The sequence below is a fragment of the Serinibacter arcticus genome (assembly GCF_004786095.1).
Taxonomy (GTDB): Bacteria; Actinomycetota; Actinomycetes; order Actinomycetales; family Beutenbergiaceae; genus Litorihabitans; species Litorihabitans arcticus.
In genome coordinates this window covers 1-114,399 of the sequence record NZ_RHPJ01000005.1, presented here as the reverse complement: position 1 = coordinate 114,399, position 114,399 = coordinate 1, and the positions used below count along the sequence as shown (strand labels likewise).

Sequence of the window (114,399 nt, the reverse complement as noted above, 5' to 3'; positions counted from 1 at the left end):
CGGTTCGGACCCGTCACGCCCGACGACCTGCAGTGGTGGACCGGGTGGACCAGGACGCACACGAGGGCGACCCTCGCCGCTCTCGCCGCCGCGGGCGAGACCGCGGCGGTGCGCGTGACGGTGGGTGGGGTGGAGGTCGAGGCGGTCGTGATGGCCGACGACGTCGCCCCCGTCGACCCGCCGTCGCCCTGGGTGGCACTCCTGCCCGCCCTGGACCCGACGTCGATGGGTTGGAAGCACCGCGACTTCTACCTGGGTGAGCACCGCGCCCACGTCTTCGACCGCAACGGCAACGCCGGTCCGACCGTGTGGGTGGACGGCCGCGTGGTCGGCGGCTGGGCGATCCGCGACGACGGCACGGTCGGGCTCGACCTCGTCGAGGAGGTCGACGGCGCGGCGTCGGTCGGGATCGAGGCGCAGGTGCGCGAGGTCGAGGCGTTCCTCGACGGCGCCGTCGTCAAGGCACGGGCCCGCGGGTGGACGACCGCGGAGACGCGGATCAGGAACCCGGCGTAGACCCGGGGCACCCCGACCCCAGGACACACCGACCCAGGGTCCCGCGCCTCAGACGACGAGCCGCACCCAGCGCTCGCGGCCGTCGCCGCCCGGCTCCGGCGCGAACCCGACCTTGCCCAGGTAGTCGCGGGCACCGGCGGCGGGGTCGTCCCAGACCACGCGTGTGAAGCCCTTGGCCTCGAAGATCCCGCTGGACCTGTGGACGAACCGACCCGGGTTGAAGTCGCGGAACCGCGGGCTGACCCAGTCCAGCTCGACCGAGGCGGTGCCGCCGCCGAGATCACGCAGGATGACCGTGCCGACCGTCTCGTCGCGCCGGAGCACGAGGAACGCCGAGCGGGGGTCGGAGTCGGGACCCTGCGCCCGCGATGAGAACGCACCGAGGTCGAAGGCGGGGTGGAACGTCGCCATGTCCTTCGTGTGCAGGCCGAGCACGTGGTGCAGATAGGCGTCGTCGGGTGCCACCTCGACGACCTGGTAGGTCTCCGCGTCGTCGGCCTCGCGGTAGAGGCGCAGCAGCCAGTAGACGTCGATCACCGCGATGACACCGTTCATGACGGCGAACGGCCAGATGCCGACCCACGCGTTGTACCCGGCGGCGACGGCGGAGCCCGCGAGGTTCATCCAGCGGAACCGGAGCACGCGCGCCTGCATCAGGGACCAGACGACCAGCCCGGATCCCACCCAACCGATGACCTCGAGCCAGACGTTCATCCTGGAACTGTAGGCGGCGATCTCCCACGCCCCGCACGCCCCGCGCGCCCGTCAGCCCCTCACGCGCACCGGCACGTCAGAGCGCGTGCATGCCCGCCCAGTAGGTCGCCACGGCGGGACGTATCGCCACCGAGCTCCCGCCGGCCAGCCGGGCGAGCATCAGGCCGTCGACGAGCGCGAGCAGGCTCGCGGCGTGCTGCTCGGCGTCGGGGATGCCGCGCTGGGCGATGAGCGCAGCGGCCATGCCCTGCACCACCCGCTGCCCGGGGGAGGAGGTGTTGATGAGCGGGTGGAGCTCGGGGTCGCCGCGCAGGTCGATGAGGAGCACGAAGCGGGCGATCTGATCCGTCTCCTGGCCCTCGAGCAGCATCGCGACCGTGGTGACGAGGTCGATCGCCTGCTCGTCGGACTCGACCGTCTCGAGCGGGAAGGCCCCCATCGCCTCGTCGAACCTGGCGATGAGGAGATCGAGTGCGCGCGAGATCAGCTCCGCCCGCGTGCGGGCGTAGTACGACGTCGTCCCGGCCGGGAACCCCAACCCGGCGTCGATCGTGCGGTGGGTCACGGCGTGCAGGCCCGAGTGGGCGATGAGCTCGAGCGCGGCGTCGGCGATGCGGACCGGACGGTCGCTGGGAGGACGAGGCACGGGGACGAGGGTAGCCCCGGGTGCCGGCGGCCGTCCCGCCGCGTGCCTGGCCTGCCGGTGGTGCGCGCCACCGACGTCCGGTGCCACGATGGACGTGGCAGGGACGCGGCGACACGCGCCAGAACAGGACGAGGGAGATCGCATGCAGCTGGGAATGATCGGACTCGGGCGGATGGGCGCCAACCTCGTGCGCCGGCTCATGCGCGGCGGGCACGAGTGCGTGGTCTACGACGTCGACCGCGCCGCCATCGACACGCTGGCGGCCGAGGGCGCCGTGCCCGCGCACAGCCTGCAGGAGCTCACCGAGAAGCTGACAGGGCCGCGCAACGTCTGGGTCATGGTGCCCGCGGGCTACGTCGGCGCGACCGTCGACAGCCTGGCCGACCTGCTCGCCGCGGACGACACGATCATCGACGGCGGCAACTCCTACTACCGCGACGACATCACGCGCGCCGCGCAGCTGAAGGAGCGCGGGATCCACTACGTCGACTGCGGCACGTCGGGTGGTGTCTGGGGTCTGGACCGCGGCTACTGCCTCATGATCGGGGGCGAGGAGGTCGCCGTCGAGCGGCTCGACCCGATCTGGCGGACGATCGCGCCCGGGGCGGGCGACGCCGAGAAGACCCCCGGCCGCCCGGAGGGCGGCACCGCGCAGGAGGGCTACCTGCACTGCGGCCCCAACGGTGCCGGCCACTTCGTCAAGATGGTCCACAACGGCATCGAGTACGGCATGATGGCCGCCGTCGCGGAGGGCCTCTCGATCATCAAGAACGCCGACGTCGGCCTGCGCACCCACACGGTCGACGCCGAGACGACGCCGCTGCGCAACCCGGAGTTCTACCAGTACTCGATCGACGTCGCCGAGGTCGCCGAGGTCTGGCGCCGCGGCAGCGTCGTCGGCTCCTGGCTGGTCGACCTCACCGCCGCCGCGCTCGCCGCCGACCCCGACCTCAGCACGTTCGGCGGCCGCGTCTCCGACTCGGGCGAGGGCCGCTGGACCGTGCTGGCCGCCGTCGAGGAGGGCGTCCCGGCGAACGTCATCCAGGCCTCGCTCAACGCCAGGTTCTCCTCGCGCGACCTCAACGACTACCAGGACAAGGTCCAGTCGGCGATGCGCAGCCAGTTCGGCGGGCACCACGAGCAGCCCGCCCAGCACGCACCCGAGCCGGGCACGACGCCGGTCACCGAGGGTGGCGCGCACGACAACGACCGCGGCGCCGAGTAGGGCGCCAGGCGCGGACGACGCCGGAGGCCGTCACCGCGGTGCGGTGACGGCCTCCGCCGCTCCTGCCGCGGTCAGCGCCCGACGGCGATCTCCGCCACGCGCGCCGCGCCACGCAGCTGCAGCCGCAGATCCACCTCGCCGAGACCCGGCAGCCCGACGTCGGCCAGCACCTCGAGCGACACCTCGCGCCAGTCGTAGCGTCCGCCCTCGGGGACCTCGACGGCGTGGGTCAGCGCCACCCACCTGCCTTCCCGGCCGTCCCCGCCGTCCCCGCCCCCGGTCGCGCGCACCTGCAGCGCCACGGTCGAGGGGCCCCACGACGGCAATGCCCGTCGCGTCGTGGTCAGCACCACCGAGCGCGCACCGCTCAGGTCCAGACGGCGGTACTCGGTCCACGCCCGCTCGGCCCCGGCGTGCACCTCCACGCTCGAGCCGAGCTCGCGCGTCCGGTCGGACGTGACGGCGTCGTGATGGGCGTGGAACGCGTGGGCGGGAAGCGCCGCCACCCGCCGCACCCCCGCCGTCGACCCGGTCACCTCGAGGTCCGCCACGACGGCGGCGTCCGCCACCGAGCGTCCGGCCGCGAGCCGGTAGGTCCCCGGCTGCACGCGGTACGCGCCCGGCGTCGTGACGGCCGCGGGCGTGACCGCGGCAGCCACGTCCCAGACGGCCAGCACCCCGAGCGGCACACGGAGCGCGACCTCGCGGGTCTCGCCGGGCTCGAGCGTGACGCGGCGCCACGCCGCGAGCCGGCGGAGGGGCGCCGGCACCGGCAGGACCGGAGCGTGCACCCAGAGCGCGACGAGCTCGTCGACCTCGCGGTCGCCGTCGTTGCGCACCGTGACGACAGCGGCGACGGCGTCGCCCGTGTCCACCGGGGAGCCGTGCGCGGAGCCGTCGGTCGCGGCCACGTGCACCGTCGTCGGCACCGGCGCGGCCACCACGCCGGGGTCCTCGCCCGCCAGCGTCAGGTCGAGGTAGCTCACGCGCGAGTACGTCAGCCCGTGCCCGAGCGCCCACAGCGGCTCGGCGCCGGCGTAGCGGTAGGTCTGAGCCGAACCGACGACGTCGTAGTCCAGCAGGTCACCCGCGTCGGCCTCGCGGCGCCACCACGTCTGCGCGAGGCGCCCCGACGGCGAGCGGTCGCCCGACAGCACGTCCACCAGACCGTGCCCGAGCTCCTGCCCGGCGTGGCTCGTCCACACGACGGCGGCCGCGGCGTCGGCCTCCTCGCCCACCGCGTACGGGTAGCTCGAGACGATCGTCAGCACGGCGGGCGTCCCGGTCGCCACGGCGGCCTGCCAGACCTCGCGCGACGCGGGCGGGAGCAGCAGGTCGGGCCGGTCCTGCGTCTCGCGGCCCGCGACGTGCGGGTCGTTGCCGACCGCGACGAGGACGACGTCGGCGCCCGCGGCCGCGGCCGTGACCTCGGCGACGCCCGAGGTGACGACGTGGCGCGCGAAGCGCTCCGCCGTCGTCTCCGTGCCGTCCGCGACGAGCAGGTGCGTGCCGTGCTGCGCGCGCAACCAGGCGCCCGACCCGGCGTGCTGGAGCGACACAGAACCGTCGGCGTTGCCGCGGATCCGGTAGGTCTCCTGCGCCACCCAGCCGCCGATGCGCGTGGAGGTCGCGGCCTGGATCCAGGACTGCCCTGACAGCAGCAGGCCGGTGGCGGCGGAGCGGAGGCTGACGACGCCGTCGCCCCACTCCGCGACGTCGAGGTGCGTCGCGACGTGGGCCGGGTCGACCCCGGTGGCCGTGACTGCGCCGTCGGGCAGGACCTCCAGGTAGCGGTCGTGCGTGAGCGAGCGGAGCGCGACGCGGTCGGCGCCCGACGCGACCCGCACGTCGGCGTCCGGGTAGCGCTCGCGCACCGCCGCGGCGATCGTGGAGACGTACGGCGGCGTGCCGGAGTACCAGTCGTGCACCACGTGATCGGCGAACGGGCCCACGACCGCGACGGTGCGCGGTTCGCGCAGCGGCAGCACACCGGCGTCGTCGGCCAGCAGCACGACGCCGCGGGAGGCCGCCTCGCGCGCCAGCTCGCGGTGCCACGGCAGGTCGATGCCCTCGGGGCCGACGGCGCGCGGATCGTCGGCCGCCGGGCTGTCCGCCGCGCCCCCCGTCGGCTCACCCGCCAGCTCACCCGTGCGCTCGCGCAGCTCGAGCACACGCAGCACGGCGCGGTCGACGTCGGCCTCCGTCACGAGACCGGCCTCAAGCGCCGCGGTGATGCGCTCGATCGTCGGCGCGGTCTCGGCGGAGTTGTCCGTGAAGGAGTCGATCCCGGCGCGCAGCGCGGCGGCGTGGGAGGCGACGTGGTCGGGGAGGTAGCGCTCGCCGTCGACCAGGTTCGAGGGCGCCTGCGCGTCGGAGACGACGGCGATCGGGTGCGGCGCGAAGCCGCGCAGCTCGTCGAGCAGCTCGCGCGCGACGTGGTTCGGCCGCCCGTTGACCAGGTTGTACGAGGGCATCACGGCGCCGACGACGCCGGCGGCGAGCGGGCCGACGAACGCCGGCAGCTCCCACTCGCGCAGCGCCTGCGGGGGCAGGTGCGAGCTGGTGGCGGCACGGTCGGTCTCGTTGCCGTAGGCCAGGTAGTGCTTGAGCGTGGGTACGGTCGTCCACACCGTCGGGTGCTCGCCGCGCAGCCCGCGGCAGTACCCGGTCGCCAGCGAGGCGGTCAGGTCGGGGTCCTCGGAGTAGCCCTCCTCGGTGCGCCCCCAGAGCGGGTGGCGCAGCGTGTTCACGACGGGCGCCCACACGTTCAGGCTGACGCTCGGGTCCTGCGCGTGCTTGGCCCGCACCTCGTGCGCGACGGCGGTGCCCACCTCGCGCAGGAACGCCGGGTCCCACGTCGCCGCGAGCCCGACGGGCTGCGGGAAGACCGTGGCGGTTCCGAGCCACGAGAGCCCGTGCAGCGCCTCGGTGCCGGTGTGGAACGGTGCCAGCCCGAGGCGTTCGACGGCGGGGGAGTGCTGGTGCAGCATCGCCACCTTCTCCGCGAGGGTGAGCTGCGCGAGCACGTCGCGGGCCCTGAGCGACCCACGGCTGCCGGTGGTCGCGGACGCACCCGGTGCGGGCTCGATGACGGGCGGTGGGGAGTGGACGACGTCGGCCACGGGACTCCTCGGATTCGGTGGATGCGGTTCAGGCCAGGACAACTGTGATCGAACTGTGACTCGAATCGGTTCGATGGCCGAGAACTGGCTGATCGGACATCGAGGGAAGATCGGCCGGACGCCGCGAGGCGCGGAGATCCGGCGCAAAGTCCCCCACGGAACGAGCGTTCTCCCCCGAGGGGGTTGCGTGACTTAGTTCACTCACCATACTCTGAAGCGAAGCGCTTCGACGATCGATGCTGATCCGGCGCTCACCCGTGGCGGGCGCCGAGGCCCACCCGATCAGACAGGAGTGACGCCGTGAAGACGATCGATCCCACGAACCGAGCCGCAGCCCGCGCCCGACGTCGAGCACGACCGGTGGTCACGGCGGTCGCGGCGCTCAGCAGCGTCGCGGTGCTCGCCGCCTGCGGCGGCGGCGGTGGCACCGGGAACGCCGGCGGCGACGGCGAGGCCGTCTATGCGTTGTCGGCCGAGGACACGCCCAACTACGTGCCGCTCGACCTGGTCGAGGCGGACTTCCCCGGCGTCGACGGCTCTGCCCCCGGCTTCACCTCGATCCCCGACCCCCTGGTCGCCGCCGTCGACTCCCCGCCCGGCAGCGGCGGCTCCTACACTGCGATGACGCCGCTGTGGGGCACGATCCCGCCGACCGACGGCAACGCCTACTTCGACGCCGTCAACGAGGCCATCGGCACCACGATCAACTTCCAGATCTCCGACGGCAACACCTACGGCGACAAGATGGCGGCCGTCCTGGCGTCGCCGCGCGACGTCGCCGACTGGACCACGATCCCGAGCTGGAACGTGCCGCCCCGGTTCAACGACGCCGTCGAGTCGATCTTCGCCGACCTCACCCCCCTCCTCGCGGGCGATGCGATCGAGGCGTACCCGAACCTCGCCAACATCCCCACCGAGGCGTGGCAGGCGTGCTCCTGGAACGGGAAGATCTACGGACTCCCGATGCCGGTCGAGGTCGGCCTGACCGACTACGCGCTCTACCGCGCCGACCTGGTGGCGGACCAGGCGCTGCCCACGACCCCCGAGGAGCTGATCGAGTTTGCCGAGGCGAACACCGGTGACGGCGCCTGGGGAGCGAACGACCTGTGGGCCGTGGCCACGGCCATGTTCGGCGTGCTGCCGTCCCAGCCGGGCTGGGAGGTCGGCGACGACGGCGCGCTCGTGCACCGGGTCGAGACCCCCGAGTACCGGGCCGCCCTGGAGTGGATGACCGAGCTGTACTCCTCCGGCGCCGTCCACCCCGACGCCGTCGCGGACAACCAGGGCGACGCCGGAACGCGCTTCGAGGGCGGCCAGGTCGTGATGACCTCGACCGGGCTCGGGTACTGGCACGAGGCGCTCACGCGCAACCGCCCGGCCAACCCCGACTTCGACATCGACGTGCTGCCGCTGTTCGGTGCCGACGGTGCCGACCCCGTGATCTACAAGCCCAAGGGTGCGGCGATGTGCTCGTTCCTCAAGCAGACGGAGGACGAGGCGCAGCTCACCGAGCTCCTCGAGGTCGCCAACTTCCTCGCCGCGCCCTTCGGCACCGAGGAGTTCCAGCTCATCAACTACGGCGTCGAGGGCGTCCACTACGACCTGGGCGCCGACGGGCTCCCGGTCGCCACCACGCAGGCGCAGCAGGAGGTCCAGCCCAGCTACATCTTCCTCACGGGCCCGCCGGCCGTGAACGCCAAGCCGGACCTGCCCGACTACGTCGAGAAGCGCAGCACCTGGGCCGCCGCGAACGCCGAGTTCGTCACCGAGCCGCTGTTCTACGGCATGAACATCGCCGAGCCGAACCAGTACGCCTCGATCGGCCAGCCGTTCGCCGACCTGGAGAAGGACATCGTGCGCGGTCGCGCGTCGATGGCCGACCTCGACGCCGCGATCGAGACCTGGCGCAGCGCCGGCGGCGAGGAGCTGCGCACGTTCTACACCGAGATCTACGAGGGCTTGGAGTCCGAGGGCGGGTCGGCCTCCTCATGAGCCACCCGAGCACGCCTCCCGCCGGCCCGACGGCGACGCCGTCGGGCCGGCGGGAGGGGCGCGCCGACGGCGTGCTCGAGATCGAGCTCGCGGCCCACGCCCCGCAGGGACGCGACGGCGAGGCTCCCTCGGGCCGCCGCCGGGGGTGGCGGCCCGGCCGGGTGAGGGAGGTCGCGACGCACAACGGCGTCGTGATGAACACGATCACCTGGCGCGACCGGCTCCGCCGGGACAAGACCCTGCTGGTGATGACGCTGCCGGCGGTCGGACTGCTGGTGCTGTTCGCCTACGTCCCGATGCTCGGCAACGTCATCGCGTGGCAGGACTACTCCCCCTACGTGGGGATCGCCGACAGCCCGTTCATCGGCTGGGACAACTTCGTCCGGGTCTTCAGCAACCCGCAGTTCCTGCACGCGGTCGGCAACACGCTCCTGATCACGGGCTTCCAGCTCGTGTTCTTCTTCCCGATCCCGATCATGCTGGCGCTGCTGCTCAACAGCGTGGTCACCCCGGCTCTGCGGACGTCGATCCAGTCGATCATCTACCTGCCCCACTTCTTCTCGTGGGTGCTGGTCGTGACGATCTTCCAGCAGATCTTCGGCGGTGCCGGACTGGTCAACCGCCTGCTCGCGCAGGCGGGCTACACCGGCTTCGACCTCATGACCAACCCGGACACGTTCCTGGTGCTGGTCACGTCCCAGGCGGTCTGGAAGGACGCGGGCTGGGGCATCATCATCTTCCTCGCGGCCCTGGCGACGGTCGACCCGGCCCACTACGAGGCCTCCGCGATGGACGGTGCCGGTCGCTGGCGTCGGATGTGGCACATCACGCTGCCGGCCATCCGCCCCACGATCATCCTGCTGCTGATCCTGCGCCTGGGCGACGCGCTCACGGTCGGGTTCGAGCAGCTGATCCTGCAGCGCGGGGCCGTCGGCCCCGGCGTCGCGGAGGTCATCGACACGTACGTCTACTACCAGGGTGTCGTCAACGGCGACTGGGCCTTCGCGGCCGCGGCCGGACTGGTCAAGGGCGTCGTGTCACTTCTCCTCGTGCTCGGGGCCAACAAGCTCGCGCACGTCTTCGGCGAGGACGGGGTCTACCGCAAATCATGAGCATCTCCACAGACGCGGGCCAGGGCCCGCTCGGACGGCTCGACGCCGTCCCCGTCCCGGAACCGCTGCGCGACGCCGGTCCCGCTCGCGGGCCTCGTCGCCCGCGCCGGTCCAAGCACCGCAACGCCTGGGAGGGTCGCCCGACCCCGATCGGCCAGGGCGCCAAGATCGTGATCCTCTCGATCGTCGTGCTGGTCGTCCTGTTCCCGCTCTACACGGTGATCCTGACGTCGTTCTCCACGACGGCGGACGTCAACCGCTCCGGCGGCATGGTGATCATCCCGGGCGACCTGACGATCGCCGCCTACCGCCAGATCCTGTCCGGCGGCATCGTCACGCGGGCGGCCGGGGTGAGCGTGTTCGTCACGACCGTCGGCACGATCCTCTCGACCATCGTCTCGGTGATGGCCGCGTACGGGCTCTCGCGCCCCAGCTCGCTGGGTCACCGCCCGATCCTGTTCGTGTTCCTCGTGACGATGTTCTTCGGCGCCGGCATGATCCCGACCTACCTGCTGGTCAGCAACCTGGGCCTCATCGACAGCCTGTGGGCGCTGATCCTGCCCGGGGCGGTGTCGGCCTTCAACGTGCTGATCCTGCGGTCCTTCTTCATGGGCATCGATCCCGCGATCACCGAGGCCGCCCGGATCGACGGCGCGGGCGACTTCCGCATCCTCGGCCGGATCGTGCTGCCGATGTCGACGGCGGTGGTGGCCGTGGTCGCGCTGTTCTACGGCGTGGGCTACTTCAACGCCTTCTTCAACGCGATGCTCTACATCAACGACAACACGCTGTGGCCGCTCCAGCTCGTGCTGCGCTCCTACGTGCTCCAGGGCGTCACGCTCCCGGGCTCGGGTGCGGGCCAGGTCGACGTCGCCACGGGCGCCGTCACGGGGCTCCCGGTCAAGATGGCGATCATGGTGCTCGCCGTGATCCCGATCCTGGCCGTCTACCCGTTCGTCCAGCGGCACTTCACCAAGGGCGTCATCTTCGGTGCGGTCAAGGGCTGACGCGCGAGCGGGCTCAGCCCAGGTCGCGCACGCTGCCCCGCTCGGTGAGCCGGGGGCTGACCAGCCGCACCTCGGCCATCGAGGGGTCGCGCATCAGGGCGGTGAGCATGTCGACGGCGATCTGGCCGATGCCCTCGGCCGGGATGTCGATGCTCGTCACGGGCACCGGCAGCGACGTCGCCACGTTCTCCGGGCACACCGCCACCACCGACACCTCACCAGGCACGTCACGTCCACGCTCACGGAACCGGGAGATCACATGCGGCAGCGCCACCTCGTTGTGCACCACCACGCCGGTGACGTCGGGCAGCTGGGCGAGCAGGGTGTCGACCGAGGCGACGGCACCCGCGGCGGACGCCGGCGTCGGCAGCACCAGGTGCGTCGCCCCGCCCGCCTCGCACGCGCCGACGAAGCCGCGCGTCATGCGCTCGGCGTAGGACGTGTGCCGGTCGACCACCTCGCGCGGGCTGCCGATCAGGGCGACCGTGCGGTGGCCGGCGGCCAGCAGGCGGCGCACGGCGCTCGCCCCCGCCTGCGTGAAGTCCAGGTCGACGCACGACAGGCCGTGGGGATCGGCGGGCAGGCCGATGAGCACCGACGGCTGGCGCAGCGCCTGCAGCGCGGGCAGGCGCGCGTCGTCGTCCTCGACGTCCATGACCACGAGGGCGTCGACCATCGAGGAGCTCGTGACGCGCGCGAGCGAACCCTCGTCCTGCGTCAGCATCAGCACGTCGTAGCCGGCGCGGCCCGCCCCGGTGACCACGCCGGCGACGAACTGCATAATCACGTTGACGTCGACGCCCGTGCGCAGCGGCGCCATCAGACCGATCACGTCGGTGCGGGCCGAGGCGAGGGCGCGGGCGCCGGCGTGCGCCCGGTAGCCGAGCTCGGCGATGGCCTTCTCGATGCGCGTGCGGGTGGCCGCGGAGATGGGGCGCTTGCCCGACAGCGCGTAGCTGACGGTGGACTGGGACACCCCGGCGCGCCTCGCCACGTCCTCGATCGTCGCCACGGGTGCTCCCCTCGTCGGTCGCGACCGGAGGTCGCCGTCTGCTGCGTCACGGTAGTCGATGTCGTTCGACGGCGCAGGGGTGCCCACGAGGCGCACCAGCGTGCGCATTCCTCGACACCCGTGGTGGCTGCGCTTCCATCGTTGGATCGAACCGCTTCGACCATCCCGGCCATCCCGACCAGTCCGGCCGGTCCGGTCGCTCCCGACACCGAGGTGCTCCCGTGACCGCCCGTTGGCCGCTCCCGACGATCGCGTTCGGCGGCGACTACAACCCCGAGCAGTGGGACCGCAGCGTGTGGCGCGAGGACGTCGCGCTCATGCAGCGCGCCGGCGTGACCCTCGTGACCGTCGGGGTATTCGCGTGGTCGCGCATCGAGCCGGAGCCCGACCGGTTCGAGCTCGACTGGCTGCGCGAGGTGCTGGACCTGCTGCACGACGGCGGCATCGCCGTCGACCTCGCGACGCCGACGGCGTCCCCGCCGCCGTGGCTCGGCGCGATGCACCCCGAGACGCTGCCCGTCACGGCCGACGGCGTGCGCCTGACGTGGGGTTCGCGCAACCAGTTCAGCCCGTCCTCGCCGATCTACCGCGCCCGCGCGCTCGCCGTCACGCGCGCCGTGGCGCAGGCGTTCGCCGACCACCCCGCCGTCGTGATGTGGCACGTCGGCAACGAGCTGGGCCAGGTCGACCACTCCGACGTCGCGGCACACGCGTTCCGCGACTGGCTCACGCAGCGGTACGGCGGCGTCGAGGCGCTGAACCGGTCCTGGGCCACGGACGTCTGGTCGCAGGGCTACCGCTCGCTCGCGGAGGTCCAGCCGCCCCGCGCCGCGCCCTACCACCGCAACCCCGCGCAGGCGCTGGACTTCCGGCGCTTCACCTCCGACGAGCTGCGCTCGCTCTACCGCGAGCAGCGGGCCGTCATCCGCGAGCACGACGCCCGCCGGCCGGTCACGACCAACCTCATGGGCTTCTTCGCGCTCGCGGACTACGCCACGTGGGCCGACGACCTCGACGTCGTCGCCGACGACGCCTACCCCGATCCCGCCGATCCGCGCGCCCTCACCGACGCCGCGCTGACGCAGGACCTGATGCGCTCGCTGCGCGGCGGCCAGCCGTGGCTGCTGATGGAGTCGGCCACGAGCGGGGTCGGCTGGCGCGCCCACGACCTCACCAAGTCGCCCGCGCGCTCGCGCCTGGAGTCGCTGCAGGCCGTCGCGCACGGCGCCGACGCCGTCTGCTTCTTCCAGTGGCGCCAGGCCCGCTCGGGTCCCGAGCGGTTCCACTCCGCGATGCTGCCGACCGCGGGTCCGGACACCGCCGTGCACGCCGGCGTGCGCCGTCTCGGTGCCGATCTCGCGCGGCTCGCCCCCGTCGTCGGCACACGGTCGAGCGCGCAGGTCGCGCTGCTGTGGGACTGGCCCTCGTGGTGGGCCGCGCGCGGCGAGGCGATGCCGACCGACCGCCTCGACCCGCTCGAGACGCTGCGGGCGTGGCACCGGCCGCTGTGGGACGCGCGCGTCGCCGTCGACGTCGTCGGCCCGCCCGCCGACCTCGGCGGCTACCGCGCCGTGCTCGCGCCTGCGCTGCACCTGATCGACGACATCGTCGCCGCGCACCTGCGCGCCTACGTCGCGGCGGGCGGGACCCTCGTGCTGGGACCGTTCACCGGCGTCGTGGACCCCTCGACCCACCTGCACCGGGGGCGGACGCCGGCCCTGCTCGGCGACGTGCTCGGCGCGGGGGTGCAGGAGCACGTGCCGCTGCCCGACGGCGGGGTCACGGCCCGCTGGCGCGATTCCGCCCTCGGGACGGAGGAGGTGCGCGTGCACGACTTCACCGGGCACGCCGACGCGCTGGATCCCCTGACCGAGGTGCTGCTGGCGCTCGGCCCGGCCGACGACCTGCCGGGGCTCGAGCACCTGGCGGGCTCGGCCGTCGTCACGCGGCGCCGGCAGGAGACCGGCGGGACGACCGGGGCGGGTACCGCCTGGCTCGTCACCGGCGTCCTGCCCGACGTCGACCTCGCCGCGGTCCTGCACCGCGCGCTGGCCGACGCGGGCGTCGAACCCTTCCTGCCCGGCGCGCCGGCGGGCGTCGAGGTGACGAGGCGCGGCGACGCGCTGTTCGTCCTCAACCACACGGCAGCCGAGGTCCACCTCGAGATCGCGCAGCTCGCCCTCGCGCTCGACCTGGATCCCGCAACCGCCACCCTCACCGACCTGCTGACCGCACGACGGTTCACCACCACGGACACCCCGGTCGCGCTCGCGCCCCAGGGTGTCCTCGTCCCGATGGAGACACGATGAAGTTCACCGACGGCTACTGGCAGCTGCGCCCCGGCGTCGAGGTGCTGCGCCCCCGCGACGTCGAGGACGTCGTCGTCGAGGGCGACGACCTGCTGGTCTACGCCCCGACCGTGCCGATCGGGTCGCGCGGGGACACCCTCAACCGCCCCCTGGTGACGGTGCGGCTGACCTCGCCGATGCCCGACGTCGTCGGTGTCCGCATCTCCCACCACCTCGGCGGCGTGGACCGCGGACCGCACTTCGCGATCGGCCGGGAGGCGCACGACGTCGCGATCACGCTGCCCGAGGCGCCGGGCAAGGCGCCCGCCACCTTCACGGCGGGCCGCCTGACGGCGCGCGTGGCGACCGAGGGTCCGTGGGGCCTCGAGTTCGTCTCGCCGCAGGGCCGCGTGCTGACGTCCTCCACGGCGCAGAGCGTCGGCGTCATCGGCACGCCGGACGGACCGTTCGTGCGCGAGCAGCTGACCATGGGCGTCGCCGAGACGATCTACGGCCTGGGGGAGCGGTTCGGCGCGTTCGCCAAGAACGGCCAGAGCGTCGACATCTGGAACGAGGACGGCGGCACCGCCTCGGAACAGGCGTACAAGAACGTGCCGTTCTACCTCTCGGACGCGGGCTACGGCCTGTTCGTCGCGCACCCCGAGCGGGTCTCGTTCGAGATCGGCACCGAGGTCGTCTCGCGCGCGCAGTTCTCCGTCGCGGGCGCCGAGCTGCAGTACTACGTCGTCTACGGCGCGACGCCCAAGGAGATCCTCGAGCGCTACACGGCGCTGACCGGGCGACCCGCGCGCGTGCCCGCGTGGAGCTACGGGCTGTGGCTGTCGACGTCGTTCACCACGAGCTACAGCGAGGAGACCGTGACGTCCTTCGTGGACGGCATGGCGGAGCGCGAGCTGCCGCTGTCGGTCTTCCACTTCGACTGCTTCTGGATGCGGCAGTTCCACTGGAGCGACTTCCTGTGGGACCCGGCGATGTTTCCCGACCCCGCCGGGATGCTCGCGCGCCTCAAGGCCAAGGGCCTGCGGATCTGCGTCTGGATCAATCCGTACATCGCGCAGCGCAGCTACCTGTTCGAGGAGGGCCGCGCGCTCGGCTTCCTCGTGACGCGCGCCGACGGCAGCGTGTGGCAGTGGGACAAGTGGCAGGCCGGGATGGCTCTGGTCGACTTCACCAACCCCGAGGCGGTGGCCTGGTACCAGGGCAAGCTCAAGGTCCTGCTGGACGACGGCGTCGACTGCTTCAAGACCGACTTCGGCGAGCGCATCCCCACCGACGTCGCGTGGCACGACGGCAGCGACCCGCAGCGGATGCACAACTACTACACGCAGCTCTACAACCAGGTCGTCTTCGACCTGCTGGTCCAGGAGCGGGGCGAGGGCGAGGCGGTCCTGTTCGCGCGTTCGGCCACGGCCGGTGGCCAGCAGTACCCGGTGCACTGGGGCGGCGACTGCGAGTCGACGTTCGTGGCGATGGCCGAGTCGCTGCGCGGCGGGCTCTCGCTCGGCATGAGCGGCTTCGGCTTCTGGAGCCACGACATCGGCGGGTTCGAGGGCACGCCCGACCCCGCCGTGTTCAAGCGCTGGGTCGCGTTCGGTCTGCTGTCCTCGCACTCGCGCCTGCACGGCTCCAACTCCTACCGGGTGCCGTGGGCGTTCGACGACGAGGCGGTCGACGTCACGCGCGCCTTCACGCGCCTGAAGCTGAGCCTCATGCCCTACCTCGGGGCCGCGGGCGCCGAGGCGAGCGCGACCGGTGTGCCGGTGATGCGCGCGATGGCGCTGGAGTTCCCGGGTGACCGCGGCGTGGCCGGTCTCGGCACGCAGTACCTCCTCGGCGACTCGCTGCTCGTGGCGCCGGTGTTCTCGGCCGAGCGGGACACGGACGTGTACCTGCCCGAGGGCACCTGGACGCACCTGCTGACCGGCGAGCGCGTGGCCGGTCACGGCTGGCGGCGCGAGTCGCACGGCTTCGACTCCCTGCCGCTGTACGTGCGGCCGGGCACGGTGCTGCCGGTCGGCGCGGTGGTCGACGAGCCGGAGTACGCGTGGGCCGACGGCGTCACGCTGCGCCTGTTCGAGCTGCCGGACGGCCACGACGCCGTCACGACCGTGCCCGGCGGGACGGGCGCACCGGCGTCGTTCCGCGTGGTGCGCGACGGCGACACCGTGCGCGTGAGCAGCGACGACGCGAGCGGTGCCTGGTCCGTCGCGATCGGGGCGACGGCGGCTCCGGCAGCGTCCGCGACCGGAGCCGGCGAGGTCGTGATCGGCCTGTGACGGTCGCTCTCCCGCACGCCGACGGCCACCGCTCGGTCGTCACCCGCCCCGAGGCCTGGGTCGGCGCGACCAACCCGGTGCTGCCCGGCTTCCACCCCGATCCGTCGGTGTGCCGGGTGGACGGGTCGCAGGGCTGCTGGTTCTACCTCGTCACCTCCACGTTCGAGTACCTGCCCGGACTGCCCGTGCACCGCTCGCGCGACCTCGTGACGTGGCAGCTCGTGGGCCACGTGATCACCGACCAGCTGGACTACGCCGGGCTCGGTGACTCCGGCGGCCTGTACGCCCCGACCATCCGGCACGACGGCGAGCGGTTCCTCGTGGTCTGCGAGCTCGTCGGCGGACCAGAGGGTGCGACCGGCACCTTCGTCACGACCGCCACCGACGCCGCCGGGCCCTGGTCGGAGCCCATCTGGTGGCCCGACGCGACCGGTGGCGACGCGTCGCTCCTCCTGGACGGCGGCAGGATCTGGGCGCACGCGGCCCGGCAGACGCAGCGGCAGGACTGGGTCGGTCAGGGCGAGGTCTGGGTGCGCGAGGTCGATCCGGCGACGCTGCGCCTGACCGGTCCGGAGACGGTCGTGTTCACGAGCGCCGTCGTCGGCGGGATCTGGACCGAGGGACCCCACCTGTACCGGCGCGGCGAGCACGTGCACCTCGTGGCGGCCGAGGGCGGGACGGGGCGGCACCACGCGGTCGTCGTGGGGCGCGCCGCGTCCCCGACCGACGTGTTCGAGGTCGGGGCGAGCAACCCGGTGCTGACGCACCGGAACCTCGGGCCGGACGCCGCCGTCGTCAACGTCGGTCACGCCGATCTGGTCGAGGCGGCCGACGGGTCGTGGTGGACGCTGGTGCTCGCGTCGCGGCTGGTCGACGGCGTCGACCTCCTCGGGCGCGAGACGTTCCTGGCGCCCGTGACCTGGGTCGACGACGCCCCCGTGCTCGCGCCCGGCGTCGGCACGCTCGTGCCCGAACCCGGTGGGCCGGACGGGGTGGCGCGCACGGCCTCGTCGTCCGTCCCTGACGAGTCGTGGGTCGCGGTGCGACGGCTGCCGGCGGAGGTGCTGGTCACCGGCGGTTCGGGCCGTGACGAGCGCCTCGTCCTGCGCGCGGGCGATCCGCTCGACGCGCACCTGCCCGCGTTCGTCGGGCAGCGCCTGGGCGCGCCGTCGTCGGCCGTGACCCTCGAGCTCCCGACGGCGCCCGGGGGCGGCGTGGTCGAGGTCGGCCTCGCGCTGCGGCAGTCCGGTCGGCAGTGGCTGACCGTCGGCCTCGTCACCGGGCCGGACGGGTCGGAGCTCGTGGTGACGCGGTGCGTCGCCGGGGTGCGGGACGAGGCGGCGCGCGTGCCGGTCGCGGGTGCGGGCGCGGTGCGACTCACCGTGCGTGGCCGCGACGCCGAGGTGGCGTGGCTGGCAGCCGGCGAGGGCGCCGAGGCGCCGGGGACCGCGGTGGTGAGCCTCGACGTCGCGCACCTCTCGACCACGCACGCGGACGGTTTCGTCGGGGTCGTCGTGGGTGCGTACGCCGTGGGGTCGGGCGAGACGACGGTCGGACAGCTGCACCAGCGGGCGACGGCGTGACCGCCCTGCTCCTGGTCGCCGACGCGCCCGCCGAGATCTGGACCGACGCCTACCCGGTCGGCAACGGCCGCCTCGGGGCGATGTGCTTCGGCGGTGTGCGCGGCGACCGCTGGCAGGTCAACGACGCGACCTGCTGGTCCGGGGCGCCCGGGCCGCCGTCGCGTCCGGCGGGGCTGGGTGACGGCGACGGCGCGCGCCTCCTGGCGCGGGCGCGCTCGGCGCTCGCGGCGGGTGACGTCGCGGCGGCGGAGCGCGCGGTCGCGCGGCTCCAGACGGGGTTCTCGCAGGCCTACCAGCCGCTGGTCGACGTGCTGCTCGAGGTCGGTGGTGACGACGCCGACGCCGCTGACGCCGCTGACGCCGCGGGCCTGCTCACGCGCAGGCTCGACCTGCGCCGCGCCGTCGCCAGGCAGACGTGGGCCGGGCCCGACGGCGGCGCCGGTGGCGAGCAGCGCACGTTCGCGAGCGCACCCGCCGGGGTGCTCGTGGCGGAGCGGACGTGGGCGGAGCCGAGCGACGCCGTCGTCCGCCTCACCTCACCGCACCCCGGGCTGACGCCGATGGTCGACGACGGCCGGGTGAGCGCCGTCGTGCGCCTGCCGAGCGCCGTGGTGCCGGGGCGCGAGGACGATCCGGGCGGGGTGGAGTACGGCGGGCCGTCGATCAGCGCCGCGATCGTGCTCGCCGTCGAGACGGACGGGGAGCTGCTCGCACGGGCGGACGGCGTGGCGGTGCGCGGGGCGCGCACGCTGCGCCTCGTGCTGGCGACGGCGACCGACGCCGATCCCGATTCCGACGCCGACGCCGCCGCCGGTGGCCGACCCGTCCTGCACGGCGATGCCGACCACCTGATCGCGCGGGCCGCCGAGACGGTGAGCGCCGCCGTCGGACGAACGACCGAGGATCTGCAGGCCGAGCACGAGGACGACCACCGCGCGCTGTTCGACCGGGTGGAGCTCGAGCTGGGCGGCGCGACCGCGACCGCGACCGCGGCCGAGCGCCCCACGATCGAGCGCTCCACGATCGACCGCCTGGTCGCATCGGCCGACGGCGCCCCCGATCCCGACCTCGCCGTGCTCGCCTTCCAGTACGGCCGCTACCTGACGATCGCGGGGTCGCGGCCGGGGTCGCCGCCGCTGAACCTGCAGGGGATCTGGAACGCCGAGACCGATCCGCCGTGGTCGTCGAGCTACACGGTCAACATCAACACCCAGATGAGCTACTGGCCGGCGCTGACCACCAACCTGGCCGAGTGCCACGCGCCGTTGACGACCTGGCTCGCGCTGGTCGCGGAGACGGGGACGGCGGTGGCGCGCGACCTGTACGGCGCTCCTGGCTGGGTGCTGCACCACAACGGTGACCGCTGGGGATTCGCCGCCCCGGTGGGGCGCGGCACGGACAGCGCGTCGTGGTCGTTCTGGCCGCTCGGCGGGGTGTGGCTCGCGCGGCAGGCGCTCGCGGAGGCCGAGGTGCTGGGGGATCGAGCGGCGGCGGGGCGCGTGTGGCCCGTGGTCGCAGGGGCCGTCGAGCTCGCGCTCTGGTGGCTGGTCGAGGATGCGGACGGGACGCTCGCGACGTCGCCGTCGACGAGCCCCGAGAACACGTGGCACGACGACGACGACGACGAGCGTTCGTGGTCGCTCACCACGACCTCGACCGCCGACGTCGAGCTGCTGCGCGACCTGTTCGACGGTGTGCTCACCCACGCGCCCGACGACGCCGACCCGGTGCTGCTCGGGCGGGTCGCCGCTGCGCTGCGCCGGCTCCCGGCGACCCGCGTGCTGGCGGACGGTCGGATCGCGGAGTGGTCGGGCGCGGAGGTCGACGTCGAGGAGCACCACCGCCACCAGAGCCACCTGATCGGCGTGTTCCCCGGCCGGAGCATCACGCGGTCGACGCCGGAGCTCGCCGAGGCCGCCCGCGCGTCCCTGCGGGGGCGGGGGGAGGAGAGCACGGGTTGGTCGCTCGCGTGGCGGCTGGCGCTGTGGGCGAGGCTCGGCGACGCCCATCGCGTGGCTGCCACGGTCGCGCGGTTCCTCCGCCCGGTCGACCCGCCGGGTCCCGACGGGTCGCGGCGATCCGCGGCCCACGCGCACGAGGGCGGGGTCTACCGCAGCCTGCTGTGCGCGCACCCGCCGTTCCAGATCGACGGGAACCTCGGCTTCACGGCCGGGGTGACCGAGGCGCTGCTGCAGTCGCACGAGCGGGTGCCTCTCGACGGGGTCGAGGTGCCGCTGGTGCACCTGCTCCCGGCGTGCCCGTGGCCGGACGGCCGGGTGCGGGGGCTGCGGGCGCGGGGCGGCGTCGTCGTCGACCTCGTCTGGTCCGGCGGGCGCGTCACGACGGCGACCCTCCGGTCCGACCGCGACGTCGCCGTCGTGGTGGAGCGCGGGGGCGAGCGCGTGCCCGTCCACCTGAGCGCCGGCGAGGCGGCCACCCTTCCGTAGCGCGCTCGTGGGGAAGGTCCGCGTGCCCCGCGCACGCCGAACCTCCCCACGAGGACCTGCGTCGGCGGCGGCGGCCGGGGCGCGGCCGGCGCTGCCGGGGAGCCGGCGCCCTATCGCTGGGGAGGGTGCGGTGCCACACTGACGGAACGAGGCCGTGACGGCCGAGATCGGAGCACCGCGGGCCGCGAGCGGCGGCACGACGGCGTCCGCGAGCCCGGATCGCCACGCCACAGGTCCGACGGAGGCGCGGTCATGACGGCACAGGAGCACCACCACCTGATGATCGACCTCAGCGGCGAGGAGGCGGCCGTCCTGCGGTCCGCGCTCCGCGAGCACACCCTGCGCCTCCACGGCGACGTCGCCCAGCTGCGCGCCGCCGAACCCCGGCCGTCGCCGCGCATCACGTCGCTGATCGAGGCGCACGCGCGGGCCGCGGACGTCGTCGACGAGCTCCTCGAGCGCATCCCCCGGGACCTGCGCGGGCCGTGAGCGACGTCAGCCTCGGCGGTGCGCCAGCCTCGTGCCGAGGAGCAGCCCGACGACCAGGACGCCGGCGTAGGAGACGCCCTGCACCACGCTCGGCAGCGTGGACGGGTCGGAGTAGTGCGACGCGATGTTCCACCGGATGCCCAGCAGCAGCGACGCCAGAGCGAGGAGCAGGAGGACGACGACGCCGAGCGCGCACCACACTCGGACGCGACGGGTGGCCGTCCCGATCGATTCCGTGACGGCCCGGGGGAGCAGGACGGTCGACAGGAACACCAGGAGCATCGAGCCGATCAGATCCAGGAACGCCGGGGCGGTCGCGACGGTCCGGACGGCGAGCATCGAACGTCCTTCCGAACCGTGGGGGTGACGAGGACGCGGCGAGGGCGACCGGCGACCGTCCCCAACCTCGCACGGTCGCCCGGGATCACCTAGGACGGGTGGCGGCTCACGCGGCGGGCGGCGGTGCGGTGCTCGAGCGGACGACGAGCTGGGTCGGCACGAGGACGTGGTGGCCGGACAGGCCCACGCCGTCGCGCAGCTGCGTGAGCAGGGCCTTGACGAGCTCGTGGCCGATCGTCGAGAAGTTCAGGTTGACGGAGGTCAGCGGTGGGAGCAGGAACGCGCTGAGGGGCAGGTCGTCGTAGCCGATGACGGAGACGTCCTGCGGGATGCGCCGTCCGGCGTCGTGCAGCGCCAGCATCACGCCCGCCGCCATCTCGTCGTTGGCGCACAGCACCGCCGTGACGTCGTCGAGCTCGGCCAGCCGCCGCCCGGCGGCGAAGCCCGACTCGGCGGTCCAGTCGCCGACGATCGGCTCCGTGACGACGCGGCCGGCGGAGCGGAGTCGTGCGGCCCACGCATCGGCGCGCATCTGGGCCGGACCGGAGTCGAGCGGGCCCCGCACGTGGTGCACCGTGCGGTGGCCGAGGTCGAGCAGGTGCTGGACCGCCGTCGTCGTGCCCGCCGCCTGGTCGGCGCCGACGGCGGGGAGGTGACCGATGAAGCGCGAGTCCGACACGACGACCGGCATCCTCGGCGGGAGCGCCAGCGTGCTGGGGGTGGCGTCCTCGGCGCGGATGATGATGAGGCCGTCGATGGCCTGGTGCGACAGCCGGACCGCGGCGGCCGTCATGTCGGTCTGCGACGGCGTCTCGACGTCGATGAGGCTGACCGTGTAGCCCTCGGCGCGAGCCGCCTCGACCACCGCCTCGACGGTGCGCGCCTCACCCGTGCGCGAGAGTCGGTGCGCGATGACGCCGATCGTCTGGAAGGATCCGGAGCGCAGCGCCCGGGCGGCGTGGTTGGGCGAGTAGCCGAGCTGGTCCATGGCCGCGAGCACCCGATCACGCGTGGCCGGGCGGACGTTGTCGGCACCGTTCGCCACGCGGGAGACGGTCTGCTGCGAGAGGCCGGCGAGCCTGGCGACGTCACCAATCGACGGACCGGGGCGCGTCCTCGCTGACGTGCCTGCATGGGCGTTCGACATGGCCCGCACTCTAGCAACGCCCGAGGGTCGGCCGGGGTCGAAGCGCGACACGGTGCGGCTCCGGATGAACGCCGGGCTGACGAAAGCGTCACCGAACCGTGACCACCGATCGTTTGACCGCGTCGTCGCGGAGTGCCATAGTCGGGTTCCTGAGGTGATGTTGACGTCATCATCTGGACCAACAAGGGAGTCGGGCCGTGACCCAGGCCGTCGTGCCGGTCAGTCCTGCGGGACAGACCACCGAGACCACGAACCCCCGGCGCGGGGACCGCGCCGGCAAGAACCGTGCGCCGCGTTCGTGGCGTGGGTGGGGGTTCGTGGGTCCGTTCATGCTGGTGTTCGCGTTGGTGTTCATCGCGCCGATCGCGTACTCGCTGTACATCAGCGTGTTCCGCACGCAGCTGGTGGGTGGGACGCAGTTCGTGGGGCTGGACAACTACATCCGCGCGTTCCAGGACCCGCAGTTCTGGGACGGTGTGGGTCGGGTGAGCCTGTTCCTGGTGGTCCAGGTCCCGATCATGCTGGGGATCGCGATGCTGGTGGCGCTGGCGATCGACTCCGGCCGGTTGTACGGGAAGGACTTCTTCCGCATCAGCGTGTTCATGCCGTACGCGGTCCCGGCCGTGGTCGCGGCGCTGATGTGGGGCTTCATGTACGGGCCGCGGTTCGGTCTGGTGGGCTACATCAACGAGTTCTTCGGCTGGTCGATCCCCAACCCGCTGGGGCCGCAGTGGATCCTGCTGGCGATCGGGAACATCGTGACGTGGTCGTTCGTGGGCTACAACATGCTGATCTTCTACTCCAGCCTGCGCACGATCCCGGTCTCGCTGTACGAGGCCGCGGAGCTGGACGGGGCCAAGCAGCACCACGTGATCCGGCACATCAAGATGCCCGCGATCCGTGGCTCGATCGCGGTGGCGATGATCTTCTCGATCATCGGGTCCTTCCAGCTGTTCAACGAGCCCAGCATCCTGCAGAAGCTCGCGCCGAACTCGATCACGACGTACTTCACCCCGAACCTGTACACCTACAACCTGTCCTTCTCGGGTCAGCAGTACAACTACGCCGCGGCCGTGGCGATCATCATGGGTGTCTTCACGATGGTCATCGCCTACGTCGTCCAGCTGCGCGGCATGCGGAAGGACGCCTGATGACCACCACCACCCCCACCGCTGCCACGCCGGCCGCCACGACCGGCAAGCCCCGTTCGGCCTCCCCCCGGCTGCGCTCCCGCAAGACCCACTCGGTGGACAAGCCGCGCCGCAACTGGTTGCTGACGGTCCTGACCGCGATCGTGCTGCTGTACGCGCTGGTCCCGCTGGCGTGGCTGCTGATCTCCTCCACCAAGACCCAGCCCGACCTGCTGTCCACGTTCGGGTTCTCCTTCGGGGAGTCCTTCGCGCTGTTCGAGAACATCGCCAACACGCTGGCCTACGACGACGGGATCTTCCTGCGGTGGCTGGCGAACACGCTGATGTACGTGGTCCTGGGCGCGGGTGGCGCGACGCTGCTGGCGATCCTGGGCGGCTACGGCCTGGCGAAGTTCACCTTCCCCGGCAAGCGCGCGATCTTCGCCGTCGTGATCGGCGCCGTGGCGGTCCCGGGCACGGCCCTGGCGGTGCCGCAGTTCCTGATGTTCTCCCAGATGGGACTGACCAACACCCCCTGGTCAGTCATCATCCCCTCGCTGATCTCCCCGTTCGGGCTCTACCTGATGTGGACCTTCGCCACCCAGGCCGTCCCGACCGAGCTCATGGAGGCCGCCCGCATGGACGGCGCCTCCGAGGCCCGCACCTTCGCCCAGGTCGCCCTGCCGCTCCTGGCCCCCGGAACCGTGACCGTCCTGCTCTTCACCACCGTGGCGACCTGGAACAACTACTTCCTCCCGCTGATCATGCTGAAGGACCCCCAGTGGTACCCCCTGACGATCGGGCTCAACGCCTGGAACGCCCAGGCCTCCACCGTCGGCGGCCAAGCGATCTTCGACCTCGTCATCACCGGATCCCTCCTCACGATCGTCCCCCTCATCGCTGCCTTCCTCCTCCTGCAGCGCTACTGGCAGTCGGGCCTCACCGCCGGCTCCGTCAAGGAGTGACACACCCGCGGCGCCGGCAGCACCACCAACCCGCGTCGCCCCCGTTCGACCCCCGCACTCGCACCCCTCGCCCTGTTTCCAACAACGAAGTGAGACAAGAAATGAGCATGACCACCAACCGTCGCCGCGTCCTTCGCGGCAGCGCCGTCGCGGCCGCCCTGGCCCTGACGCTCACCGCCTGCGGCGGGACCGACCGCGCCGACGAGGGCTCCGGTTCCGGCGGCGGCTCCGCCGCCGAGGGCGACCTCTCGGGCGACCTGCTGGTCTGGGCCTGGGACTCCACGGTCCCCGACGTCGCGACGGCGTTCGAGGAGGCCAACCCCGGCGTCGACATCGAGATCGTCAACGCCGGTACGGGCAACGACCAGTACACCGCGCTGCAGAACGCCATCCAGGCCGGCTCCGGCGTGCCGGACCTCGCGCAGATCGAGTACTTCGCGATCCCGCAGTTCGCCATCGGCGAGGGGCTCGCCGACATCGGTTCGATGGGCGCCTCCGACCTGGAGGACTCCTTCACCCCCGGCCCGTGGAGCTCCGTCGCGATCAACGGCGGCGTCTACGGCCTCCCGCTCGACTCGGGCCCCATGGCGCTCTTCTACAACGAGGCCGTCTTCGCCGAGCACGGCGTCGAGATCCCCACCACGTGGGACGAGTACCTCGAGGCCGCCCGCGCGCTCCACGCGGCCGACCCGAACCTCTACATCACGAACGACACGGGTGACGCCGGCTTCACGACGTCGATGATCTGGCAGGCCGGCGGCCACCCGTACGAGGTCGACGGCACCAACGTCACCGTCGACTTCGACACCCCCGAGGTCGCGCAGTTCACCGACCTGTGGCAGACGATGATCGACGAGGAGCTCCTCGCCCCGGTCACCTCCTGGTCCGACGACTGGAACCAGGGTCTCGGCAACGGCACCATCGCCACCCTGACCATCGGTGCCTGGATGCCCACCAACCTCGAGAACGGCGCTCCGGCGGCCGAGGGTGACTGGCGCGTCGCGCCCATGCCGCAGTGGGAGGCGGGCGCCGACCTGGTGACCTCCGAGAACGGTGGCTCGGCCCTGTCCGTGACGTCGGCGTCGCAGAACGCCGACCTCGCGTACGCGTTCCTCGAGTTCGCCTCGGTCGACGAGGGTGTCCAGATCCGTGTCGACGGCGGCGCCTTCCCGGCCACCGTCGCCGAGCTCGAGTCCGAGGAGTTCCTGGGCAAGGAGTTCCCGTACTTCGGCAACCAGAAGCTCAACGAGGTTCTCGCCGAGTCGGCCAAGGCCGTCGCACCGGGCTGGCAGTACCTGCCCTACCAGGTCTACGCCAACTCGATCTTCAACGACAACGTCGGTTCTGCCTACGTCTCCGGCGCCTCGCTGAGCGACGGCATCGCCTCGTGGCAGGACGCGACCATCGCGTACGGCAACGAGCAGGGCTTCACGGTCGACTGATCCTCGACCGAGCAGCACGTCTGAACCACAGCACGACAGCACGACTGCACTCCTGAACAACGGGTGGTGGCGACGCACCGAGCGCCGCCACCACCCGTTCGTCTTACCGCATCGCCCACGACATCCCGCGAGGTTCACCCACATGCCCACCTTCGCCATCGGCGAGCAGGACTTCCTGCTCGACGGCGAGCCGCACCGGATCCTGTCCGGCGCCCTCCACTACTTCCGCGTGCACCCGGACGCCTGGGCCGACCGCATCCACAAGGCGCGTCTTCTCGGACTGAACACGATCGAGACGTACGTCGCCTGGAACGTGCACGCCCCCGAGCGAGGCGTGTTCGACACCACCGGGCAGCGCGACCTCGGCCGGTTCCTCGACCTGGTCGAGGCGGAGGGCATGCACGCGATCGTGCGCCCGGGCCCCTACATCTGCGCGGAGTGGGACAACGGCGGCTTCCCCGCCTGGCTCTTCCGCATGCCGGGGGTCGGTGTGCGGCGCAACGAGCCGCAGTACATGGCGGCCGTCACGGAGTACCTGCAGCAGGTGCTCCCGATCGTGGCCGAGCGGCAGATCACGCGCGGGGGACCCGTCATCGCGGTCCAGATCGAGAACGAGTACGGCGCGTACGGGGACGACAAGGACTACCTGCGCGAGCTGGTGCGCGTGAACCGCGACGCCGGGATCGACGTCCCCCTGCTGACGTGCGACCAGGCCGACCCCGAGATGCAGGCCCGCGGCGGCCTTCCCGAGCTGCACCGGACCGTGACCTTCGGCTCCCGCACCGCCGAGCGCCTGCAGATCCTGCGCGACGCGCAGCCGAGCGGCCCGCTCATGTGCATGGAGTTCTGGAACGGCTGGTTCGACCACTGGGGCGCGCACCACCACGTCACCGACGCCGCGGCGTCGGCCTCGGACCTGGACGCGCTGCTCGCGGCCGGCGGCTCCGTGAACCTGTACATGTTCCACGGCGGCACCAACATGGGCTTCACCAACGGGGCCAACGACAAGGGCGTCTACCAGCCGCTGGTCACGTCCTACGACTACGACGCCCCGCTCGCCGAGGACGGCACGGCGACGGCGAAGTACGACGCGTTCCGCGAGGTCGTCGCGCGCTACGCGCCGGTGCCGAGCGAGACCGCTGCACACCGCGTGCCCGCGCCCGAGGTGACCGTGGACCGGGGTGGGGTCACGGTGTCGCTGGATGACGCCGTCGCCCGCCTCGGCGTCGTCGCCGACCGCACGTGGGAGGACGTCCCGTCGCACGAGGACCTCGCCGTGCCGTCGGGCTACGTGCGCTACCGCACGACCGTGGCGCTCGAGGTGGCCTCGGTGCTCGTGTTCGACGAGGTGCGCGACCGTGCGCAGGTCTTCCTCGACGGTGTCGCGGTCGGCATCATCGACCGCTCCGAGCGCGCGCGCAGCCTCACGCTGCCCGCCACCGGCGGTCGCGAGGCCGTGCTCGAGCTGCTGGTCGAGGACCAGGGTCGCGTGAACTACGGCGTGCGGATCGGTGAGGCCAAGGGCCTCATCGGCCCCGCGACGCTCGGCGGTGAGAAGCTGCTGGGCTGGGAGGCCGTGGGCCTGGACGTCGACGCCGTGGCGACGGCGGATCGCACCTTCCAGGGCGCCCCACCGCTCGCGCAGGGCATCGCCGGCCCGGCGTTCGCGTCGTGGACCGTCGACCTGCCCGCGGGTCGCGACCTCTTCCTCGACGTGTCCGGCTGGGGCAAGGGCGTGGTGTGGGTCAACGGCGTCAACCTCGGCCGGTACTGGTCCAAGGGTCCGACGGCGACCATGTACGTGCCGGGTCAGATCGTCACGGGCGACGGGGACCGGATCGTGGTGCTGGAGCTCCTCGGGGCGCCGGACGAGCGGGTGCGGTTCGTGGCCGAGCCGCGGCTGGGGCACACCGAGTTCTGAGGCGCGGGCCGGCTCGGCCCGCCCTCACGGAGGCGAGCGGCTAGCTGCGGCGGGCGTCGCGGTGGCGCCGGAGCGTCGCGACGGTCAGCAGGGCCGAGCCCGCCGCAACCAGCCCGGCGGCCCAGGGCAGGGCGTCGCCGTCGGCGCCCGTGGCGGGCAGGCGGCCACCCGTGCCACCGGACCGTGACGGCGGGGGTGTCGGCGACGCCGACGCCGTCGGCGGATCGCTCGGGGCCGGGCCCGCCGTCGGCGGGGGCGACGTGGGCGGATCGGTCGGGCTCGGCGGATCGGTGGGCGTCGGCGGATCGGTCGGAGGCGCCGGGGGGTCGGTCGGCTCCGGCACGGCGTCGGCGATCAGCACGAAGTCCAGCGGCGGCAGCCCCGCCTCGGTGAGGGTCAGCCCCTCGCGCACGGCTCCGTCGGGCCCGGGCGTGTAGCCCTGCGGCAACTCGACCTCGACCGCGTAGCCCTCGCCGACCGGGTTCTCGGGCACGACCCACGCGCCGTCGGCATCGGTCTCATCGATGGCGGTGCTGCCGTCGGGACGGGTGACGGTGACGTCCACGGACGGCAGCGGGGCGCCGTCGCCGTCGACCACCGAACCGCCCACCGCGACCTCCGCGACCGCGACGGCGTCCAGGGACGCGTCGCCCCGCGAGGCGTCGTCCCCCTCGTCGCCCGTGCTGTCGACGGCGATCGCCGCGTCGCCGACCACGGCGCACCCGGCGGGCGGCGTCACCGTGATCGCCCAGTCGCTGCGCATCGCGACGTCGCCGAAGGAGTACGTGCCGTCGGCGGCGGCCGTGGCCGTGGCGACCTGCCCCGCGGGCGAGGAGAGGGTCAGCGCGGCTCCGTCGACCCCGCAGGTGCCGTCGGCCGAGACGTCGGTGAGGGTGCCGCCGACCTCCTGCGCGCGGCTCGCGAACCAGGTCTGGTAGACCGGGAAGCCCGATCGCGCCGCGAAGGTGAAAGACAGGGTCGCGAGGGAGACGTCGGGTTCGAACCAGCCGCTCGCGCCCGCGGTGTCCTGCGCGAGCGCGTTGCCGGTCAGGGTCGCGGTCGCCGCGTCCCACGTCGGCACGTCCGTCCCCGACGGCGTGGAGTTGAACGCCCCCTGGAACCACCGGTCGACGACCTCGGGGGCCACCGCTGCGCCGTCGGGCGTCGTGGCGCTCACCGTGACCTGATCGGCGTCGATGTCGCCGAGCACGAACGTCCAGCCCGCCTGCGGGGTGGGCGCTGCGAAGGTGTACGTGGTCACGGACGGGACGCTGGGGTTGTCCTGGACGGGGCGCAGCGTCACGTACCTGCTGCCCCGGCTCGTGCCGTAGACGGCTCCCGGGGGCGTCGCCGGCCGCAGGAAGGTGGTCGCGCCCGACGGGAGCTGCGCGTCGGAACGCGACGTCGAGGTCATGGTGGCCGCCGGGAAGCCTGCCGCCGGCAGCTGCACCGTGCTCGCGTAGGCGCCGCCGTCACCCGTCAGCGGACCCCACTGCGCCCACCCCGCGGTCGCGGCCGACGCCGGAGCCCCGGCGCCCAGGAGCAGGCCGATCGCTCCGAGGGGGACGAGGGTCGCGGTGAGGCGACGGCGGAGCCGGTGGGAGCGGGTGGGGCGGGGGTGGTCAGGACGCACGGGATCTCTTCGTCGAGGTGCCCCTGCTCGCCTACCCCCGACCGTAGGGCGGCTGATCGTTCAGGACAAGACCGATGCCGGGGGGCGCCAGGGTGTGCGGCGCGTGGTTCAGTCGTCGTCGTAGACGCCGGCCATCAGCAGACGGGCCTGCGTGGGGCCGATCGCGACCGGCGCACCCTGGACGGTGAATCCGATGGTGTTGTCGCGCGCGGTGATCGCGATCGAGGCACCCTGCCTCTTCGCGTCCACACGGAAGGAGCCGCGGTCGGCGACGAGGCGCCACCGCCAGCCCTGACGCTGCAGCTTCTGGGTGACCTGCTCACCCGCCGCGCGGTCGGGGCAGGCACCGGGGACGCGGATGTGGAAGGTGGGGACGACGGTGCCGCGCACGGGCCCGGGAGCCCATCGCGTGGTCGCCCACGTCGTCGTGACACCGAGCAGACGCCCGAGTCGGCGGCCGAGCAGACCGTGGTCGGCCAGCATGGCGTGGAGCTCGGCCGGCGGCAGCTGCTGGAACGTGGGGCGGGGGGCGGCGCCGGGGGCCTCGGCGACGGAGGCCTGCGCCGCGGTGGTCCCGGTGCGCGTGCCGGTGACGGACGGGCTGAGCAGGGTTCGGGTGGGGCGAGCTCGCATCGGTCTCTCCTGTCGGGCGGGAAGGTGGGCGGTGGGTCAGGCGGCGTCGGCGACGGCGTACTGGCTGATGGTCAGCTCGAGGTGGCGCTCCGTCAGGGGGAGCCCCACCATCTCCTCGACGCGGGCCGGGAGGTCGTCGTTGAGGAGACGCATGACGTCGAGGGAGACGACCTCGCTCGCCATCAGGCACTCGACCCGCAGGACGAGGGCGTGCGGGCCGCCCTCGACGGAGATGGAGGCGCTGCGCACCTCGCTCAGCGCGCTCAGCTCGGCGGTCTGCTCGGCGACGACGCGGTCGGCGCGGGCGCGCCACCCGGCGGGGTGCGCCAGACGGTCCGGGGCCGCCACTGACGGGGCGATGGTGATGGTGCTCGGCATCGTGCTGGTCATGACGGTCTCCTGGTCCCTCGGGGCCCGGAGGCCCTACAGTGAGTCTGTCGAATCATTCGACTCTCTAACTGTTAAAGACACTACACGAGAGTGAAGCGATGTCCAGAACCAGTTCTCCGGACGGTCACGGACCAGTCACGGCGTCGCCCACCGCCTACTGGTACGGCGGTGCCGAGCAGGTCGAGCCGGCCGGCGTGCTCGTGCTCCTGCGGCGCTACCGCGAGGTGGAGGCCGCCACGCGCGCCCGCACCGGGGCGCTGCTGGGCCTCGGCGAGACGGACGTCCTGGCGCTCCGGCACCTGGTGCGGGCGAAGCAGCTGGGCGAGGTGGTGCGTCAGTGCGAGATCGCCGACGCGCTGCGGATCACCGGGGCCTCGACGAGCTCGATGGTGGACCGGCTCGTGCAGCACGGGTACGCGCGCCGCACCGCGCACCCCGGCGACCGGCGCTCGGTGGCGGTCGAGACGACGGGCGAGCTCGACGACAGGGTGCTGGAGAGCTGCGCGGTGCTCGGCGGCGAGGTGCGCCAGGTCGTGGCGGACCTCACGCCGGCCGACCGCACGACGGTGCTGGACGTGCTGACCCGTCTCAGCGAGGCGCTCGAGACGGAGAGCGAGAAGGCGTTGCCCGTGCCGGCCTGACCCGGCGCCGGGCTCGTCCGGCTCAGGGCTCGAGCGACGACGCCGCGGCGCTCCGCAGCAGGTCCGCCGCTGCGTCGAGGCTCGGGGTGCGCAGCGACCACTGCTGCCAGAAGAGCACGACGTCCTCGTGCCACGCGCCCGAGGGGTCGAGTCGCACGAGGTCGGAGGCGTCGGCGACGTCCTCGTCCACGGTCTCGACCTGGAGGTCCGGCAGCATGCCCCAGCCGTAGGAGTGCCGGACGGCGTCGGCGAACTGGGCGGAGGACGGCACGACGTGGGACGACGGCGCCGCGGCGACCCCGCGTCGTCGCAACGCCTCGTGCTGCAGGGCATCGGCGTCGTCGAACACGACCATCGGTGCGAGCGCGAGAGCCGCCGTCGTGACCCCGTCCGGGAACCAGCGGTCGAGGAAGGCGCGTGAGGCGATCGGGTGGTACCGCATCGTGCCGAGCCGTTCCACCGTGCACCCCTGCACGGGCACGGCCTGGCTCGTGACCGCGCCCATGGCCGTGCCGTCGCGCAGCAGGTCGGCGGTGCGGTCCTGGTCCTCGCGCAGGAACTCGATCAGCACCGTGCCTGTCAGCGGCGCCAGGGCCGGGAGCACCCAGGTCGCGAGGGAGTCGGCGTTGACGGCGATCCGCACCCGGGGCCACGTGCCCTCGCCGTCCGGGGTGAGCGTCCGGTCGGCGTCCGCGGTGAGGGCGTCGATCTCACGCGCGAGCCGGAGGACGGCGGATCCCGCGTCCGTCGCCCGCACGGGGCGGGTGCGCTGCAGGAGCACGGCGCCGACCTGCTGCTCGAGCGCCTTCAGGCGCTGGCTCACGGCCGACGGCGTCACGTGCAGGGCCCGCGCCGCAGCGTCGAGACTGCCGTGGTCGACGGCGGCGGCCAGCGCCCGCAGCTGCGGCAGGTCCCACTCCATGGCCGCGAGGCTACCTGAAGCACTGCTGATGAAGCATGAGAAACATTCGTTGGACCACGGGTCGGGCGGTGCCTAGCGTCGTCCTCGTGATCTCCACCCTCGCCGCCGGACTCGTCTTCGGCCTCGGCCTCATCGTCGCCATCGGTGCCCAGAACGCCTTCGTCCTGCGTCAGGGGCTGCGCCGCGAGCACGTCGCTATCGTCGTCGCCATCTGCGCGCTGAGCGACGTCCTGCTCATCTGCCTCGGAGCCGCGGGGGTGGGTGCCGTCGTCGCCAGCAACCGCACGCTCCTCACCGTGGTGACGCTCGCCGGCGTCGCCGTCCTGCTCTGGTACGGCGCGAGCGCGGCGCGTCGCGCGCTACGACCGCAGGCCCTCGTGACGCAGGACGGCGCCGCCCCCGCCGCGCCCGCGTCGAAGGTGGCGCTGACGGCGCTGGCCCTGACCTGGCTCAACCCGCACGTCTACCTCGACACGGTGGTGCTGCTCGGGTCCGTGTCGGCGAGCTACGCGCGGCCGTGGGCATTCGCTGCGGGTGCGGCGATCGGCAGCGTGGTGTGGTTCAGCGCGGTCGGGTTCGGGGCCAGGCTGCTGCGGCCGGTGTTCGCGCGGCCGACGGCGTGGCGCGTGTTCGACGTCGGCGTCGCCGTCGTCATGGTGGTCATCGCGACGAGCCTGCTGCTGGGTCTGCGGGGTGCGCACTGAGTCGCCGCCCGCTCGCGGCTCAGGAGGGTGGCGACGTCACGGCGCCGGTCGCCCCGACGCTCGGATCTCGGGGATCTTGCGCGTCCTGACGATCTCCTCGGCGATGTCGTTCACCTTGCGATTGCTCGTGGTGGACAACCGGCGCAGGACCGACCAGGCCCCTGCTGGGTCGAGGTTGAAGCGTTCCAACAGGATGCCCTGGGCCATCCCGATCGCCTGACGCGAGGAGACGGCGATCTCCAGCCCCTCGATGACCCGCGTGGCCGACAGGCCGGTCCCGGCGTGTCCCGCGAACAGCAGGGCCAGGTCGATCTTGTTCAGGTCGGCGAAGACGTCGGCCTCCTCGGCGTACAGGGTCAGGGCGCCCACCGGCCTGCGGTGGGCGAGCAGCTGCATCATCAGCACCGACCGAAGGCCGAGCTCGGCCGCACGTGGGCCCCATCGGGGCCACCTCGGGTCGAGGGTGACGTCACCGCTGCGAAGCCAGGTGTCCTCGGCGAAGGCATCGAGGACGGGCCCCTGGCCCGCTTCGAACTGGCTCCGGGCGGCCTCGGCGGCCAGGGCGGAGCTCGAACCCAGCACGACGTGGTGACGTTCCCTCGTCGTCGTGACGGTGGCGTGCACGGCGTCGCCGACGTAGTCGATCGCGCCCGCGAGGATCTGATCGACCGTGTCCCGGACGCCGGTCTCATGGTCGATGAGCTCGGCGTGCCGCGCAAGATCGCCGGCGTCGGTGGTGTCCATGCGTGATCTCCTCAGGTTCGGAGAGCCGCCATCATGACCCGTACCGCACTCTGCCAGGTCACGCGCGTCCGCGCACCGGGCTCGACCGGTTCCGACCGCCGGCCTTCCGACGTCCCGTCATCCTGCGGCTGGTGGTCGGCCGTTCCGGGGGCCCACGCCTGGTCGTAGTCGGGGTGGTCGCTGTAGGCCGCCGCCAGGACCTGGAGCAGCTGCTGCCACGGTCGGGCCGAGGAGGGTGGCCCACCCTGCTCGCGGAGCAGCTCGAGGTCGGCGTTCGCCGCCGCCTGCTCCACCACCTGCCGTCGCGTCTCGCAGTCGATGAGGACGCGCTGGGGCGACCACGACCACAGGTGGGCCACCACCGCCAGCTGCGCCGGCCAGGGGTCGACGATGTCGACGACGGTCAGGTTCTCGTCGGTCTGGACGGTGACGCGCCGCAGCCGGTTCCGCGTGGTCGGCACCGCGAAGGTGTGCAGCACCCCGACCGCCGTGGCGGCACTCTCGTCGTCGTCCAGGCGGGCGTGGAGGAAGTCGACGATCCCCACGGGTGAGGCGGGTGCTCCGGTCCAGGGCCCGGGCGGACGTTGCGCATCGCTCTCCACCACAGCCTCGCCACCGATCTCTGCATCGAGAACTGATCGCGGTCCCCACCGCGCACGCGCACCGGAAGCCTCAGGTGGTTGCGCTCCCATCGTGCACGCGTCGGGACCGCACAGGTAGGCGCAGCCCGTCGTCGAGCGTTCGACCCCGGTGGCCGCTCACGTCGAGCTCCGTCACGGCTCCCGTCCGCCGGAGGGGCTCCGCCCCGGCTCGTCCGGCCGCGGGGCGTCGCGACCGTCGATCGCGCGACCACCCGCCGTGAACGACGCGTCGTCGAAAGGGGCGGACGGGGGCGGGGCGACCCGATCAGCGCGGCGTCGGAGGCCTCCTGCTCGCCGGGCGACCGCGAGGTAGGGGGCGAGCGCGCTGTCGAAGTCGGCGACGCCGGCAGCGTCGAGAGCGATCGTGTAGGCCACACCTCGGTGGCTGAAGTCCACCACGGAGATGTCCGCGTCGTCGTCGTCCGGGCCGACGGGGCCGGTCATCGTCGGGACCGGCGTTTCCGGGCGGGGGACGCCTCGAGCGACCCCGGCAGGAGTCGTGGGGCCCGCATCCCCGCGCAGGTCACCACGTCTCGGACTCGTCGCGCTTGAGCGGGATCGTGCGGGTGGCGACGATCTCCTCGGCCAGGTCCCGCAGCTTCCGGTTGTGGATCGAGGAGAGGCGCTGGAGCGCTGCGAAGGTGTCGGCGGTGTCGAGGCTGTAGCGCTCCATCATGATGCCCTGCGCCATCCCGATCATGTGCCGAGAGGTCACGGCCGTCTCCAGGTTCGTGACCAGCTGGGCGGAGGAGAGCGCGAGTGCGGCGTGGGTGGTGAAGACGAGGGCGAGATCGATGTTCTCGCGATCGGTGAACCGGCCGTGATCCTCGCTGTAGAAGTTGACGGATCCGGTCGAGCGACCACGGCTGAGGAGTCGGATGCTCAGCACCGATCCGAGTCCGAGGGCCGCGGCCCGCGGCCCCCACCGGGGCCAGCGCGTCTCGTGGGCGATGTCGCCGCTGCGGTACCACTCGGCATCGTTGAAGGCGTCGAGACAGGGACCCTCGTCCAGGGAGTACTGCAGCTGGTCGGCCTGCTCCGCGACAGATGAAGAGGACCCGAGCGTCGAATAGCTGTTGTGCTGCCTGATCGTGAGGCTGGCGTGGTCGGCGTCGGGGACGAGCTCCAGCCCGCTGGCGATGATTCGGTCGCCGGTGACCGGGGTGTCGTAGTCGCCGCCGTGGAACGCGGCGGCCATCTCGGCCATCTCGGCCATCGTGATGGCGTCGTGCGGTGAAGGCATGAGGAGGCCTCCTTGGATCGGTCGACGGAACGAGCCGCCGAAGCATCCGGGGCCGCTCTGCTGGACCCGGGTCCATTGTGGCAGTTGCTGGGAATGGCAACTGCGCAAATCCCGGACTGGTGTCCTCGGCTTTCGATGTGCGAAAGTGAGGCTCGGTCAAAACCGCGGCCCCGCACGACCGGGGAGAAGTCATGACCGCCGCACGTCGCCACGTCCCGCCGATGCTCGCCCCGTGCCTGCCGTCCGCCGAGGGCCCCGATCCGTGCTCGATGCGGTTGCCCGCCCCCGGCCGGTCCCCGATCGGTCCGGTGGGTCGCTCATGACGACCGCTGGAACCGCCGACCAGGCGGAGGTGCGCTGGATCCGGGCGGGGAGGCCGTGGTGCGCCCACCAGTGGGCGGTCCGCGAGCGTGCGGAAGGATCGGGGACGGGCAATCTGATGTGCGCCATGTGCGGGGTGCGATGGCCCATCGGCACCAGCGCCCCGGGCCCGCGCGGCTCGTCGACCCCGGCCCCGACCCCCACCTCGGAGCCGCAACGGTGACGCGGCGGTCCGGCCGCACCGGGACGCCGTCGCGAATTCAACCCGACAATCTTTTCCCCCGGCGCGAGTCACTTCTCGTCGTCGCGGCGATGAACCGCACCTCCGTGATCTCCCGGCATTGATTCGAGCCGTCACGACGGCGCTGCCGGCGTGGCTGGTCGTCGACGCGCGGTCGGCCCCGGTGGCCACGACGGCTCGCGCGCACCCGTGGGGACGGCGGGGACGATCACCCCGAGGTCGTCGCGGGACGCCTAGTGTCGACAGGTACGTCATCCCGGGCCATGACCGCGCTCGGCGCCTCACTGACGGGCTCAGCCCCAGAGGACAGCTCATGCCGAGATCCAGCCAGTTCGACCCCGCCCCGACCCGCCCCGACCCGCCCGATCTCGATGCACCGAACGACGTCGAGGACCGGTGGGTGCGCGTCGGTCGGCCCTGGTGCACGCACCCGTGGGCCGTCCGCCTCGAGATCGACGGTCGTGCGACGGGCCGTCTCTCCTGCCAGCTCTGCGGTGCGCGATGGGACAGGGGCGGCCCCCCGCCCGCTGCGCGCGGTCGTTCCCGGGGGGACGCCGCACCTGCCTGACCGGGTGCGTCGGTCTGTGCCGTGGCGCCGCCCGGCCACAGCGTCCCTGTGCTCGAGGCCCGTCGTCGCCGTGTCGCAGCGGCCAGCCGCGATCGTCCTGGAGTGCGGGGCAGGGGACCGTGGCGCTCGCGATCACCTCGACGGTCGCCGCTCCGACCTGCTGCTCGACGGTGAGCGGCTACCGCGCCTGTGGCGCCGCCTGAGGCGCCCCGGCCTGCGGGTTGACGGCACGGACGCGGGCGGCGAGACTCGGAAGTGCGTCGAATCGCTTCGACGATCCGCGACGGATACAGGAGTTCGCACGATGACAGATCCCCAGCCCGTCCCGAATCCGCGCACCCCGGAGACCGAGCAGCCGCCCCGCACCTTCGACGGCTTCACGTTCGGCTCCGCCACCGCCGCCTACCAGATCGAGGGCGGCGCGGCCGAGGGTGGCCGGACGCCGTCGATCTGGGACACCTACTCCCACACGCCCGGCGTGACGGAGTTCGGTGACACGGGAGACGTCGCCGACGACCACTACCACCGGTGGCCCGAGGACGTCGGGCACATCGCCCGGCTCGGCCTGGACGCCTACCGCCTGTCGATCTCGTGGTCGCGCGTGCAGCCCGGCGGGTCCGGGCCGCTCAACCCCGAGGGCGTGCAGTTCTACGTCGACCTCCTCGACGCGCTGAGCGCCGCCGGCGTCGAGCCGGTCGTCACGCTCTACCACTGGGACCTCCCGCAGGAGCTGGAGGACGCCGGCGGCTGGCCCGCCCGCGAGACCGCCGTCGCGTTCGCGAGGTACGCCCGGCTGATGGCGGGGGCGCTCGGGACGCGCGTGCACACCTGGACCACGCTCAACGAGCCGTGGTGCAGCGCCTACCTCGGCTACGCGTCCGGCGTGCACGCGCCCGGTCGCACCGAGCCCGCCGCGGCGCTCGCGGCCGTCCACCACCTCAACCTCGCGCACGGTCTCGCCGTCGCGGAGATCCGCGACGTGCTGGGCGCCGACGCCCGCGTCTCCGTCACGCTGAACTTCCACGTGGTGCGCCCGCAGGACCCCGCCAGCCAGGCCGACCGGGACGCCGTCGGTCAGATCGAGGCGCTCGCCAACGGCGCCTTCACCGGGCCGATGCTCGAGGGCGCCTACCCCGAGCGCCTGCTCACCGACACCGCGGCGGTGAGCAACTTCTCGTTCGTGCGCGACGGCGACCTGGCCCTCATCCACCAGCCGCTCACGGTGCTCGGGGTGAACTACTACTCCACGACGATGGTGCGTCACTCGCCGGCGGGCGACGCGACGTCGGACAACTCCGGTCACCGCGAGTCCGCCCACACGCCCTGGGTCGGCGCGGACCGCGTCGCGTTCGTGCGCGAGCCGGGCCCGTACACGGCGATGGGGTGGAACATCGCGCCCGACGCGCTGACCGGGCTGCTGCTCGACCTCTCGCGCCGCTACCCGGACCTCCCCACGATGGTCACCGAGAACGGGGCGGCGTTCGAGGACACCGTCTCGCCGGACGGCAGGGTGCGCGACGTCCGGCGGGTGGGCTACCTGCACGACCACGTGGCCGCCGTCGCCGCCGCACGTGAGGCGGGCGCGGACGTGCGCGGGTACTTCGCGTGGTCGCTGCTGGACAACTTCGAGTGGGCGTGGGGCTACGAGCGCCGGTTCGGGATCATCCGCGTGGACTACGACACCCTCGAGCGCACGTGGAAGGACTCCGCGCGCTGGTACCAGCGGCTCCTCGCCCGGCGCGAGCTGCCCGCTGTGGACGACGTCGACTGACGCCGCCGCTGTGACGGATCCGTTGGGGCCTCCGTCGGTTTAGCGTTAAACTCGCAGCCATGCCCACAGCACGCATGGTCGTCGATCCCGCCTTCCGCGTCGGACCCGTCCGGCCCCGCACCTTCGGCTCGTTCGTCGAGCACCTCGGCCGGTGCGTCTACACCGGCATCCACGATCCCGCGCACCCGAGCGCCGACGTCGACGGGTTCCGCGAGGACGTCGTCGAGCTCGTCCGCGAGCTCGGCGTCACGACCGTGCGCTACCCCGGCGGCAACTTCGTCTCGGGCTACCGCTGGGAGGACGGCGTCGGTCCGCTCCAGGAACGTCCCGCGCGGCTCGACCTGGCCTGGCACTCCACCGACCCCAACACGGTCGGTGTCGACGAGTTCGTGCGCTGGGCCCGCAAGGCCGGCGTCGAACCCATGATGGCCGTCAACCTCGGCACCCGCGGCGTCGCCGAGGCGCTCGACCTGCTCGAGTACTCGAACGTCCGCGGCGGGACGGAGCTGTCCGACCGGCGTCGGGCGAACGGGTCGGAGGAGCCGCACGCGATCTCGCTGTGGTGCCTCGGCAACGAGATGGACGGCCCGTGGCAGACGGGGCACAAGACCGCCGCCGAGTACGGCCGGCTGGCGGCCGAGACGGCACGCGCGATGCGGCAGCTGCAGCCGGACCTCGAGCTGGTGGCGTGCGGCTCGTCGGCGTCCGACATGCCGACCTTCGGCGCGTGGGAGCACGAGGTCCTCACGCACACGTACGACCTCGTGGACCACGTCTCGGCGCACATCTACTTCGCGGAGCACGACGGCGACCTCGCCTCCTTCCTCGCCGCCGGCGTCCGCATGGACTCGTTCATCGACTCGATCGTGGCGACGGCGGATGCCGTCCGCGCCGCGGGCAAGCACGACAAGCGGATCAACATCTCCTTCGACGAGTGGAACGTCTGGTACCAGGACCGCGCGGAGTCGCGACCGCCGTCGGGCGAGGACTGGCCGGTCGCGCCCGTGCTGCTGGAGGACCGGTACACCGTGGCCGACGCCGTGGTGGTCGGCGGGCTGCTGATCTCGCTGCTGCGCCACACGGACCGCGTGCACGCGGCGTCGCAGGCCCAGCTCGTCAACGTCATCGCGCCGATCATGACCGAGCCGGGCGGCCGAATCTGGAAGCAGACCACGTTCCACCCGTTCGCGCAGACGGCGAACCTCGCCCGCGGCGTCGTCCTCCACACCGCCCTCGAGGCGCCGACGTACGAGAGCGCGCGGTACGGCACGGCCGGCCTGGTCGACTCGGTCGCGACGTGGGACGAGGAGGCGGGCGAGCTGGTGATCTTCGCGGTGAACCGGGGGATCGAGGAGTCGACGGAGCTCGCGGTCGACGTCCACATCGAGGGGCTGCACCTGCTCGAGGCGACGAGCTACGCCCACGAGGACCACACGTGGTCCGCGACGGCGGACGACGACGCCACCGTGCTGCCGCGGCCGAACGGCTCGGCCGCGGTGGCCGCCGAGGGCGGCGGTCGTGGCTCCAGGGTGACGATGACGCTGCCGCCGATCTCGTGGAACGTCATCCGGCTCGCGCGGGGCTGACCCGCCGGTGGGTGTCACGTCAGAGCCGGGCGCGCCGCCGGATTCGGACCTGACGCGACAGCCACCGACCCGGCCCCAGCCCCGATCCGGCCCGCCCCACCCCCGGGTGAGGCATCCGCGCCGGAAATGACGCATGATCGAGGGGGCGAGCAACGCAACGATGCTGACAGGTGGTCGGGCAATTGCTAAGTTCGTTAGCAATCGGGAGGGCTGCATGCCGGAAGCACTACGCGTGGCGTCACCACGCATCGCGGATTTCGTGGACGTCGACGGCGTCGCCGAGGTCCGCCGTCGACTCGCCGCGATCCCGCTGGAGCAGCGCCGTCGCGCGGCCGCCTACAGCCCCGACCTGGCGCAGATCTGGGACGTCATCGCGGAGAACCTCAGCGAGGGCAAGCTCGTGCGGCCCGCCATCCTGCTCGCCGTCGCGAACGCCGTCGGCACGCGGGAGGACCAGCACGAGGCCGTGCTGGAGCTGGCCGTCGCCGTCGAGATGCTGCACCACGCCTTCCTGCTGCACGACGACGTCATCGACCACGACGTCGTGCGCCGCGGCCGCCCCAACCTCATCGCCCGCATCGGCGAGGAGCTCACCGCCCCCGACGCGACCGAGGCCGAGCGCCGCGCCGTCGGGGAGGCCGCGGGCATCCTCGCCGGTGACCTCGTGCTCTCCCAGGCTCACCAGTGCCTCGCGCGGCTGCACACCTCCCAGGCCGTCCGGCTCCGCCTGCTCGACCTGCTCCAGGAGACGCTGCAGCACTCGATCGCGGGCGAGCTGGCCGACGTCGGCTTCTCGCGCCAGTCGCTGCGTCCCAGCCTGGACGACGTGCTGGCGATGTCCCAGTCCAAGACCGGGGCGTACACCGTGCGCCTGCCGCTGCTCTGGGCGCTCATCGTGATCGAGGCCGACGTCCCCGACGGGCTGGAGGACTTCGCCGCCGCGCTCGGCCTCGCGTTCCAGCTGCAGGACGACCTGCTGGGCCTGTTCGGCGACCCCGAGCTCGTGGGCAAGGACCCTGTCAGCGACATCCGCGAGGGCAAGTACACGGCCGTCATGGCGCACGCGAGCGACAGCCCGCAGTGGGCCGAGATCTCCACCTACCTCGGCAGCGCCGACCTCACGGCCGACGACGGCGCGCACGTGCTCGCGCTCCTCGAGGCGAGCGGGGCGCGCAGGGCCGTCGAGCAGGACCTCTCCGACGCGCTCGAGCGCGCCCTCCGGCTCGCGGGAGAGTCCGGTCCGCTCGCGCAGGTGCTGCACGCCCTCGTGCTCGCCCTCACGGAACGTCGGTCGTGACCGCGGCCGCGTCACCTGCCGAGGCCGAGGTCAACGCTGCCGCCCTGGCCCGCTACACCCGGGTCGCGCAGCAGTCCGCCGCCCGCGTCATCGCCTCGTACTCGACGTCGTTCGGCGTCGCCACGCGCCTGCTCGCGCCACGCTGCCGCACGAGCATCGCCTCGGTCTACGCGCTGGTGCGCGTCGCGGACGAGGTGGTCGACGGCGTCGGCTCCGCCGCGGGGCTCACGCTCGAGGAGCAGCTCACCGCGCTGCGCGCGCTCGAGGCCGAGGTCGACGGCGCGGTCGCCTCGGGGTTCAGCACCAACCTCGTGGTGCACGCCTTCGCGGTCGCCGCTCGCGCGAGCGGGATCGACGCCACGCAGACGCGACCGTTCTTCGCCTCCATGGAGATGGACCTCGACCCGCGCGACCTCGACCCGGCCGAGCAGGAGGCCTACGTCTACGGCTCCGCCGAGGTCGTCGGTCTGATGTGCCTGCAGGTCTTCCTCGCGGGACGGACGCCGCACGCCGACGAGCTCGAGGTGATGACCGCCAGCGCTCGCGCTCTCGGGGCGGCGTTCCAGAACGTCAACTTCCTGCGCGACCTGGCCGACGACGCCGCGCGCGGCCGCGGCTACCTCCCCGGCGAGACGGCAGGTCGCGAGGCGTCGGCATCGTCCGCGACGGCGACGCCGGCCACCGTTGTGGACGAGGCCACCAAGCGCCTCTGGGTGGACCGCGTCGACACCGACGTGCGCATCGCCAAGCGCGGCATCGCGCTCCTGCCGCGCGACTGCCGCGCCGGCGTCGCCGCCGCGTGCGCGCTGTTCGAGGAGCTCAACCGGCGCATCGCGGCCACCCCGGCCGACCAGCTTGCGCGGCGACGGATCTCCGTCCCCGCCCCCGTCAAGGCGCGCCTCGTGGCCGCCGTCGTCCTGAAGGAGGCTCCGTGGCGCGCGTCGTCGTGATCGGTGCAGGAATCGCGGGGCTGGCCACGGCCGCCCTGCTCGCGCGCGACGGACACGAGGTGGAGATCCTCGAGCGGGGCTCACGCGTCGGTGGACGGGCCGGGTGGATCGACGACGCCGGCTTCCGCTTCGACACCGGACCCTCGTGGTACCTGATGGCCGAGGTGTTCGAGCACTACGCCGAGATGCTCGGCACGAGCATCGAGGAGATGGTCGACCTCCAGGTGCTCGAGGGCTACACGATCCTGGCGGGGGACAGCGGAGCGGCACCGGCGGCTGCTGGTGGTGGTGCCCCGACCGTCGACCGCCTCGACGTCCCGCGCGGCGAGGACGCCGTCAGCGCCATGGCCGAGAGCCTCGAGCCCGGCGCCGGCGAGGAGATGCGCCGCTACCTCGCCTCGGCCCGGTCGGCCCTGACGATCTCGCTGGCGGAGTTCCTCTACAACCCGTTCACGGCCGTCCCCGACATCAGCAGCGCACGCCTGCGCGGCGCGACCCGCGACCTCGTGCGCTGGCTCTCGACGTCGCTCGCGCGCTGGTCGAACGCCCGGTTCGAGCACCCGCTGCTGCGCCAGGTGCTGCAGTACAACGCGATCTTCCTCGGCGTCGACCCGCGCAGGGCGCCCGCGATCTACCACCTCATGAGCCACATCGACCTCGTCGAGGGCGTGCGCTACCCGAAGGGTGGCTTCACCGCGTTCGTGCACGCGCTGCACGAGCGCGCGCTCGCCGAGGGCGTCCGCATCACGCTGGACGCCGAGGTCACCGAGATCCTCGCGGCCCGACGGCGCGGCCCGGCCCTCCCGGTCGGCTCGCGGGGCGAGGTGCGCGGGGTGGTGTGGACCGACGGCGAGGGTGTCGAGCACCGCACGCGGGCCGACGTCGTCGTGTCCGCCGCGGACATGCACCACACCGAGACCCAGCTCCTCGCGCCGGACCTGCAGACCTGGCCCGAGCGCGCCTGGGACCGCACGGTCCCCGGCCCCTCCAGCGTGCTGGTCATGCTGGGCGTCGAGGGCGAGCTGCCCACGCTGCCGCACCACACCCTGCTGCTCACGCGCGACTGGGAGGTCGGGCTCGACGCGGTCTTCCTCGGCAGCCCGACGCCGGAGACCACCTCCCTGTACGTGTGCCGGCCGTCCGCGTCCGACGACGGCGTCGCCCCCGCCGGGAGCGAGAACCTCTTCCTGCTCGTGCCCGTCTCGGGCGAGATCGGCCTGGGGCACGGGACCGGGTACCCGGGTGACGCCCGTGAGCGCGACGTGGACCCCGCCGTCGAACGCCTCGCCGACCTCGCGATCGAGCAGGTCGCGCGCTGGGCGGACGTGCCCGACCTGGCCGAGCGCATCACGGTGCGCCACACGCTCGGTCCCGCCGACTTCGGGACGGACTACCACTCCTGGCGCGACGGCATGCTCGGCCCCTCGCACGTGCTGCGGCAGTCGGCGATGTTCCGCCGCGGCCCCGCCTCGCGCAAGGTCGACGGCCTGTACTACGCGGGTGCCACGACGGTGCCCGGGGTCGGCGTGCCCATGTGCCTGATCTCGGCCGAGCTCGTGCTGAAGTCGATGCGCGGCGACTCCTCGCCCGGACCGATTCCGATGGACGAGGCGCCCGGGGCCGCTCGATGAGCTCGGGGACGACGCAGGTCGTCTCCGTCGTGGCAGGCACGGTGGCGCTCGGCTACCTCGCCTACCGCGGGCTGTCCCGTCTCTCCCGGCGCCGCCGGGACCGGGAGGGCGTGCTCGCCGCGGCGCCGTCGCCGGTCGAGGCCGACGCCGTGGACGACACGTCGGGTGACGGCTCGGCCGGCTCGAACCCGACGGGCAGCGACCGCCGCTACCCGCTGCGCGCCCTCGCCGGCCGCGCCGCCTGGGTGACGTTCGCGGGCGCCGTCGGGGTGCAGATGACGTTCGCGCTCAACGGCGGGACGATCCCGCTGACCGTGGCCAGCGTCGTGCTCATGGCGGCGACCGCCGCGCTGCACGCCACGTCCGTCGGCGGCTGGCGGTTCGGTGTGGGGATGGTCGGCATCGTCGCGGTGCTCACGTGGGTGGCCGAGGCGGTGGGCATCGCCACCGGCTTCCCGTTCGGCGAGTACGCCTACACGGGGTCGCTCGGACCGGAGCTGGCGGGGGTCTCGCTGCTGGTGCTGCTGGCCTGGCTGACGCTCGCCTACCCGGCCTTCGTCGTCGCCACGCGCCTCGTGGGCGAGGGCGGCGGGCTGCGCCGCGTGGGCCGGATCGCGCTGGCCGCGCTGGCGCTCACGGCCTGGGACGTCTTCCTCGACCCGCAGATGGTCGACGCCGGGAACTGGGGCTGGGCCAACCCGGAGCCGTCGCTCCCCGGCACGCCCGGCATCCCGCTGACCAACTACGCGGGCTGGTTCCTGACCTCGGCGGTCATCGCCGCGCTGCTCGACCTGTGGCACGGCCGCGCCCGACGCCTCTGGGACGCGCGCGACCTCGGCGATCCGTCGCGGCAGCGCGCCGACGCCGTGCCGTACGCCGTCTACCTGTGGACGTTCGCCTCGTGCATCCTCGGCAACCTGACGTTCTGGGCCCGCCCGTCGGTCGCGGTCGCGGGCGGCCTCGTGATGGGCACGGTCGCCGTCCCGCTGGTGGCCGCGCTCGCCACCGCCCGCCGCCGTCGCACTCGCGAGGCACTTTCGGGCACTCGCGAGGTGGTTTCGGGCGACCGCGAGGTGCTTTCCGTCGACCACGGCGCCGACCTCGCCGGTCCCGGCAGGTCGTGACCCCTCGATGATCCGTCTCGTGCCCGCCCCGCTCGGGCGGGCCGTCGTGATGCGCAGCGTCGGTCGCAGCCTGCGCACGACCTTCGGCACGATCGCCGTGGCGGGCGAGCTGCCCCGCGGGGGCGCCGTCATCGCCTCGACCCACGGGTCCTGGTGGGACGGTTACGTGCTGGGCGCGCTCGCCGGGGCGGTCGGGCGGCGCTCGGCCGTCATGATGACCTCCGAGCGCCTCGCGGCGTTCCCGTTCCTCCGCCTCGCCGGCGCCACCGGGACCGACGGCTCGCGCGTGCTGGCGCGAGCGGCCGCGGCCGGGCGCTGGGCGGTCCTCTTCCCCGAGGGCGAGATCCAGCCCGGCCGCACCGTCGCCCCGCTGCACCCCGGCGCGGCCTGGGTGGCACGGACCGCGCGCGTGCCGCTGGTCCCCGCCGTCGTGCGCGTGGTCGTGCGCGGCGCCCCGCAGCCCGAGGTGCTCGTGCGCGTCGGCACCCCGATCGACGCCGGTGCCCAGGACAGGCGCGCGACGACGGCGCTGCTGGCCGAACGCCTGCGCACGGAGGTCGCCGCACTCGACGCGGACGTCGCCGTCGCCCACCCGGAGCGACCGGTGCCGGGATACCGCGTGCTGAAGCACGGCACCTCACCCCGCCGCGACAGCGTCGGCTGGCAGGTCAGGATCTTCGCCTGGCTGACGGGCGAGCCGAGCCGTCCCACCCCCCTCGACCGACGGAGCCGATGATGAGCGCCACCACCCGCCGACTCGTGTCCTTCGCGCTCGGCACCCGCCCCGGCGAGCGGGCGACGACGGCGGGCGCGGCCTCCGGCGTCGTCGGCACGATCGCGCTGGGCTACCTCACCTACCGCGCCCTGACCCTCGCCTCGAACGCCGGCGGTCTGCACCGCCTGGGCGACGGCGGCCCGGCCGACGTCGCCCGCACCTCGCCCTCGCGTCGCTACCGCATCAGCCTGCTCGTGCCCGCACGCGACGAGGAGCACACGCTCCCCTCGACGCTGCCGCTGCTCCTGGCCCAGGGCGCGGACGAGGTCGTCGTGCTCGACGACCACTCGAGCGACGCGACCGCGCGCGTGGCCCGCGAGCTCGGCGCCCGCGTGCTGACGGGCGAACCGCTGCCCGACGGCTGGATCGGCAAGACCTGGGCGTGCCAGCAGCTGGCCGACGCCGTGACGGCGAGCGACGCCGACGGAGTCGGTGAGGACGGCGGCGCCGACGAGCGCGAGCACCTGCTCGTCTTCACGGACGCCGACGTGACGTGGCGCCCCGGCGCCCTGGACGAGCTCGTCGCGGAGATGGACCGCGGTCGGACCGACCTGCTGACCGTCTTCCCGCGGCACCGCGTGGGATCGTTCGGCGAGCGTCTGATGGTGCCGCTCGTGGACGCGGCGTTCGTCGGTCACGCCCCCGTCCCGGTCATCCGGTCGCGACGCCGGGGTGCGCTCGCCGCCAACGGCCAGGTCATGGCCTTCCGCCGCGCGGCCTACGAGCTCGCCGGAGGGCACGCGGCGGTGCGCGGCGAGCTGGTCGAGGACGTGCGCCTCGCCCGGCGCGCCCGTGACGCGGGCGCGAGGTTCGACGTCGTGCTCGGAGGGGCGGCGATCGAGGTGCGGATGTACGACTCCTACGCCGCGGCCGTGGAGGGGATGGCCAAGAGCATGCCCGGCCTGCACCGCGAGTCCCGGCTCGTGATGGTCGGCGCGGCCGCGTGGTTCCTGATGACGTACACCCTGCCGTGGCTGCTGCCCGCGACCCCGCTGGTGCGCCTCGTGCGCGCGCTCGGGCTGCTCGATCGCGCGGCGGTGAACCTCCTGGTCGGGCGCACGCGGCCGGTCGAGCTGGCCGAGACGCTGCTCGGGCCGATCAGCCCGCTGGCCGTCCTGCCCGCGTACGCCAAGGCGATCAGCGGGCGGCTCACGTGGCGCGGCCGGACCTATCCGGCGGCCCGACGGGGGTGGCGGCCGTGAGCCGCGTCGTCGTGGTCGGTGCCGGGGTCGGCGGGCTCGCGAGCGCCGCGCGGCTGGCCGCGCTCGGTCACGAGGTGACCGTCCTGGAGGCCGCGATGCGCATCGGCGGCAAGCTCGGCACCTACGAGCGCGACGGCTACGTCTTCGACACGGGCCCCTCGCTCGTGACGATGCCGCAGGTGTTCGCCGACCTGTTCGACGCGACCGGGGCGCCGCTGGCCGACGCGGTGGACCTCGAGCAGCTCGACGTCGCGTGCCGCTACACGTTCCCCGACGGCACCGGCGTCGACCTCCCCGGCCGCATCGAGGAGATCCCCGCCGCGCTCGACGCCGCGCTGGGCTCGGGGACGGGAACGCAGTGGAAGGCGTTCCTCGACGACGCTGCCGCCATCTGGGACGTCGCCGAGCAGCCGTTCCTGCGCTCGCCGATCGGGCGCGGGACGCTCGCCGCGATGTCGTCCGACACGGCCAACCTCACGACCATCGCGCCGTGGCTGAGTCTGCGGCAGTTCGGCGCGCGGCGCCTGACCGACCCGCGGCTGCGCGCGATGCTCGACCGCTACGCGACCTACACGGGCAGCGATCCGCGGCGGGCGCCGTCGGCCCTGGCGACCGTGCCCTACGCCGAGCAGGCGTTCGGCTCCTGGTACGTGCCGGGCGGGCTGCGCGCGCTCGGCGCGGCGATCGCCGATCGCGCGCGCTCGCTCGGGGCCGAGATCCGCACCGGGGTGCGGGTCGCCTCGATCGAGCACGACGGCGGTCGCGTCACCGGTGTCGTGACGGCGGGCGGCGAGCGGCTGGCGGCGGACGTCGTCGTCGCCAACGCGGACGCGAGCCAGGTCTACGGCGAGCTGGTGCAGGGTCCGGCCGCGCGGCGGCGGCTCCGTGCGCTGCGGCGGGCGACGCCGTCGCTCGCCGGATTCGTGCTGCTGCTCGCGCTGGAGGGGCTGCCGGCGGAGCTCCGCGAGCGGGCGGCGCACCACCGCGTGCTGTTCCCGCGCGACTACGACGACGAGTTCGACGCGGTGTTCGGCGTCGGGCGGTACGCGCGCTGGCACGGGGGCGGCGGCCCGCGGCCCGTGGACGACCCCACGGTCTACGTCACGGCGCCGCAGGACGCGTCGATCGTGCCGGGCGGTGAGGCGGGTCTGGCGCGCGGCGAGGGTGCGTGGTTCGTGCTGGTGAACGCGCCGCGGCACGACCCCGAGCACGGCGCCGACTGGGACCGCCCCGGTCTCGCGGAGGCGTACGGGCGGCGGATCCTGGAGGTCATGGCCGAGCGCGGCCTGGACGTGCGGCCGTACGTGCGCTGGGTCGAGACGCGGTCGCCCGCCGACCTCGAGCGCTCGACGCTCGCGCCCGGCGGTGCCATCTACGGCACGTCGTCGAACGGCTCGACGTCGGCGTTCCTGCGCCCGGCCAACCGCGGCCCGCTGGCCGGTCTGTACCTGGTCGGCGGCTCGGCGCACCCGGGCGGCGGTCTGCCGCTGGTGACGCTGTCGGCGGAGATCACGGCGGGGCTGATCGGGCCCGCCTGATCGGTCGGCCCGCCGGGGGTGCGTCCCTTCGAGCGGTGCCGCCGTCCCTTCGGGCGGTCCGACCGGCCGATCGTTCAGGCCCGACGGCGTGTCCGCCCCCGACACGCCGAGCCGGCGGACGCCGCACCGCCCGAAGGCACGGCCACACCGCCTCGAGGGACGGGCTGCCGCCGTCGCCTCACGCCGTGACGGCGGCGCGCACCTCGAGCCGTACCTCGACCGACTTCGACGTCGGCGTCCGGCTGCCCTTCGCGAACGAGTCCAGCGGTACGAGCACGTTCGTCTCCGGGTAGTAGGCCGCGGCGCACCCGCGCGGGGTGTCGTAGGCGACCACCCGGAACGCCTCGGCGCGCCGCTCGACGCCGTCGGTCCACTCCGAGACCAGGTCCACCACCTGGCCGTCGGCGAGCCCGAGGGAGGCGATGTCGTCGGGGTGCACGAACACCACCCGGCGACCGCCGTGGATCCCGCGGTAGCGGTCGTCGAGCCCGTAGATCGTGGTGTTGAACTGGTCGTGGCTGCGCAGGGTCTGGAGCAGCAGCCGCCCCGGCTTCACTCGCGGGTAGACCAGCTCGTTGACGGTGATCTCGGCGCGGCCCGACGGCGTCGCGAACCGTCGCTCGTCCCGCGGCGGGTGGGGCAGGACGAACCCGCCCGGCAGGTCGAGCCGTGCCTCGTAGTCCGCGAAACCGGGGACCACGCGAGAGATCGCCGAGCGGATGAGGCGGTAGTCCGCGCGCCATGCGGCCCAGTCCACGACGGGCGCCCCGGGGCGGCCGGCCAGGACCTTCTCGGCCAGCCGCGTGAGGATCCAGACCTCGCTGCGCAGGTGCTCGCTCGCGGGGTCGAGCCGGCCGCGCGAGGCGTGCACCATGCTCATCGAGTCCTCGACGCTGACGCGCTGCGGCCCGCTCGCCTGCGCGTCCGTCTCGGTGCGCCCGAGCGTCGGGAGGATCAGCGCGCGCCGGCCGGTGGTGACGTGCGAGCGGTTCGGCTTCGTCGAGACGTGCACCGTCAGCCGCATCCGCTGCAGGGCGGCCTCGGTCACGGCGGTGTCGGGCGAGGCCTTGGCGAAGTTGCCGCCCATGCCGACGAAGACCTGGGCCGCGCCGTCGCGCATCGCCCCGATCGCCCCGACGGTGTCGAGCCCGTGCTCGCGGGGCGAGGCGAAGTCGAACTCGGCGTCGATCGCGTCGTGGAAGGCCTCCGGCATGCGCTCGAAGATGCCCATCGTGCGGTCGCCCTGCACGTTGGAGTGGCCGCGCACCGGGCACACGCCCGCGCCGGGCCGCCCGATGTTGCCCTGCAGCAGCAGGACGTTGACGACGTCGCGCAGCATCGCCACCGAGTGCGGGTGCTGCGTGAGCCCCATCGCCCAGCACACGACGGTGCGCCGCGAGCCGAGCAGGGCCTCCGCCGTCGTGCGGATCTCGGCCTGCGTGAGGCCGGTCGCGGTCTCGACCTCGGCCCAGTTCAGCGCGCGCAGGTGCTCCAGGTAGGGCTCGAGGCCGTGCGTGGAGGACCGGAGGAACTCGTGGTCGAAGACCGTGCCCGGCGCCGCCTCCTCGGCCTCGAGCAGCACCCGACCCCACGCCTGGAACAGCGCCTGGTCGCCGCCGAGGCGGATCTGGAGGTGGTCGGTGGCCAGCGTCGTGCCGCCGCGCGCGATGGACAGCGGCTCCTGCGGGTTGGCGAACTTCTCGAGGCCGACCTCGCGCAGCGGGTTGACGGCGATGATCCGCGCGCCGCGCCGGGCGGCCTTCTCGAGCGTCGAGAGCATGCGCGGGTGGTTCGTGCCGGGATTCTGCCCGGCGACGACGATCACGTCGGCGGCAGCGACGTCGGCCAGGCTCACGCTGCCCTTGCCGATCCCGATCGTCTCGGTCAGCGCCGAGCCCGAGGACTCGTGGCACATGTTGGAGCAGTCGGGGAGGTTGTTCGTGCCGAAGCCGCGCACGAGCAGCTGGTAGGCGAACGCCGCCTCGTTCGAGGTGCGGCCCGAGGTGTAGAAGATCGCCTCGTCGGGCGTGCGGAGCGCCAGGAGCTCGGAGGCGACGACGTCGAGCGCCTCGTCCCACGAGACGGGCCGGTAGTGGGTGGCTCCGGTGTCGAGCAGCATCGGGTGCGTCAGGCGGCCCTGCTTGCCGAGCGAGTGGTCGTCCCAGGCGCGCAGCTCCTCGACGCTGTGCTCGGCGAAGAAGGCGGGTCCGGCGACGGCGCGGGTCGCCTCCTCCGCGACGGCCTTCGCGCCGTTCTCGCAGAACTCCGCGGGGCTGCGGTGCTCGGGGTCGGGCCACGCGCATCCGGGGCAGTCGAAGCCGTGGTTCTGGTTGAGGCGCGCGAGCGTGCGGGCCGTGCGGACGGGACCGAGCTCGGTGAGGGTGTGGTCGAGCGCGTGCGTGACGCCGGGCACGCCGGCCGCTCGGCGGCTCGGGGTGGCGATGTGCAGCGCGCTCTCGTCGGTCTGCGGGACCCGGCGGTCGCCGTCGTGATCCCGGTGGTCGTGCAGCTCCTTGACCATGGCCCGCTCCCTCGCTCGCGCTCCCCGACTCCGCTCGACCCTACGCCGCGGCGGGGCGGTCGGCGCTCGCCGCTGTGAGCGGCAGGCGCGCCCGGGCGGCCGCGTCAGCGGATGGCGCTCTCGACGTCCCAGGCGGCGTCCGCCGTCGTGGCCAGGACGGAGGCGGTGCGCGCCGTCGCGATCGTGTGGCGCGAGGAGAACGAGGCGCCGGCGTCCTGCCCGACGAGCTGCACCACTCCCGGCTCCGGCAGCCAGAACCCGAGCCCGTAGGCCAGCTCGTCCTCGGTCTCGGGCGTGCGCTCGCGCAGCATCTCGTCGACCAGCGCGCGCGGCACGATGCGGCCCGCCAGCAGCGCGTCCCAGAAGGTCACGAGGTCGGCCGCCGTCGTCCAGATGCCACCGTCGCCGCCCCCGACGACCGGGAGGTGGTGGACGTTGGTGCGCCACGCGCCGTCGACCTGGACGTAGCCGACGGCGGCGTCCCCCGGCAGCGCGTCGCTGCGCAGATAGGCAGTGCTGACCAGTCCGGCCGGTGCGAGGACCCGCTCGCGCACGAGGTCGTGGAACGGTGTGCCGCAGGCGCGCTGCGCCAGGATCGCGAGCACGACGTACCCGCCGTTGCAGTACGCGAAGTCCGTGCCCGGCGCGAAGGTCTGCTCGTGCCCGCCGAGCACGGCGAGGTAGTCCTCGGGGTCGACGTAGCCGCTCATCGCGCCGGGCAGCAGGTACTCGGCGGTGTCCGCATCGTCGTCGAGGTGGTCGCCGATGCCCGAGCGGTGCGCGAGGAGGTGCTCGATCGAGACGTCGTCGGGGACGAGGGGCAGGTCGTCTCGCAGGATCGAGCGCGCCGTGGTCGCGAGGGTGAGGGTGCCGTCGGCCACGAGGCTCATCACGGCGAGGGCGGTGAAACCCTTCGCGCCGCTCGCGACGGCGACGCGGTGTCCCGGCGTCATCGCGATCCCGTGGCGGCGGTCGGCCAGGCCCCACGCGTGGGTCAGGAGCGTGCGGCCGCCCTCGTCGATGCGGACGACGCCGGCGCTCGGCTCGGCCTCGGCGTCGCGGACGGCGTCGCGCAGGTCGGCGGGGAGAGCCGGGAGGTCGGCGGGGTCGGTGGTCGCGGCATCGGTGGCGCTCATGCGCTCGATCCTCGCCCGATCCCGCGCGTAGCGCTACCTCAATAGTGGAATGGGCCGCGGCAGGGGTGACCGCCGCGGTCGGCAAGCGCCAGATCTCGAGCGAGCGCTCGCCCAGGGAGGAGGAGGTGGCCGTACGACCGCGGCCACCGAGCGTTCAGGCAGGTCAGCCGTCTGCTCGACGTGTTCGGCCGCAGAGAGCCGACCTTTCATGTCTGTCGTCCTCCCTCAGCGAGCCGGCACCCTCGACGATGTGGTGGGCTATGTCCCATGACCGATCCGCCGATCCGCAGCGTCCGCGCCCCGGTCGTCCCCGGACGCCGCTCGCGCGTCGGCCTCGTCCTGATCGCCGTCCTGATCGTCGGCCTCGGCCTCCTCGGCCGGTTCGTCCTTCCGGGCGCGGCGGGCGACGTCGCGGGAGGGCTGCTCTACGCGGCGCTCGTCTACGTCGTCGCCGCGATCGTCGGACCGGCCGCATCGGTGGGGCGACTCGCCCTGGTGGCGCTCGCCGTCGTCCTCGGCCTGGAGCTGTTCCAGCTCACCGGCGTCCCGGCAGCGATCAGCGACGCGTTCGGCCCGGCCCGCCTCGTGCTGGGGTCGACCTTCGTGGTGAGCGACCTCGTGGTCGGGGCGGCCGGGGTCGCCCTGATGGCGACGACCGACGCCGTCCTCGCGGGCCCGCGCCGAGCCCGCTGACGGCGCTGCTGCTCAGTCGCGGACGTGCGGGCTCCGGCCGTGACGGCTCCGGTACTCCTCGACGAGCTCCTCCTCCGTCACACGACCACCGTCGCGGAGACGTCGCAGGAAGGGAACCAGCCACTCGCCCTGGGCCTTCACGATGTGGGCGAGCCAACGTGTCTCCAGCGCCTCGTCGACGCCGACGATGCAGCCGGCGGACCCGTGTCCCACGCCCTCGCTGAGTCCGACCGTCCACCGGCCGTCACCGTCCACGAGCAGGTCCACGTCGTACGGCCAGGCGGAGGCGTCCTCCCCTCGACCGCGTCGCGGGGTCGAGGCGAGCCTCAGCACGCGTCGGTGGCGGTCACCCTTCACCGGAGGCGCCTCCTTCGAGCCTCCACGGCCGTGCGCGGAGGTCGTCGAGACGCCCGGTCGCGAGCTCCGTGACGATCTCCAACATCTCGTTCCGAGGGACGCCGTGCAGGACGAGCTCAGGGTCGTGAGGTCGCTCCGCGTGCACGAGGACGACCGTGCCGGAGGCGTAGGCGGAGACGAACCAGCCGAAGTCCTCGCAGACGCCGACGTCGGACTCCTCCGCGTTCGCGTCGTCCAGCTCGTCGATCAGCGCGGGCAGACCGGAGAGCTCACAGGGGTCGGAGGAGCCGTCGAGGTGCTGGACGAACATGACGCGAGCCTAGCGACGGACGCCGTCCGGCGCCGGGCCGGCTCGGCGCTCGAGGTGGCCGCTCGTCCCTACAGCCCCAGCACCTCGCGGATCGTCCGCACGACACCCGAGTCGTCGTTGGACGGCGCCGTGTACCGCGCCGCCGCCGCGACCTCCGGGTGCGCCCCCGCCATCGCGTAGGACCACTCGGCGCGCGCGAGCATGCCGAGGTCGTTGGGGTAGTCGCCGAACGCCATCGTCTGGGCCGGCGTCACGCCCATCTCGTCCTGGAGCGCGGCGAGCGCGGCGCCCTTGTCCGCCGTCGGGCTCATGATGTCCACCCACACGCCGGCCGAGACGAGCACGCGCGAGCCGGGGACCTCACCGATCGCGGCCGCGACGCCGGTCTCGGAGCCGTTCGGGTCCCAGACGGCGATCTTCAGCACGTCGTCGTCGACCGCGTGCAGGTCCTCGACGACCTCGAGCAGCGGGTAGTACGGCTGCGCCGTCCGCACGAAGTCCGGCAGCGACGCGACGGCGGCCGTGCTCACCCACGCGCTCCGGCGCCCCGCGAGCACGACGGCGGCCGTCCCGCCCCCGGCGGTGTAGCGCTCCACGGCGTCGAGCACGACGGCGACGGCGTCGCGCGGGACGCCGTCGAGCGAGACGACCTCCCCGCCGCGGGCCGCCAGGGCGCCGTTCTCGGCGATGATCGCCAGCGCGTCGACGGCCTGGCGGCCGGCGCCCACGGGGGTGTCGTCGGGTCCGACGGGGTCCTCGCCGGCGATCGCCAGCCGGATGCTCTCGTGCTGCCGGCCGCTCGCGGGGACGACGGCGATGCAGCGCGCCGTCAGCTCGGCGAGCAGGGGCGGGAAGTCGGCGCCGAGACGCTTGCGGGAGTCCAGCAGGGTCCCGTCCAGGTCGATGGCGATCAGGCGGATGTCGGGGGCGCTCACCCGCCCATCCTCCCAGCCGCGCGTCAGCCCACGAGCCCCAGGCGTGCGAACAGCTCCGCCAGTCCCGAGGCCTCCGGCCCCGCCACCTGCGCGTCGGCCACCGCCAGCACCTCGGGCCGCGAGCCCGTCACCGCCACACCCAGGCCCGCCCACGCCAGCATCTCGACGTCGTTCGGCCCGTCGCCGACGGCGATCACGTCCGCCTGCCCCACACCGAGCGCCGCCGCGGCGATCGCCAGTCCGTCCGCCTTGGACAGCCCGGCGCGGAACAGCTCGCCGGCGCCCGGCCCGATCTCCGGGATCGAGCTCGGGATCGACTCGATGCCGGGCCCGATCTCCGCCACGATCCGTGCGTCCGGCACGGACGAGCCGAAGTAGGCGATCTTCGAGGTCGGGAAGGCCGCGAGGTCGCGCTCCTCGGTCAGCGGCGTCACGGGCGGCCGACCCGTCGGCGCCACCACCTGCAGCGCGCGCTCCAGGTGCTCGACGTCGGCCGCGGGCCCGGCCAGCGCCGTCGACCCCTCGAGCAGGAACGGGACGCCGTGCGCGAGCAGCACCCGCACGGCGCGGGCCGCGAGGTCGGGCTCGAGAACGCCGTCGCGCAGGACCTCGCCCGCGATCTCGACGTACCCGCCGGCGCTCGCCACCGCGCCGTCGAACCCGAGGTCGAGCAGACCGGCGATCATCGAGCGGGGGCGGCCGGTCGCGAGCAGCACGCGGTGCCCGGCGGCCCGCGCCGCGCGCACCGCCTCGAGGTTGCCCTGCGGGACCTCGCCGTGGATCGCGAGGGTGCCGTCGACGTCGAGGAAGATCGCGCGGGTGATCACGGATCGACCCTATGTCGCCACCGTCACGCCGCCCCGGCCCGACGGCGCCACGGCGCGGACGTAGGCTCGTCCGGGCGTTCAGGCCGACCGCCCCACACCCGTCGAGAGGACCCCACCGCATGGGAGAGGCGCTCCACACGGCAGCCGCCGCCGCCCACGCGTGGCTGCAGTCCCTCGACACCCGCCACGTCAACGCCGAGCACGACGTCGACCAGGTCGCCGCCGTACTCCGGCAGCCCTTCCCCGAGCAGGGTGCCCGCGCGTCCGACGTCGTGCGCGAGCTCGTCGCCGCCGCGACCCCGGGGCTGGTGGCGACGCCGTCGGGCCGCTACTTCGGCTGGGTCAGGGGCGGCGTGCTCGACTCGGCGCTCGCGGCCGACTGGCTGACCTCCGCGTGGGACCAGAACGCGAGCCTGCTGGCGGGGTCGCCGGCGGGCGCCGCGGTCGAGCGCGTAGCGGCCGAGTGGATCCTGGACGCTCTCGGGCTGCCCGGCAGCGCGTCTGTCGGGTTCGTCACCGGCGGCCAGATGGCCAACTTCACGTGCCTCGCGGCCGCGCGGCACGCCGTCCTGGCGCGCGCGGGGTGGGACGTCGAGCGCGACGGTCTCCTCGGCGCCCCGGCCCTCGGCGTGTTCGTCGGGGCCGAGCGCCACGTCACCGTCGACCTCGCGCTGCGCTACCTCGGCCTCGGCCAGGCGCGCAGCACCGTCGTCGACGCCGACGACCAGGGCCGCCTCGACCTCGCCGCGCTCGAGCGCGCGCTCGAGGCCGACGAGCTCGCTCACCCCGGCCGTCCGCGCATCGTCGTGCTCCAGGCGGGCAACGTGCACTCGGGCGCCTTCGACCCCGGCGCGGCCGTCGCGCTCGCGCACCGCTTCGGCGCGTGGGTGCACGTCGACGGCGCGTTCGGCCTCTGGGCGGCCACCTCACCCCGCCACCGGCACCTGACCGCGGGTCTCGAGCACGCGGACTCCTGGGGCACGGACGCGCACAAGACGCTCAACGTCCCGTACGACTCGGGTCTCGCGCTCGTCGCCGACGCCGACGCGCTGCACGCCGCCATGGGGGAGCGGGCCGCCTACCTGATCCAGGACGACCGGCCAGATCCGCTGGCCACCGTGCCCGAGTTCTCGCGCCGCGCCCGCGGCTTCACGGTCTGGGCCGCGCTGCGCGAGCTCGGTCGCACGGGCCTGTCCGGCATGGTGGCCGGCTTCGCCGACCACGCGGCGCGATTCGCTCGCGAGCTCGACGCGCTGCCGGACGTCAGCATCGTCAACGACGTCGTCTACACGCAGGTGTGCGTCGCCTTCGCCGACGACGCCGAGACGCGCGCCGTCGCCGCGGCCCTGATGGCCGAGGGGACGACCTGGATGACGCCGTCGACCTGGCACGGCCGCACCGTGCTGCGGGTCTCGGTCTCCAACGCCCGGACGGACGACGACGACGTCGCGCGCGCGGTCGAGGCCGTCACCCGGGTCCTGGGTCAGGTCCGCGGCGGGCGCTGAGCGCCTGCTCCGTCGTCACCCGCACGCGTCACGCGGCTCCACGTCGGTCCCCCGCGGATGGGCACCTCTCCCCGCCCGCGAGCCCCCCACGCGCCCGCCCGCGCCCCTAGATTGCGTTCCGGACGAGGGGAGCGATCATGGGGATCGACGTCATCTGGGACCACCTGCGGCAGGCCGCCGAACGCGCCAGAGCCGCGCGCGAGGCCGCGCCCGACCTGGTGATCCCGACCATGCCGGACCACGGGGGCGACTCCGTCGGCGGTGCGGCGAACGCCTGGATCGCCGAGTGGTCGGACTACCTCTACGAGGCGAGGACGGTCGTCGGCGACCTCGGCGACATGCTGGCCGAGACCGCCACGGCCTACGAGAGCGCCGACGACGAGGTGGCCGCCGCCGTCGCCACGTTCGACAGCGACCTGGGGACGGCGCTGTGACCAGCGGGACCGACCGGTACGAGATGCCGAAGGACCTTCCCTCCGACATCGCGGAGCTGGCGACCGCCGTGGTCGCGTTCGGTTCGGCGTGCGAGACGCTGCACGCACCGCTCGGCCCCGTGCTCTCCGACCTCGACACCGGCTGGTCCGGGGGAGTGGCGGGCATGGTGGCGCTGGCCCGGGTCGTGACGCTGCGCGAGAGCCTGGGCAGGGCGGTGGCGACCATGGACACCGTCGAGGCGGCGGTGCGCGCCTACGAGTCGACGCTCACCGCCGCGCGCGCCGACGTCGAGGAGGTGCGCGGGCGCTTCGACGACCACTGGCCGTCGGGTTCGGAGGAGCCGTGCGTCGACGGCAAGGAGTCCTTCCTCCTCGACCTCGATCACCTCACGCTGCTCGGCGAGCTCGACGGCGACCACGCCTCGGCCCTGGACACCGCGAAGGAGGCGGTCGACGCCTGCCGCGACGTGCTGAACGCGAACCGGCCCGACCTGCCGGAGGGGTTCTCCGGGCGCTCGCCGCTCGGCGAGATCCCCGAGGGGTTCTGGCTGCAGCGCAACCAGTACATCGAGGACCTGATGGAGCTGAGCGACGACGAGCTGAACGACTGGCTCGCCTCCACCTCGCGCGAGGACATCGAGCGGCTCTTCGACGGCCTCGGCCAGCCGATGCGCTCGATCCTCATCGACCGCCTGATGCGCGACGCCGACCCGCTCCTGCTGCCCAAGATCGTCGACGCCGTGCCCGGCGCACAGCCGAACCCCGGCGACGGTGCCGGCTGGACGACCCCCGGCAGCGGCGGCGACCTGCCGATCTTCCCCGAGGACGTCGAGGGCCACGACTGGATGAACGACATCAACCAGGGCTCCTACGGCGACTGCTGGTACCTCGCGACGCTCGCCGGCGTGGTGGACGAGGACCCGGACTGGGTCCAGAACCACGTGGTCCCGAACGCCAACGGCACGGTGACCGTCTACCTCTACGACGACAAGGGCAACCGCGTGCCCGTGACGGTCAACGGCGAGCTGCCCACGGGCGACGGCCAGAGCTACCGCGGCGTGCGGCCCGGCTCCGGTGACCTGAGCACCGGACCGGCGTGGCCCGCGTACGTGGAGAAGGCGATGGCCCAGTTCTACGACGACGGCGACGGCACCGAGGGCACCTACGGGAACATCGAGGGCGACTGGCCCAAGGAGGCGGGCCGGGCTCTGACCGGCCACGACTCCGACGAGTGGGACGACTCCGACAACGTGTCCGAGGCGCTCGAGGACGGCCGTACCGTGGTCGCCAGCACACCGGGTGAGTTCAAGAGCGAGCCGATGGACGGCATCGTCTCCGGCCACGCGTACACGATCACGAGCGAGTCCGACGGGCGGTACTACGTCCGCAACCCGTGGGGCAACAACCACCCGGGCTGGATGACGCGGGACGAGCTGGACAGGTACTTCAACAAGTTCACGGCGGTCGAGCGATGAGGAGGGTGGGGACGATGAGCGACGGCTTCGACCACGACGGCGGTGCGCCCGGGGCGGGTGCGCCCGCGGGCGGGGCTCCCGCCGACGACCGGTTCGAGCGCTCCCAGGTGCGCGCCCGGGAGCTGACCGCCCGCTGGGAGGGTGCCGCGCCGCTCGAGGGCACCGATCGCTACCGCGTGCGCAACGCGATCCCGGTGCCGGAGCCCGCGCTGCCACGGCTCGCAGCGGCCGGCGGCGACGCGTCCGCGCGGGCCGCGTGCGACGTCGGCTCGGCCGGCGCCTACCCCGTCCCCGGTGGTGGCGGCGGGGACGCGCACTACCTCGTGCTCCCGATGACGGCGAGCACCTGGCGCACCGACACCGACGGGAGGGTGAGCGGGTTCGAGCGGATCGAGGACCGCGCGCGACTGCTGCCCGGTCAGGTGGCCGAGTGCGACGGCTGGGTGCTGCGGCTGACGGACGTCGACCCGGACGGCTCGGGGACGCTGGAGCTCCTCGCGATCCCCGAGGGGTGGGACGTGCGCCCGGGGACGAGGACGGCCCCGTCGGCAACGGCGGAGACGCGGACGTGAGGAGCGCTCGCTCGCGTCAGACCCGCGCGCTGCTCGCCGCGCTGGGTCTCGGCCTCGCGGCCTCGCTCGCCGCGTGCACCCCGGACGAGGCCGGTCGGGAGCCGCCGGAGCCTTCGTCGTCGTCCGACCGGGGCTCGACCACCGCGGGCGGGAGCGATGACGACGACGCCGAGCTCCTCGCCGCGCAGGACCGCGCGGCCGAGCTCGCCGCGACCTGGGGCGACGCCGGGGCGGTGCCGGGCACCGGCCGCTACGCGGTCGAGCCGGGCCGAGCGGTGAGCGATCCGGCGGTGCCGTCCGCGCTCGGGGTCGACGGCGCGGCCACGGCCGCCACGCTCACGGTCGGCTCCACGGGTGACGGTGAGGCGGGCGACGGCGAGGCGGGCGACGTCGTCGTCCAGCTCGCGCTGACGGCCGCCACGTGGGACACGACGCAGGAGCAGGAGTGGGCCGAGGTCGACGCGGTCGAGTGCGACGCCCTGGTGAGGGTCGACCAGCTCGCGGAGTGCGGCGGCTGGGTGCTGCGCGTGCGGTCCACGACCCCCGGCGGCGGCGCCGCGGTCGAGCTCGTGGCTGTCCCGGACGGCTTCGAGATCTGAGCCGCACGGCCGCGCGGACGGCCCCGTACGGGGCCGTGTGACGGGGGCGACTCGGTGGGGGCTAGACGGGTCCGCCGACGCCGGGATATCTTCACGCAAGAAGACACCCTTAACGCAATCTTAGGTAGGCCCTGATGTCCGCTGCAGGTACCGCTGACAATCGCAGCGCAGTCTTCTCGACGTCCGGAACTGGCCGGGCGCCCGTACCTGTGGAGATCGAGATGACCGGTTCCGACGTCACCGTCTACGCCCCCGTCGTGGAGGACGCGTTCGACTTCTCGGCCGAGGAGCTCGCGATCGTCGAGACCACGCGGCGCGCGCAGATCGTGTGCATCATCCCGGCCTACAACGAGGCCGAGACGATCGAGTCCGTGCTCGAGGGGCTCCTGGCCCAGACGCGGCTCCCGGACGCGGTGCACGTCATCATCAACAACTCCTCGGACAACTCCTTCGACCTGGCCAAGAAGTTCGCCGGCGAGTACAGCGTCGAGCGCGGTGACGCCATCCAGAACACCGCGATCTACGTGCACGACATGGGCAAGGTGCCGGACAAGAAGGTCGGTGCCCTCAACTACGGCTTCCGCCTGGCCGACGGTGCGGACTTCCTGCTCGGGGTCGACGGCGACACCGTGATGTCCCCCGACGCGCTGGAGCTGATGGAGGCCGAGATCACCTCCGACCCCCGCATCGGTGGCATCTCCGCGATCTACACCGTGGACAACCACACGAGGAACCCGATCGCCTCCCTCCTCCTGACGGGTCAGCGCGCGCAGTTCGCGGCGTTCAACCTGCAGAACCTGCTGCGCGGCCGCAACATGGCCGTCCTCGGCGGCCAGTCCTCCATCTTCCGCATCTCCGCGCTCCACGAGGTCATGGCCCAGTACCACCAGGACACCCCGTGGGTCAGCGACTCCGAGGTCGAGGACTCCCTCCTCAGCCTCCAGATCAAGAACCTGGGCTACTCCACCAAGATCAGTGCGACGGCGCGCGCCGTCGTGGGCGGCATGGACAACATCCGCGCCCTGGACGGTCAGCAGGTGAAGTGGAACTACGGCGCGATCGACCTGATGTGGCCGGGCCAGCGAGGTGACACCTCGGGCCAGCCGTTCCACCCGAACCTGCGCCTGCGCTGGATCGAGAACATCGGCATGCTCGTGAACATCTTCACGCGCATCAGCTTTCTCGCCCTCCTGATCGGCGCGCTGTCGATCGACGCCCTCGTGCTGTCGCCGATCTGGCTCATCCCGCCGATCGTCGCGACGGCGCTGAACGTCCGCATCGCGATGTCGATCCAGGGACGGACGTGGCGCGACGTGCTGTTCGCGGCGACGCTCGTGCCGGCCGAGATCTACATGTGGGTCCGCATCGGTCACTTCATCCGGGCGTGGACGAAGTTCCTCTCGAAGGTCCGCACGGACAACTGGGCCGCGCAGGCCCGCGCCGAGCGCGGTGCCGGCTGGGCCCACCTCACGCCGCTGATCGTCGCCGTCGTCGGCCTCGCCGCCATCGTCTACGGCTGGAACGCGCTGCCGGTCGTGGCGCAGGCGTCGATCCTGTGGGTCGGCTGGCCGCTGCTCGCGATCCTCACCGCGCTGCAGACGCTGTTCATGCTCCGCCAGCTCACGCGGCGCCAGTACGGCTACCGCGCCTGACGGATCCCCCTCCCCTCCGCCGAGCCCGTCCCAGCTCGCGGCATCCGGCCGGATACCGCGAGCTGCGGCGTTCTCGGGGTTTCCGGCAGGATGGTGACGTGACCAGCGACGCTCCCGCCTCGACCGTCTCCTCGACCCGCCGCGTGGGGGTGATGCTGCCGCGCGATCTGCCCGCCTCCGGGGTGCTCGCGTTCGCCCGTCGCGCCGACGAGCTCGGGTTCGACGAGCTCTGGGTCGTGGAGGACCTCGGCTTCCGCGGCGGCGTCGCGCAGGCCTCGGCCGTGCTGGCCGTCACCGACCGGATCACGGTCGGGATCGGCATCGCCCCGGCCGCCGCGCGCCACCCCGCGTTCGCGGCGATGGAGATCGCGACGCTCGGCCAGCTCTTCCCCGGCCGCGTGATCGCCGGCCTCGGGCACGGCATGCCCGGCTGGATGCGCAGCCTCGGCGCATGGCCCGCGAGCCCCCTGACGCTCCTGGAGGAGACGACGACGGCGGTGCGCCACGTGCTGCGCGGCACCCCCGTGCCGCAGGGCCGCTACGTCACGCTGCACCACGAGGAGTTCGACCAGCTGCCCGACGTCGTCCCGCCCGTCGTCCTCGGCGTCCGCGGTCCGCGGTCGCTCGCGCTGTCGGGCCGGGTCGCCGACGGCACCCTGCTCGCCGAACCCGCGCCGCCCACCTACATCCGCGCGGCACTCGGCCACATCGCGGCCGACGGCCCGCACGAGCTCATCACCTACGACGTCGCCCGCGTGGACGACGACGGCGACGCCGCCCTCGAGGCCGTCCGCCCCGGTCTGGCCTACGTCGGCGAGCCGGACTGGGCCCCGCACCTGGTCGACCTCGACTTCGCCGACGACCTCGCCGAGCTGCGCGGCCGGTGCGAGTCACCCGCCGCGTTCGCCGAGGCCCTCCCGCTCGCCTGGGTCGACGCGCTGAGCCTCGCCGGAACACCGGATGCGGTGCGCGCGAAGATCGCCGCGCGGCACGACGCCGGCGCCACCAGCATCGTGCTCACCCCCGTGGGCGAGGACCGTCTCGCCCAGCTGGAGCAGCTCGCGCGCGTGCTCTGACGGCTCCGGCTCCCGTCCCGGTGCCACCGCCCCGACGGGCGCGCCGTCGTCGCCACACCTGGGGCAGGACACCGTGCCTCGGCGCGAGGAGGAACGTCACCGCGAACACGATCCCGAGCGCGACCACGATCGACGGCCCGCTCGCCGTGTCGAGGAAGTAGCTCGACCACACCCCGCCGAGCGCGCAGAGCGCCGAGATCGCCGGTGCGACGACCAGCATCCGCGAGAACCGCTCGGTCAGGAGCCGCGCCGTCGCGCCAGGGATCACCAGCAGCGCGACGACCAGCACCACGCCGACCGCCTGCAGCGCGACCACGCTGGTCAGCGCGAGCAGGCCGAGCAGCAGCGCCTCGAGCCGGCGCGGGGAGAGTCCGACGGCGTGCGCGTGCGTCGGGTCGAACGCCACGAGCACCAGGTCGCGCCGTTTGAGCAGCAGCGCCGCCACGACCACCGCGCCGACGACGAGGACCTGCAGCACGTCGGCCGCCGCCACGCCGAGCAGATTCCCGAACACGATGTGGCCGAGGTCGACCTGGCTGGGCGTGATCGAGACGAGCACGAGCCCCAGCGCGAACAGCGACGTGAACACGACGCCGATCGCCGCGTCCTCGCGGATCCGGCCGCGCCCCCGCACCACGCCGATGAGTGCGACGGCTCCGACGCCGAACACCACCGCCCCCAGCGCGAACGGCGCCCCGACCACGTAGGCGAGCACGACGCCGGGCAGCACCGAGTGCGAGACGGCGTCGCCCATCAGCGACCAGCCCATCAGCACGAGCCAGCACGAGAGCAGCGCGCACACCACGGCCGCCACGACGGCGACCAGCAGCGCGCGCTGCATGAACGCGTACTGCAGCGGCTCCAGCAGATCGACACCGGTCATCGCTCACCCCCGAGGCCGAACGTCAGCGCCAGCGTCTCGGGGCGCAGCACGACGGCGGGCGTGTCGTGCACGAGCACGCGGCGCCCGGCCAGCAGCGCGGCCTCGTCGGCGAGCTCGGGCAGTCCCGCGAGATCGTGCGTGGCGACGACGACGCACGCTCCGCCGTCGGCCAGCTCGCGCAGCACGCCGCTGATGGTGTCCTGCGACGGTCGGTCGACGCCGGCGAACGGCTCGTCCAGCAGCAGCACGCTCGCCTCCTGCGCCAGCGCGCGAGCGACGAACGCACGCTTGCGCTGGCCGCCCGACAGCGCGACGACCGTGCGGTGCGCGAGGTCGGTCAGGCCGACCCGCGCGAGGGCCTGCTCGACGGCGTCGCGATCGGCCGGGCGCAGCCGGCGCGTCGGTCCCAGGTGGCCGTAGCGGCCCTGCTCGACGACGCCGCGCACGTCGAGCGGAAACGCCACGTCGACCTGCTCGGCCTGCGGCACGTACGCGACGAGCGCGCGCCGTCGGGCCGCCTGCGGCGAGCCACCGGCCACGGTGACGGTGCCGCCGTCGGGCCGGACGAGGCCGAGCAGCGCCTTGAGGAGCGTCGACTTGCCCGACCCGTTGGTCCCGACGAGGCCGCACACGCGCCCCGCACCGACGGCGAGGGTGGCTCGCTCGAGCGCGACGACGTCGCCGTAACGGACGGTGACGTCGGTGAGGGCGATCCCGGCGGTCATCGGGACCCTCCGGTCGTGCCGGTCAGCCCCGCGGCGATGGTCGTCGCGTCGTGGCGCAGCAGGTCGAGGTAGGTCGGCACGGGACCGTCGGGCTCCGAGAGCGAGTCGACGTAGAGGGTGCCGCCGAAGGCCGCGCCGGTCTCGAGCGCCACCTGCTCCATCCCGGTCGCCGAGACGGTCGACTCGCAGAAGACGGCGGGGATCTCTAGCTCGCGCACGGCGTCGATCACGGCCGCGACCTGGCGCGGCGTCGACTGCTGCTCGGCGTTCACCGGCCACAGGTAGACCTCGTCGAGCCCGACGTCCGCGGCCAGGTAGGAGAAGGCGCCCTCGCACGTGACGAGGACGCGCTGGTCGGGCTGGACGGCGGCGAGGTCGTCGATCAGCTCCACGCGCACCGCGTCGACCTGGGCGCCGTAGTCCGCGGCGTTGGCAGCGAAGTCGGCAGCGTGGGCGGGCACGAGATCGCTCAGCGCCTCGACCGTCGCGTCGAGGTAGAGGTGGATGTTGCTCGGAGACATCCACGCGTGCGGGTTGGCGGCCCCGGTGTCCTCGCTGCCCTCCCCGATCGGGAGCGTCTCGACGCCGTCGCTCAGCGTCACGTGCGGGGCGCCGGACTCGGCGGTGAACGCCGCGAACCACGCCTCCAGCCCGAGTCCGTTGTCCAGCACCAGGTCGGCCCCGGCGGCGCGCGCGATGTCCTGCGGCGTCGGCTCGTACCCGTGGATCTCGGCTCCCACGCGCGTCAGCGACTCCACCCGCACGTGGTCCCCGGCGACGTTGCGCACGATGTCGGCGAGCACGGTGAAGGTGGTCAGGACGACGGGGCGGGGGTCGTCGTGCCGATCGGTGGTGGACTCGGCCGGGGCGGGGTCGACGGCGCCGGGGCTGCACGCGGTGAGCGCGCCCAGGGCGGGGAGGAGGGTGGCTGCGAGCAGCGCCGTCGTTCGTCTCATCACGTCCTCCACAGGTGGGCCGACATCGAAAGTTTGGTGACCCGAACTCTAGCTCTTTCGGGTGCGGCGCGCGCCTCGTGGCAGGCTGGGCGGGTGAGTGGCGAGGAGTTCCGGGAGCGGCTGGCGGCGGTGCGCCGACGCATCGACGACGCCGCTCGGGCTGCCGGTCGCGACCCCGCCGAGGTGCGGCTGCTCGCCGTGACGAAGACGGTGCCCGCCGACGTCGTGCGCCTCGCGATCGAGGCCGGGTGCGACCGCCTCGGCGAGTCCCGGGCGCAGGAGCTCGTGGCCAAGGTGGCCGCGCTGATCGACGTGCCACCGCCCGGCCCGCGCTGGGTCTTCCTCGGTCCGCTGCAGACGAACAAGGCGCGCGACGTCGCCGCGCACGCCGACGAGCTGCACTCGCTCGACCGGATCGAGCTCGCCCGCGCGCTGCAGCGCCGGCTCGAGGCGGCCGACCGCACGCTGGACGTGCTGGTGCAGGTGAACACGTCGCGCGAGAGCGAGAAGTCGGGCGTCGCGCCCCAGGATGCGCTCGGTCTCGTGCGCGAGGTCGCGGGGCTGGATCGGCTGCGCGTGCGGGGGCTCATGACGATCGCGACACGCGGCGGCGACGACGGCGAGGCGCGCCGGTGCTTCCGCGAGCTGGCGGCGGTGGCTGGGCGGGTGCGCGCGGAGGCGATCGCCGGCGTCGTGATGGACGAGCTGTCGATGGGGATGTCCGGCGACCTGGAGGCCGCGGTCGCCGAGGGCGCGACGACGGTCCGGATCGGGACGGCGCTGTTCGGCGCTCGCTGAGCGCTGCGGCCGGGCCGGGGGCCGTGCGGTTCAGGTCGCGAGGAGCCAGCTCCGCACGGCCGCGAGGACGGGTGCGTCGGCGGGGGAGTGGTTGCCCGGGACGAGGACGATCTCGGTCGGCCCGGTGATGGTTCCCAGGTGGGTGCGGAGCTCGTCGGGCGTGCCGAACGGGTCCCTCTCCCCGGACACCGCGAGCGTCGGCGCCGTGATCGCCGGGAGGTGTGCGGTGCGCAGCGTGTCGGGACGGCCCGGCGGGTGCAGCGGGTAGGACAGCAGGACCAGGCCCGCGACGTCGAGCCCCTCGGCCACCGCCATCGACGCCATCCGACCGCCGAAGGATCGACCGCCGACGGCGATGCGCGCCGTCGGGACGCCCAGCTCGGCGGCGAGATCGGTCACGAGGGTCGCGACGTGGGCGACGGCGACGGCGGGTCGCTCCGGCCCCTTCCTCCCCGCGTCGCGGTTGGCGAAGTGGGCGCGCACGACGCGGAGGTCCGGCGCGGCGTCGGCGAGGTCGCGCTCGAGCGCGACGAGCGTGCGCTGGTCCCGGTCGCCGCCGGCGCCCGGCAGGACGACGAGACCGGCGGGCGGTGCGAGGAGGCTCATCCCCCGCACGGTAGTCGGGTGGTCACAATGGGGCATGACCGAACCCCTTGGTGGCCGCGCCCGGATCGAGATGCCGGTGCGGTGGTCCGACGTCGACCTGTTCGGCCACGTGAACAACGCGGCCTTCCTGCGCTTCCTCGACGACGCCAGGTTCGCCACGTTCCCCCGGATGGGCGTGGATGTGGCGGGCGCCGTGACGGACGCGGTCCTCGTCGTCGTCAAGCACGAGATCGACTACCTCGCGGCGGTGCCGTTCACGTCCGACCCGGTGACGGTCGAGGTGTGGGTCTCGCGCATCGGTTCGTCCTCGGTCGACTTCGGCTACGAGGTGGTCTCGGGATCGGGTGTCCCGCTGCTGCTGGCGCGCTCGCGCATGGTGCAGGTCGACCGCGCGTCCGGGCGCCCGCGGGCGTTCTCCGAGGCCGAGCGGGCGGACTTCTCCGCCTACCGGGATGCGGAGCCGGTGCTGCGGGGCTGGTGACCCGCGAGGGGCGGCCTGATGCCGGCCCGCCCCACTCCGTGTGCAGGGATGGCCGGAATGAGCCTTCGCTGTGCACGGATGGCCGTCGGGCCGGGCCAGAAGCAGCCATCCACGCACACCGAAGGTCCGTTGACCGACGCCCGCACTTGTCGTGGCCGGACGCCGGATGGCGCGGCTCACCGCCTTCGTGCAGGCGTTACCGATACATCGTTGACAATCGCTCGGACGTCCTTCACGATATATCGGTACCCATCGCACACCAAGGAGAACCACCATGCGACACATGAACGACGACGAGAGGTTCACGACCCGCTGGAGCCCGCGCGGCCCCTGGGGTCGCGGAGAGGGCCGGACCGAGGGTCCGGACGAGGGCGGCCAGGACCGGTTCGGCGGCGACGCCGGAGGCGGCGGCCGTCGGGGCCACGGCGGGGGCCGCGGTGGGGGCCGCGGACACGGCGGTCGGGGTGGGCCGTTCGGCGGATCCTTCGGTACCGGATTCGGCGCGGGGTTCGGCGGAGGCTTCGGTCCCGGTTTCGGACCCGGTGGTCCGTTCGGACCCGGGGGGCCCGGCGGACCGCGCGGTCGCGGGCGTGCGCGCCGAGGCGACGTGCGGCAGGCCATCCTGTCGCTCCTCGCGGAGGGCGACGCCAACGGCTACGGCCTGATCAAGGCCATCGAAGAGCGCACGGGCGGCGTCTGGCGCACCAGCCCCGGATCGGTCTACCCGACGCTCGCGCAGCTCACGGACGAGGGTCTCATCGCCCCCGTCGAGGGCCAGACCGGGAGCGGCACCACCTACGCGCTCACCGAGGCCGGTGGCACCTACGTCACCGAGAACGCGGAGGAGCTGGCGAAGGTCTGGGCGCCCGCGTCCGAGACCTGGGCCGAGGTGGGCGACATGATGCTCGCCGGCCGCAAGCTCGTGGACGTGCTGCGCCAGGTCGCCACGAACGGCACCGACGAGCAGCGCGCCACGGCCACCGCCAAGATGGACGACCTGCGCCGCGAGCTCTACCGGATGCTCGGCGAGTAGCGCCGCACACTTCCGCCGGGGGCCGGAGTCCATCAGGATGACGCCCACGAGCGTGCTGCGCCCGACCCGGCCCCGAGGAAGAACCGAGGACACCATGGCGAACGACACCGAGAACCCCGCGACCGCCGACCCCGAGAACGCCGACGGCGTGCGCGGCGACACCGCCCGCGAGGCGATCGCGGCCCTGGCCAGGGCCTACGGCGACGCCGCGGCGGCCGCCGACCTCGACGGCTTCCTCGCGCTGTACGACGACGACGTCGTCGTGCACGACCTCTTCAGCCCCGCTCCCATCGTGGGCAGCGCCGCGTGGCGTCTCCAGGTCACCGACTGGTTCGGCGACCTCGGGGAGGACGACCGCAACGTGGCCGAGATCGACCCGCTGACGGTCCACGTCGCCGGCGACCTCGCGACGGCGTTCGGCCGGGTCCGCTACGCCGTCGTCGAGCCGGACGGCTCCGAGCGGTACGGCATGTGGAACCGCCTCACGTGGCTGATCCGCCGCGGCGACGACGGCGCGTGGCGCGTGCTGCACGAGCACACCTCGGTCGCGCTGGACCCGAAGACCTCGGCGCCGCAGTTCGGCTGAGCGCCGGCTCCGCTGTCGCTCAGCGCGGGTCGTCGTCCCGGTGCGCCAGCCGGGTGAGCAGCGCGGCGAGCTGACGGCGGTCGTCGTCGTCCAGCGGTTCGAGGAACCGCCGCGCGGCGTCGCCCCACGAGCGCTCCACGGCGCCGTGCTCCTGCAGCCCCGCGGCCGTCGGGACGACCTCGGTCGCCCGGCGGTCGCTCGCGCTCGGCCGGCGCTCGACGAGCCCGCGCGCCACCAGCCTGTCCACCACCTCGGTCGCCGAGCGCGGAGCGATGCGCAGCGCCGTCGCGAGATCGGCGAGGCGGGGGGCGACGGCCGCGTCGTCGTCGCCCGCGGCGCGGGAGTCGGCCGAACCCTCCGCGGGCCCGCACGCGCGCACGACCACCCGCAGCGCCCGCGACTCGTGCGGCGACAGGTCGTGCGCCGCGAGGCCCTCGCCCCAGGTCCGGCGCAGCGCGCGCGCCGCCTCGAGGATCAGATCGGCCTCGGGCACGCCCGTGCGCGCGAACGCCGTCGGGCGCGCGGCGGGGTCCGCACGAGCGGCGCCCACCCCGCTCTCGTCGTGATTCATGACACCCACACTAGCGCGGCAGCCTCATAGTGAGGTAACCTCAGCATATGACACCGACGAGATGAGGTCCCCATGACCACCACCCCCACCACGAGCTCACGCGGCAACGACGCCGCCCCCCGCACCTCCGCCGCCCGCACGGCCGGCGGCAAGTCCGGCACGTCCGGGCCGTCCGGCCACCCCGGAGGCCGCGGTGAGCCCGCGCGCCGCGACCCGGCCGACCTCGCCCAGCTCGAGGCCCACCCGGTCTCCTACCGCCGCATCGGCGGCCTGTTCTCCCCGCACCGTCCGCGCCTGGCGGTCGTCGTGCTGCTCATCGTCGCGTCCTCGGCGGTCGGCCTGGCCACCCCGTTCCTCACGCGCGAGATCATCGACATCGCCCTCCCGAACCAGGACCTGAGCCTGCTGCTGCGCTGCGTCCTCGCGCTCGTCGCCGTCGCCGCCGCCACCGCCGTCATCGGCGTGCTGCAGACCTGGCTCTCGACCGGCGTCGGGCAGCGCATCATGCACGACCTGCGCACGCGGCTCTTCTCCCACCTGCAGCGGCAGGACCTCGGCTTCTTCACCCGGACGCGAGCCGGCGAGGTCACCTCGCGCCTGACGAACGACATCGCGGGCGTCCAGAGCGTCGTCACCTCCTCCGCCACGACGGCGGCCGCCAACGTCACCACCGTCGTCGGCACGCTGATCGCGATGCTCGCGCTCAGCTGGCGGCTCACGCTCATCTCGCTCGTGGTCGTCCCGCCGGCGATCTGGGTCAGCCGCAAGGTCGCCTCGATGCGGCGCGAGGTCACGGCGCGCCGCCAGGCGGCGCTCGCGGACCTGCACGGCCAGATCGACGAGTCCCTCTCGATCAGCGGCATCACGCTCGCCAAGACGCTCGGCAGCGGTCCCGCCCTGGCGGCCCGGTTCACCGACTCCTCGCGCGGCATGCTCGGCCTCGAGGTCGCGGCGCAGCTCGCCGGTCGCTGGCGCATGGCCACGATGTCGATCATCTTCGCGGCCATCCCCGCGATCCTGTACCTGGCGGCGGGCCTGCCCGCGACGTCGGGCGGCATGACCATCGGCACGCTGGTGGCGTTCACCGCGCTGCAGGGTGCGCTGTTCCGCCCGCTCACGGGACTCCTCGACGTCGGCGTGCAGCTCACCGCCTCGACCGCGCTGTTCTCGCGCCTGTTCGAGCACATGGACCTGCCCGTCCTCATCGACGACCCGGCCGAGCCCGTGCCGTTCGCGGCCGTCGCCGGCGCCGTGGCGTTCGACGACGTCACCTTCCGCTACCCGGGTGCCGCGCGCGACGCCGTCGCCCACGTCAACCTGAGCGTGCCGGCCGGCGGCCACCTGGCTCTGGTCGGCGCGACCGGATCCGGCAAGACCACGCTGTCCTCGCTCGTCCCGCGCCTGCACGACGTGACGTCCGGCGCCGTCCGGATCGACGGCGTCGACGTGCGCGACGTGACGCTCGCGGACCTGGCCGCCGCGGTCGGCGTCGTGTCGCAGGAGTCCTACCTGCTGCACGCGAGCATCGCGGACAACCTGCGCGCGGCGAAGCCGGACGCGTCCGACGCCGAGATCGAGGCGGCGGCCCGCGCGGCGCGGCTGCACGACGTCGTGACGGCGCTCCCCGACGGCTACGACACCCTGGTGGGCGCGCGCGGCCACCGGTTCTCCGGCGGGGAGCGTCAGCGCGTGGCCATCGCCCGCACCCTGCTGCGCGACCCGCGCGTCCTCGTGCTCGACGAGGCCACCTCCGCGCTCGACAACACGACCGAGCGCGCCGTGCAGGAGGCGCTCGACGTCGTCGCGCGCGGCCGCACGACCATCACGATCGCGCACCGCCTCTCGACCGTGCGCGACGCCGACGTCATCGCCGTCCTGGGTGACGGCCGCGTGGTGGAGCAGGGCACGCACGCGGAGCTGCTCGCGCGTGACGGTGCGTACGCCCGCCTGTGGCGCGACGCCGGAGCTGACGCGACGCTCGCCGCCTGACCTCGCGGCTCACCCCCGGCCGACCCACCCCGCCCGGTCCCACCCCCAGGCCGAGAGTGCGCACGGCTGCTCCATCCGCTGGACGGAGCAGCCGTGCGCATTCTCGGCGAGGCCGGTGGGACGAGCGCGATCAGGCGGTGGCCGCCAGGGCCTGCTCGACGGCGGAGACCTCGTCAGCGGTCAGGTCGGGCGCCGACCCGGCCGCCACCGTGCCGAGCAGCTGCTCCACGGAGGAGGCCCCGACGATCGCGGACGTCACGCGTCCGCCGCGCAGCACCCAGGACAGCGCGAGCTGCGCGATGCTCTGGCCGCGACCCTCCGCGATCGGCGCGAGCGCGCGCACCTTGGCCAGGCGGTCCGGCGCCAGGTTGTCGCTGCTGAGGTAGCGCCCGTCCTTGCCGACGCGCGAGTCCTCGGGGATCCCGTCGAGGTAGCGCGAGGTCAGCAGACCCTGCTCGAGCGGGGAGAAGACGATGGAGCCCACGCCCTCGGCGTCGAGCACGTCCTGCAGGCTGCGCGCGTCGGCGCTGTCGTGCGCCCCCGGCTCCTCGATCCAGCGGTCGAGCATCGAGTAGCGCGGCTGGTGCAGCGTCAGCGGGGTTCCGAGGTCGCGCAGGATCTCCGACGCGCGAGCGGTGTCGGCGGCGTTGTAGCTCGAGATGCCGACGTACAGCGCCTTGCCCGAGCGGACGATGTGGTCGAGAGCGCCCATCGTCTCCTCGAGCGGCGTCTCGGGGTCGCGGCGGTGGGAGTAGAAGACGTCCACGTAGTCCAGGCCCATGCGCTGCAGGGACTGGTCGAGCGAGGAGATCAGGTACTTGCGCGAACCGCCGTCGCCGTACGGGCCGGGCCACATGTCGTAGCCGGCCTTGGAGGAGATGAGCAGCTCGTCGCGGTACGGGCGCCAGTCGGCCGCGAAGTGGCGGCCAAAGCTCGCCTCCGCCGCGCCGTAGGGCGGGCCGTAGTTGTTGGCGAGGTCGAAGTGCGTGACGCCGTGGTCGAACGCGGCGCGCAGCATGTCGCGCTGCGTGCGGCGGTCGTTGGTGTCACCGAAGTTGTGCCAGAGCCCGAGGGAGATGCGGGGCAGCTTGAGCCCCGAGGTCCCGGAGCGGGCGTAGGTCATGCGCGAGTAGCGGTCGTCGTCGGCCTGGTAGGCGGGATGGATGTCCACGCCCCGATCGTAGGTCGGCGCGCGCCGGAGCACCCGGTGACGAGGAGCTGCGTCCGGCGGATGTCCGTCGGCCTACCCTGGGCAGATGCCCTCGTTCACCGTCGTCATCCCGTGGCGGCCCGCCCCGACCCGCGTCAGCTCCTTCGAGGTGCTGACGCGGTGGTACGCCGACCACGTTCCCGAGGCGACGGTCAGGACGATCGACACCGACGACGACGTCTTCGTGCTCGCCGCATGCCGCAACCGCGCCGTGGCGTCGGTCGGGCCGGACGACGTCGTCGTGCTCAACGACGCCGACACGATCCCCGAGGTCGGCCCGCTGCGCTCAGCGGTGGCAGCGGCACGCACGAGCGGACGGGTGCACCTGCCGTACACGGCCTACCACTGGCTCGGCGCCCGGGGCACCGCCCAGCTGACGTCGGGCCGGGCGGCCGCGGACTGCGACTTCGAGCTCGTCAACGGCGCCTGCTCCGGCGTGTACGTGACGACGCCGGAGACCTGGGCCGCGCACGGGGGCCAGGACGAGCGCTTCCGCGGCTGGGGCTTCGAGGACGCCGCCTGGTACCTCGCGCACGGGACCGTGCTCGGTGAGCCGCCCGTGCGGCACGAGGGCCGCGTCTACGCGCTGCACCACCAGGCCGAGGTGCGGGCCGGGGAACGCTACGACGCCAACGCCGCGCTGATGGAGCGCTACCGCGCCGCGGCGGGCGACGCCGAGGCGATGGCTCAGCTCGTGGGCGTCGGGTCCGCCGAGGGCGTCGTCAGCAGCTCGTAGGCGATCCGCGGGCCGCCGCGCTCCGCCTGGGAGGCGGCGGCGCCGTCGAGCAGCGCACGACCGGGGGCGGGGAGGTCCCGCACGGCCCGCAGCGCCTCGGCGAGCTCGTCGACGGTCGCCGTGTTCGGGGCCAGGGCCAGGCCGGCGCCCGCGCGCTCGACGGCCTCGGCCCCCGCGAACTGGTCGGTCGAGAACGGGAGCACCAGCAGGGGCACGCCCTGCCCGAACGCCTCGGTCACGGAGTTGTTGCCCCCGTGCGTGACCGTGAGGCGCGCCCGCCCGAGCAGTCGCACCTGCGGCAGGTAGTCGCGCACGAGCCAGTCCGCAGGGATCGGCCCGAGCTCCGCGGGGGGCGTGGACCCCGTGGCGATCGCGGCCCGCAGCCCGATGCTCCGCAGCGCCTGCGCCACGCGTGCGAGCACGTCGCCGCGGACCGAGAGGAAGCTGCCGAAGCTGACGTAGGCGTAGTCGCCACCCGCCGCGATCCACCGGTCGACCTCGTCGTCCGGTGACTCCGTGCGCCGGGTCGAGCCGAGGAACGCGTGCGGCGGGAGGAGGCGGCCGTCACCCGCCGCGAGCTCGGCCGGGTAGTTGTACAGGACCGTGGCGCCGTGCTCGGCGAATGCGTCCGCCGTCGGCGTCGCGGCCGGATCGAGGGCGACGGCGGCCCGGTTCCACTCGGCCGTGAACCGCGCGGACACGTCGTGGCACAGCGCCCGCAGCTCGTCGAGCGCGGCCGCGTCCGGGGTGAACGACGTCGGCCAGAACGGTGGGAACCCGTACACCTCACCGGCGACGGGGAGCGCGCTCGGGTGCCCGAGCACGACGTCGCCGTAGGCGATGCCTGCCGTCTGCAGCGCGACGCGCGCGCTGAAGGCCAGGTGGTCGACGAGGATCGCGGTGGGCCGGACCTCCTCGACGGCGGCGAGCACGCGGCGGCCCACCGTGACGGGGTCCCACATCAGGTCGGTCAGGCGCTCGGACGCCTGGTAGCGCAGCGTCTCGACCATGCCGCGGCGCGTGGCGTCGAAGAAGCCGCGGAGCGAGGCCGACTCGTCCTTCGGCTGCTCGTCCGCCGAGATCACGCGCGCGTTGCTGCCCCGGCCGAGCGGCAGGTCCAGGCGTTCGAGGCCGAACTCGCGCACGATCGGGGCGGTCGCCGGACCCGTCGCGACGACGACCCGCTCGCCCGCGTCCCGCCACGCGGTCGCGAGCGTGGCCAACGGCAGGAGGTGCGAGGCGTAGTCGGGGCTGATGACGAGCAGGGTCACAGGGTCACCCCGGCGGCGCGGACCAGCTCGGCCTCCTCGGCGACCACGTCCCGGTAGACCGGGCCGAGCGCCGTCGCCATCGCCTGGATGGTGAAGCTGCTCCGCACCATCGCGTGCGAGCGCTCGGCGCGCCGGCCGCTCCCGCCCCGCTCGCCCTCGGCCTGCGCGGCGACGTCGAGCGCCGCGGCCGTCGCCGACTCGAGCAGCGCGGCGTCCCACGTCCGGGTGAGCACGCCCGTGACGCCGTCCTCGACGTACGTGGCGGGGCCGCCACCGTCGGGCGCGACGACCATCAGGCCCGTCGCCATCGCCTCGAGCAGCGCGATGCCGAACTCCTCCTTGAGGCTCGCGCAGACGTACACGCCGCCGGGGGCCGTCAGGCCCGGCATCCCGAACCGCACCGCCGCGAGCCACTGCGCCGCGACGTCGTTGCGCCGGTGCCCCGCGAGCAGGAGCCCGCGCTCGCCGCGCGCACCCACGGGAACGGCGCGGTCGATGCGCTCGAGCTGCTCCCGCTCGTCGAGGGAGGGGTGCTCGAGGTCGCCGCCGACGACGAGGAGGTTCGCCCGGTCGTGCAGCGGGCCGCGCGCCCAGGACTCCACCAGGGTGGCCATGCCCTTGACCCGGTGCAGTCGGCCGACGGTCACGATGATCGGCAGCGCCCGACGCTCGGGCGACAGGTCCTCCACGAGCGCGCGCAGCTCGGCGACGGCGCCGCGGGCCGGCGCGCCACCGGCGTGCTCGCGGGCGGCCGCGACGGCGCGGTCCACGACCTCGAGGTCGACGCCCTCCGCGACGATCGTGTGGCGCTCGGGGTGGGAGGCGATGTCGATGCCGACGAGCTGGAGCATGTCGCGCTGCAGCTCGGGCCGGGGGAAGAGCACGGTGTGCGCGGCGTTGGAGGCGAGGTTCTGCACGAGCCGGGTCCGGAACCAGTAGTGCTCGAGGAGGTCGACGTCGCCGAAGCGCTCGCGCGTGAGGGCGCCCGACCGGTCGGTCGACTGGATGACGCCGTGCGGGTCGGGCGCCACCGTGAAGACCACCGGGATGCCGAGCTCGCGGGCGACGTCGGCGGCGGCGAGGCTGCCGACGTCGGCCATCCGCAGGTGCAGGAGATCGACCCGCCCGGCGGCACGCAGGAGGCGCCGGATGCCGCGCCGCGCCGTCACGCGCAGCGGCCAGGCCGCCGCCGACGGCATGGGGTCGACGAGCAGCGGCACGTGACCGTAGGTGTGCCCGGCCCGGCCGCGGCCCAGGTCGAGGAGGTCGTCGGTCGCCTGGGCGACGGGGCCGCGCGAGAGCGTGATGACGCTCCGGACGCCGGTCGACGGATCGGTCACGAGGGCGTCGCCGAGACGGACGAGGAGCGTCGCGATGCCGCCGTTGTCGCCGGCACCGGCGGAGCTGAGGGAGGGGTCGATGTCGGCGTGCAGGAAGAGCTGGGCGACGGTCAGACCGTCGCCGTCGACCGCCGCGGGTGCGGGCATCTCGGCCAGGTCGACGAGCGCGAGCCGCGCCACCTCGGCGAGCAGGCCGTCGCCGCCCACCAGGTCCTCGAGCGGCTCGACGATCCCGGGCGCACCCGGCCGCTGGCCGAGCGCGGAGACGGCCGCGATGCGCACGTCGTCGTGCTCGCGCGCGTCGACGGCGATCCGCAGGAGCGCGCGCGTGGCCACCTCGGGGCGGACCAGGCCGAGCGTCTCCACGAGCCGGGCGCGGGGCGCGGGGTCCACGACGCCCAGGAGGGCGGCCTCGAGCGCGACGGCGAGCGTCTCGGCCGACGACGTCGACCACTGCTCGAGCGTGCGCTGCGCCAGCATCCCGGTGAAGCCGCCGGCTGCCACGAGCGCGATGAGACGCGCCATAGCGTCGGGACGGGGAAGTCCCGAGCCGAGGGCCCAGGCGGCGTGCTCGCGGATCGTCGCCCGCTCGTCCCACAGGAGTCCGCCGAGCATGCGTGAGGCCTGGTCGTCGAAGACCTCGGCCAGGGCGTGCACGGCCGCGATGGCCGCGACCTGGTCGGAGCCGGCGATGGCACCGCCGAGGACGCGCAGGGTGCGGACGCCGGGGTCGCGTCCGGCCTCGAAGGCGAGATCGTCCGCGAGCCGCATGGCGTCGACGATCCCGGGGGCCCGACGCACCGCGTCGAGAGCCGTCTGCACGCCCATGGAACTCCCTCATCCGTCACCCCGGTCCGGGCGAGCACCTGATCGTATGACGGCGCCGTCGGGCGGGCGAGACGGCGCGGCCGCCGTCGCTCACGGTGGTCACGCGTGCCGGGGACGCGCTCCGCTGGCCTAGCGTTGTCCCGGCCGTTCGAGAGATGCGAGGAGTTCCGTGAGAGTGCTGATGATCGGTGACGTGGGTGTCATCGACGACATGATCCACATCGGTGACGAGGCGATGTTCGAGGCGGCCGGCGACGAGCTGACCGCCCGCGGCGCCGTCGTCACCGGCATCTCCTCCGTTCCGCAGGAGACCACCGCCAGGTACGGGATGCCGGCGGTGGGACGGATCGGGTTCGACGGCCTCGGCCGCGAGGCCGCCGAGGCGCGGCTCGCGGCGGTCTGGGAGATCGCGGCCGGCCGCCCGGCCCTGGCGGCGGAGGATCCGGCGCTCGCGGTCGTCGACGCCGTCGCGGCGGCCGACGGCGTCGTCGTGGCCGGCGGCGGCAACCTCGCCTCGACGTGGCCGCTGCACGTCTACGAGCGCGCGGCCCTCGGCGGGATCGCCGCGCGGACGGGGACGCCGCTGGTCGTGTCCGGGCAGACGCTCGGACCCTCTCTCACGGGGCGGGATCGCGACCTCGTGGCCGGGCTCCTGCGCGAGGCGCGGCTGGCCGGCGTCCGGGAGGCGGCGTCCCACCGGCTGGCGGCCGATCTCGGTGTCCGGGCCCGGCTCGGCGTCGACGACGCCTCGTTCGTCGGCCTGCCCGGTGCGTCGGGCGCGTCGGGTGCGTTCGGGGTGTCAGCGTCGACGGCGGAGCGCACCGGGGTCCTCGTCAGCCTCTCGCTGTCGCTCGGCGGCGCTCCCCGGGACGAGACCGTCGCCCGCATCGCGACCCTCGTGGACGAGGCGGTCGACGCGGTCGGCGCCCCCGCGCGGTTCCACGCGCACTACGGACCGCTCACCGGCGGCGCACCCCGCGGTGACGCCGTCCTGCACGAGGAGGTGCGCGCCCGGATGCGGACCGCCTCCAGCGTGGTGCCGTCAGGGGACTCGCGGTCCTCGGCGCAGCTCGCCCGGTCCTCGGCGCTGCTCATCACCGGGCGTTACCACCCCGCGGTGTTCGCGGCGCCGGGCGGGGTGCCCGTGCTCGGTCTCGTCACCGACGAGTACACGGCGACCAAGCAGCGTGGCGCGCTCGCGCACTGGGGGCAGGACGCCGTCGTGCCGATCACGGCCGCGGACTCGGGCGGCGTGGCGCAGCTGCACGCTCTCGTGCGGCGTCGCGAGGAGATCGCCGAGGAGGCCGCCCGCCGGCTGCCGCCGCATCGCGCCGACACCGCGGCGTGGTGGGACGAGATCGCGGCGGCGTTCAGCTGACGGGCGCCGGCGAGGCCGGTCCGATCAGGACTGCGTGAACCAGACCGACAGCGTCACGGCGGTGAACGAGGCGACGACGAGGCCGAGCCACAGCACGTCCCGCGCGTCGGGGCGGTGCGAGGGGCGCGGTGCCGGAGGGGCGGCGGCACCGTCGTCGTCCGTCGCGCGCTCGTCGGCCACGGGCGACGCCGTCGACGTCGCGTCGGCGGCCGCTCCCGGACCGAACAGCGCCTCGAGGCCCTCGCCCTCGGTCGCTCCCGCCGTCCCGACCTCGGCCTCCTCGCCCGTCGCCACCACCGGGGGCGGTACGGGCACCGTCTCGGTCACGTCGCGCGCGGTCGCGAACGGAACGGTCTCGGTCACGTCCGGCCCGTCGGCGAGCGCGACCCCGCCGCCACCGGGGACCGCGGGCGGCACCGGTGCGACGCCGTCGCCCGCCGCCGCGGTCGAACGAGCAGCCGCCCCGCCCCGCGGCGGCAGGGTGTCCTCGTCGATCTCGTCCGCCGGGACGCGCGGCACGGTGTCGAGCAGCGTCGCGGCGTCGGGGAAGGCGTCGAGCAGCACGGCGCGGGCGCTGCCGTCGAGCTGCGCCTGACCGAGCGAGGCCCCGACCACCACGGCGGGTTCGGGCACGACGTCATCGTTCTGCTCGAGGTCGGGATCGTGCACGTCGGCCACGATGACGGTCACGTTGTCGCGCGTGCCGGCGCGCAGCGCTCCCCGCAGCAGGCTCCGCGCGGCGTCGAGCGGCGACCCGTCCACGAGCGAGGTCACGAGCGCCTCGTGCGTGACGTAGTCCGAGAGCCCGTCGCTGCACAGCAGGACGCGGTCGCCGGCGCGGATCTCGTCGGTCACGGAGACGTCGGGCAGGTCGTCGCTCGTGTCGTCGATGGAGCGCAGGATGACCGAGCGGTAGGGGTGGTTGCGCACCTCGGCCGGGTCGAGCCGTCCCGAGTCCACGAGCCGTTGGACGTGGGTGTGGTCGGTCGTGATCTGGACGACCTCGCCGTCCCGCACGCGGTAGATCCGCGAGTCGCCGACGTGGGTGAGGATGACGCCGTCGGGCCCGACACCGAGGCCCACCAGCGTGGTGCCCATCCCCTCCATCTCGTGGTCGGCCTGGGACATGCTCCGCAGCGCGCCGCGCGCCGTGCGCGCGGCCTCGGTGACGGCGTCGACCGTGATCTCGGCCCCGGGGGCCAGGAGGCGGCTGAGGGAGTGCATCACGACGGCGGAGGCGACCTCCCCGGCGGCGTGCCCACCCATGCCGTCGGCGAGCGCCAGCAGCTCGCAGCTGGCCAGCGCGGAGTCCTCGTTGTTCGTGCGCACGGTACCGACGTCGGTCAGCGCTGCGAAGGAGAACGAGTTCATGGTGGCAGACATTCTCCTACACCCCGGGGGGTCAGACGAGATTCCGCTTCTGCAGGTAGCGCAGCGCGAACCAGCCGAGCGGGACACGGCCCCAGAACGTCAGGAGTCGGAAGACGAACGCCGTGGCGAGCGAGGCCGCCGTCGCGACGCCCGCGGCGGTGAGACCCGCGGTGAGCGCGCCCTCGACGGCGCCGATGCCACCCGGGGTCGGGACCGCGGAACCGGCGGTGTTCGAGACCAGGTAGACGATGGCGAGCGTGGTGAGCGGGATGCTGGCGCCGAACGCGTGCAGCGTGAGACCGAAGGCCGCGATGTAGCCGACCGTCATGATGACGTTGCCGAGCAGCCCGATCAGCAGGCGGCCGGGCTGGCCCACGACCCAGACCAGGCGCGGCCAGATCTGCTTGAGCGTGGGCGTGATCTTCGCCAGCACCCAGCGGCGAAGGCGGGTGACGGCGAGGGCGGAGCCCACCAGCACGACGACCACGAGCGCCCCGATCAGCACGGCGCCCGACGGCAGCTGGTCCAGCGCGCCGGAGGAACCGGTGATCAGTGCAACCACGATGAGGAGCAGGACCGTGGTGACGAACTGCGAGATCTGCACGAGCGCGACCGTCGCGAGCGCCATCGGGGTGTCGAGGCGCTGCTTCTGCATGAACCGCAGGTTGAGTGCCGCGGGTCCGACGCCGGCCGGGGCCACGAGGGCGACCACCGAGGCGGCGATCTGGACGAGCGTGGTGCGCCAGAGCGGGATGGTGACCGGCGAGAACGCCTTGAGCGTCATGGCTGAACCGAGGTAGGTCGACAGGCCCAGCACGAAGGCAGCCGCGAGCCACCACGGGTTCGCCTCCCGCACGAACCCGATCATCTGGGTGATGTTGATCGAGGTCAGCAGGATGACGACGGCGACGACGGCGACCGTCACCGTGACGATCGTGCGCACCGAGAACCGGCGCAGCTGCATCGGGGGTGCGTCGGCCGCCGTCGGGATCACCCGCACGAGCAGCTCCTGCACCTCCTTGAGGACGGCGCGGTTGCGGCGCGCGTCCGCGCGTGTCCGCTCGGGCAGAGCGACGGGCTGCAGGATCGGTGCGATCGAGGCGAGCTGCGGCTGGTTGAGGTTGCGGTTGGCGCTCGCCATGGCTCGTTCCGAGCCGACCCGCAGCGCGAGCAGCGCGAGCACGTGCGTGAGGTCGAGGCGGCGGGCGAGCGACGGCGAGGCGATCTCGCCCTCGATCCAGCCGGCGAGCCAGACGCGGTCGCCGGCGTCGATGAGGATCGCCTGGTCGTCCAGCTCGCGGTGCGCCAGGCCGGCGGCGTGCGCGATCCTGACCTGCTCCCAGATCCGGTCGAGCACGCGGTCGGTGAGGCGGCGGGTCTGGATGTCGCCGAACGTCTCCGACCCGGTCACGTGCTCCGAGACGAGGACGGCGCTGCCCTGCTCCGTCGCGATGCCGCGCAGCTTCGGCGTCCGCACGCCCGCGGACTCGGCGGCGTAGGACAACAGGCTCGCACGCTCGACCGAGGCGCGCAGGGAGACGCCGGTCCGGCGCTGCAGGCCGCGCAGGCGGACCGCCCTCCAGAACGTGGCGAGCGCGCCGAGGACCTGGCGGTCGTCGTCGAGCACGCCGACGTCCCAGACCCTGCCGTCGACGTCGCGCACCGAGTAGATGCGGTTCTCGCCCTCGTCCTCGCCGACGACGGCGGAGGCGGTGCGCAGCTCCGGCCGCGGGGTCTCGCCCTGGCGGCGGGAGCCGAACGGGTTGGACATCGACGAGCCGGTCGACCCCGCGACGGCGGGGCGCTCGGCGGTCTCGCGCATCCGCTCGACGTCCTGCTCGCTCAGCTCCCACGTGGCCGTGGTGCGCGGGTCGCGGCCGGTGTGGGCGGACGTCGGGGGGCCGGCGGGGGTGGTGGCGGGTGCGGGCGGAGCGGGCGGAGCGGGCGGGGCGGTCGCCTCGGCCGCGGTCCTGCCGCTCTCCTCCGCCGGGTGGCCCTCCGCCTCGTCCACCTCGGCCAGCGCACGCTCGACGGCGTCGCTCGCCGTCTCCGACTCCGAGCGGTACCCGATGGGGGCGTCGGTCGTGATGCGCGTGGGCTCGACGTCGAGCATCGGCTTGCCGTCCACGACGCGCGTGACCGCGACGGGATCGATCCCGGCCCGCCGCAGCGCCCGCAGGAGCGACTCGCCGTAGGCGCGATCGCCCAGCACGCCGGTGACGTAGCGGACGACCAGGCCGAGCGTGCGGCCCAGCAGCACGGAGGCGAGCGCGCCGGGGAGGGTGATCCCGCCGCGCAGGACGAGGAGCACGAGCGTGACCCAGAGGAGGTTCCAGGTCCAGGCCACCAGGCCGCGGCGGTCGGTCGCGGCGACGATTGTCAGGAACGCGGTGAGCGCCGCGATGAGCGGGACCAGGGTGACGCCGCCCGGCGTCGCGACGCCGTCGACCAGCACGTCGGGACCGACGGCGTTCAGGAGCCAGACGGCACCCGCGGTGACGAGCCCGGCGATCAGCGAGGCCGCCATCGCCTCGGCCACGAGCCGCAGCTGCCGCCGGAAGAGGCGTTCGATCCCGATGACGATCGGCAGGAGGAACGTCACGACGCCCTCGAGCAGGTTCACGGGCGCCAGCAGCACGCTCTGGAGGGTGCCGGGGATGGCGCCTCGGACGTCCTCGGTGACGCCCTCGGTCGTCGCGTGCGCGAACACCGCGAGGAGCAGCACCAGGGCGATGCCGACGGTGGTGACGACGGCGGCGACCAGGTCGCCCGGACGCCGGATGCGGTAGACCGGCAGGTCGATGACCTCGACCGTGCGGTCGGGTGGCGGGCTGGGGCGGACGGGGGCCGGGAGGCGCGCGGCGATCTCGGCCGTGTCGTGGTGGAGCGGCGGCTCGGGGTCCGGCTGAGGTTCGGGTGCGGCCGGCTCTGCCGGCGGGGCCGGCTCCTCGGGTGCGACCGACGGATCTGTCGCCGCCCGCGCGAGCTCGGCCGGATCGAGCCGCTGCGTCCGCTGGTACCCGGGCACGTCGGAGGTGGTGATGCCCTCGTCGGGCGTGCCCGGCGCCCCCGGATCCTGCCTCTCGCTCACCCGGCGAGTCTAGGTCGCGGCGGGGGTGTGCCGGGGGAGGTGGTCATCCGACGCCGAGCGCCGTCAGCCAGGCCTCCGGCAGGAGGGAGTAGCCCACGAACGCGACCACGTCGATCAGGGTGTGGGCGACGACGAGCGGCAGCACGCGCCGACCCCAGCTCGGCCTCAGGTAGTACCAGGCGAAGAGCACGCCCATCGCGACGTTCCCGATCGCCATGCCCGGACCCTGGTAGAGGTGGTAGCTGCCGCGCAGGACGGCGCTCGCGACGATGATCGCCGCGACTCCCCAGCGCAGGTCCTTGAGCCGCTCCGCGAGGTAGCCGACGACGACGACCTCCTCCAGGAATCCGTTCGCCAGCGCCGCCAGGATCAGCACGGGGACGGTCCACCAGAAGGCGTCGAGGGTCGCCGGCCGCACCTCGACCGTGACGCCGAGCGCGCGCCCCAGCGCGTAGACACCGAGTCCGGGGATGCCGACGGCGGCGGCCAGGCCGAGTCCGTGCAGCAGGTCCCGCCCGGGGCGCGCGAGGTCGAGGCCGATGCGACGCGCCGCGCTGCGGCCGTTGGCCGACAGCAGGTACAGCGCCAGCAGGGCCGGGAGCGCCAGGAACACGAGGCGGCGCAGCTGGTAGAGGAGGTCGAGCCAGGGGCGCTCGTTCTGCGTGACGTTCAGCGACGCCGACTGCTGCGCCAGCGGGACGTCGATCGTGTAGCGGTCGATCAGGTTGAGGACGGCGAGCGTCGCGCTGCCGAGGATCGCCACGCCCAGGACGAGCCAGATCTCCTGGCGCAACCGCCGGCGTCGGGCATCGGCGGACACCGGGACCTGCGAGACCAGCGGGGACGTTTCGCTCACCCCTGCGTTCTACCACCTCGGCCGGGGCGAGGTCGGCGCTCTCCCTGGACGTCTCCTGGGTGCGGGACGAGGGGGCCCGCGACCACCACCACCCACCCCTTGACGCAGACTAGTTTGCAATGCAAACCTAGCGGTATGACCTCGATTCCCAGCCACGACGACGACGCGGCCCTCGACCCGAGGCTCGCCGCCCAGATCCTCGGCGACGGCGGGCGCATCGGCGACCGCCTGAGCCCCGACCCCCGGATCCTGTTCGGAGTCTGGGGGATCGCCTGGTTCGTCGGCTTCGGCGCCCTGTGGACGACGGCGCGCACGGCGACCGACGTGCAGCCCGCCGGCTGGGCGTTCGCCGTCTTCTACGCGCTGCTGGCGACGGCCGTCGTCGTGACGATCGTGCACGTCACGCGACGTTCGCGCGGTCTCCGGGGGACCAGCGCGACCACCGGGTCGATGTACGGCTGGTCCTGGCTCGTGGCCTTCACCGTCGTCGGCCTCGTCCTGGGAGCGCTCGGTCGCGCGGACACCGATCCCGCCGTGATGGGGATCGTCTCGACGGCGCTGCCGTGCCTCGTCGTCGGCACCCTGTACATGGCGGGGGCGGCGACCTACCGGGACTGGTCGTGGTTCGCGCTCGGCGCGTGGATCGCCGTGATGGCGGGGATCGGGGCGATGACGGGCATGCCGTCGATCTACCTCGTGATGTCGGTCGCGGGCGGCGGCGGTCTCCTGGTGGGCGCGTTCGCGTGCCACGTCGCAGGCCGCCGCGGCCGGGGGCGGCCGTGACCGAGCTCGACCCCGTGATCCACGCACCCGCCCGGCTGCGGATCGTCGTCGCGCTCGCCGAGCTCGACCGGGGCGACGTCCTCGCGTTCCCCCGCCTGCGCGAGGTCCTCGCGATGACCGCCGGCAACCTCTCCACCCACCTGCGCAAGCTCGAGGACGCCGGCTACGTGGTCGTCACCAAGACCCACGAACGACGCACCCCCGTCACCTATCTCGCCCTGTCCGACACCGGAAGGACCGCGCTCGACGGCTACCGCCACGCGCTGTCCGCCATCCTGGGAGGCTCCCGATGAGACCGACGACCGCCACGCCCGCCGCGACGCTCGAGGGAGTGACGCGCACGTTCGACGCCGTCACGGCGCTCGACGACGTCACGCTCACGCTCGAGGAGGGTCAGCTGATCGGCATGCTCGGCCCGAACGGGGCCGGGAAGTCGACCCTGCTGAGCCTCGTCTCCGGTCTGCGGCGTCCCTCGCGCGGCACCGTACGGCTCTTCGGCGGGGACCCGCGCGACGCCGCCAACCGGATCCTGCTGGGCACCACGCCGCAGGAGACGGGCCTGCCGTCCACGCTGAAGGTGCGCGAGGTCGTCGACTTCGTCGGCGGCCACTACCCGGCCCCGATGGCGACCGGCGAGCTGATGGAGATGTTCGGCCTGACCGATCTCGCCTCGCGCCAGACCGGCGGGCTGTCGGGCGGGCAGCGGCGCCGCCTCGCCGTCGCGCTCGCGATCGTGGGCCGTCCGCGCCTCGTGCTGCTGGACGAGCCGACCACGGGTCTCGACGTCGACGCCCGCCGCATCCTGTGGGACGCCGTGCGCGGCTACCACGCCAGCGGCGCGTGCGTCGTGGTCACGAGCCACTACCTCGAGGAGATCGAGGCGCTCGCGGAGAGGGTCGTGGTGATCGACGGCGGCCGCGTGCTCGCCGACGACGACCTCCCCGCCATCCTCGCCAGGGTCGGGGCCAGGCACGTGCGCCTCACGCTCGAGCACCCCGCCGACGTCGACCGCCTGCGCGACCTGCCCTCGGTCGTGGACCTGTCGCAGCAGGACGGTCGGACCTCGGTCCTCACCGCGGACTCCGACGCCGTCGTGCGCGAGCTCGTCCGCCGCGACGTGGCCTTCTCGGGCCTCGAGGTCCGTGGCGCCAGCCTGGAGGAGGCCTTCCTCGCCATGACCGAGCGCGAGAGCGCGACCCAGGGAGCGACCCGATGAGCACCACGGCCACCACGTCCCCCTCCGGCGGCGCCCGGAGCCCGCGCACCGCGACCCCCGCCGGTGCGCGGCCCGTGGCGTTCCTGCGCCTCGTCGGGCTGCACGTCCGCGCCCAGTTCCTCGAGACCGTCCGCGTCCCGGTCGCCGTGATCAGTGCGGCGCTCTTCCCCGCGCTAGCCGCGTTCTTCTTCGTGGTGCCCAACGAGGCGGTGGCCGGCGACCCGCTCTTCGCCACCCAGGCGATCTCGCAGCTGGGCGTGTTCGCGGTCATGTCCGCGTGCCTGTTCACGCACGGCACGGGTGTGGCCGAGGACCGCGGTCAGCCGTTCGACGGCTACGTCCGCACGCTGCCGGCCGGGGCCGCGCCGCGGCTCGTGGGCCGGGTGCTGAACGGCCTGTGCTTCACCGCCATCTCGATCGTGCCGCTGGCCCTCGTCGGGGTGTTCTTCACGGACGCGACTCTTCCCGCGCTGCGGCTCGTGGTGGCGGTCGGTGCCGTGCTCGCGATCGCGGTGCCGTTCACGCTCCTGGGGCTCGCCATCGGCTACTCCCTGACGTCGAAGGCCGCCATCGCCGTCGTCCAGGTGGTGCTGTTCCCGCTCGCGTTCGCCGGCGGCCTCTTCCTCCCGCCGGACATGTTCCCGGGCTGGCTCGACGCCGTCTCCACGGGCCTGCCCAGCCGCGCGGCGCGCGAGGTCATGGTGCTCGCCACGACGGGCGAGGTCGGCTACGGCTACGCCGTCCCGGTGTTCCTGGCGTGGGTGGCCGTGTTCGCCGCGATGGCCGTGGTCGCCTACCGCAACGACGAGGGCCGCCGCTTCCGCTGACCGGCCACCCGCGCCGCCCCGCCGTACGATCCGTCCCCCACGGGCGACGGCCGTTGCGGCAGGATGCGAGCACTCCACCCGGACCCGGGGGAGCCACTCACGACCGGCGGAGGACGACGTGGGACGACGGACGGCGGCCCTCACGGGCTCGGTGCTCATGCTCACCGCGGGACTCGTGACGATCCCGCCCGCCGCAGCGTGCGGCTGCGGCGACTTCGCGCTCCCGGAGGACGGCGAGGGTGGCATGGACGTGGTCGGCGAGCAGGCGATCCTGTCGCTCGTCGACGGCACGCAGCGCGTCCAGATCGCGCTCGACGCCGACTCCGACCTGGCTGACGCCGCCCTCGTCGTGCCGACGCCCACCCCCGCGACCGCCGCACTGGGCGACGCCGAGGCGTTCGACGCGCTCGCCGAGATCAGCGCCCCGCAGCGCGAGGAGGTCTCCGTCTGGTGGCCCGACTGGGGTTCGGGAGGCGACGGCGCGGCCGGTGCCGCACCGGGCGGCTCGCCCGGCGTCGACGTCTTCCAGGAGGTGACGCTCGGGCCGCTCGAGGTCGCGAGCCTCGGCTCCGCCGACCTGGACGGGCTGCTGTCCTGGCTCGACGAGCGCGGTTACGCCCTCTCCGAGCAGCTCGCCGCCGCGATGGGTGCCTACGTGGAGGAGGGCTGGTCGTTCGTCGCGATCAAGCTGTCACCGGAGGGCGAGGCGCTCGACGGCGAGATCCCGCCCGTCGACCTGACGTTCGCCAGCGACGAGCTGGTCTATCCGATGCGGCTCTCCGCCGCCGCGGACGTCGCGCAGCAGGTGCGGACCTACGTCGTCGCCGACCGGCGGATGGACCGGGCCGACGGCGGGGTCAACTATGACGTCCTCTACGCCGGCCCGCTCGGACAGGCCGCGCATCCCGCGCTGGAGACGTGGGGCGAACCCTTCGGACAGGACGCCTACGTCACCGCGGTCGAGCAGACGTTCGTCGACCCCGCGGCCGACATCACGTCGGACTTCATGTTCGCCGCCTCCGAGCAGGGCGACGTTCAGCGCACCTACCGGGTCGAGGTCGACCGCATGGTGGGGCCGATCCTGGCCGGCCCGGCGTTCGTGGCGATCGGCATGGTCGTGCTCGGCGCCGTCGGGACCCTGGCACGGGTGGCCCGACGGCGCCGCACCGCCGTCAAGGAGCCGAGCGCAGCCGCAGGGAGTTCGTCACCACGATGACCGAGCTGGCCGCCATCGCGGCCCCCGCGATCATCGGGTTGAGCAGCCCCAGCGCCGCCAGCGGGATCGCCGCGACGTTGTAGGCGAAGGCCCAGAACAGGTTCTGCCTGATCACGCGCAGCGTGCGGCGCGACAGCGCGATCGCCGTCGGGGCGCTGCGCAGGTCGCCCCGCACGAGCGTGAGGTCGCTCGCCTCGATCGCGACGTCGGTGCCCGTCCCCATCGCGAGACCGAGATCGGCCTGGGCCAGCGCGGCGGCGTCGTTCACGCCGTCGCCGACCATCGCGACCACGTGCCCCTCGCGCTGCAGCCGCTCGACCTCGCGCACCTTGCCCTCGGGCAGCACGCCCGCGACGACGCTCTCGATCCCGACCTGCGCCGCGACCGTCCGGGCCGCGGCCTCCGCATCGCCCGTGAGCAGCACGGGCGTGATGCCGAGCGCCACGAGCTGCGCGACGGCGTCGCGCGAGGTCGGCTTGAGCTCGTCCGCCAGCGCGATGACGCCGACGGCGGTGAGCGCTGCGTCGCCGTCGGACCCGAGCGCCAGCACCACCGTGGTGGCGCCGGTCGCCTCGAGGCGGGCGACGGCGCGCGTCACCTCGTCCGGGACGCGCGCCTGCTCGGCGATCCACGCGGGCCGCCCGACGGCGGCGCGAGCGCCGTCCGCGAGCGTCGCCGTGACGCCGAATCCGGCGGCCGCGGCGAAGTCCTCGACCTCGGGCAGCGGCGTGCCGGGGGCGTCGGCCCGGGCCGCCGCGACGACGGCGCGCGCGATCGGGTGCTCCGACGGCGCCTCGAGCGCGCCGGCGAGGGCGAGCACGTCGGCCCGCTCGACGCCGCTCGCGACGACCTCGGTGACGGCCATCCGCCCCGCGGTGATCGTGCCGGTCTTGTCGAGCACGGCGACGTCGACCCGGCGCGTGGCCTCGAGGATCTCGGGGCCCTTGATGAGGATCCCGAGCCGGGCGCCCCGGCCGGTGCCCACGAGCAGCGCCGTGGGGGTGGCGAGGCCGAGCGCGCACGGGCACGCGATGATCAGGACGGCGACGGCGGCCGTGAACGCCACCTGCACCTCCCCCGTGGTCAGGCCCTCCGGACCGCCGAGCGCGCCGATCGACAGCCACGTCCCCAGCGTCGCGAGCGCCAGCACGATCACGACGGGGACGAACACGGCCGAGATCCGGTCCGCGAGCCGCTGCACCGGAGCCTTGCCGGTCTGCGCGCGGGAGACGAGCCGCGAGATCTGGGCCAGCGCCGTGTCGGAGCCGACCCGGGTGGCGCGCACCAGCAGAGCGCCGGAGGTGTTGACCGTCGCGCCGGTGACGGGGTCGCCGGGAGCGACGTCGAGCGGCACCGGCTCACCCGTCAGCAGGGACGTGTCGACGGCCGAGCGCCCCCGCACGACCTCGCCGTCGGTCGCGACCTTCTCACCGGGGCGGACGGCGAACAGGTCGCCCACGACCAGGGTGGAGACGGGGACCTGGCGCTCGGTGCGGGCGCCGTCGGGACCGAGGGCGACGAGCGTCGCCTCCTTGGCGCCGAGCTCGAGCAGGCTGCGGAGCGCGTCGCCCGACGAGCGGCGCGCGCGGTGCTCGGCGTAGCGCCCGGCCAGCAGGAACGTCACGACGACGGCCGCGACCTCGAGGTAGAGCTCGGGCATCGCCCCGTGGTCGCCACCCAGACGCGGGACGAGCGTCGGCTCCATGCGCATGCCGATCATCCCGGCACCACCGAGCGTGATCGCCCACACCGACCACAGCGACGCGGCGATCACGCCGAGCGAGACGAGGGTGTCCATCGTCGAGGAGCCGTGGCGCGCGGCGCGGGCGGCGGCGACGTGGAACGGCCAGGCCGCCCAGGTCACGACGGGGAGCGCGAGCGCGAGGACGACCCACTGCCACGCGGGGAACTGCAGCGCGGGGACCATGGACAGCGCCACGACCGGCACCGTGAGGATCGAGGCGACGATCAGGCGACGCCGGAGCACGGCCCCGCGGTCGGCGACCGGGGCGGAGAGGTCGGCGGCGTCGTGGTCGGCGGCCGCGGTGCTCCCGTCGTTTCCGTGGTGGTGGCCAGCGTGCTCGACGTGGTCGGCGTGGCCGTCGTGCTCGGGCCGGATCACGGACGCGCGGTAGCCGGCGCTCGCGACGGCGGCCAGCAGCTCGTCGTCGGTGGCCGGCTCGGTCAGCACGACGTGCGCCTGCTCCAGCGCCAGGTTGACCTCGGCGGTCACGCCGGGCAGCCGCGACAGCTTGCGCTCGACGCGCGCGACGCAGCTCGCGCACGTCATCCCCTCGACGGCGAGGTCCAGCTCCGCGAGCGGCCGGGTCGGCCGAGGGTCGTGCACGGGGGCGGTCACGAGTCCTTCTCGGCCTCCTGCTCGCGCACCTCGGCGAGCTGGGCGAACTCCTGCGCGGCGCCGTGGCTGCTGATGCCGGTGACCTCGTACCCGGCCTCGTCGACGGCGGCGCGGAGCGCGTCCTGCGGCAGCTCGTCGTCGGAGAACAGCGTGACGTGCGACGTCCCGCCGTCGTGCAGCTCGACCGAGACGCGCTCGACGGCGTCGACCTTCTCGAGCTCGGTCGTGACGGCGGAGACGCAGTGAGCGCAGGTCATGCCGGTGACGTCGATGGTGGTGAGCGTGGTCATGGTGACTCCTGGTGTCGTGGGGTGTGGTGTGCGGGTGTGGTGCGTCGTGCCGGTCAGCTGCGCACGAGGCGGGCGATCGCGTCGGCCGCCTCGCGAACCTTCTCCTGCCCGGCCTCGGGCGAGGTGCGGGCGGCATCGACGACGCAGTGACCGAGGTGGTCCTCCACGAGGCCGAGGCTGACCGCCTGCAGCGCCTTGGTGACGGCAGAGACCTGGGTGAGGACGTCGATGCAGTAGGTGTCCTCCTCGATCATGCGCGCGATCCCGCGCACCTGACCCTCGATGCGGCGCATGCGCTTCGCGTAGTCGTCCTTGGAGCCTGAGTAGCCGGGCATGGTGCCTCCTTCGCCGTCGACTATACCCCCATGGGGTATCCACGCAAGGGGTCGGTCCCGGGTGATCACAAGTTCGTGACGATCTTGTGTGCGCGCGGGTCCCGTGTGCCGTGGGGGAGGCTTTGCCACCTACGGTGGGTGTCATGACTGTTCGCGCAGCCCGCACCGTCGCACGCGCTCGCCGGACCCGACGCACCCTGCTGTCGGCGGCCGTCCTGATCGCGGCGACCGTCGGCCTCGCGGGCCCGGCGTCCGCATCCGGTCCGGTGCTGGTGACGTCCGGCAACCTCGACATCTCGGCCGAGCGGGCCGTGATCAGCTGGGTCGACGGCCAGCAGCACATGCTGCTCCAGTACGACCTGCAGGGGCGGACCGAGTCGGCCGAACCCGCCGTCGTGCTGATCGCGACGCCCACCGCGCCGGAGCTCGCCATCGCCGACCCCGCCACGATGAGCGCGTTCGTGGACGCCTCCACCCCCGAGATCATCGAGGAGGAGCACTGGTGGCCCGACCTCCAGACGTTCCGCGGCGGGCAGGACGTGCCGGCGTGGCAGCGTCCCGAGGTGTCGCTCGCGCCGGCCGGAAACGAGGTCGCCCCCCACGCCGCGGGCGCCACCGCCGAGCAGATCACCGCGTTCTACACCGGCCTCGGGTACGAGCTCGACGAGCTGACCGTCCAGGCCCTGCAGACCTACACCTCCGCCGGCTGGACGATCTCCGAGATCACCGTCGACCCCGGTGAGGAGTCCCTCGACGCGCGCTCGACCCCGGTCGTCGACCTCCGGTTCGCCAGCCCGGTCGCGGTCGCGCCGGTGCTGCTCACGGTTGGCGGGTCGCTCCCCATGACCGTCAGCACCTACGTGCTCGGCCCCGAGCGGCTCGACCGCACGTCCATGCCGTCCTCCGCCGTCGTGCGCTTCTCCGGTCCGGTCACCGCCGCCGACGACCCGCTCCTGACGGACTGGGTGGCACCCTTCGGCGGCACCGCGGTCATGACGGTCGTGGACCAGTCGATCTCGCAGCCCGCACAGATCACCGACGACATCTACTTCGGCCCGTCGATCTTCGGGCCGGTCGAGGCCGGGACCGAGGTCGTCCGCGTCGAGCGCATCATCCTCGGCGTCCCGGCCGGTCTCGTGCTCGTGGCGGGCGGGATGCTCGTGGTCGCCGTCGCGGGCGTGACGATCTCGCGTCTGATGCAGCGCGGCTATCGCGACTGACGTCGGCGCCCCCGTGACCACCACGACCGAGGCGACGCTCGACGTCGTCCTGACCGTCCTGCCCGGCGTCGGCCCCGCGCTCGGACGCGAGCTGGCGCGTGCCGGATTCGCGGTCGGTGCGATCGACGCCGACGACGAGGAGGTCGGCCTCGAGGTCCCGGCGACGCCGGAGTCGCTCGCCGCGCTCGCGGCGCTGCGGACCGCCGTCGCCGCGCACGCGGTCCTCACCTCGCCCGCGCCGCGCCCGACCGGGCTGACGGCCACCGAGGTGCTACGCGCGTTCGCCGCCACGCTCGAGCTCCTCGCGCGGCAGCGGCCGCGCGTGCGGTTCGGTGCGCTGCGGCTCGAGGCGGCGGGGTCGCACACGCCGCAGATGCAGCGCGTCGCGCAGGAGCTGGCGGACGTGGCCGGGCTCGAGGTCGACGCCGAGGACGGCGACCTCCTCGTCCGCGTCCGGCGCGCCCGCTGGGGCCAGGGCTGGGAGCTGCTGGTCCGCACGACGCCGCGGCCGCTGGCCACGCGGGCGTGGCGCACCGAGCGCTACCCCGGGGCGCTGAACGCGACGATCGCGGCGGCCGTCGTGGACGAGCTCGGGGTGGAGCACGGAGCGAGGGACGGTGGGCAGCGCTTCGCCGACCTCATGTGCGGCTCCGGCACGATCGTGATCGAGCGCCTGGCGCGCGGCGGCGTGGGGGAGGCGCTCGCCGTCGACGTGAGCGCCGAGGCGGTGGCGACGACGGCGGTGCACCAGCGCGCGGCGCGCGTGCGCGGGCGGGTGGTCGCGCGCGTCGCGGACGTGGCCGACCTCGCGGCGGACGCCACCCTGGCGGGAGGCTACGACGTCGTCGTGGCCAACCCGCCGTGGGGCGAGCTGCTGGGCGAGCACGAGACCAACGCGGCGCTCTACGAGCGGCTGCTCGACGCGATCGACCACCTCGGCGCGCCCGACGTTCGGGCCGGGGTGCTGACGCACGACATCCGGCGGTTCGAGTCGGTGCTCGCGGCGGACCCGCGCTGGCGGCTCGTCGCCCGCCCGCAGTACTTCGCCAAGGGCCACCGCCCGCGGCTGTTCGTCCTCGCCCGCCGCTGATCCGCGAGGCCCTTTCGGGCGTCTCCGAGGTACTTTCCGTGCGGCGTCAGCCCAGGTGCGCGACGAGCCGTTCGGCGTAGCCCGTGTAGTCGGCCGGGGTGAGAGCGAGCAGTCGCTGCTCGACGTCGTCCGGCAGCCCGAGGTCGCCGATGAACGCGCGCATCCCCTCGCCGTCCACGCGGCGTCCGCGCGTGAGGTCCTTGAGCCGCTCGTAGGGGTCGGCCATGCCGGACGCGCCCGCGATCCCCGCGGCCCGCATCGCGGACTGCACGGCCTCGCCGAGCACCTCCCAGTTCCCGTCGAGGTCGCGCGCCATGGCGGCGGCGTCGACGTCGAGGCCCGCGAGGCCGCGCGTGACGTTCGCGATCGCGAGCAGCGAGTGCCCGAACGCGATGCCGATGGTGCGCTGGCTCGAGGAGTCGGTGAGGTCGCGCTGCAGGCGCGACGTGACGAGCGTGGCGGACAGGTTGTCCAGCAGCGCGCTGGAGACCTCGAGGTTGGCCTCGGCGTTCTCGAACCGGATCGGGTTGACCTTGTGCGGCATGGTCGAGGAGCCCGTCGAGCCCTGCGCCGAGAGCCGCTGCGTGAAGTAGCCGAGGGAGATGTAGGTCCACACGTCGGTCGCGAGGTTGTGCAGCACGCGGTTGAAGCGCGCGACGTCGGCGTACAGCTCCGCCTGCCAGTCGTGGCTCTCGATCTGCGTGGTCAGCGGGTTCCAGGTGAGGCCGAGCCCCTCGACGAACGTCCGAGCGACCTCCTCCCAGTCGGTCCCGGGCACCGAGACGGCGTGCGCGCCGAACGTGCCGGTCGCGCCGTTGATCTTGCCCAGCGTCTCGTCCGCGGCGATGCGCGCGAGCTGCCGGCGCAGCCGGTGGACGACGACGGCGAGCTCCTTGCCGAGCGTCACCGGCGTGGCGGGCTGGCCGTGGGTCCGCGCCAGCATCGGCGTCGCGGCCTGCGCGCGAGCGAGGTCGGCGAGGGCGTCGCTCACGCCGGTCGCCGCGGGCAGCCAGACGTCGTGGACGGCGGAGCGGACGGTGACGGCGTAGGCGAGGTTGTTGATGTCCTCGCTCGTGCAGAAGATGTGCACCAGCTCGCTCGCGGCGGGCAGCGACGTCTGCCCGAGCACGCCGGCGGCGTCGGCCAGCCGACGCTTGAGGAAGTACTCCACGGCCTTGACGTCGTGCCGCGTCTCGGCCTCGATCGAGCCGAGCTCGGCGATCTGCTCCGGGCCGAACGTGGCGACGACGTCGCGCAGGTAGTCGACCTCGGCGTCCGTGAGCGTGGGGGCCCCGGGGACGGCTCCGGTCGCGGTGAGGTGGATCAGCCACTCGACCTCGACGTGCAGGCGGGCCCGGTTCAGGGCCGCCTCCGAGAGGTGGTCGACCAGCGGGGCGACGTCGGCGCGGTAGCGACCGTCGAGCGGCCCGAGGGCGATGGTGGGGTCGTCGGCGAGAGGGGCCCAGGGCTGGCCGGTGGGCCGCGTGGTCGAGGACATGCCTCCAGTGTCCCGTATCGGCTCGACGATCGGCGGGCGTGACCGATCGTTGGGCGGGCGGGGTCCCCGGCTGTCCCCGGGCTTGCCGCACGTCGAGCGGATCCACGAACCGTTCCGGCGGTCGTCCACGGGATTGCACGCCTCCCTACATTTACCGCATGAACCTGCCCGTCCCGGGGGCGTACCCCCTCCCCATCGGTGTCGGCGACGCCGTGTCCCTCACCTACGACGCCTGGGTGGCGGTGCTCCGCGCCGAGCCGGCGATCTGGGGTGGGGACGCCGCCGTCGCCTACGCGACGGCGCGGGAGGCGGACCTGGCTGCAGCGCGGAGGGCTCGCGACCGTGTCACCGAGGCGGTCCTCGCGCTGGAGGTGCTCCAGGCCTCGCGGATGACGGCGTTCCTCGCGTTCCAGGGCACCCCGCCGTCGAGCACCGGCGTCCCCGGCGCGCCGCCCCGGCCGGTGTCGGCTCCCGAACCGTCCCCCGCTCGCCCCGAGCCGATCCGTCCCGTGCGACGGAGCACGGCGTGAGCGCCCTCGTCGTGGCGACCGACTCCGTCGAGATCGACGCGCTCGCGCTCGACCTCGAGATCGCCCGCTCGTGTGCCGCGACGGCGCTGGTCGATCTGACCGGCGCGCGGGTGCGGGTGCTCGGCGTGTCCGACACCCCCGACGGTGCGCGCGGGGCCGCCCTGAACGCCGTAGGCCTGGCCATGGCCGCGGTGACGTCGCTGGAGGGCGCGATGGTCGACCGCGCCGCGGCGCTCCGGGAGGCCACCAGGGTCTACGAGGGCGCCGAGGAGGCGGCGACACCCGAGATGCCGTCGTGGTTCTCGCCGCTCCTGGGTCCGTTCGGGTGGGCGGTCGGGATCGGGGAGGCGCTCGGCAGCGCGGCCTGGGCGGCGGTGGCGGGTGAACCGATCTTCCCCGGCGAGCGGATGGCGCGGCTCGTCGACGCGCTCGGTGTCGACCGACTCGCGTCGGTGACGCAGATCGTGGCGCCCCATCTACCCGCCGGGGCGACCTTTCCCTTCCTGCCCCCCTCGATCCTGGCGGCGAGCCCGGCGCAGCGTGCCGTCGTGCTCCAGCCCCCGGGTGGCCCGCTCGGGGAGCCCGCGGCGGGAGGGCTGACCGACCTCGCCAGACGGGTCGGTCTCGTGGACGACGAGGCCGAGGGAGGCACCGGTGTGGTCGAGGTGCAGAAGATCGTGCAGCCCGACGGCACGGTGAGCTGGACCGTCGCGGTCCACGGCGCCAAGAGCATCAGTCCCTCCCAGCCGTTCAGCTGGCAGGAGACGGTGGGAACCTACGTCGGCGCGGGCAGCACGGGCGAGACGCTGATCGTCGCGGCGATGGAGGAGGCCGGGGTCGGACCGGGCGAGGCCGTCATCCTCGCTGGGCACTCGTTCGGGGGCATGGCCGTGACACGGCTCGCGAGCAACGCCGACTTCAGGCGTCGGTTCGACGTGAGGGGGGTGGCGACGTTCGGCGCCCCCGTCTCGCACATGCCGGCTCCGCCGCCCGGGGTCGCGACGATCAACGTCGCGCACGCGGAGGATCCGGTCGCGGGGCTCTCCGGCGACGTCGGAGGACGCGAGGGCGGACCGGCGGAGAACGAGGTGCTCGTCACGCGCGAGCTGGACGGGTCGGGCCACGGGACGGATCCGGCGACCGCCCACGACATGGACGTGTACGAGGAGACCGCGGCGATGGTCGAGTCGGAGCCGCTGGCGCAGCTCCACGACTGGGAGCGGGCGCTGGCGCCGCACTGGGCCGGGGAGGGTGCGACGGTCACCGCCACGACCCACCGGGGATCGGTCGGGTGACCTCAGCCGCGCTCGCTCCGCGACCGCGGTCGCGGGAGCACCGCCGTCAGGATCATCGTGGCGAGCGAGACCACGATGCCGCCCAGCACCGCCGCGGGCCAGAACCCGTCGACCTGCAGACCCCAGGCGAAGCCACCGGTCACCCAGTCCACGAGCAGCAGCATCAACGCGTTGACCACGATCCCGAACAGTCCGAGCGTGAGGACGTAGAGCAGGAACGTCAGGGCCGCGACGATCGGCTTGATGATCATCTGCACCAGCGCGAGGACCGCGCCGACCACCAGGTAGACGAGGACCTGCTGCCACCACTCGGACACCGCGGTCACCGAGATGCCCCGGATCAGCAGGTCGGCCACCCACACGGCACCGGCGGAGACCACGGAACGCCACACGAACTCCTTCATGTCCCCAGTCTCGCACCCGCCGCTCGGGCATGCTTGGGGCATGGCTACCCCTCCCCGCAAGGTCAGGCTGCGCGAGTCGGTCCTGGCGCTTCCCGCGTACGTTCCCGGAGCCCGCCCGCAGGGCGCGATGGTCGAGAAGCTCTCGTCCAACGAGAACCCCTTCCCGCCGCTGCCCGGCGTGCTGAGCGCGGTGACCGACGCCGCGGCCGACCTCAACCGCTACCCCGACATGGCCACGAGCGAGCTCATCGCCGCGCTCGCGGAGCTCAACGGCGTCGAGAACGACCAGATCGTCGTCGGCAACGGGTCCACGGCCGTGCTCGAGACGATCCTGAAGGCCCTGTGCCAGGAGGGCGACGAGGTCGTCCACGCCTGGCGCTCGTTCGAGGCCTACCCGATCGCGGTCGCGGTCACGGGCGCCACCTCGGTGCCGGTCCCGCTGACGAGCGAGGGGCGGCACGACGTCGACGCGATGCTCGCCGCCGTCACGGACCGCACGAGGGCGATCCTGCTCTGCACGCCGAACAACCCCACCGGACCCGTCCTGACGCAGGCCGAGGTCGAGCGGGTGCTGGCCGAGGCGCCCAGCGACGTCCTCGTCCTGCTCGACGAGGCCTACGTCGAGTTCGTGCGCGACCCCGACGTGGTCGACGCCGCCTCCCTCCTCCCGCACCACTCGCGCCTGGTGGTGCTGCGCACGTTCTCCAAGGCCTACGGCCTGGCGGGCCTCCGGGTGGGCTACGCCGTCGGCCGCGCCCGACTGGTCGGCGGGTTCCGTGCCGCCTCGACGCCGTTCGGCGTCAACGCCCTCGCGCAGGTCGCCGCGCTGGAGTCGTTGCGGCACCGGGCGGAGCTGCTCGAGCGCGTGGAGCAGCTCGTGCAGGAGCGCGGGCGCCTCGTCGCCGCGCTGCGCGGCCAGGGCTGGGACATCCCCGACGCGCAGGGCAACTTCGTCTGGTTCGACGTCGGCGATCGCGCCGGCGTGCTGGCCCGCGCCTTCGCCGAGGCGGGCGTGATCGTCCGACCGTTCGCCGGTGAGGGCGTGCGCGTCACGGTCGGCGACCGCGATGCGAACGACATCGTCATCGACGTCGCGGGGGACTTCATCGCCGGAGCGTGAACCCGCGAGGCCCGGGATTCCGGGCCTCGCGAGCGGGTCGTGGATGCGAATGCCAAGTTACGCTACCGTAGGCTACGCATCCGTAGGTTACGACGGCGATCCCGTCGCGACCCGCCCGCCACACCCCCGAGGAGCCGCGTGAGCAGCACCGAGACCCCCGTCGCACCGGCGGGCACCACCGAGCTGAGCTGGCCGGACCCGTGCGAGGTCGCCGGGACCGTTCGTCTCGTCGCCCCCGACGGTTCGCGCCTCCCGGCGCAGGCCCTCGAGCTCAGCGGTCACGGCGTCTATGCCGCCGCCGCCGCACGCACCACCCCCGATCAGCTGCGCGCCATGTACCGCGACATGGTCCTGACGCGTGCCTTCGACCGTGAGGCCACGAGCCTGCAGCGGCAGGGAGAGCTCGGGCTGTGGCCGGAGTGCCGCGGGCAGGAGGCGGCCCAGATCGGGTCGGCCCACGCCCTGCGTCCCCGCGACCACGTCTTCCCGTCCTACCGCGAGCACGGCGTCGCGCACGTCCGCGGTCTGCCGCTGCACGAGCTGCTCCACCTCTTCCGCGGCACGGAGCACGGCGGCTGGGACCCTACCGCTCACGGCTTCCACCTGTACACCCTGGTGATCGGTTCGCACACGCTGCACGCCACCGGCTACGGGATGGGCATCCAGCGCGACGGCGACGTCGGCACCGGCACGGACCGCGACCGCGCCGTCGTGGCCTACTTCGGTGACGGTGCCACGGCGCAGGGCGACGTCAACGAGGCCCTCGTCTTCGCCGCGACGACCAACGCCCCCGTCGTCTTCTTCTGCCAGAACAACCACTGGGCGATCTCGGCCCCCACCTCGGTCCAGACCACGGTGCCGCTGGTCGAGCGCGCGTCCGGCTTCGGCATCCCCGGTGTCCGCGTCGACGGGAACGACGCCGTCGCCGTCAAGGCCGTCACGGAGGCGGCGCTGGAGCGCGCCCGCGCCGGTGGTGGCCCCACCTTCATCGAGGCCGTCACCTACCGGATGGGCGCGCACACGACGTCGGACGACCCCACGCGCTACCGCGAGCGTGCCGAGGAGGAGGCGTGGTCGCGCCGCGACCCGATCGAGCGCCTCGCCGCGCTGCTGCGGGCCGAGGAGCACGCCGACGCCGACTTCTTCGCCGCCGTCGAGGCCGAGTCCGCCGAGCTCGCCGCCGGTGTGCGCACGTACTGCCGCAGCCTGACGCCGCCGCCGGCCGCCACGATCTTCGACCACGTCTACGCCTCCGAGCACCCCCTCGTCGCCGAGGAGAGCGCGTGGTTCGCGCAGTACGAGGCCTCGTTCGACGGCGCCCCCGCGGGAGGCCACGCATGAGCGCCGAGACCGTCGAGACCGCCGAGACGTCCGCGACGGTGGAGACCTCCTCCCGCCCGAGCACCGAGCGCCTCCCCATGGCGCGCGCCATCAACGCCGGCCTGCGCCGCGCGCTGGCCACCGACGACCGCGTCATGCTCATGGGCGAGGACATCGGCCGCCTCGGCGGCGTCTTCCGCGTCACCGACGGGCTGCAGGCGGAGTTCGGCACGCAGCGCGTGGTCGACTCGCCGCTCGCGGAGTCCGGCATCCTCGGCACGGCGATCGGCCTGGCGATGGCGGGCTACCGGCCCGTCGTCGAGATCCAGTTCGACGGGTTCGTCTTCCCGGCCTTCGACCAGATCACCACGCAGCTCGCCAAGCTCCACTACCGCTCGGCCGGTCGCCTGCAGGTGCCCGTCGTGATCCGCATCCCCTACGGCGGCAACATCGGCGCCATCGAGCACCACAGCGAGTCGCCCGAGGCGCTCTTCGCGCACACCGCCGGCCTGCGGATCGTCACACCCGCCACCGCCGCCGACGCGTACTCGATGATCCAGCAGTCGATCGCCTCACCGGATCCGGTGATCTTCCTCGAGCCCAAGGCCCGGTACTGGGACAAGGGCGAGGTCGACCTCTCGGGCGACGGCGTCGACCTCGGTCCGGACGGCTGGCGCTCGCTCCACGTCGCGCGCACGGTGCGCACCGGCACCGACCTCACGATCGCCGCCTACGGCCCCACCGTCGCGACGGCGCTCGCCGCGGCCCAGGTCGCCGAGGGGGAGGGGCACGACGTCGAGGTGGTCGACCTGCGGTCGGTCTCGCCGATCGACGTCGACACGCTGGCCGAGTCCGTCGGTCGCACGGGACGCCTCGTCGTCGTGCACGAGGCCCCGATGTTCTTCGGCCCCGGCGCGGAGATCGCCGCCCGCGTGACCGAGCGCTGCTTCCACCAGCTCGAGGCGCCGGTGCTCCGGGTGGGCGGGTTCCACACCCCCTACCCCGCCTCGTCCGTCGAGAAGGAGTACCTGCCCTCGCTCGACCGCATCCTCGACGCCGTCGACCGCTCACTCGCGTACTGACGTCGACCCGGCCCTACCCGCCGCTCTGCGCCCTCGTGCCCGCCGGTCGGACCGGCCCCGCCCCACCCCTGACCCGTGAAGGACCTCCCGTGCCCCAGCTCCAGCGCTTCGCCCTCCCCGACGTCGGTGAGGGCCTCACCGAGGCCGACATCGTCGGCTGGCGGGTCGCCGTGGGCGACACGGTCGCCGTCAACCAGGTGATCGTCGAGATCGAGACCGCGAAGTCGCTCGTGGAGCTGCCGAGCCCGTGGGACGGCGTCGTCACGGAGCTCCTGGTGGCCGAGGGGCAGACGGTCGACGTCGGCACCGCCATCGTCGTCGTCGACACCGATCCGGACGGCGAGGAGAGCGACGACGACACCGGCGGTGCGGCGGACGTCCCGGCCGCCGAGGCCGCCGGCTCGACCGGCACCTCGGGCGGCGTGCTCGTGGGCTACGGCACGTCGCACGCCGCGACCACGCGCCGGCCGCGCCGGGGTGGCGCGGCGCCCGCCGCGAGTCCGACGCCGTCGCCGACGCCCGCGCCGACCCGCGCCCCCGCACCGATCCCCGCCCCCGCCGCCACTCCCACCCCCGCCGTCGTGCCCGCACCGGAGACGGCCCCCGGTCGGCCGGTCGCGATGGTCTCGACGCCGTCGCCCACGGGTGCGCCGATGCTCGCCAAGCCGCCCGTGCGCAAGCTCGCGAAGGACCTGGGGATCGCGCTCGACACCGTGACGCCGTCGGGCCCCGGCGGGATCATCACGCGCGACGACGTCATCGCCCGCTCGCGGCAGGGCGAGGCCCGCACGCTCGCCACCTACCCGGGTGACGACACCCCGTGGCTGGCCGACGGCGTCGTCTCGGGCGACGGTCGCCAGACGCGGGTGCCCGTGCGCTCGGTGCGTCGCCGGACGGCCGAGGCGATGGTGGCCTCCGCGTTCACGGCGCCGCACGTGACGGTCTTCCAGACGGTCGACGTGACCCGCACGATGAAGCTCGTCGCGTCGCTGCGCGAGGACCGCGAGTTCGCCGACGTCCGCGTGACGCCGCTGCTCATCGCCGCGAAGGCGCTGATCCTGGCGATCCGCCGCCACCCGGAGATCAGCGCGGCGTGGGACGAGGAGCGTCAGGAGATCGTCTACAAGCACTACGTCAACCTCGGCATCGCTGCCGCGACACCGCGCGGGCTCGTGGTCCCGAACATCAAGAACGTCCACAGCATGCCGCTGCACCAGCTCGCCGAGGAGATCGCCCACCTCACGAGCACGGCGCGCGCCGGCCGCACGCAGCCGTCGGAGATGCGGGACGGCACCGTCACCATCACCAACGTCGGCGTCTTCGGGACCGACACCGGCACCCCGATCCTCAACCCGGGGGAGTCGGCGATCCTCGCGTTCGGCGCGATCGCGGAGCGCCCGTGGGTCCGCAAGGGCAAGATCAAGCCGCGCTGGGTCACACAGCTCGCGCTGTCGTTCGACCACCGGCTGGTCGACGGCGAGCTGGGGGCCCGCGTGCTCTCCGACGTCGCCCGCGTGCTCGAGGATCCGGCGCACGCGCTCGTCTGGGGCTGACCGACCCCTCGTTGTGCACCGATGGCCGCCATCCCCGTGGGGTGGCGGCCATCGGTGCACAACGAACGGTCGGGCGTGCCCGACCTACCAGCCCTGGCCGCCGCCGTCGCCGCCCTGGCTCTCCTGCTCCTGCTGCTGACGCTCGGCCTCGGCCTCGGCGTTGCGCTCGGCGACCTCGCGCTCCTCGTCCGTCATGTCGGGGTCCTCGCTCGCGCCGGTCTGCTCCTCGGTGGGATCGGTCGGTGCAGGGTCCTCACCGCTCGGGTCGTCGCTGGGGTCGGCGGGGTCGTCGGCGGGGTCGCTCGGGTCCTGGCTGGGATCCGAGGGGTCGGTGGGATCGCCGCCCTGCTGGCCCTCCTGCTCCTGCTGCTGCTCGCCCTCCTTGCCCTCCTGCCGCTCCTGGCTCTCCTGAGCCTCCGACTCCTGCTCGGAGTCGCCGCCGCTGCCCGAGCCGCAGCCCTCCAGCTGCGCGAGAGCCTGGTCGTAGTAGGCGATCGCCATGGCCGGATCGGCCGCGAGCGCGGCCTGGTCGCCGAGGCCCTCGTAGGTGAGCGAGAGGTTCATCGCGACGAGGCACTCGTCGCCGCCGCGCTGACCGTCGGTGCCCTTCGGCACGATCTCCAGCGCGCGCTCGAGCTCCTGCGACGCCGGGAAGAAGGCCCCGCCGGCGTACCGGGCCGTTCCCGCGTTGTAGTACGGCTTCCAGCGCTCCAGCGCGTTGACGTTCTGCAGCCACGTGAACTGCCGGGTCGCGGTGGCGTAGCTCTGGGACGCGTAGGAGCGCTCGCCCACGATGACCACCGTCGTGATGGTCAGCAGGTAGATCGCGGCGAGCAGGAAGACGGCCACGACGGGGGAGGACCACACCAGGAGCTTGCGACGCCGGGCGGCGGCCTCGGCGAGCGCGCGCGCCTCCTGGGCCTGCTCGATGGTCTCGAACTGCCCCGGTGCGGGCAGGGACGTGAGGGTGGGGCTCACGGGGCACCGACCTTCCTGGTGGCGGATGCTCGGCCGAAGCCGGGACGTCGCGTCTCGAAACCGTCGGGTCCCAGGCGCGTGGGGTAGGCGCGGGCGATGACGAACAGCTCCCACGCGATGAGCCCGAGCGCGATCGCGGCGGCGGGCCACAGGATCGGCCGGTACAGGACCTCCTCGCGTCGGCCGTCGCCCGCGATGTCCTGCAGGTCGACGCCCGACGTGAAGCCCTCCACCGTGTCCGGGGTGATGCGGTGGACGTAGGTGACGCCGAGCTGCTCGGCGATGGTGCGCAGCGTGACCTCGTCGATCACGGAGACCGCCTCGGCCCCACCGTTGGCGTCGTCGGTGATGTACGGCGCCTGGTCGGCGGGCGTGACGCCGTCGTAGCTGCGCATCCGGCCGCCCTCGGCGGTGCCGTAGCCCAGCACCGCGCCGCCGTCGACCAGCGGGGCGAGCGGCGCGTAGGAGGCGAGCTCGGCGTCGGCCGACGAGCCCGAGCCGTCGGTGTTCTCGCCGTCGGACAGGAAGTAGACCAGGCGCACGTTGTTCGGGTTGCGTTCGGCGGCGCCCGTGAGCGCCGTCTCGAGCGCCGCGAGCGGGCGGTCCACCTGCGAGCCGGCCGAGTAGGAGGTCAGCTCCTGCCGCGCGGTCTCCGCCCACGACTTCACGGCACGCGCATCGGTCGTGAGCGGCAGCTGGCGCGTGGCCTGGGAGTCCCAGGCGATGACGGTGTACCGGCCGCCGGGGAAGGCGTCGACGATCGCGTCGACGTCGTGGCGCACGCCCGCGAGGCGGGGCTGCGCGCCGTCGTAGTCCTCCGCGGCCATCGATCCGGTGCGGTCGACGACGAAGAACACCTCCGCGTTCGTCTGCAGCGTCGCGCCGGTGCGGTCCACCACCGACGGCCCCAGCAGGATCGCCACGAGCGCGACGGCGGCGCCCGTGCGGCGCACCCACGCGCCGCGGTGGCTGCGCTGGCGCGCGAGCTGCACCAGGCAGAACACCACGATCGGTCCGGCCACGAGCACGAGGGCCCACAGGGGCCAGAGCGGTTGCAGCGTCATGTGCGCAGCCTCCAGAGCACGACCACGAGGACGCCGAAGGCCAGCACGAGCACGGTGGCGGGCACCACCGGACGGTCGGTCACGACCACCTCGGGCGTGGCCTCCAGGTCGATGGCCTGCTGGGACTGGATGCGCTCGATGATCGCGTCGACCGCGGAGGGGTCCGAGGCCTCGAAGTACAGGCCGTTGTGGGTCGCGACCACGTCCTCGAACTCCTTCTGCTCGGCGGCGGAGGTGTCGGTGCTGGCGCCGGCGTAGATCCCGATGATGCCGATCTGACGGGCGGCGACGGCGTCGGCACCCGCGGGGAGCGTGTAGATCGGCGTGCCGAGCACCTGGTTGTCCGAGGCCAGGATGATCGTGCGGGAGCGGTCGGCGTCGGCCTCGTCGAACAGCAGACCGCAGCTCGCCAGGCCGTCCCCGATGAGCGAGCTGGACGTCTCCGTCGCGAGCTCGGTCCCGGTGATGAAGTCGAGGATGCGGTCGAGGTCGTCCTGGTCGTACGACCCGTTGTAGTAGGCGTCCATGTCGAAGTCGAGGGCGGTGCGCGCGATCCCGAGCTCCTCGGCGATGAGGCCGTAGTCGTCCGTCAGCGGGAACACGGTGCGCGAGGTCTGGTTCCAGATCGACAGCGCGATGCGCTCGCCGTCGAACCCCTCCACGAGCGTGAGGAACTGGTCGATGATCTCGGCGTCGTACTCGACCATCGACCCGGACACGTCCAGGCACAGCACGATGTCGCGCGTCGCGAGCTCGGAGTTGAGCACCTGCCGGTCCACCGGCCGCGCGAGCAGCACGCCGGCCGCGACACCGCCGGTCAGCGCGACGACGGCGACCGCCGCCAGCCCCACCCGGTAGCGCGCCAGACGGCTGCGGAAGGAGGCGAGCTGAGTGAGGTAGGAGGCGTTCGCGACCCAGCGAACGCTGGCGGGGGTGCGCGGTCCGGTGCGCGTGACGTAGCCGACGACGGCGACGGCGAGCAGCACGACGACGGCCACGACGATCAGCCACGGCCGGTCCAGGGCGCTGGTCACCACGTGCGGATCACCTCCCGGGCCTGCTCGCTCGCCGACAGCGCCTGACCGTCGGACGCGGCGGCGAACGCGGGCTCCTGGTAGTCGTCCAGCAGCTCCTGGATCGCGCCGCCGTGCTCGAGCCGGCCGAGCTCGCGGACCGTGAGCGAGGAGACGTCGACGCCCGCCCGCTGCGTCGCGAACTGCCGGATGGTGTGGTTGAGGTCGAGGTGGAGCGCGCGCAGGTCGGACTCGCCGTCCGCGTAGCGCGCGTAGGCCTCGTCGACGGCGGCGAGGTGCTCCGCGCGGATCGCGGCGTAGGAGTCGGTCCGGCTGCGGCGCGCCTCGATGGTCTTCGGGCGCGTGGTCCACACGACCCACCAGTACCAGGCGGCGACCAGGACGATCAGCAGCACGCCGATGCCCCACACCCACCACGAGTACTGCGCGGGCGGCTGCGGGTCGGCGGGGACGGCGAGGACCACGTGCGCCAGGACCGTCGCGGCGTCGCCGCCGCTACCGGCCGGCACGTCGGCTCCGTCGCAGCAGGTCCATGAGGCGGTCGACGGCGTCGGCCTCGCTCGTGACGGTCACCGACTGCACGCCGTAGCGGCGCAGCATGGCCGAGACGTCGGAGCGGCGGCGCGCGACGGCGTCGCGCGCCTCGGCGGCCAGGTCCGAGCGGGCGCGCAGGAACTCGGGGATGCCGAGCGGGGAGTCGACGTCCTCCACGGCGTCGTCGCCGAACGAGGTCGGCAGCGCGTCGGCGACCTGGATGACCATGAGCTCGTGGCGCGTGCGCAGCCGCTTGATCGTCTGCTCGGACTCGAGCGGCGGGCGGACCTCGTCGGTGATGACGACGACGAGGCTGCGGCGCGTGAACCACGTCAGCACGCGGTCGAGCACGTGCGTGATGTTGGAGGTCGGGGCGTCGAGCGCGAACATCGCGTCGATGCGGCGCAGCAGCATCTCCATGTGCGCGGTGCCGCCGCGCGCCGGGATCTGCACGACGCGCTCGCTGTCGCCCGCCACGAGGGCCAGCTGGTCGCCCCGGCCGCGTGCGAGGTAGCCGACCACGTCCGCGACGAACCGGGCGATGTCGGCCTTCGTACCGCCGTCGGGCGCCAGCGCAGCCATGTTCCGGCCGGTGTCGACGGCGAGGACCATCGCCAGGTTCGACTCGCGCTGGAAGCGGCGGATCACCGGGTGGCCGGTGCTCGCGGACGCCTTCCAGTCGATGTCGCCGACGTCGTCCCCCGGGCTGTACAGGGCCATCTCGTCGAAGTCCTGGCCGTGCCCGGAGAACAGCGAGCGGTGCCGCCCGTCGAGCAGCCCGGCCGCGCGGCGCACGAGCGGCAGGTCGAGCCTGGCCCGGACCGCGGCGAGGCGCGAGTGGGCCTGGCTGGAGGAGATCGATCCTCCGGCGCCGCCCGGTCCGGCGAGGGGCGGTGTCGTCACGGGCTCGGGACCGCCGCGAACACCGCGTCGATCAGCGACTCCGGCGGCACGTTGTTGGCCAGGGCGTCGTAGGTGCGCACGATGCGGTGGCGCAGGACGGCGTGGCGGAGCTGCTTGACGTCGTCGGGCACGACGTAGGCGCGGCCGTGCTGGAGCGCGAGGGCCTGACCCACGCGCATCAGCGCGATCGAACCGCGCGGCGAGGCGCCCACGCGGACGTGCTGGTTGAACCCGGGCAGCGGTCGCGGCCCGCCACCGCGCGTGGTGTTGATGATCGCCACGATGTACTGCTTGATCGCGGTGTCGACGTAGACCTTGTCCACGAGCTGGCGCAGGAAGACCGTGTCGTCGATCGTGATGGGCTCGACCGTCAGCGGAGCCGTGAGGGAGCCCGAGGACATGCGCTGGAGGATGTCGACCTCGTCCTCCGGTCCGGGGTAGGTCAGCACCTCCTTCATGAGGAAGCGGTCCATCTGGGCCTCGGGCAGCACGTAGGTGCCCTCCTCCTCGATGGGGTTCTGCGTGGCCAGCACCATGAAGGGCGTCGGGAGGGGGTAGACCTCGCCGCCGATGGAGGTCTGCTTCTCCTGCATCGCCTCGAGCATCGCCGACTGCGTCTTCGCGGACGAGCGGTTGATCTCGTCCAGCAGCACGAGGTTGGCGTGCACCGGACCGAGCTGCGTGGAGAACTCACCCGTGGCGTAGTTGTAGATCTGCGTGCCGATGATGTCGTTCGGCATCAGGTCCGGGGTGCACTGGATGCGGCGGAAGGTGCCGCTGACCGCCGAGGCGAGCGTCTGGGCGCTCAGCGTCTTCGCCAGGCCGGGCACGGACTCCAGCAGCACGTGGCCGCCGGCGATGAGCGAGGTCACCAGTGCCGTGCGCAGCCCCTGCTGTCCGACGATGCGCTGGTCGAAGACGCGCCCGAGGCGGTCCAGCAGCTCGGTGGCGCGCTGACCGTCGTCGTAGGAGATCGGGCTGGTCTTGGGCGCCAGGTGGGTGGACTGAGTGGTCAAGGAGGTCCCGTTCGATGCGAGTGTCCGGTGCGGGTGGGTGACGAACGCCAGTCATTGTGCCACCGGGACCTGGTGCCGGGCCGGGGCGACGGCGGGGAGCGGTGCCCATCGGTGGGCACGGGCGTTCGTCGGGACACCGGGCGCTCGGGCGCCGCGCGCGCGACCGTACTCTTGGGAGGTGGTGAGCACCTCGACCCCGGCCGCCGGAAAGCGCGCGACGTCGCCGACGTCGCGCCCCTCCGGCGCGGCTCCTGCCGGGTCGGGCGGGCCCGACGACGCGCGTGACGCCACCGGTGTCCCGCTCGGTCTGACGCTCGTGACGGCCGCGGTCCTCGTCGTCGTCGCCACCCTGGTCGGCATCGCGCTCTCCGGCGCGGCCACCCCCACCGTCCTGGCCGATCCGGGCGCCCTCGTGCGCTGGGGTCTGCCGGTCCTCGACGCCGTCGTGCAGACCGCGTGCGCCGTCACGATCGGCGCGCTGGTCCTGGCCGCCGTGGTGCTGCCTCGCTCGAGCAGCGGAACGCGTTCCGGCTCAGGGTCCGGCGGCGCGCGACGTGCCGGCCGCACCGCCGTCGCCGGTCGTGCGTGGCCGCTCGCGCAGCGCACCGCGGCGTGGGCGTCCGTCGTCTGGACGATCTCGCTGGTCGGCCAGCTCCTCCTCACCTACGCCCGGGTGTCCGGCCAGCCGCTCGGCGGCGAGCAGTTCGGTGCCGAGCTCGGTGTCTTCCTCACGCAGATCGAGCTCGGCCAGGCGATGGCGTGGGGCCTGCTGCTGACGGCGCTCGCCTCGCTCCTGGCCGTCGCCGCGGCCGGCTACACCTCGGCGCTGTGGGCCGCCGTCGTCGCGCTCGCGGCGCTCGTGCCCGTCGCCCAGACCGGGCATGCGGCGGGTGCCGCCAACCACACGCTCGCGGTCGGGAGCATGTGGCTGCACCTCGCGGGCGTCACGATCTGGATCGGCGGGCTCGCGGCGCTCGCGCTGGTCGCCGGGCGTCTGGGACGCGACCTCGCCCCGGCGGTCGAGCGCTACTCCTCTACGGCGATCTGGGCCTACGCGCTCGTCGCCGTCTCCGGCGTCGTGAACGCCTCGATCCGCCTCGGTTCGCCGGCCGACCTGACGACCGCCTACGGCGTGCTGCTGATCCTCAAGGTCCTCGCCGTGCTCGCGCTCGGAGCGGCCGGGTGGTGGCACCGCCGTCGCACCATCCCCGCGCTCGCGGCCCCCGCCTCCCCCCGGCGGTCGTTCGCGTTCTGGCGCGTGCTCGCCGTCGAGATCCTCATCGCCGGGGCGACCATGGGCATCGCCTCCGCGCTGTCCAACACCGCCCCGCCCGTCCCCGACACGGTGCCGCAGGACGTCAGCCCGGCCGAGGCGATCACGGGTGCCCCGGTGCCCGCCGAGCCGACCCTGCAGGGGTGGGTCACGGGCTTCTCGCCCGATGTGCTGGTGCTGACCGGGGTCGTGAGCGCCGCCGTCGTGATCCTGGCCTGGTACGCGCGGCTGCGACGCCGCGGCGACCACTGGCCGGTGGCGCGCGTCGTGTCGATCATGATCGGCCTCGCGCTGATCGCGTGGACCTCGAGCGGCGGCGCCGCGGTGTACGGGCACATCCTGTTCAGCGCCCACATGGTGCAGCACATGGTGCTGGTGATGCTCGCCCCGATCTTCCTCGTGCTCGGTGCGCCCGTGACGCTCGCCGTCCGCGCGCTGCCCTCGCGCGGCGACGGCTCCCGAGGGCCGCGCGAGCTCCTGCTCGGGCTGGTGCACTCGCGCGTGGCCGGGGTGTTCGCCAACCCGATCGTGGCGGCGGTCAACGTGGCCGGCAGCATGGTCGTCTTCTACTACACGCCGCTGTTCGAGCTGTCGCTCACCAATCACCTCGTGCACCTGTGGATGATCGTGCACTTCACGCTCGCCGGGTACATGTTCGTCAACGTCCTCGTGGGCATCGACCCCGGTCCGAAGCGGCCGAGCTACCCGCTGCGCCTGGTGCTGCTCTTCGCGACCATGGCGTTCCACGCGTTCTTCGGGCTCTCGCTCACGATGGGGGAATCGCTGCTCGCGGCCTCGTGGTTCGGGGCGCTCGGGCTGCCCTGGGGCGTGGACGCGCTCGCGGACCAGCGCTGGGGCGGGGCGTTCGCGTGGGGCTTCGGCGAGGTGCCGTCGCTCGCGCTCGCGATCGCGCTCGGCTTCGCCTGGATCCGCGACGACGAACGCGCGGCCAAGCGCCTCGACCGCGCGTCGGACCGCGACGGCGGGGCCGACCTCGACGCCTACAACGCGAGGCTCGCCCGGATGTCCGGACGGCCCGCCCCGGCGAGCGACACGCCGGCCCGACCCGATCAGGAGACAACCCCGTGAGCGCCACCCCAGCCGCCACCGCCGTCAGCAACGCGGACATCGCCGCGCTGATCGCGGACGTCCCGGACTTCCCCAAGCCGGGCGTGACGTTCAAGGACATCACTCCGCTGCTCTCCTCGCCGGAGGGCTTCGCGGCCACGGTCGCGGCGCTCGCGGCCTCCGCGCCGTCGGGCATCGACGTGGTCTGCGGCATGGAGGCGCGCGGCTTCATCTTCGGGGCACCCGTGGCGCTCGCGCTCGGGGCGGCGTTCGTGCCGGTCCGCAAGCCCGGCAAGCTGCCGCGCGAGGTCGTCGAGACGACCTACGACCTCGAGTACGGCACGGAGACGCTCGCCGTGCACGCCGACGCGATCACGCCGGGGGCGCGGGTGCTGATCGTCGACGACGTGCTGGCCACGGGCGGCACGGTGGCCGCCACGGCGGACCTCGTGCGCCGTCTCGGCGGCTCGCTCGTCTCGGTCTCCGTGGTGCTGGAGCTGGCGTTCCTCGGGCCGCGCGCGGTGCTGGCGGGGCACGGGATCGACGCCGTGACGGCGCTGGTCACGTACGAGGACTGACGGCCCGGGCACCGTGGCAACGGTGACCAGCAAGCGGGCTGCGCGGAGCCACCCTGGACTTGATCACAACGCCGGCGTTGCAGGTGGGGGACCCTCACCGTGCATCAATTCGTTCAGCCTATTCGCGCCCTGTGAGATGGCCGTGCTTCGCTGCGCTGAGGGGGGATGACGGCCGCGGAGCTCGCGGGCGCCTTTGGTGATCTGCGCGGCCTCCCGGATGCGGGCGAGGACGAGGTCGGCCTCGAACTCAGCGACCAGCCGAGCACGTTGAAGAGCAGCCCTCCGACGCTGTCCGAGGGGTCGTTCGTCCGAACGGCCGAGGTCGAGGTCGACGCCCTCTGGCTGTGATCTCGTCGGCGACGTTGCACGCGTCGGGCAGGGAGCGGGCGTATCGGTCGAGGTTGGTGATCATGAGGGTGTCGCCCTTGCGGACCGCGGCGAGGGCTTGGGACAGGCCGGGGCGGTCGCGGTTGCTGCCGGTGAGCCCGTGGTCGACGTAGATCGGGTCCGGTGTCACGCCGAGGGTGGTGAGGGCGTCGCGCTGGGCGGTGAGGTCCTGCCCGGTGGTCGAGACGCGTGCGTAGCCCACTCTGGTCCCGGTCACGGCGCCAGCGTTGCAGATAAGGGACCGTGACCGTGCATTAAATCGTGCGACCTATACGCTCGCGGTGACCCCAGCATCCGTCTAAACGCTGGAGGAGCTGTGGGGTGCACGGTGGGGGATCCCCTACCGTGCGCCGTCGAGTAGGGGCCGCGCCAACGATGAACACAACGCGCGCTTTTCCTAGTGTTGAAGGTTTAGCCGTACAGGTGGGCCAAGTCACCGGCCAGAGCGGCCTTGACGAACCGGGCCGGGTCGTCGACTAGAACCTCGATTGCACCGGTCTCGAGGCCTGCCAGGCTGGCGCGGGCCACCTCGGCCGAGTCGATCTTCGGGCCGTCGTTACCGGCCATCATGTCGGTGTCGGCTGCGCCCAGATGGACCCCCTGGACCAGGACTCCCTGCCCGGCGAGCTCAACCCGGACACCGTTGGTCATGTTCCACTGTGCCGCTTTGGCCACCGAGTACGACCCTGACCCCGCAGCGGTCGCGACCCAGGACAGGACCGACAGGATGTTGACGACGGCGCTGGGGCCATTGGCGACCAGGACGGGGGCGAAGGCGCGGATGACACCCAGCGTGCCGAACAGGTGAGTCTCCAGGTCGGCACGGATGTCGGTGACCGGAGAGGAGAGCAGGCTGGCGCCGGTGGTGATGCCGGCGTTGTTGACGAGCACGGTCACGTCCGAGGCGGTGGCTGCTGCCTTCTTGATGGAGTCCTCATCCAACAGGTCCAGGTGCAGCGCGATGACTCGCGGATCGCTCACGTCCACGAGGTCGGGTCGTCGGGCACCGGCGTAGACCTTTCGCGCGCCCTGGGCCAGGAGCTGCTCGACAAAGCGTTGCCCGATCCCTCGATTCGCACCAGTCACTAGGGCGATCGAACCGTTGATCTGCATAGTCATCCTCTCGACGTGGGGTGGGTGGTAGCGCAGGGAGCGCTCGGGTGCACCCCGACCCAGCGCTGGGTACGCTAGAACTTCACATCGACGTCAAGGGCAAGCCGGTGAACGTCTGGCCGAGCTGGGAGGGTCAGCAGTGACGGTCGAGGACCTTCGCATCGGGGAGATTGCCCAACAGGCTGGGGTGAGCACTCGAGCTCTGCGCTACTACGAGGAGCAAGGACTGCTGCATCCTCGGCGCACCCCCAGCGGCCAGCGCATCTTCCCCGTCTCGGCCGTGGAGCGTGTCCAACTCATCCAGCAGCTGTTCGACGCGGGCCTCAGCAGCCCCCTCCTGGCGGTGCTGCTGCCGGCCATCGATGAGCGCCACCTGGCCCCGGCGCTTTCGGCTCGTCTGCTGGTCGAGCACGAGCGCCTGGAGGCAGAGGTCTCCGCGCTGCAAGCAGCCAGCCGCCGCCTTGCCGCCTTGATCAAACTGGTCGAGCACCCCGATGACGCGACGTGCCCAGGATCGTTGAACGAGGCAGTCAACGAAGACCCCTCGACGTCGCAGAAAACGACCCCAACAACGCGACGCCGTCTCGGCCGCGCCCCCTGACCCGACTTTTGAGAGACGGGAGCGTCAGGACGGTTGGCGGAGGCCGTTAAGAAGGAGGTCGGCAGCGGCGTCTAGCGCCGAAGCCGGTACGCCGTCGAGGAGCTGGGTGGATATCCCGAGCACGAAGGAGTGCACCAGGGTTGCCGACACCGCAGGATCGAGGTCGGCCCGGAGGGCCCCGGTGTCGACACCTCGACGGATGCACGCCCCGATGCCCGCCCGGTCCCGGGCGCGCCGCGCTGAGACGACGCGGCGCGCGGAGACGTTGTCGCCGCCATCCGCGCCCACAGTGGCGGACAGAGTTACCAGGCACCCGCCTGGGTGGGCAGGGTCGGACTGCATCGCGATGGTCCCGTGGAGCATCTGGTCGAGCGCGGCGAGAGGGTCCAGTGTCAGGTCAGCGACGATCTCGCTGACACTCCCAGGCCCGGCGACATACCGCTCGACCGCACGCTCGAACAAGCCCTCCTTCGACTCAAAGGCGCCGTAGAGGCTCGCAGCCGACAGTCCGGTGGCCGCACGCAGCTGCGAGATCGTCGACGCCTCATACCCGTGGTGCCAGAACACCTGCATCGCGGCATCGAGCACCTCGTGCTCGTCGAAGGTCCTCGGTCGTCCCGGCCGTGCCATCTCAGTCCTCTCGGTCGCCCGACACTCTATTCGGATCGTACGTTCCAGTTTGACACGTCGCGAAAGAGGAATGACTATGGGAACGATCGTTCCGTAACTAGAGAAGAGCCGTCATGGCCACCCCCGCACTCAAGTCCACCGTCTCGAGGCCCTCAGGAGGCGACCGCCCCTTGCCCATCTTGGCCCTGCTGCTCATGGCCTCCAGCGGATTCATCATCATCATGACCGAGACACTCCCGGCCGGTCTCCTCCCGCTGCTGGCCACCGAGTTCCAGGTCAGCGACGGCAGCGCGGGCCAGCTCATCACGGCATACGCACTCGGCACCGTCCTGGCCGCGATCCCCACGATCGCGATGACACGTGGGGTCTCCCGTAAACCGCTGCTCGTGGTCGGGCTGGCCGGCTTCTTCGTCGCGAACACCCTCATGGCCTTCGCTCCCACCCTCGCGATCGCGCTCGTCGTGCGCTTCATCGCCGGAGCGTTCTCGGGGCTGATCTGGGGCATGCTCGCGGGCTACGCGCGCCGCATCGTGGCCCCCGAACAGGCCGGTCGCGCTCTGGCGATCGCGATGGCCGGCACGCCGCTCGCGCTCTCGGTCGGAACGCCGCTCGGCGCCTGGCTCGGCGCAACCGTCGGCTGGCGGTGGTCCTTCGTTAGCGTGTCCGTCCTCACCGTGCTCGTCGTGCTTCTGGTCATGGCTCGCGTGCCGAACGCGCCGGGACAGCGGTCCGGTACGCGCCTTGCGCTTCGCGGCGTGCTCGTGATCCCGGGCGTCGCCGTGGTCCTCAGCGTGGTTTTCGCCTGGATGTTGGCCCACAACCTGCTCTACACCTACATCGCCCCGTACCTCGACGGCGCGAGAGTGCCGGTGCGCCCTGACGTCGCGCTCTTCGTCTTCGGCGTCGCCGCGTTGGCAGGTATCTGGATCACGGGCGCTCTCGTCGACACGTCGCTGCGACGACTGACCCTCGTGAGCACGGGTGCCTTCGTCATGGCGGGCTCGCTGCTCCTGGTCGCTTCGTCGTCGCTGCCGATGACGGTGGGTGCGGTGATCTTGTGGGGAGTCGCGTTCGGCGGCTCAGCCACTCAGCTCCAGACGGCGATCGGCGACGCGGCCGGCGAGAGCGTCGACGTCGCAAACGCGATGCTCACGACCGCATTCAACCTCGCCATCTTCGGCGGAGGGGCCGTCGGTGCGCTCCTGGTGGACGGCAGCGGCCCGGCGGCGCTGCCCATGGCGATGATCGCGCTCTCCGCGGTCTCCCTCGTGACCGTCGCTCTCGGTCGCAGGCACGCCTTCCCGCGCGGGCGCCGGTAGATGGCGGATCCGGATCAGCTTGCTCCCTGTGGAAGAACAGCGACCGGCAGACGAGCCCACCTGTCGCCGTGAAGCCCCTGTTAGTGGGCGGTGACCGGATGGTTATGGGCGCTGACGTGGGCCATCTCCCGGTGAAGGTCAGCGCTAGGGCAGCTTTGCCCCGGGGACACCACCGATCTTTCGCCAGCATGTCCGTTAGACGATCGGCTACCGCTCCCTGCAACCCGAGCTGCGCTGAACCGGCTCTACCTCGCAGTCGCGCCCGTTGACCTCCGACCGTGGCGGATCCCCGACCGCGGGTGGCTTCGGGCATCGGTCGGGGAGGTGTCAGCCAGAAGATAGTCGGTTGCAGCAGTGACCGCTGCTGGGCTCGAAGAAGGAATCTTCGGCCCAGCAGCGATCACTGGTGGATCAGGAGGACGTGCGGGCGCGCCTCCTGTTTGCGGCTGCGAGTGCAGCGCCACCGATCAGGAGAAGAGCCGCGGCGCCGGCCATCCCTCCAACCGTTGCCCCGGTAACAGGAAGGCCGGGCCGAGCCGGTGGAGCCGTGGGTGCCGTGGGTGTCGTCACGGTGGAGGGATCTGAACTGACCGGAGGACCAGCCGGAGTGACCCCGGTAGCGATAGCCGTGTTACTCAGGCGGCTCGAGCGCAGATCATCTGACGTGACGACGTAGGTCGCAGTAAAGGTCCGCGCCTCACCGGGGCTCAGCGTCGCACTAGAGGGGCTCATTGCACCGAGCTGTCCCGTGCCCGAGAACTGAGTCTCGACCGGGGCGGCGTCGGTGATGGTGACGTTGCCGGTGTTGGTGACCACGAAGGTGTAGGTGATCTCCTGGCCGGCGGTGGTGATGAGCTCGGTGTCAGAGGTCTTGACCACGGTCAGTGCCGGGGTGGGGTCGCTGGGGATGGTGACGTCGGAGGGCGGGACCGGGGGCAGTTCGGTGCCCGGCGGGGGGGTGCCGGTGGCGGTGGCGGTGTTGGTGACCTCGCCGGCGTCCACGTCGGCCTGCG

103 protein-coding genes and 1 pseudogene (1 of these 104 only partly in view) are annotated in these 114,399 nt (G+C 73.4%); 58 read left to right on the top strand and 46 right to left on the bottom strand.

The features are described from left to right. Positions 1–516 carry the 3' end of a winged helix DNA-binding domain-containing protein gene (locus SERN_RS14715; RefSeq protein WP_135850916.1) on the top strand. It extends 729 nt beyond the left edge of the window, so only the last 516 of its 1,245 coding nucleotides appear in the window; the start codon falls outside the window, past its left edge; it ends in the stop codon at positions 514–516. Positions 517–564: 48 nt separating this feature from the next. On the opposite strand, the gene SERN_RS14710 is transcribed toward SERN_RS14715, so the two are convergent. Continuing rightward, the gene (locus SERN_RS14710) at positions 565–1,230 is read right to left on the bottom strand and encodes a YgjV family protein (protein ID WP_135850915.1); all 666 of its coding nucleotides are present in this window, start codon (positions 1,228–1,230) and stop codon (positions 565–567) included. A 76-nt stretch (positions 1,231–1,306) separates the two neighbouring features. Then, positions 1,307–1,876 carry a TetR/AcrR family transcriptional regulator gene (locus SERN_RS14705; protein WP_158292682.1) on the bottom strand — a complete coding sequence of 190 codons (570 nt, stop codon included), beginning with the start codon at positions 1,874–1,876 and terminating at the stop codon, positions 1,307–1,309. Positions 1,877–2,018: 142 nt separating this feature from the next. Here SERN_RS14705 and gnd point away from each other — a divergent pair, with 142 nt between their 5' ends. After that, positions 2,019–3,101, top strand: a complete 1,083-nt coding sequence (gene gnd, locus SERN_RS14700; protein WP_135850913.1) for a phosphogluconate dehydrogenase (NAD(+)-dependent, decarboxylating) — start codon at positions 2,019–2,021, stop codon at positions 3,099–3,101. A 71-nt stretch (positions 3,102–3,172) separates the two neighbouring features. Here gnd and SERN_RS14695 read toward each other — a convergent pair whose 3' ends face one another. Then, positions 3,173–6,223, bottom strand: a complete 3,051-nt coding sequence (locus SERN_RS14695) for a glycoside hydrolase family 3 C-terminal domain-containing protein (protein WP_233251731.1) — start codon at positions 6,221–6,223, stop codon at positions 3,173–3,175. A 300-nt stretch (positions 6,224–6,523) separates the two neighbouring features. On the opposite strand from SERN_RS14695, the gene SERN_RS14690 reads away from it, so the two are divergent. From SERN_RS14690 to SERN_RS14680, 3 genes are all read left to right on the top strand, one after another. Further along, on the top strand, positions 6,524–8,215 hold the full coding sequence (locus tag SERN_RS14690) for a type 2 periplasmic-binding domain-containing protein (protein ID WP_135850912.1): 1,692 nt from the start codon (positions 6,524–6,526) through the stop codon (positions 8,213–8,215). Positions 8,216–8,409: 194 nt separating this feature from the next. Further along, positions 8,410–9,327 carry an ABC transporter permease gene (locus SERN_RS14685; protein WP_135850983.1) on the top strand — a complete coding sequence of 306 codons (918 nt, stop codon included), beginning with the start codon at positions 8,410–8,412 and terminating at the stop codon, positions 9,325–9,327. Then, positions 9,324–10,334 (top strand): carbohydrate ABC transporter permease, encoded by a 1,011-nt coding sequence (locus tag SERN_RS14680; RefSeq protein ID WP_135850911.1) that lies wholly within the window; start codon positions 9,324–9,326, stop codon positions 10,332–10,334. Before SERN_RS14685 ends, SERN_RS14680 begins: the two co-directional genes overlap by 4 nt. Positions 10,335–10,347: 13 nt before the next feature. Here SERN_RS14680 and SERN_RS14675 read toward each other — a convergent pair whose 3' ends face one another. Beyond that, entirely contained in the window at positions 10,348–11,346 is a 999-nt protein-coding gene (locus SERN_RS14675) for a LacI family DNA-binding transcriptional regulator (protein ID WP_135850910.1), read from the bottom strand. A 221-nt stretch (positions 11,347–11,567) separates the two neighbouring features. On the opposite strand from SERN_RS14675, the gene SERN_RS14670 reads away from it, so the two are divergent. From SERN_RS14670 to SERN_RS14650, 5 genes are all read left to right on the top strand, one after another. Then, entirely contained in the window at positions 11,568–13,655 is a 2,088-nt protein-coding gene (locus SERN_RS14670; protein ID WP_233251730.1) for a beta-galactosidase, read from the top strand. Beyond that, positions 13,652–15,931 (top strand): alpha-xylosidase, encoded by a 2,280-nt coding sequence (gene yicI, locus SERN_RS14665; protein WP_135850909.1) that lies wholly within the window; start codon positions 13,652–13,654, stop codon positions 15,929–15,931. Before SERN_RS14670 ends, yicI begins: the two co-directional genes overlap by 4 nt. After that, positions 15,928–17,514, top strand: coding sequence for a glycoside hydrolase family 43 protein (locus SERN_RS14660; protein ID WP_158292681.1), 1,587 nt, complete (start codon positions 15,928–15,930; stop codon positions 17,512–17,514). Before yicI ends, SERN_RS14660 begins: the two co-directional genes overlap by 4 nt. Then, complete coding sequence (locus SERN_RS14655; RefSeq protein ID WP_158292680.1) at positions 17,511–19,961, top strand: glycosyl hydrolase family 95 catalytic domain-containing protein; 2,451 nt, start codon at positions 17,511–17,513, stop codon at positions 19,959–19,961. The genes SERN_RS14660 and SERN_RS14655 overlap by 4 nt, the downstream gene beginning before the upstream one ends. A gap of 252 nt (positions 19,962–20,213) precedes the next feature. Next, positions 20,214–20,450: a hypothetical protein gene (locus SERN_RS14650; RefSeq protein ID WP_135850906.1), complete on the top strand. Its 237-nt coding sequence runs from the start codon at positions 20,214–20,216 to the stop codon at positions 20,448–20,450. 6 nt (positions 20,451–20,456) lie between these two features. Here the strand turns inward: SERN_RS14650 and SERN_RS14645 are convergent, their stop codons facing one another. Next, entirely contained in the window at positions 20,457–20,789 is a 333-nt protein-coding gene (locus SERN_RS14645) for a hypothetical protein (protein WP_135850905.1), read from the bottom strand. 106 nt (positions 20,790–20,895) lie between these two features. Beyond that, positions 20,896–21,936: a LacI family DNA-binding transcriptional regulator gene (locus tag SERN_RS14640; protein ID WP_135850904.1), complete on the bottom strand. Its 1,041-nt coding sequence runs from the start codon at positions 21,934–21,936 to the stop codon at positions 20,896–20,898. Between the two features lie 197 nt (positions 21,937–22,133). Between SERN_RS14640 and SERN_RS14635 the strand changes: the two genes are divergently transcribed. From SERN_RS14635 to SERN_RS14620, 4 genes are all read left to right on the top strand, one after another. Further along, on the top strand, positions 22,134–23,087 hold the full coding sequence (locus tag SERN_RS14635) for a carbohydrate ABC transporter permease (protein ID WP_408640880.1): 954 nt from the start codon (positions 22,134–22,136) through the stop codon (positions 23,085–23,087). Continuing rightward, positions 23,087–24,031, top strand: coding sequence for a carbohydrate ABC transporter permease (locus SERN_RS14630; RefSeq protein WP_135850903.1), 945 nt, complete (start codon positions 23,087–23,089; stop codon positions 24,029–24,031). Before SERN_RS14635 ends, SERN_RS14630 begins: the two co-directional genes overlap by 1 nt. Before the next feature lie 107 nt (positions 24,032–24,138). Further along, positions 24,139–25,473, top strand: a complete 1,335-nt coding sequence (locus SERN_RS14625) for an ABC transporter substrate-binding protein (RefSeq protein ID WP_135850902.1) — start codon at positions 24,139–24,141, stop codon at positions 25,471–25,473. 142 nt (positions 25,474–25,615) lie between these two features. Further along, the gene (locus tag SERN_RS14620; protein WP_135850901.1) at positions 25,616–27,394 is read left to right on the top strand and encodes a glycoside hydrolase family 35 protein; all 1,779 of its coding nucleotides are present in this window, start codon (positions 25,616–25,618) and stop codon (positions 27,392–27,394) included. A gap of 40 nt (positions 27,395–27,434) precedes the next feature. Here SERN_RS14620 and SERN_RS14615 read toward each other — a convergent pair whose 3' ends face one another. From SERN_RS14615 to SERN_RS14605, 3 genes are all read right to left on the bottom strand, one after another. After that, positions 27,435–29,027, bottom strand: coding sequence for an MSCRAMM family protein (locus SERN_RS14615; protein ID WP_135850900.1), 1,593 nt, complete (start codon positions 29,025–29,027; stop codon positions 27,435–27,437). A 108-nt stretch (positions 29,028–29,135) separates the two neighbouring features. Then, the gene (locus SERN_RS14610) at positions 29,136–29,660 is read right to left on the bottom strand and encodes a hypothetical protein (RefSeq protein WP_135850899.1); all 525 of its coding nucleotides are present in this window, start codon (positions 29,658–29,660) and stop codon (positions 29,136–29,138) included. Between the two features lie 36 nt (positions 29,661–29,696). Next, the gene (locus SERN_RS14605; protein WP_135850898.1) at positions 29,697–30,050 is read right to left on the bottom strand and encodes a hypothetical protein; all 354 of its coding nucleotides are present in this window, start codon (positions 30,048–30,050) and stop codon (positions 29,697–29,699) included. 98 nt (positions 30,051–30,148) lie between these two features. Here SERN_RS14605 and SERN_RS14600 point away from each other — a divergent pair, with 98 nt between their 5' ends. After that, positions 30,149–30,691 carry a MarR family winged helix-turn-helix transcriptional regulator gene (locus SERN_RS14600; protein WP_135850897.1) on the top strand — a complete coding sequence of 181 codons (543 nt, stop codon included), beginning with the start codon at positions 30,149–30,151 and terminating at the stop codon, positions 30,689–30,691. 22 nt (positions 30,692–30,713) lie between these two features. On the opposite strand, the gene SERN_RS14595 is transcribed toward SERN_RS14600, so the two are convergent. Further along, positions 30,714–31,613: a LysR family transcriptional regulator ArgP gene (locus SERN_RS14595; RefSeq protein WP_135850896.1), complete on the bottom strand. Its 900-nt coding sequence runs from the start codon at positions 31,611–31,613 to the stop codon at positions 30,714–30,716. An 86-nt stretch (positions 31,614–31,699) separates the two neighbouring features. Here SERN_RS14595 and SERN_RS14590 point away from each other — a divergent pair, with 86 nt between their 5' ends. Continuing rightward, entirely contained in the window at positions 31,700–32,317 is a 618-nt protein-coding gene (locus SERN_RS14590; protein WP_408640879.1) for a LysE/ArgO family amino acid transporter, read from the top strand. Positions 32,318–32,353: 36 nt separating this feature from the next. Here SERN_RS14590 and SERN_RS14585 read toward each other — a convergent pair whose 3' ends face one another. The 4 genes from SERN_RS14585 to SERN_RS14570 form a co-directional block, all read right to left on the bottom strand. Continuing rightward, positions 32,354–33,061: a GAF and ANTAR domain-containing protein gene (locus tag SERN_RS14585; RefSeq protein WP_135850894.1), complete on the bottom strand. Its 708-nt coding sequence runs from the start codon at positions 33,059–33,061 to the stop codon at positions 32,354–32,356. A gap of 11 nt (positions 33,062–33,072) precedes the next feature. After that, on the bottom strand, positions 33,073–33,606 hold the full coding sequence (locus SERN_RS14580) for a DUF6221 family protein (RefSeq protein WP_135850893.1): 534 nt from the start codon (positions 33,604–33,606) through the stop codon (positions 33,073–33,075). Positions 33,607–33,834: 228 nt separating this feature from the next. Continuing rightward, entirely contained in the window at positions 33,835–34,146 is a 312-nt protein-coding gene (locus SERN_RS14575) for an Lsr2 dimerization domain-containing protein (RefSeq protein ID WP_135850892.1), read from the bottom strand. Positions 34,147–34,225: 79 nt separating this feature from the next. Beyond that, positions 34,226–34,945, bottom strand: coding sequence for a GAF and ANTAR domain-containing protein (locus tag SERN_RS14570; protein WP_135850891.1), 720 nt, complete (start codon positions 34,943–34,945; stop codon positions 34,226–34,228). A 1,434-nt stretch (positions 34,946–36,379) separates the two neighbouring features. On the opposite strand from SERN_RS14570, the gene SERN_RS14565 reads away from it, so the two are divergent. The 9 genes from SERN_RS14565 (at position 36,380) to SERN_RS14525 (ending at position 47,949) form a co-directional block, all read left to right on the top strand. Beyond that, positions 36,380–37,846, top strand: coding sequence for a GH1 family beta-glucosidase (locus SERN_RS14565; protein ID WP_135850890.1), 1,467 nt, complete (start codon positions 36,380–36,382; stop codon positions 37,844–37,846). Between the two features lie 59 nt (positions 37,847–37,905). Continuing rightward, complete coding sequence (gene arfA / locus SERN_RS14560; RefSeq protein ID WP_135850889.1) at positions 37,906–39,432, top strand: arabinosylfuranosidase ArfA; 1,527 nt, start codon at positions 37,906–37,908, stop codon at positions 39,430–39,432. 232 nt (positions 39,433–39,664) lie between these two features. Further along, positions 39,665–40,729 (top strand): polyprenyl synthetase family protein, encoded by a 1,065-nt coding sequence (locus tag SERN_RS14555; RefSeq protein ID WP_158292679.1) that lies wholly within the window; start codon positions 39,665–39,667, stop codon positions 40,727–40,729. Then, positions 40,726–41,679, top strand: a complete 954-nt coding sequence (locus SERN_RS14550; RefSeq protein WP_233251729.1) for a phytoene/squalene synthase family protein — start codon at positions 40,726–40,728, stop codon at positions 41,677–41,679. Before SERN_RS14555 ends, SERN_RS14550 begins: the two co-directional genes overlap by 4 nt. Further along, on the top strand, positions 41,661–43,310 hold the full coding sequence (gene crtI / locus SERN_RS14545; RefSeq protein ID WP_135850887.1) for a phytoene desaturase family protein: 1,650 nt from the start codon (positions 41,661–41,663) through the stop codon (positions 43,308–43,310). Before SERN_RS14550 ends, crtI begins: the two co-directional genes overlap by 19 nt. Continuing rightward, complete coding sequence (locus SERN_RS14540; protein ID WP_199241633.1) at positions 43,307–44,434, top strand: carotenoid biosynthesis protein; 1,128 nt, start codon at positions 43,307–43,309, stop codon at positions 44,432–44,434. The genes crtI and SERN_RS14540 overlap by 4 nt, the downstream gene beginning before the upstream one ends. A 19-nt stretch (positions 44,435–44,453) precedes the next feature. Beyond that, positions 44,454–45,170, top strand: a complete 717-nt coding sequence (locus SERN_RS14535; RefSeq protein ID WP_158292678.1) for a 1-acyl-sn-glycerol-3-phosphate acyltransferase — start codon at positions 44,454–44,456, stop codon at positions 45,168–45,170. Then, positions 45,170–46,411: a glycosyltransferase gene (locus SERN_RS14530; protein ID WP_135850885.1), complete on the top strand. Its 1,242-nt coding sequence runs from the start codon at positions 45,170–45,172 to the stop codon at positions 46,409–46,411. The genes SERN_RS14535 and SERN_RS14530 overlap by 1 nt, the downstream gene beginning before the upstream one ends. Beyond that, the gene (locus SERN_RS14525; protein ID WP_135850884.1) at positions 46,408–47,949 is read left to right on the top strand and encodes a phytoene desaturase family protein; all 1,542 of its coding nucleotides are present in this window, start codon (positions 46,408–46,410) and stop codon (positions 47,947–47,949) included. The genes SERN_RS14530 and SERN_RS14525 overlap by 4 nt, the downstream gene beginning before the upstream one ends. A gap of 178 nt (positions 47,950–48,127) precedes the next feature. Here SERN_RS14525 and SERN_RS14520 read toward each other — a convergent pair whose 3' ends face one another. Beyond that, positions 48,128–50,470 (bottom strand): FdhF/YdeP family oxidoreductase, encoded by a 2,343-nt coding sequence (locus SERN_RS14520; RefSeq protein WP_135850883.1) that lies wholly within the window; start codon positions 50,468–50,470, stop codon positions 48,128–48,130. 104 nt (positions 50,471–50,574) lie between these two features. Then, a complete protein-coding gene (locus SERN_RS14515) occupies positions 50,575–51,606 on the bottom strand; it encodes a serine hydrolase domain-containing protein (protein ID WP_135850882.1) in 1,032 nt (343 codons plus the stop codon). Positions 51,607–51,873: 267 nt separating this feature from the next. On the opposite strand from SERN_RS14515, the gene SERN_RS14510 reads away from it, so the two are divergent. Then, the gene (locus SERN_RS14510) at positions 51,874–52,299 is read left to right on the top strand and encodes a DUF2809 domain-containing protein (RefSeq protein ID WP_135850881.1); all 426 of its coding nucleotides are present in this window, start codon (positions 51,874–51,876) and stop codon (positions 52,297–52,299) included. Between the two features lie 12 nt (positions 52,300–52,311). Here SERN_RS14510 and SERN_RS14505 read toward each other — a convergent pair whose 3' ends face one another. The 4 genes from SERN_RS14505 to SERN_RS14490 form a co-directional block, all read right to left on the bottom strand. Continuing rightward, positions 52,312–52,656, bottom strand: a complete 345-nt coding sequence (locus SERN_RS14505) for a hypothetical protein (RefSeq protein WP_135850880.1) — start codon at positions 52,654–52,656, stop codon at positions 52,312–52,314. Then, positions 52,646–52,966, bottom strand: a complete 321-nt coding sequence (locus SERN_RS14500; protein WP_135850879.1) for a hypothetical protein — start codon at positions 52,964–52,966, stop codon at positions 52,646–52,648. Before SERN_RS14500 ends, SERN_RS14505 begins: the two co-directional genes overlap by 11 nt. A gap of 68 nt (positions 52,967–53,034) precedes the next feature. Continuing rightward, positions 53,035–53,901, bottom strand: a complete 867-nt coding sequence (locus SERN_RS14495; protein WP_199241632.1) for an HAD hydrolase family protein — start codon at positions 53,899–53,901, stop codon at positions 53,035–53,037. Positions 53,902–53,924: 23 nt separating this feature from the next. Beyond that, entirely contained in the window at positions 53,925–54,728 is an 804-nt protein-coding gene (locus SERN_RS14490; RefSeq protein WP_135850878.1) for an HAD hydrolase family protein, read from the bottom strand. Between the two features lie 119 nt (positions 54,729–54,847). Here SERN_RS14490 and SERN_RS14485 point away from each other — a divergent pair, with 119 nt between their 5' ends. The 7 genes from SERN_RS14485 (at position 54,848) to SERN_RS14455 (ending at position 62,041) form a co-directional block, all read left to right on the top strand. After that, positions 54,848–56,233: a pyridoxal phosphate-dependent decarboxylase family protein gene (locus tag SERN_RS14485; RefSeq protein ID WP_135850877.1), complete on the top strand. Its 1,386-nt coding sequence runs from the start codon at positions 54,848–54,850 to the stop codon at positions 56,231–56,233. Positions 56,234–56,370: 137 nt separating this feature from the next. Continuing rightward, on the top strand, positions 56,371–56,667 hold the full coding sequence (locus SERN_RS14480; RefSeq protein WP_135850876.1) for a hypothetical protein: 297 nt from the start codon (positions 56,371–56,373) through the stop codon (positions 56,665–56,667). Further along, the gene (locus tag SERN_RS14475) at positions 56,664–58,142 is read left to right on the top strand and encodes a C2 family cysteine protease (RefSeq protein ID WP_135850875.1); all 1,479 of its coding nucleotides are present in this window, start codon (positions 56,664–56,666) and stop codon (positions 58,140–58,142) included. The genes SERN_RS14480 and SERN_RS14475 overlap by 4 nt, the downstream gene beginning before the upstream one ends. Before the next feature lie 14 nt (positions 58,143–58,156). Then, on the top strand, positions 58,157–58,714 hold the full coding sequence (locus SERN_RS14470; protein ID WP_135850874.1) for a hypothetical protein: 558 nt from the start codon (positions 58,157–58,159) through the stop codon (positions 58,712–58,714). Next, the gene (locus SERN_RS15370) at positions 58,711–59,313 is read left to right on the top strand and encodes a hypothetical protein (RefSeq protein ID WP_158292677.1); all 603 of its coding nucleotides are present in this window, start codon (positions 58,711–58,713) and stop codon (positions 59,311–59,313) included. Before SERN_RS14470 ends, SERN_RS15370 begins: the two co-directional genes overlap by 4 nt. Positions 59,314–59,534: 221 nt before the next feature. After that, complete coding sequence (locus SERN_RS14460) at positions 59,535–60,965, top strand: glycosyltransferase family 2 protein (RefSeq protein WP_135850873.1); 1,431 nt, start codon at positions 59,535–59,537, stop codon at positions 60,963–60,965. Positions 60,966–61,063: 98 nt separating this feature from the next. Beyond that, positions 61,064–62,041, top strand: a complete 978-nt coding sequence (locus SERN_RS14455) for an LLM class flavin-dependent oxidoreductase (RefSeq protein WP_332888471.1) — start codon at positions 61,064–61,066, stop codon at positions 62,039–62,041. On the opposite strand, the gene SERN_RS14450 is transcribed toward SERN_RS14455, so the two are convergent. The 3 genes from SERN_RS14450 to SERN_RS14440 are packed head-to-tail and all read right to left on the bottom strand — an operon-like array spanning position 61,983 to position 64,605. Next, complete coding sequence (locus SERN_RS14450; RefSeq protein WP_135850872.1) at positions 61,983–62,924, bottom strand: metal ABC transporter permease; 942 nt, start codon at positions 62,922–62,924, stop codon at positions 61,983–61,985. The two genes, SERN_RS14455 and SERN_RS14450, sit on opposite strands and share 59 nt — an antisense overlap. Then, entirely contained in the window at positions 62,921–63,649 is a 729-nt protein-coding gene (locus tag SERN_RS14445; protein WP_135850871.1) for a metal ABC transporter ATP-binding protein, read from the bottom strand. Before SERN_RS14445 ends, SERN_RS14450 begins: the two co-directional genes overlap by 4 nt. After that, positions 63,646–64,605, bottom strand: a complete 960-nt coding sequence (locus SERN_RS14440) for a metal ABC transporter solute-binding protein, Zn/Mn family (RefSeq protein ID WP_135850870.1) — start codon at positions 64,603–64,605, stop codon at positions 63,646–63,648. The genes SERN_RS14445 and SERN_RS14440 overlap by 4 nt, the downstream gene beginning before the upstream one ends. A gap of 93 nt (positions 64,606–64,698) precedes the next feature. Here SERN_RS14440 and SERN_RS14435 point away from each other — a divergent pair, with 93 nt between their 5' ends. Next, the gene (locus tag SERN_RS14435) at positions 64,699–65,403 is read left to right on the top strand and encodes a YggS family pyridoxal phosphate-dependent enzyme (protein ID WP_199241631.1); all 705 of its coding nucleotides are present in this window, start codon (positions 64,699–64,701) and stop codon (positions 65,401–65,403) included. A gap of 30 nt (positions 65,404–65,433) precedes the next feature. On the opposite strand, the gene SERN_RS14430 is transcribed toward SERN_RS14435, so the two are convergent. Continuing rightward, positions 65,434–66,009, bottom strand: coding sequence for an alpha/beta hydrolase family protein (locus SERN_RS14430; protein ID WP_135850868.1), 576 nt, complete (start codon positions 66,007–66,009; stop codon positions 65,434–65,436). A gap of 34 nt (positions 66,010–66,043) precedes the next feature. On the opposite strand from SERN_RS14430, the gene SERN_RS14425 reads away from it, so the two are divergent. From SERN_RS14425 to SERN_RS14415, 3 genes are all read left to right on the top strand, one after another. Further along, positions 66,044–66,490: an acyl-CoA thioesterase gene (locus SERN_RS14425; RefSeq protein WP_135850867.1), complete on the top strand. Its 447-nt coding sequence runs from the start codon at positions 66,044–66,046 to the stop codon at positions 66,488–66,490. A 607-nt stretch (positions 66,491–67,097) separates the two neighbouring features. Continuing rightward, positions 67,098–67,523, top strand: a complete 426-nt coding sequence (locus tag SERN_RS15915) for a PadR family transcriptional regulator (protein ID WP_233251728.1) — start codon at positions 67,098–67,100, stop codon at positions 67,521–67,523. A 94-nt stretch (positions 67,524–67,617) separates the two neighbouring features. After that, positions 67,618–68,109: a YybH family protein gene (locus tag SERN_RS14415; protein ID WP_158292676.1), complete on the top strand. Its 492-nt coding sequence runs from the start codon at positions 67,618–67,620 to the stop codon at positions 68,107–68,109. 19 nt (positions 68,110–68,128) lie between these two features. Here SERN_RS14415 and SERN_RS14410 read toward each other — a convergent pair whose 3' ends face one another. Further along, the gene (locus SERN_RS14410) at positions 68,129–68,680 is read right to left on the bottom strand and encodes a MarR family winged helix-turn-helix transcriptional regulator (RefSeq protein WP_135850865.1); all 552 of its coding nucleotides are present in this window, start codon (positions 68,678–68,680) and stop codon (positions 68,129–68,131) included. Between the two features lie 72 nt (positions 68,681–68,752). Between SERN_RS14410 and SERN_RS14405 the strand changes: the two genes are divergently transcribed. Next, on the top strand, positions 68,753–70,669 hold the full coding sequence (locus tag SERN_RS14405; RefSeq protein ID WP_135850864.1) for an ABC transporter ATP-binding protein: 1,917 nt from the start codon (positions 68,753–68,755) through the stop codon (positions 70,667–70,669). Between the two features lie 130 nt (positions 70,670–70,799). On the opposite strand, the gene SERN_RS14400 is transcribed toward SERN_RS14405, so the two are convergent. Further along, positions 70,800–71,792, bottom strand: a complete 993-nt coding sequence (locus SERN_RS14400) for an aldo/keto reductase (protein ID WP_199241640.1) — start codon at positions 71,790–71,792, stop codon at positions 70,800–70,802. Between the two features lie 133 nt (positions 71,793–71,925). Between SERN_RS14400 and SERN_RS14395 the strand changes: the two genes are divergently transcribed. Next, positions 71,926–72,615, top strand: a complete 690-nt coding sequence (locus SERN_RS14395) for a hypothetical protein (RefSeq protein WP_135850863.1) — start codon at positions 71,926–71,928, stop codon at positions 72,613–72,615. On the opposite strand, the gene SERN_RS14390 is transcribed toward SERN_RS14395, so the two are convergent. After that, positions 72,567–73,886, bottom strand: coding sequence for a nucleotide disphospho-sugar-binding domain-containing protein (locus SERN_RS14390; protein WP_135850862.1), 1,320 nt, complete (start codon positions 73,884–73,886; stop codon positions 72,567–72,569). The genes SERN_RS14395 and SERN_RS14390 overlap by 49 nt on opposite strands. Then, positions 73,883–76,054 (bottom strand): glycosyltransferase, encoded by a 2,172-nt coding sequence (locus SERN_RS14385; protein ID WP_135850861.1) that lies wholly within the window; start codon positions 76,052–76,054, stop codon positions 73,883–73,885. The genes SERN_RS14390 and SERN_RS14385 overlap by 4 nt, the downstream gene beginning before the upstream one ends. A gap of 169 nt (positions 76,055–76,223) precedes the next feature. Here SERN_RS14385 and SERN_RS14380 point away from each other — a divergent pair, with 169 nt between their 5' ends. Next, positions 76,224–77,432, top strand: coding sequence for a polysaccharide pyruvyl transferase family protein (locus SERN_RS14380; protein WP_135850860.1), 1,209 nt, complete (start codon positions 76,224–76,226; stop codon positions 77,430–77,432). Positions 77,433–77,456: 24 nt separating this feature from the next. On the opposite strand, the gene SERN_RS14375 is transcribed toward SERN_RS14380, so the two are convergent. Genes SERN_RS14375 through SERN_RS14365 form a run of 3 tightly spaced genes read right to left on the bottom strand, consistent with a single transcriptional unit; the run spans position 77,457 to position 82,750 of the window. After that, entirely contained in the window at positions 77,457–78,803 is a 1,347-nt protein-coding gene (locus SERN_RS14375) for a PP2C family protein-serine/threonine phosphatase (RefSeq protein WP_158292675.1), read from the bottom strand. A 31-nt stretch (positions 78,804–78,834) separates the two neighbouring features. Next, positions 78,835–81,894 carry a lysylphosphatidylglycerol synthase transmembrane domain-containing protein gene (locus SERN_RS14370; RefSeq protein ID WP_135850858.1) on the bottom strand — a complete coding sequence of 1,020 codons (3,060 nt, stop codon included), beginning with the start codon at positions 81,892–81,894 and terminating at the stop codon, positions 78,835–78,837. A 43-nt stretch (positions 81,895–81,937) separates the two neighbouring features. Beyond that, positions 81,938–82,750, bottom strand: a complete 813-nt coding sequence (locus SERN_RS14365; protein ID WP_233251727.1) for a CPBP family intramembrane glutamic endopeptidase — start codon at positions 82,748–82,750, stop codon at positions 81,938–81,940. 135 nt (positions 82,751–82,885) lie between these two features. Here SERN_RS14365 and SERN_RS14360 point away from each other — a divergent pair, with 135 nt between their 5' ends. The 5 genes from SERN_RS14360 (at position 82,886) to SERN_RS14340 (ending at position 86,792) form a co-directional block, all read left to right on the top strand. Then, positions 82,886–83,533: a hypothetical protein gene (locus SERN_RS14360; RefSeq protein WP_135850857.1), complete on the top strand. Its 648-nt coding sequence runs from the start codon at positions 82,886–82,888 to the stop codon at positions 83,531–83,533. Further along, positions 83,530–83,826 (top strand): transcriptional regulator, encoded by a 297-nt coding sequence (locus SERN_RS14355; protein ID WP_135850856.1) that lies wholly within the window; start codon positions 83,530–83,532, stop codon positions 83,824–83,826. Before SERN_RS14360 ends, SERN_RS14355 begins: the two co-directional genes overlap by 4 nt. Further along, positions 83,823–84,749 carry an ABC transporter ATP-binding protein gene (locus tag SERN_RS14350; protein WP_135850855.1) on the top strand — a complete coding sequence of 309 codons (927 nt, stop codon included), beginning with the start codon at positions 83,823–83,825 and terminating at the stop codon, positions 84,747–84,749. Before SERN_RS14355 ends, SERN_RS14350 begins: the two co-directional genes overlap by 4 nt. After that, on the top strand, positions 84,746–85,576 hold the full coding sequence (locus SERN_RS14345; protein ID WP_135850854.1) for an ABC transporter permease: 831 nt from the start codon (positions 84,746–84,748) through the stop codon (positions 85,574–85,576). Before SERN_RS14350 ends, SERN_RS14345 begins: the two co-directional genes overlap by 4 nt. A gap of 118 nt (positions 85,577–85,694) precedes the next feature. Next, on the top strand, positions 85,695–86,792 hold the full coding sequence (locus SERN_RS14340) for a DUF2330 domain-containing protein (protein WP_135850853.1): 1,098 nt from the start codon (positions 85,695–85,697) through the stop codon (positions 86,790–86,792). Here SERN_RS14340 and SERN_RS14335 read toward each other — a convergent pair. From SERN_RS14335 to SERN_RS14325, 3 genes are read right to left on the bottom strand one after another with little or no spacing between them, the layout of a single operon-like run. Then, the gene (locus tag SERN_RS14335; protein ID WP_135850852.1) at positions 86,749–89,151 is read right to left on the bottom strand and encodes a heavy metal translocating P-type ATPase; all 2,403 of its coding nucleotides are present in this window, start codon (positions 89,149–89,151) and stop codon (positions 86,749–86,751) included. The two genes, SERN_RS14340 and SERN_RS14335, sit on opposite strands and share 44 nt — an antisense overlap. Beyond that, positions 89,148–89,441, bottom strand: coding sequence for a heavy-metal-associated domain-containing protein (locus SERN_RS14330; RefSeq protein ID WP_135850851.1), 294 nt, complete (start codon positions 89,439–89,441; stop codon positions 89,148–89,150). Before SERN_RS14330 ends, SERN_RS14335 begins: the two co-directional genes overlap by 4 nt. 53 nt (positions 89,442–89,494) lie before the next feature. Next, a complete protein-coding gene (locus tag SERN_RS14325; RefSeq protein ID WP_135850850.1) occupies positions 89,495–89,776 on the bottom strand; it encodes a metal-sensitive transcriptional regulator in 282 nt (93 codons plus the stop codon). Positions 89,777–89,919: 143 nt separating this feature from the next. Between SERN_RS14325 and SERN_RS14320 the strand changes: the two genes are divergently transcribed. Next, positions 89,920–90,996 (top strand): DUF2330 domain-containing protein, encoded by a 1,077-nt coding sequence (locus tag SERN_RS14320; protein WP_135850849.1) that lies wholly within the window; start codon positions 89,920–89,922, stop codon positions 90,994–90,996. A 13-nt stretch (positions 90,997–91,009) separates the two neighbouring features. Then, positions 91,010–92,086: a methyltransferase gene (locus tag SERN_RS14315; RefSeq protein WP_135850848.1), complete on the top strand. Its 1,077-nt coding sequence runs from the start codon at positions 91,010–91,012 to the stop codon at positions 92,084–92,086. Positions 92,087–92,132: 46 nt separating this feature from the next. Here SERN_RS14315 and purB read toward each other — a convergent pair whose 3' ends face one another. Next, entirely contained in the window at positions 92,133–93,584 is a 1,452-nt protein-coding gene (gene purB, locus SERN_RS14310; protein ID WP_135850847.1) for an adenylosuccinate lyase, read from the bottom strand. Between the two features lie 158 nt (positions 93,585–93,742). Here purB and SERN_RS14305 point away from each other — a divergent pair, with 158 nt between their 5' ends. Both SERN_RS14305 and SERN_RS14300 read left to right on the top strand, forming a co-directional pair. Next, positions 93,743–94,114 carry a hypothetical protein gene (locus SERN_RS14305; protein WP_135850846.1) on the top strand — a complete coding sequence of 124 codons (372 nt, stop codon included), beginning with the start codon at positions 93,743–93,745 and terminating at the stop codon, positions 94,112–94,114. Beyond that, positions 94,111–95,409 (top strand): alpha/beta fold hydrolase, encoded by a 1,299-nt coding sequence (locus SERN_RS14300; protein ID WP_135850845.1) that lies wholly within the window; start codon positions 94,111–94,113, stop codon positions 95,407–95,409. Before SERN_RS14305 ends, SERN_RS14300 begins: the two co-directional genes overlap by 4 nt. 2 nt (positions 95,410–95,411) lie before the next feature. On the opposite strand, the gene SERN_RS14295 is transcribed toward SERN_RS14300, so the two are convergent. Beyond that, positions 95,412–95,813: a phage holin family protein gene (locus SERN_RS14295; RefSeq protein WP_135850844.1), complete on the bottom strand. Its 402-nt coding sequence runs from the start codon at positions 95,811–95,813 to the stop codon at positions 95,412–95,414. A gap of 40 nt (positions 95,814–95,853) precedes the next feature. Between SERN_RS14295 and hisC the strand changes: the two genes are divergently transcribed. The 4 genes from hisC (at position 95,854) to SERN_RS14275 (ending at position 100,888) form a co-directional block, all read left to right on the top strand. Next, positions 95,854–96,933, top strand: coding sequence for a histidinol-phosphate transaminase (gene hisC / locus SERN_RS14290; protein ID WP_135850843.1), 1,080 nt, complete (start codon positions 95,854–95,856; stop codon positions 96,931–96,933). 138 nt (positions 96,934–97,071) lie between these two features. Beyond that, positions 97,072–98,274, top strand: a complete 1,203-nt coding sequence (gene pdhA, locus SERN_RS14285; protein ID WP_233251726.1) for a pyruvate dehydrogenase (acetyl-transferring) E1 component subunit alpha — start codon at positions 97,072–97,074, stop codon at positions 98,272–98,274. Then, positions 98,271–99,335, top strand: coding sequence for an alpha-ketoacid dehydrogenase subunit beta (locus SERN_RS14280; RefSeq protein ID WP_135850841.1), 1,065 nt, complete (start codon positions 98,271–98,273; stop codon positions 99,333–99,335). Before pdhA ends, SERN_RS14280 begins: the two co-directional genes overlap by 4 nt. 89 nt (positions 99,336–99,424) lie before the next feature. Further along, complete coding sequence (locus SERN_RS14275) at positions 99,425–100,888, top strand: dihydrolipoamide acetyltransferase family protein (RefSeq protein WP_135850840.1); 1,464 nt, start codon at positions 99,425–99,427, stop codon at positions 100,886–100,888. An 84-nt stretch (positions 100,889–100,972) separates the two neighbouring features. Here SERN_RS14275 and SERN_RS14270 read toward each other — a convergent pair whose 3' ends face one another. Genes SERN_RS14270 through SERN_RS14245 form a run of 6 tightly spaced genes read right to left on the bottom strand, consistent with a single transcriptional unit; the run spans position 100,973 to position 106,417 of the window. After that, a complete protein-coding gene (locus tag SERN_RS14270; RefSeq protein WP_135850839.1) occupies positions 100,973–101,866 on the bottom strand; it encodes a hypothetical protein in 894 nt (297 codons plus the stop codon). Continuing rightward, a complete protein-coding gene (locus SERN_RS14265; protein WP_135850838.1) occupies positions 101,863–102,930 on the bottom strand; it encodes a vWA domain-containing protein in 1,068 nt (355 codons plus the stop codon). The genes SERN_RS14270 and SERN_RS14265 overlap by 4 nt, the downstream gene beginning before the upstream one ends. Beyond that, entirely contained in the window at positions 102,927–103,967 is a 1,041-nt protein-coding gene (locus SERN_RS14260; protein WP_135850837.1) for a vWA domain-containing protein, read from the bottom strand. Before SERN_RS14260 ends, SERN_RS14265 begins: the two co-directional genes overlap by 4 nt. Then, complete coding sequence (locus SERN_RS14255) at positions 103,961–104,473, bottom strand: hypothetical protein (protein ID WP_135850836.1); 513 nt, start codon at positions 104,471–104,473, stop codon at positions 103,961–103,963. Before SERN_RS14255 ends, SERN_RS14260 begins: the two co-directional genes overlap by 7 nt. Then, on the bottom strand, positions 104,460–105,401 hold the full coding sequence (locus SERN_RS14250) for a DUF58 domain-containing protein (protein WP_135850835.1): 942 nt from the start codon (positions 105,399–105,401) through the stop codon (positions 104,460–104,462). The genes SERN_RS14255 and SERN_RS14250 overlap by 14 nt, the downstream gene beginning before the upstream one ends. After that, positions 105,398–106,417 (bottom strand): AAA family ATPase, encoded by a 1,020-nt coding sequence (locus SERN_RS14245; RefSeq protein WP_135850834.1) that lies wholly within the window; start codon positions 106,415–106,417, stop codon positions 105,398–105,400. The genes SERN_RS14250 and SERN_RS14245 overlap by 4 nt, the downstream gene beginning before the upstream one ends. A gap of 178 nt (positions 106,418–106,595) precedes the next feature. Between SERN_RS14245 and SERN_RS14240 the strand changes: the two genes are divergently transcribed. The 3 genes from SERN_RS14240 to SERN_RS15910 all read left to right on the top strand — a co-directional run bounded on the left by SERN_RS14240 (position 106,596) and on the right by SERN_RS15910 (position 109,684). Next, positions 106,596–108,779: a cytochrome c oxidase assembly protein gene (locus tag SERN_RS14240; protein WP_233251725.1), complete on the top strand. Its 2,184-nt coding sequence runs from the start codon at positions 106,596–106,598 to the stop codon at positions 108,777–108,779. Next, complete coding sequence (locus tag SERN_RS14235) at positions 108,776–109,336, top strand: adenine phosphoribosyltransferase (protein WP_135850832.1); 561 nt, start codon at positions 108,776–108,778, stop codon at positions 109,334–109,336. The genes SERN_RS14240 and SERN_RS14235 overlap by 4 nt, the downstream gene beginning before the upstream one ends. Before the next feature lie 165 nt (positions 109,337–109,501). Then, on the top strand, positions 109,502–109,684 hold the full coding sequence (locus SERN_RS15910) for a hypothetical protein (protein WP_233251747.1): 183 nt from the start codon (positions 109,502–109,504) through the stop codon (positions 109,682–109,684). A gap of 46 nt (positions 109,685–109,730) precedes the next feature. Here SERN_RS15910 and SERN_RS15905 read toward each other — a convergent pair. Next, positions 109,731–109,925: pseudogene (locus tag SERN_RS15905) on the bottom strand (recombinase family protein); the annotation flags it as partial. Between the two features lie 209 nt (positions 109,926–110,134). After that, positions 110,135–110,836: an SDR family oxidoreductase gene (locus tag SERN_RS14225; protein ID WP_135850831.1), complete on the bottom strand. Its 702-nt coding sequence runs from the start codon at positions 110,834–110,836 to the stop codon at positions 110,135–110,137. 139 nt (positions 110,837–110,975) lie between these two features. Between SERN_RS14225 and SERN_RS14220 the strand changes: the two genes are divergently transcribed. Next, positions 110,976–111,437 (top strand): MerR family transcriptional regulator, encoded by a 462-nt coding sequence (locus SERN_RS14220; RefSeq protein WP_135850830.1) that lies wholly within the window; start codon positions 110,976–110,978, stop codon positions 111,435–111,437. Between the two features lie 24 nt (positions 111,438–111,461). Here SERN_RS14220 and SERN_RS14215 read toward each other — a convergent pair whose 3' ends face one another. Next, positions 111,462–112,067, bottom strand: a complete 606-nt coding sequence (locus tag SERN_RS14215) for a TetR/AcrR family transcriptional regulator (protein WP_135850829.1) — start codon at positions 112,065–112,067, stop codon at positions 111,462–111,464. Between the two features lie 170 nt (positions 112,068–112,237). Here SERN_RS14215 and SERN_RS14210 point away from each other — a divergent pair, with 170 nt between their 5' ends. Continuing rightward, the gene (locus tag SERN_RS14210; RefSeq protein WP_233251724.1) at positions 112,238–113,386 is read left to right on the top strand and encodes an MFS transporter; all 1,149 of its coding nucleotides are present in this window, start codon (positions 112,238–112,240) and stop codon (positions 113,384–113,386) included. A 411-nt stretch (positions 113,387–113,797) separates the two neighbouring features. Here SERN_RS14210 and SERN_RS14205 read toward each other — a convergent pair. After that, positions 113,798–114,399, bottom strand: a 602-nt coding sequence (locus SERN_RS14205) for a DUF7507 domain-containing protein (RefSeq protein WP_456300117.1), incomplete at its 5' end; no start/stop codon positions are given.

What these genes read in the sequence shown, in the direction of transcription:
- SERN_RS14710 (WP_135850915.1), bottom strand. Translation starts at nt 1,230, where the DNA reads ATGAACGTCTGGCTCGAGGTCATCGGTTGGGTGGGATCCGGGCTGGTC.
- gnd (WP_135850913.1), top strand. Translation starts at nt 2,019, where the DNA reads ATGCAGCTGGGAATGATCGGACTCGGGCGGATGGGCGCCAACCTCGTG.
- SERN_RS14685 (WP_135850983.1), top strand. Translation starts at nt 8,410, where the DNA reads ATGAACACGATCACCTGGCGCGACCGGCTCCGCCGGGACAAGACCCTG.
- SERN_RS14680 (WP_135850911.1), top strand. Translation starts at nt 9,324, where the DNA reads ATGAGCATCTCCACAGACGCGGGCCAGGGCCCGCTCGGACGGCTCGAC.
- yicI (WP_135850909.1), top strand. Translation starts at nt 13,652, where the DNA reads ATGAAGTTCACCGACGGCTACTGGCAGCTGCGCCCCGGCGTCGAGGTG.
- SERN_RS14650 (WP_135850906.1), top strand. Translation starts at nt 20,214, where the DNA reads ATGACGGCACAGGAGCACCACCACCTGATGATCGACCTCAGCGGCGAG.
- SERN_RS14645 (WP_135850905.1), bottom strand. Translation starts at nt 20,789, where the DNA reads ATGCTCGCCGTCCGGACCGTCGCGACCGCCCCGGCGTTCCTGGATCTG.
- SERN_RS14640 (WP_135850904.1), bottom strand. Translation starts at nt 21,936, where the DNA reads ATGTCGAACGCCCATGCAGGCACGTCAGCGAGGACGCGCCCCGGTCCG.
- SERN_RS14630 (WP_135850903.1), top strand. Translation starts at nt 23,087, where the DNA reads ATGACCACCACCACCCCCACCGCTGCCACGCCGGCCGCCACGACCGGC.
- SERN_RS14625 (WP_135850902.1), top strand. Translation starts at nt 24,139, where the DNA reads ATGACCACCAACCGTCGCCGCGTCCTTCGCGGCAGCGCCGTCGCGGCC.
- SERN_RS14620 (WP_135850901.1), top strand. Translation starts at nt 25,616, where the DNA reads ATGCCCACCTTCGCCATCGGCGAGCAGGACTTCCTGCTCGACGGCGAG.
- SERN_RS14610 (WP_135850899.1), bottom strand. Translation starts at nt 29,660, where the DNA reads ATGCGAGCTCGCCCCACCCGAACCCTGCTCAGCCCGTCCGTCACCGGC.
- SERN_RS14605 (WP_135850898.1), bottom strand. Translation starts at nt 30,050, where the DNA reads ATGACCAGCACGATGCCGAGCACCATCACCATCGCCCCGTCAGTGGCG.
- SERN_RS14600 (WP_135850897.1), top strand. Translation starts at nt 30,149, where the DNA reads ATGTCCAGAACCAGTTCTCCGGACGGTCACGGACCAGTCACGGCGTCG.
- SERN_RS14595 (WP_135850896.1), bottom strand. Translation starts at nt 31,613, where the DNA reads ATGGAGTGGGACCTGCCGCAGCTGCGGGCGCTGGCCGCCGCCGTCGAC.
- SERN_RS14585 (WP_135850894.1), bottom strand. Translation starts at nt 33,061, where the DNA reads ATGGACACCACCGACGCCGGCGATCTTGCGCGGCACGCCGAGCTCATC.
- SERN_RS14575 (WP_135850892.1), bottom strand. Translation starts at nt 34,146, where the DNA reads ATGACCGGCCCCGTCGGCCCGGACGACGACGACGCGGACATCTCCGTG.
- SERN_RS14570 (WP_135850891.1), bottom strand. Translation starts at nt 34,945, where the DNA reads ATGCCTTCACCGCACGACGCCATCACGATGGCCGAGATGGCCGAGATG.
- SERN_RS14565 (WP_135850890.1), top strand. Translation starts at nt 36,380, where the DNA reads ATGACAGATCCCCAGCCCGTCCCGAATCCGCGCACCCCGGAGACCGAG.
- arfA (WP_135850889.1), top strand. Translation starts at nt 37,906, where the DNA reads ATGCCCACAGCACGCATGGTCGTCGATCCCGCCTTCCGCGTCGGACCC.
- SERN_RS14540 (WP_199241633.1), top strand. Translation starts at nt 43,307, where the DNA reads ATGAGCTCGGGGACGACGCAGGTCGTCTCCGTCGTGGCAGGCACGGTG.
- SERN_RS14530 (WP_135850885.1), top strand. Translation starts at nt 45,170, where the DNA reads ATGAGCGCCACCACCCGCCGACTCGTGTCCTTCGCGCTCGGCACCCGC.
- SERN_RS14520 (WP_135850883.1), bottom strand. Translation starts at nt 50,470, where the DNA reads ATGGTCAAGGAGCTGCACGACCACCGGGATCACGACGGCGACCGCCGG.
- SERN_RS14515 (WP_135850882.1), bottom strand. Translation starts at nt 51,606, where the DNA reads ATGAGCGCCACCGATGCCGCGACCACCGACCCCGCCGACCTCCCGGCT.
- SERN_RS14510 (WP_135850881.1), top strand. Translation starts at nt 51,874, where the DNA reads ATGACCGATCCGCCGATCCGCAGCGTCCGCGCCCCGGTCGTCCCCGGA.
- SERN_RS14500 (WP_135850879.1), bottom strand. Translation starts at nt 52,966, where the DNA reads ATGTTCGTCCAGCACCTCGACGGCTCCTCCGACCCCTGTGAGCTCTCC.
- SERN_RS14485 (WP_135850877.1), top strand. Translation starts at nt 54,848, where the DNA reads ATGGGAGAGGCGCTCCACACGGCAGCCGCCGCCGCCCACGCGTGGCTG.
- SERN_RS14480 (WP_135850876.1), top strand. Translation starts at nt 56,371, where the DNA reads ATGGGGATCGACGTCATCTGGGACCACCTGCGGCAGGCCGCCGAACGC.
- SERN_RS14470 (WP_135850874.1), top strand. Translation starts at nt 58,157, where the DNA reads ATGAGCGACGGCTTCGACCACGACGGCGGTGCGCCCGGGGCGGGTGCG.
- SERN_RS14460 (WP_135850873.1), top strand. Translation starts at nt 59,535, where the DNA reads ATGACCGGTTCCGACGTCACCGTCTACGCCCCCGTCGTGGAGGACGCG.
- SERN_RS14450 (WP_135850872.1), bottom strand. Translation starts at nt 62,924, where the DNA reads ATGACCGGTGTCGATCTGCTGGAGCCGCTGCAGTACGCGTTCATGCAG.
- SERN_RS14445 (WP_135850871.1), bottom strand. Translation starts at nt 63,649, where the DNA reads ATGACCGCCGGGATCGCCCTCACCGACGTCACCGTCCGTTACGGCGAC.
- SERN_RS14440 (WP_135850870.1), bottom strand. Translation starts at nt 64,605, where the DNA reads ATGAGACGAACGACGGCGCTGCTCGCAGCCACCCTCCTCCCCGCCCTG.
- SERN_RS14430 (WP_135850868.1), bottom strand. Translation starts at nt 66,009, where the DNA reads ATGAGCCTCCTCGCACCGCCCGCCGGTCTCGTCGTCCTGCCGGGCGCC.
- SERN_RS14425 (WP_135850867.1), top strand. Translation starts at nt 66,044, where the DNA reads ATGACCGAACCCCTTGGTGGCCGCGCCCGGATCGAGATGCCGGTGCGG.
- SERN_RS14415 (WP_158292676.1), top strand. Translation starts at nt 67,618, where the DNA reads ATGGCGAACGACACCGAGAACCCCGCGACCGCCGACCCCGAGAACGCC.
- SERN_RS14410 (WP_135850865.1), bottom strand. Translation starts at nt 68,680, where the DNA reads ATGAATCACGACGAGAGCGGGGTGGGCGCCGCTCGTGCGGACCCCGCC.
- SERN_RS14405 (WP_135850864.1), top strand. Translation starts at nt 68,753, where the DNA reads ATGACCACCACCCCCACCACGAGCTCACGCGGCAACGACGCCGCCCCC.
- SERN_RS14400 (WP_199241640.1), bottom strand. Translation starts at nt 71,792, where the DNA reads ATGACCTACGCCCGCTCCGGGACCTCGGGGCTCAAGCTGCCCCGCATC.
- SERN_RS14395 (WP_135850863.1), top strand. Translation starts at nt 71,926, where the DNA reads ATGCCCTCGTTCACCGTCGTCATCCCGTGGCGGCCCGCCCCGACCCGC.
- SERN_RS14385 (WP_135850861.1), bottom strand. Translation starts at nt 76,054, where the DNA reads ATGGGCGTGCAGACGGCTCTCGACGCGGTGCGTCGGGCCCCCGGGATC.
- SERN_RS14375 (WP_158292675.1), bottom strand. Translation starts at nt 78,803, where the DNA reads ATGAACTCGTTCTCCTTCGCAGCGCTGACCGACGTCGGTACCGTGCGC.
- SERN_RS14360 (WP_135850857.1), top strand. Translation starts at nt 82,886, where the DNA reads ATGACCTCGATTCCCAGCCACGACGACGACGCGGCCCTCGACCCGAGG.
- SERN_RS14350 (WP_135850855.1), top strand. Translation starts at nt 83,823, where the DNA reads ATGAGACCGACGACCGCCACGCCCGCCGCGACGCTCGAGGGAGTGACG.
- SERN_RS14345 (WP_135850854.1), top strand. Translation starts at nt 84,746, where the DNA reads ATGAGCACCACGGCCACCACGTCCCCCTCCGGCGGCGCCCGGAGCCCG.
- SERN_RS14330 (WP_135850851.1), bottom strand. Translation starts at nt 89,441, where the DNA reads ATGACCACGCTCACCACCATCGACGTCACCGGCATGACCTGCGCTCAC.
- SERN_RS14325 (WP_135850850.1), bottom strand. Translation starts at nt 89,776, where the DNA reads ATGCCCGGCTACTCAGGCTCCAAGGACGACTACGCGAAGCGCATGCGC.
- SERN_RS14320 (WP_135850849.1), top strand. Translation starts at nt 89,920, where the DNA reads ATGACTGTTCGCGCAGCCCGCACCGTCGCACGCGCTCGCCGGACCCGA.
- purB (WP_135850847.1), bottom strand. Translation starts at nt 93,584, where the DNA reads ATGTCCTCGACCACGCGGCCCACCGGCCAGCCCTGGGCCCCTCTCGCC.
- SERN_RS14305 (WP_135850846.1), top strand. Translation starts at nt 93,743, where the DNA reads ATGAACCTGCCCGTCCCGGGGGCGTACCCCCTCCCCATCGGTGTCGGC.
- SERN_RS14295 (WP_135850844.1), bottom strand. Translation starts at nt 95,813, where the DNA reads ATGAAGGAGTTCGTGTGGCGTTCCGTGGTCTCCGCCGGTGCCGTGTGG.
- hisC (WP_135850843.1), top strand. Translation starts at nt 95,854, where the DNA reads ATGGCTACCCCTCCCCGCAAGGTCAGGCTGCGCGAGTCGGTCCTGGCG.
- SERN_RS14280 (WP_135850841.1), top strand. Translation starts at nt 98,271, where the DNA reads ATGAGCGCCGAGACCGTCGAGACCGCCGAGACGTCCGCGACGGTGGAG.
- SERN_RS14265 (WP_135850838.1), bottom strand. Translation starts at nt 102,930, where the DNA reads ATGACGCTGCAACCGCTCTGGCCCCTGTGGGCCCTCGTGCTCGTGGCC.
- SERN_RS15910 (WP_233251747.1), top strand. Translation starts at nt 109,502, where the DNA reads ATGACGGCCGCGGAGCTCGCGGGCGCCTTTGGTGATCTGCGCGGCCTC.
- SERN_RS14225 (WP_135850831.1), bottom strand. Translation starts at nt 110,836, where the DNA reads ATGCAGATCAACGGTTCGATCGCCCTAGTGACTGGTGCGAATCGAGGG.
- SERN_RS14215 (WP_135850829.1), bottom strand. Translation starts at nt 112,067, where the DNA reads ATGGCACGGCCGGGACGACCGAGGACCTTCGACGAGCACGAGGTGCTC.